At 67.6% G+C, this 113,237-nt stretch carries 99 protein-coding genes and 2 pseudogenes (1 of these 101 only partly in view); 31 read left to right on the plus strand and 70 right to left on the minus strand.

The features are described from left to right. The 7 genes in view from ACK8CO_RS07255 to bchF are tightly spaced (at most 20 nt apart) and all read right to left on the minus strand, a layout consistent with a single transcriptional unit that may run on beyond the window. Positions 1-1,227, minus strand: partial view of a PucC family protein gene (locus tag ACK8CO_RS07255; protein WP_414898679.1) — the 5' portion only. Its footprint begins 216 nt before the window's first position; only the first 1,227 of its 1,443 coding nucleotides appear in the window; the start codon lies at positions 1,225-1,227; its stop codon lies beyond the left edge, outside the window. Beyond that, positions 1,224-1,907: a magnesium protoporphyrin IX methyltransferase gene (bchM, locus tag ACK8CO_RS07260; RefSeq protein WP_414898680.1), complete on the minus strand. Its 684-nt coding sequence runs from the start codon at positions 1,905-1,907 to the stop codon at positions 1,224-1,226. Before bchM ends, ACK8CO_RS07255 begins: the two co-directional genes overlap by 4 nt. Continuing rightward, positions 1,907-2,803, minus strand: coding sequence for a ferredoxin:protochlorophyllide reductase (ATP-dependent) iron-sulfur ATP-binding protein (bchL, locus tag ACK8CO_RS07265; RefSeq protein ID WP_080615117.1), 897 nt, complete (start codon positions 2,801-2,803; stop codon positions 1,907-1,909). Before bchL ends, bchM begins: the two co-directional genes overlap by 1 nt. A gap of 20 nt (positions 2,804-2,823) precedes the next feature. Further along, a complete protein-coding gene (locus ACK8CO_RS07270) occupies positions 2,824-6,402 on the minus strand; it encodes a magnesium chelatase subunit H (protein WP_414898681.1) in 3,579 nt (1,192 codons plus the stop codon). Then, a complete protein-coding gene (gene bchB / locus ACK8CO_RS07275; protein WP_414898682.1) occupies positions 6,392-7,936 on the minus strand; it encodes a ferredoxin:protochlorophyllide reductase (ATP-dependent) subunit B in 1,545 nt (514 codons plus the stop codon). Before bchB ends, ACK8CO_RS07270 begins: the two co-directional genes overlap by 11 nt. Next, positions 7,933-9,222 carry a ferredoxin:protochlorophyllide reductase (ATP-dependent) subunit N gene (locus ACK8CO_RS07280; protein WP_414898683.1) on the minus strand — a complete coding sequence of 430 codons (1,290 nt, stop codon included), beginning with the start codon at positions 9,220-9,222 and terminating at the stop codon, positions 7,933-7,935. The genes bchB and ACK8CO_RS07280 overlap by 4 nt, the downstream gene beginning before the upstream one ends. Next, positions 9,219-9,716: a 2-vinyl bacteriochlorophyllide hydratase gene (gene bchF, locus ACK8CO_RS07285; RefSeq protein WP_080615113.1), complete on the minus strand. Its 498-nt coding sequence runs from the start codon at positions 9,714-9,716 to the stop codon at positions 9,219-9,221. The genes ACK8CO_RS07280 and bchF overlap by 4 nt, the downstream gene beginning before the upstream one ends. A gap of 299 nt (positions 9,717-10,015) precedes the next feature. On the opposite strand from bchF, the gene ACK8CO_RS07290 reads away from it, so the two are divergent. From ACK8CO_RS07290 to idi, 6 genes are all read left to right on the plus strand, one after another. Beyond that, positions 10,016-10,831, plus strand: coding sequence for a B12-binding domain-containing protein (locus ACK8CO_RS07290; protein ID WP_196774322.1), 816 nt, complete (start codon positions 10,016-10,018; stop codon positions 10,829-10,831). A gap of 34 nt (positions 10,832-10,865) precedes the next feature. Continuing rightward, positions 10,866-12,290 (plus strand): transcriptional regulator PpsR, encoded by a 1,425-nt coding sequence (ppsR, locus tag ACK8CO_RS07295; RefSeq protein WP_414898684.1) that lies wholly within the window; start codon positions 10,866-10,868, stop codon positions 12,288-12,290. Between the two features lie 63 nt (positions 12,291-12,353). Continuing rightward, positions 12,354-13,259 (plus strand): chlorophyll synthase ChlG, encoded by a 906-nt coding sequence (gene chlG / locus ACK8CO_RS07300; protein WP_080617921.1) that lies wholly within the window; start codon positions 12,354-12,356, stop codon positions 13,257-13,259. Further along, entirely contained in the window at positions 13,259-14,548 is a 1,290-nt protein-coding gene (locus ACK8CO_RS07305; RefSeq protein ID WP_414898685.1) for a BCD family MFS transporter, read from the plus strand. Before chlG ends, ACK8CO_RS07305 begins: the two co-directional genes overlap by 1 nt. Positions 14,549-14,554: 6 nt before the next feature. Continuing rightward, positions 14,555-15,736, plus strand: a complete 1,182-nt coding sequence (locus ACK8CO_RS07310) for a geranylgeranyl diphosphate reductase (RefSeq protein WP_080615110.1) — start codon at positions 14,555-14,557, stop codon at positions 15,734-15,736. Next, the gene (gene idi / locus ACK8CO_RS07315; protein WP_414898686.1) at positions 15,733-16,263 is read left to right on the plus strand and encodes an isopentenyl-diphosphate Delta-isomerase; all 531 of its coding nucleotides are present in this window, start codon (positions 15,733-15,735) and stop codon (positions 16,261-16,263) included. Before ACK8CO_RS07310 ends, idi begins: the two co-directional genes overlap by 4 nt. A gap of 49 nt (positions 16,264-16,312) precedes the next feature. Here idi and ACK8CO_RS07320 read toward each other — a convergent pair whose 3' ends face one another. Further along, a complete protein-coding gene (locus ACK8CO_RS07320; RefSeq protein ID WP_080615108.1) occupies positions 16,313-17,272 on the minus strand; it encodes a DUF808 domain-containing protein in 960 nt (319 codons plus the stop codon). 263 nt (positions 17,273-17,535) lie between these two features. Here ACK8CO_RS07320 and ACK8CO_RS07325 point away from each other — a divergent pair, with 263 nt between their 5' ends. From ACK8CO_RS07325 to ACK8CO_RS07335, 3 genes are all read left to right on the plus strand, one after another. Next, the gene (locus tag ACK8CO_RS07325; protein ID WP_414898687.1) at positions 17,536-18,342 is read left to right on the plus strand and encodes a B12-binding domain-containing protein; all 807 of its coding nucleotides are present in this window, start codon (positions 17,536-17,538) and stop codon (positions 18,340-18,342) included. A 287-nt stretch (positions 18,343-18,629) separates the two neighbouring features. Then, complete coding sequence (locus ACK8CO_RS07330; protein ID WP_414898688.1) at positions 18,630-19,064, plus strand: MarR family winged helix-turn-helix transcriptional regulator; 435 nt, start codon at positions 18,630-18,632, stop codon at positions 19,062-19,064. A 257-nt stretch (positions 19,065-19,321) separates the two neighbouring features. Next, the gene (locus ACK8CO_RS07335) at positions 19,322-20,566 is read left to right on the plus strand and encodes a glycosyltransferase (RefSeq protein WP_414898689.1); all 1,245 of its coding nucleotides are present in this window, start codon (positions 19,322-19,324) and stop codon (positions 20,564-20,566) included. Here ACK8CO_RS07335 and ACK8CO_RS07340 read toward each other — a convergent pair. From ACK8CO_RS07340 to acs, 7 genes are all read right to left on the minus strand, one after another. Further along, positions 20,560-22,629: an exonuclease domain-containing protein gene (locus ACK8CO_RS07340; protein ID WP_414898690.1), complete on the minus strand. Its 2,070-nt coding sequence runs from the start codon at positions 22,627-22,629 to the stop codon at positions 20,560-20,562. The two genes, ACK8CO_RS07335 and ACK8CO_RS07340, sit on opposite strands and share 7 nt — an antisense overlap. Next, positions 22,622-23,005 (minus strand): response regulator transcription factor, encoded by a 384-nt coding sequence (locus ACK8CO_RS07345; RefSeq protein WP_080615103.1) that lies wholly within the window; start codon positions 23,003-23,005, stop codon positions 22,622-22,624. Before ACK8CO_RS07345 ends, ACK8CO_RS07340 begins: the two co-directional genes overlap by 8 nt. A gap of 10 nt (positions 23,006-23,015) precedes the next feature. Beyond that, positions 23,016-23,528, minus strand: a complete 513-nt coding sequence (locus ACK8CO_RS07350; RefSeq protein WP_414898691.1) for a hypothetical protein — start codon at positions 23,526-23,528, stop codon at positions 23,016-23,018. 3 nt (positions 23,529-23,531) lie between these two features. Then, entirely contained in the window at positions 23,532-25,370 is a 1,839-nt protein-coding gene (locus tag ACK8CO_RS07355; protein ID WP_414898692.1) for a DUF294 nucleotidyltransferase-like domain-containing protein, read from the minus strand. Between the two features lie 121 nt (positions 25,371-25,491). Further along, positions 25,492-27,309 (minus strand): sodium:solute symporter family protein, encoded by a 1,818-nt coding sequence (locus ACK8CO_RS07360; protein WP_080615100.1) that lies wholly within the window; start codon positions 27,307-27,309, stop codon positions 25,492-25,494. A 15-nt stretch (positions 27,310-27,324) separates the two neighbouring features. Further along, a complete protein-coding gene (locus ACK8CO_RS07365) occupies positions 27,325-27,576 on the minus strand; it encodes a DUF4212 domain-containing protein (RefSeq protein WP_080615099.1) in 252 nt (83 codons plus the stop codon). Between the two features lie 116 nt (positions 27,577-27,692). After that, positions 27,693-29,630: an acetate--CoA ligase gene (gene acs, locus ACK8CO_RS07370; protein WP_414898996.1), complete on the minus strand. Its 1,938-nt coding sequence runs from the start codon at positions 29,628-29,630 to the stop codon at positions 27,693-27,695. A gap of 291 nt (positions 29,631-29,921) precedes the next feature. On the opposite strand from acs, the gene htpX reads away from it, so the two are divergent. Continuing rightward, a complete protein-coding gene (gene htpX, locus ACK8CO_RS07375) occupies positions 29,922-30,827 on the plus strand; it encodes a zinc metalloprotease HtpX (RefSeq protein WP_414898997.1) in 906 nt (301 codons plus the stop codon). Between the two features lie 13 nt (positions 30,828-30,840). On the opposite strand, the gene ACK8CO_RS07380 is transcribed toward htpX, so the two are convergent. Genes ACK8CO_RS07380 through ACK8CO_RS07415 form a run of 8 tightly spaced genes read right to left on the minus strand, consistent with a single transcriptional unit; the run spans position 30,841 to position 36,947 of the window. Then, a complete protein-coding gene (locus tag ACK8CO_RS07380; protein ID WP_414898693.1) occupies positions 30,841-31,701 on the minus strand; it encodes an energy transducer TonB in 861 nt (286 codons plus the stop codon). Position 31,702: 1 nt separating this feature from the next. Then, positions 31,703-32,083: an ExbD/TolR family protein gene (locus ACK8CO_RS07385; RefSeq protein ID WP_080615097.1), complete on the minus strand. Its 381-nt coding sequence runs from the start codon at positions 32,081-32,083 to the stop codon at positions 31,703-31,705. 4 nt (positions 32,084-32,087) lie between these two features. Further along, the gene (locus ACK8CO_RS07390) at positions 32,088-32,471 is read right to left on the minus strand and encodes an ExbD/TolR family protein (RefSeq protein ID WP_080615096.1); all 384 of its coding nucleotides are present in this window, start codon (positions 32,469-32,471) and stop codon (positions 32,088-32,090) included. Next, on the minus strand, positions 32,468-33,136 hold the full coding sequence (locus ACK8CO_RS07395) for a MotA/TolQ/ExbB proton channel family protein (RefSeq protein ID WP_080615095.1): 669 nt from the start codon (positions 33,134-33,136) through the stop codon (positions 32,468-32,470). The genes ACK8CO_RS07390 and ACK8CO_RS07395 overlap by 4 nt, the downstream gene beginning before the upstream one ends. A 58-nt stretch (positions 33,137-33,194) precedes the next feature. Then, on the minus strand, positions 33,195-33,983 hold the full coding sequence (locus tag ACK8CO_RS07400) for a heme ABC transporter ATP-binding protein (RefSeq protein ID WP_414898694.1): 789 nt from the start codon (positions 33,981-33,983) through the stop codon (positions 33,195-33,197). A 3-nt stretch (positions 33,984-33,986) separates the two neighbouring features. Beyond that, on the minus strand, positions 33,987-35,063 hold the full coding sequence (locus ACK8CO_RS07405; RefSeq protein ID WP_080615093.1) for a FecCD family ABC transporter permease: 1,077 nt from the start codon (positions 35,061-35,063) through the stop codon (positions 33,987-33,989). 4 nt (positions 35,064-35,067) lie between these two features. After that, positions 35,068-35,901 (minus strand): heme/hemin ABC transporter substrate-binding protein, encoded by an 834-nt coding sequence (locus ACK8CO_RS07410; RefSeq protein ID WP_414898695.1) that lies wholly within the window; start codon positions 35,899-35,901, stop codon positions 35,068-35,070. Continuing rightward, positions 35,898-36,947, minus strand: a complete 1,050-nt coding sequence (locus ACK8CO_RS07415) for a hemin-degrading factor (RefSeq protein ID WP_414898696.1) — start codon at positions 36,945-36,947, stop codon at positions 35,898-35,900. The genes ACK8CO_RS07410 and ACK8CO_RS07415 overlap by 4 nt, the downstream gene beginning before the upstream one ends. A 255-nt stretch (positions 36,948-37,202) precedes the next feature. On the opposite strand from ACK8CO_RS07415, the gene ACK8CO_RS07420 reads away from it, so the two are divergent. Beyond that, positions 37,203-39,191: a TonB-dependent receptor plug domain-containing protein gene (locus tag ACK8CO_RS07420; RefSeq protein WP_414898697.1), complete on the plus strand. Its 1,989-nt coding sequence runs from the start codon at positions 37,203-37,205 to the stop codon at positions 39,189-39,191. Between the two features lie 463 nt (positions 39,192-39,654). Here the strand turns inward: ACK8CO_RS07420 and ACK8CO_RS07425 are convergent, their stop codons facing one another. Both ACK8CO_RS07425 and ACK8CO_RS07430 read right to left on the minus strand, forming a co-directional pair. Continuing rightward, a complete protein-coding gene (locus ACK8CO_RS07425) occupies positions 39,655-40,059 on the minus strand; it encodes a hypothetical protein (RefSeq protein ID WP_414898698.1) in 405 nt (134 codons plus the stop codon). Then, the gene (locus tag ACK8CO_RS07430; RefSeq protein WP_414898699.1) at positions 40,060-40,572 is read right to left on the minus strand and encodes a hypothetical protein; all 513 of its coding nucleotides are present in this window, start codon (positions 40,570-40,572) and stop codon (positions 40,060-40,062) included. It abuts the gene before it with no gap. Between the two features lie 631 nt (positions 40,573-41,203). On the opposite strand from ACK8CO_RS07430, the gene ACK8CO_RS07435 reads away from it, so the two are divergent. Beyond that, positions 41,204-41,695 carry a hypothetical protein gene (locus ACK8CO_RS07435; RefSeq protein ID WP_080615089.1) on the plus strand — a complete coding sequence of 164 codons (492 nt, stop codon included), beginning with the start codon at positions 41,204-41,206 and terminating at the stop codon, positions 41,693-41,695. A gap of 117 nt (positions 41,696-41,812) precedes the next feature. On the opposite strand, the gene ACK8CO_RS07440 is transcribed toward ACK8CO_RS07435, so the two are convergent. The 9 genes from ACK8CO_RS07440 to ACK8CO_RS07480 form a co-directional block, all read right to left on the minus strand. Continuing rightward, positions 41,813-43,522 carry a hypothetical protein gene (locus tag ACK8CO_RS07440; RefSeq protein ID WP_414898700.1) on the minus strand — a complete coding sequence of 570 codons (1,710 nt, stop codon included), beginning with the start codon at positions 43,520-43,522 and terminating at the stop codon, positions 41,813-41,815. Between the two features lie 74 nt (positions 43,523-43,596). Further along, the gene (locus ACK8CO_RS07445; RefSeq protein ID WP_414898701.1) at positions 43,597-44,733 is read right to left on the minus strand and encodes a protein-glutamate methylesterase/protein-glutamine glutaminase; all 1,137 of its coding nucleotides are present in this window, start codon (positions 44,731-44,733) and stop codon (positions 43,597-43,599) included. Between the two features lie 7 nt (positions 44,734-44,740). Continuing rightward, positions 44,741-45,616: a CheR family methyltransferase gene (locus ACK8CO_RS07450; protein ID WP_080615086.1), complete on the minus strand. Its 876-nt coding sequence runs from the start codon at positions 45,614-45,616 to the stop codon at positions 44,741-44,743. Between the two features lie 47 nt (positions 45,617-45,663). Beyond that, on the minus strand, positions 45,664-46,131 hold the full coding sequence (locus ACK8CO_RS07455) for a chemotaxis protein CheW (protein ID WP_080615085.1): 468 nt from the start codon (positions 46,129-46,131) through the stop codon (positions 45,664-45,666). 69 nt (positions 46,132-46,200) lie between these two features. Continuing rightward, positions 46,201-47,919 (minus strand): methyl-accepting chemotaxis protein, encoded by a 1,719-nt coding sequence (locus ACK8CO_RS07460; protein ID WP_414898702.1) that lies wholly within the window; start codon positions 47,917-47,919, stop codon positions 46,201-46,203. Then, complete coding sequence (locus tag ACK8CO_RS07465) at positions 47,916-48,425, minus strand: chemotaxis protein CheW (protein WP_108028083.1); 510 nt, start codon at positions 48,423-48,425, stop codon at positions 47,916-47,918. Before ACK8CO_RS07465 ends, ACK8CO_RS07460 begins: the two co-directional genes overlap by 4 nt. Then, positions 48,422-50,398, minus strand: coding sequence for a chemotaxis protein CheA (locus ACK8CO_RS07470; RefSeq protein ID WP_414898703.1), 1,977 nt, complete (start codon positions 50,396-50,398; stop codon positions 48,422-48,424). The genes ACK8CO_RS07465 and ACK8CO_RS07470 overlap by 4 nt, the downstream gene beginning before the upstream one ends. Continuing rightward, positions 50,395-50,763 (minus strand): response regulator, encoded by a 369-nt coding sequence (locus ACK8CO_RS07475; protein WP_080615081.1) that lies wholly within the window; start codon positions 50,761-50,763, stop codon positions 50,395-50,397. Before ACK8CO_RS07475 ends, ACK8CO_RS07470 begins: the two co-directional genes overlap by 4 nt. A 31-nt stretch (positions 50,764-50,794) precedes the next feature. After that, positions 50,795-51,103: an STAS domain-containing protein gene (locus tag ACK8CO_RS07480; RefSeq protein WP_414898704.1), complete on the minus strand. Its 309-nt coding sequence runs from the start codon at positions 51,101-51,103 to the stop codon at positions 50,795-50,797. Between the two features lie 1,091 nt (positions 51,104-52,194). Between ACK8CO_RS07480 and ACK8CO_RS07485 the strand changes: the two genes are divergently transcribed. From ACK8CO_RS07485 to ACK8CO_RS07510, 6 genes are all read left to right on the plus strand, one after another. Beyond that, positions 52,195-53,190, plus strand: a complete 996-nt coding sequence (locus ACK8CO_RS07485; protein ID WP_414898705.1) for a TRAP transporter substrate-binding protein — start codon at positions 52,195-52,197, stop codon at positions 53,188-53,190. A gap of 1 nt (position 53,191) precedes the next feature. Next, positions 53,192-53,695 (plus strand): TRAP transporter small permease, encoded by a 504-nt coding sequence (locus tag ACK8CO_RS07490; RefSeq protein WP_414898706.1) that lies wholly within the window; start codon positions 53,192-53,194, stop codon positions 53,693-53,695. Then, positions 53,692-54,942 (plus strand): TRAP transporter large permease, encoded by a 1,251-nt coding sequence (locus tag ACK8CO_RS07495; protein WP_080615079.1) that lies wholly within the window; start codon positions 53,692-53,694, stop codon positions 54,940-54,942. The genes ACK8CO_RS07490 and ACK8CO_RS07495 overlap by 4 nt, the downstream gene beginning before the upstream one ends. 637 nt (positions 54,943-55,579) lie before the next feature. Further along, positions 55,580-56,551: an ABC transporter substrate-binding protein gene (locus ACK8CO_RS07500; RefSeq protein ID WP_080615078.1), complete on the plus strand. Its 972-nt coding sequence runs from the start codon at positions 55,580-55,582 to the stop codon at positions 56,549-56,551. Between the two features lie 102 nt (positions 56,552-56,653). After that, complete coding sequence (locus ACK8CO_RS07505) at positions 56,654-57,688, plus strand: ABC transporter permease (protein ID WP_080615077.1); 1,035 nt, start codon at positions 56,654-56,656, stop codon at positions 57,686-57,688. Between the two features lie 10 nt (positions 57,689-57,698). Next, positions 57,699-58,760, plus strand: a complete 1,062-nt coding sequence (locus ACK8CO_RS07510; protein ID WP_414898707.1) for a quaternary amine ABC transporter ATP-binding protein — start codon at positions 57,699-57,701, stop codon at positions 58,758-58,760. Positions 58,761-58,820: 60 nt separating this feature from the next. Here ACK8CO_RS07510 and ACK8CO_RS07515 read toward each other — a convergent pair whose 3' ends face one another. The 6 genes from ACK8CO_RS07515 to ACK8CO_RS07540 form a co-directional block, all read right to left on the minus strand. Then, positions 58,821-59,930, minus strand: coding sequence for a cytochrome-c peroxidase (locus ACK8CO_RS07515; protein ID WP_414898708.1), 1,110 nt, complete (start codon positions 59,928-59,930; stop codon positions 58,821-58,823). Next, positions 59,905-62,517, minus strand: coding sequence for a hypothetical protein (locus ACK8CO_RS07520; protein ID WP_414898709.1), 2,613 nt, complete (start codon positions 62,515-62,517; stop codon positions 59,905-59,907). Before ACK8CO_RS07520 ends, ACK8CO_RS07515 begins: the two co-directional genes overlap by 26 nt. 223 nt (positions 62,518-62,740) lie before the next feature. Then, positions 62,741-62,959: a FeoC-like transcriptional regulator gene (locus ACK8CO_RS07525; RefSeq protein ID WP_414898998.1), complete on the minus strand. Its 219-nt coding sequence runs from the start codon at positions 62,957-62,959 to the stop codon at positions 62,741-62,743. Next, positions 62,853-65,339: a Fe(2+) transporter permease subunit FeoB gene (gene feoB / locus ACK8CO_RS07530; RefSeq protein ID WP_414898710.1), complete on the minus strand. Its 2,487-nt coding sequence runs from the start codon at positions 65,337-65,339 to the stop codon at positions 62,853-62,855. Before feoB ends, ACK8CO_RS07525 begins: the two co-directional genes overlap by 107 nt. Further along, positions 65,336-65,569 (minus strand): FeoA family protein, encoded by a 234-nt coding sequence (locus ACK8CO_RS07535; RefSeq protein WP_080615071.1) that lies wholly within the window; start codon positions 65,567-65,569, stop codon positions 65,336-65,338. The genes feoB and ACK8CO_RS07535 overlap by 4 nt, the downstream gene beginning before the upstream one ends. A gap of 1 nt (position 65,570) precedes the next feature. Beyond that, positions 65,571-66,104, minus strand: a complete 534-nt coding sequence (locus ACK8CO_RS07540; RefSeq protein WP_414898711.1) for a FeoA family protein — start codon at positions 66,102-66,104, stop codon at positions 65,571-65,573. A gap of 424 nt (positions 66,105-66,528) precedes the next feature. Here ACK8CO_RS07540 and ACK8CO_RS07545 point away from each other — a divergent pair, with 424 nt between their 5' ends. From ACK8CO_RS07545 to ACK8CO_RS07560, 4 genes and pseudogenes are all read left to right on the plus strand, one after another. Beyond that, entirely contained in the window at positions 66,529-66,912 is a 384-nt protein-coding gene (locus ACK8CO_RS07545; RefSeq protein ID WP_414898712.1) for a hypothetical protein, read from the plus strand. A 44-nt stretch (positions 66,913-66,956) separates the two neighbouring features. Continuing rightward, entirely contained in the window at positions 66,957-67,277 is a 321-nt protein-coding gene (locus tag ACK8CO_RS07550; protein WP_414898713.1) for a hypothetical protein, read from the plus strand. Next, positions 67,274-67,699, plus strand: coding sequence for a hypothetical protein (locus ACK8CO_RS07555; RefSeq protein WP_414898714.1), 426 nt, complete (start codon positions 67,274-67,276; stop codon positions 67,697-67,699). The genes ACK8CO_RS07550 and ACK8CO_RS07555 overlap by 4 nt, the downstream gene beginning before the upstream one ends. Before the next feature lie 222 nt (positions 67,700-67,921). After that, positions 67,922-68,337: pseudogene (locus tag ACK8CO_RS07560) on the plus strand (carbamoyltransferase C-terminal domain-containing protein); the annotation flags it as partial. 53 nt (positions 68,338-68,390) lie between these two features. On the opposite strand, the gene ACK8CO_RS07565 reads toward ACK8CO_RS07560, so the two are convergent. From ACK8CO_RS07565 to ACK8CO_RS07635, 15 genes are all read right to left on the minus strand, one after another. Beyond that, complete coding sequence (locus tag ACK8CO_RS07565; protein ID WP_080615067.1) at positions 68,391-69,083, minus strand: FkbM family methyltransferase; 693 nt, start codon at positions 69,081-69,083, stop codon at positions 68,391-68,393. A gap of 36 nt (positions 69,084-69,119) precedes the next feature. Then, positions 69,120-69,740 carry a class I SAM-dependent methyltransferase gene (locus ACK8CO_RS07570; protein ID WP_414898715.1) on the minus strand — a complete coding sequence of 207 codons (621 nt, stop codon included), beginning with the start codon at positions 69,738-69,740 and terminating at the stop codon, positions 69,120-69,122. A 119-nt stretch (positions 69,741-69,859) separates the two neighbouring features. Then, on the minus strand, positions 69,860-71,092 hold the full coding sequence (locus tag ACK8CO_RS07575; protein WP_414898716.1) for an AGE family epimerase/isomerase: 1,233 nt from the start codon (positions 71,090-71,092) through the stop codon (positions 69,860-69,862). Continuing rightward, positions 71,089-72,345, minus strand: coding sequence for an HAD-IIIA family hydrolase (locus tag ACK8CO_RS07580; RefSeq protein WP_414898717.1), 1,257 nt, complete (start codon positions 72,343-72,345; stop codon positions 71,089-71,091). Before ACK8CO_RS07580 ends, ACK8CO_RS07575 begins: the two co-directional genes overlap by 4 nt. Further along, positions 72,333-73,382, minus strand: coding sequence for a dehydrogenase (locus ACK8CO_RS07585; protein WP_080615063.1), 1,050 nt, complete (start codon positions 73,380-73,382; stop codon positions 72,333-72,335). The genes ACK8CO_RS07580 and ACK8CO_RS07585 overlap by 13 nt, the downstream gene beginning before the upstream one ends. Next, positions 73,364-74,368 (minus strand): hypothetical protein, encoded by a 1,005-nt coding sequence (locus tag ACK8CO_RS07590; protein WP_414898718.1) that lies wholly within the window; start codon positions 74,366-74,368, stop codon positions 73,364-73,366. Before ACK8CO_RS07590 ends, ACK8CO_RS07585 begins: the two co-directional genes overlap by 19 nt. After that, positions 74,365-75,141, minus strand: coding sequence for a class I SAM-dependent methyltransferase (locus ACK8CO_RS07595; RefSeq protein WP_414898719.1), 777 nt, complete (start codon positions 75,139-75,141; stop codon positions 74,365-74,367). Before ACK8CO_RS07595 ends, ACK8CO_RS07590 begins: the two co-directional genes overlap by 4 nt. Positions 75,142-75,187: 46 nt before the next feature. Next, positions 75,188-76,009 carry a hypothetical protein gene (locus ACK8CO_RS07600; protein WP_080615060.1) on the minus strand — a complete coding sequence of 274 codons (822 nt, stop codon included), beginning with the start codon at positions 76,007-76,009 and terminating at the stop codon, positions 75,188-75,190. Continuing rightward, a complete protein-coding gene (locus ACK8CO_RS07605; protein WP_414898720.1) occupies positions 76,006-77,001 on the minus strand; it encodes a hypothetical protein in 996 nt (331 codons plus the stop codon). Before ACK8CO_RS07605 ends, ACK8CO_RS07600 begins: the two co-directional genes overlap by 4 nt. A 2-nt stretch (positions 77,002-77,003) precedes the next feature. Beyond that, complete coding sequence (locus ACK8CO_RS07610) at positions 77,004-78,002, minus strand: hypothetical protein (RefSeq protein ID WP_414898721.1); 999 nt, start codon at positions 78,000-78,002, stop codon at positions 77,004-77,006. Positions 78,003-78,009: 7 nt separating this feature from the next. Next, positions 78,010-79,032 (minus strand): hypothetical protein, encoded by a 1,023-nt coding sequence (locus tag ACK8CO_RS07615; protein WP_414898722.1) that lies wholly within the window; start codon positions 79,030-79,032, stop codon positions 78,010-78,012. A 22-nt stretch (positions 79,033-79,054) separates the two neighbouring features. Then, positions 79,055-80,068 carry a GDP-mannose 4,6-dehydratase gene (locus ACK8CO_RS07620; RefSeq protein ID WP_414898723.1) on the minus strand — a complete coding sequence of 338 codons (1,014 nt, stop codon included), beginning with the start codon at positions 80,066-80,068 and terminating at the stop codon, positions 79,055-79,057. Beyond that, positions 80,069-80,977, minus strand: coding sequence for an NAD-dependent epimerase/dehydratase family protein (locus ACK8CO_RS07625; protein WP_414898724.1), 909 nt, complete (start codon positions 80,975-80,977; stop codon positions 80,069-80,071). Next, a complete protein-coding gene (locus tag ACK8CO_RS07630) occupies positions 80,974-82,887 on the minus strand; it encodes a methyltransferase domain-containing protein (RefSeq protein ID WP_414898725.1) in 1,914 nt (637 codons plus the stop codon). Before ACK8CO_RS07630 ends, ACK8CO_RS07625 begins: the two co-directional genes overlap by 4 nt. After that, on the minus strand, positions 82,884-85,163 hold the full coding sequence (locus ACK8CO_RS07635) for a glycosyltransferase (protein WP_414898726.1): 2,280 nt from the start codon (positions 85,161-85,163) through the stop codon (positions 82,884-82,886). The genes ACK8CO_RS07630 and ACK8CO_RS07635 overlap by 4 nt, the downstream gene beginning before the upstream one ends. A gap of 306 nt (positions 85,164-85,469) precedes the next feature. On the opposite strand from ACK8CO_RS07635, the gene ACK8CO_RS07640 reads away from it, so the two are divergent. The 4 genes and pseudogenes from ACK8CO_RS07640 (at position 85,470) to ACK8CO_RS07655 (ending at position 91,515) form a co-directional block, all read left to right on the plus strand. Continuing rightward, entirely contained in the window at positions 85,470-87,893 is a 2,424-nt protein-coding gene (locus ACK8CO_RS07640) for a glycosyltransferase (RefSeq protein ID WP_414898727.1), read from the plus strand. Between the two features lie 45 nt (positions 87,894-87,938). Continuing rightward, on the plus strand, positions 87,939-88,667 hold the full coding sequence (locus ACK8CO_RS07645) for a CatB-related O-acetyltransferase (RefSeq protein ID WP_080615051.1): 729 nt from the start codon (positions 87,939-87,941) through the stop codon (positions 88,665-88,667). Continuing rightward, positions 88,664-89,425, plus strand: a complete 762-nt coding sequence (locus tag ACK8CO_RS07650) for a hypothetical protein (RefSeq protein ID WP_414898728.1) — start codon at positions 88,664-88,666, stop codon at positions 89,423-89,425. The genes ACK8CO_RS07645 and ACK8CO_RS07650 overlap by 4 nt, the downstream gene beginning before the upstream one ends. A 1,070-nt stretch (positions 89,426-90,495) precedes the next feature. Further along, positions 90,496-91,515, plus strand: a pseudogene (locus ACK8CO_RS07655) (IS110 family transposase). A gap of 260 nt (positions 91,516-91,775) precedes the next feature. Here the strand turns inward: ACK8CO_RS07655 and ACK8CO_RS07660 are convergent. The 4 genes from ACK8CO_RS07660 to ACK8CO_RS07675 all read right to left on the minus strand — a co-directional run bounded on the left by ACK8CO_RS07660 (position 91,776) and on the right by ACK8CO_RS07675 (position 95,255). Then, positions 91,776-92,216: a VOC family protein gene (locus ACK8CO_RS07660; RefSeq protein WP_414898729.1), complete on the minus strand. Its 441-nt coding sequence runs from the start codon at positions 92,214-92,216 to the stop codon at positions 91,776-91,778. Positions 92,217-92,397: 181 nt separating this feature from the next. Next, entirely contained in the window at positions 92,398-93,429 is a 1,032-nt protein-coding gene (locus ACK8CO_RS07665) for a hypothetical protein (protein WP_414898730.1), read from the minus strand. Continuing rightward, positions 93,426-94,085, minus strand: coding sequence for an ABC transporter ATP-binding protein (locus ACK8CO_RS07670; protein ID WP_080615047.1), 660 nt, complete (start codon positions 94,083-94,085; stop codon positions 93,426-93,428). Before ACK8CO_RS07670 ends, ACK8CO_RS07665 begins: the two co-directional genes overlap by 4 nt. Before the next feature lie 3 nt (positions 94,086-94,088). Continuing rightward, positions 94,089-95,255 (minus strand): hypothetical protein, encoded by a 1,167-nt coding sequence (locus ACK8CO_RS07675; protein ID WP_414898731.1) that lies wholly within the window; start codon positions 95,253-95,255, stop codon positions 94,089-94,091. Between the two features lie 94 nt (positions 95,256-95,349). Between ACK8CO_RS07675 and ACK8CO_RS07680 the strand changes: the two genes are divergently transcribed. Beyond that, entirely contained in the window at positions 95,350-96,147 is a 798-nt protein-coding gene (locus tag ACK8CO_RS07680; protein WP_080615045.1) for an ABC transporter permease, read from the plus strand. A gap of 108 nt (positions 96,148-96,255) precedes the next feature. On the opposite strand, the gene ACK8CO_RS07685 is transcribed toward ACK8CO_RS07680, so the two are convergent. The 8 genes from ACK8CO_RS07685 to ACK8CO_RS07720 form a co-directional block, all read right to left on the minus strand. Next, complete coding sequence (locus tag ACK8CO_RS07685; protein WP_414898732.1) at positions 96,256-97,422, minus strand: M20 aminoacylase family protein; 1,167 nt, start codon at positions 97,420-97,422, stop codon at positions 96,256-96,258. 3 nt (positions 97,423-97,425) lie between these two features. After that, positions 97,426-97,893 (minus strand): L-2-amino-thiazoline-4-carboxylic acid hydrolase, encoded by a 468-nt coding sequence (locus ACK8CO_RS07690; RefSeq protein WP_080615043.1) that lies wholly within the window; start codon positions 97,891-97,893, stop codon positions 97,426-97,428. 16 nt (positions 97,894-97,909) lie between these two features. Then, positions 97,910-99,214, minus strand: a complete 1,305-nt coding sequence (locus tag ACK8CO_RS07695; protein ID WP_414898733.1) for an NAD(P)/FAD-dependent oxidoreductase — start codon at positions 99,212-99,214, stop codon at positions 97,910-97,912. Continuing rightward, a complete protein-coding gene (locus ACK8CO_RS07700) occupies positions 99,211-100,857 on the minus strand; it encodes an aminotransferase class V-fold PLP-dependent enzyme (protein WP_414898734.1) in 1,647 nt (548 codons plus the stop codon). Before ACK8CO_RS07700 ends, ACK8CO_RS07695 begins: the two co-directional genes overlap by 4 nt. A gap of 11 nt (positions 100,858-100,868) precedes the next feature. Then, positions 100,869-102,506 carry an ABC transporter ATP-binding protein gene (locus ACK8CO_RS07705; protein WP_414898735.1) on the minus strand — a complete coding sequence of 546 codons (1,638 nt, stop codon included), beginning with the start codon at positions 102,504-102,506 and terminating at the stop codon, positions 100,869-100,871. Beyond that, on the minus strand, positions 102,503-103,381 hold the full coding sequence (locus ACK8CO_RS07710; RefSeq protein ID WP_414898736.1) for an ABC transporter permease: 879 nt from the start codon (positions 103,379-103,381) through the stop codon (positions 102,503-102,505). Before ACK8CO_RS07710 ends, ACK8CO_RS07705 begins: the two co-directional genes overlap by 4 nt. Then, positions 103,378-104,361, minus strand: a complete 984-nt coding sequence (locus ACK8CO_RS07715) for an ABC transporter permease (protein WP_080615039.1) — start codon at positions 104,359-104,361, stop codon at positions 103,378-103,380. The genes ACK8CO_RS07710 and ACK8CO_RS07715 overlap by 4 nt, the downstream gene beginning before the upstream one ends. A gap of 99 nt (positions 104,362-104,460) precedes the next feature. Further along, positions 104,461-106,065 carry an ABC transporter substrate-binding protein gene (locus tag ACK8CO_RS07720; RefSeq protein WP_414898737.1) on the minus strand — a complete coding sequence of 535 codons (1,605 nt, stop codon included), beginning with the start codon at positions 106,063-106,065 and terminating at the stop codon, positions 104,461-104,463. A 220-nt stretch (positions 106,066-106,285) separates the two neighbouring features. Between ACK8CO_RS07720 and ACK8CO_RS07725 the strand changes: the two genes are divergently transcribed. The 4 genes from ACK8CO_RS07725 (at position 106,286) to ACK8CO_RS07740 (ending at position 110,072) form a co-directional block, all read left to right on the plus strand. Continuing rightward, positions 106,286-107,008, plus strand: a complete 723-nt coding sequence (locus tag ACK8CO_RS07725) for an SDR family oxidoreductase (protein WP_196774314.1) — start codon at positions 106,286-106,288, stop codon at positions 107,006-107,008. A gap of 27 nt (positions 107,009-107,035) precedes the next feature. Beyond that, entirely contained in the window at positions 107,036-107,896 is an 861-nt protein-coding gene (locus ACK8CO_RS07730; protein WP_414898738.1) for a VOC family protein, read from the plus strand. Next, positions 107,893-108,408, plus strand: a complete 516-nt coding sequence (locus tag ACK8CO_RS07735; RefSeq protein ID WP_080615036.1) for an Lrp/AsnC family transcriptional regulator — start codon at positions 107,893-107,895, stop codon at positions 108,406-108,408. The genes ACK8CO_RS07730 and ACK8CO_RS07735 overlap by 4 nt, the downstream gene beginning before the upstream one ends. 155 nt (positions 108,409-108,563) lie before the next feature. Further along, positions 108,564-110,072, plus strand: coding sequence for an aldehyde dehydrogenase family protein (locus ACK8CO_RS07740; RefSeq protein ID WP_414898739.1), 1,509 nt, complete (start codon positions 108,564-108,566; stop codon positions 110,070-110,072). A 27-nt stretch (positions 110,073-110,099) separates the two neighbouring features. Here the strand turns inward: ACK8CO_RS07740 and ACK8CO_RS07745 are convergent, their stop codons facing one another. From ACK8CO_RS07745 to ACK8CO_RS07755, 3 genes are read right to left on the minus strand one after another with little or no spacing between them, the layout of a single operon-like run. Next, complete coding sequence (locus ACK8CO_RS07745; protein WP_414898740.1) at positions 110,100-111,140, minus strand: HlyD family secretion protein; 1,041 nt, start codon at positions 111,138-111,140, stop codon at positions 110,100-110,102. A gap of 10 nt (positions 111,141-111,150) precedes the next feature. Continuing rightward, on the minus strand, positions 111,151-112,782 hold the full coding sequence (locus ACK8CO_RS07750; protein ID WP_414898741.1) for an MFS transporter: 1,632 nt from the start codon (positions 112,780-112,782) through the stop codon (positions 111,151-111,153). After that, positions 112,782-113,216 carry a MarR family winged helix-turn-helix transcriptional regulator gene (locus tag ACK8CO_RS07755; RefSeq protein WP_414898742.1) on the minus strand — a complete coding sequence of 145 codons (435 nt, stop codon included), beginning with the start codon at positions 113,214-113,216 and terminating at the stop codon, positions 112,782-112,784. Before ACK8CO_RS07755 ends, ACK8CO_RS07750 begins: the two co-directional genes overlap by 1 nt. Positions 113,217-113,237: the final 21 nt, after the last annotated feature.

The following is a 113,237-nucleotide window of genomic DNA, read 5'->3' on the forward strand; positions in this document are numbered from 1 at the left end:
GGCCCCGCCCAGCGCCACGGCCAGCCCCGAGGCGGTCGCCTGCGCCGCGCCCCAGGCGCCAAGCGCAAGGCCGCGGCCGGCGAAATCCCGGACCGGCAGCGCCATCGCCGCGGTCAGGGTCGAGACCGAGAACAGCCCGCCGCCGAAACCGATCAGCATCGCGCCGAGGAAGAACAGGAGGCCCGAATGCAGCGGCCCGGCAAAGATCACCAGGGTGAAGGCGACGATGCCGCCGAGAATGCCGAGCGCCCCCATCCGGTGCGAGTTCATCCCCTGCCCGAGCCAGCGCGCCGCGAGCCCGAAGCCCACCAGCGCCCCGAAGGCCCAGAGCGCGGTCAGAAGCGTGGTCGAGGAGACCGACAGCCCGAGGATCTGCCCGCCATAGGGTTCGAGCAGGACGTCCTGCATCGAGAAGGCCAGCGTGCCGAGGAAGACCACCGCCAGCAGCCGTCCGGCGCTGCCGCCGCGGATGAAGTCGCGCCAGGCATCGCCGAAGCCCGGCTGCGGGGCCTCGCGCTCTTCCTTCGGCATCGGGCACATCCGCTCCTGTTTCCAGAGCGCCACGACGTTGAGCAGGATGGTGACGACGGCCGCGCCCTGCACCACCCGGATCAGCCGGATCGACGAGAAATCGCGCAGGAGCCAGCCGATGACGATGGACGAAATCCCCATCCCCAGCAGGAACATGACGTAAAGCAGCGCCACGACCCGCGGCCGGGTCTCGTCGGTGGCGCGGTCGGACGCCAGCGCCAGGCCCGCGGTCTGGGTCATATGGAGCCCCAGCCCCGTCATCAGGAAGGCGATGGCGGCAAAGACCTCGCCCGCCCAGGTCGGCCCCAGCGTCTGGTCGCCCGACAGAAGCAGCAGCGAAAACGGCATGATCGCCAGCCCGCCCATCTGCCAGAGCGTGCCGAACCACATGTAGGGGACACGCTTCCAGCCGATGGCCGATCTGTGATTGTCCGACCGGAAGCCCATCAGCGCGCGGAAGGGCGCGACCAGAACCGGCACCGCGATCATCATCGCCACGACGATCGCGGGCACCGAAAGCTCGACGATCATCACCCGGTTCAGCGTGCCCAGAAGCATCACCGTCGCCATCCCCACCGAGACCTGGAACAGCGACAGCCGCAGCAACTCGTTCATCGGCAGTCCGTCCGAGGCGGCATCGGCGAAGGGCAGGAACTTCGCCGACAGCTTCGTCAGGGGATGAGGCTTCTTGCTCATCTTTCAAGCTCCATGGCCTGGCTGATATAGAACCCCTTGGCGACCCGCGCGACGGCGCGCAGCCGCCCCTTGACGCCCGCCTTGCGCAAGGCGCCCGCGATGCGGGCCTCGGAATGCGGAATGATCCGGGGCGAACGGTCCGAGCGGGGGAAGAGCTTGCCCGTCACATGCATGACGCTCAGCAAGGGCGTCTTCGGCGCGACGGTGAAGACGATCTTGCCGCGGGTCCGGGGCGCAAGCTTGCCCAGGGCCTCGGCGATGTCGCGGGCCTGGTAGTGGATCAGGCTGTCCATCGCCATGACATAGTCGAAACGCCCCAGCCGTTCGCCCAGCATGTCGCCCGCCACGAAGGTGATCTGGCGATGATACTTGTCGGGGATCCGGCTTTTCGCCACGTCGAGGAGGCTTTGCGAGATGTCGCAGGCCACCACCTCGGCGCCGCGCTGGACCAGCTCGAGCGTCATCGGCCCGGCGCCGCAACCGGCATCGAGCACCCGGCACCCGGTCAGGTCGTCGGGCAGCCGCGCCAGCATCGCGGCGCGCATCTGGTCGCGCCCCTCGCGCACCGTCTGTCGGATGCGCGACACCGGGGCATCCGAGGTCAGATGCTCCCAGGTCTTGGCCGCCGTGCGGCCAAAGTAGGTCTCTAGTCGTTCCCGGGTACGGGCGTAGCTGTCCATCAATCGAACCCAAGCAATTCAAAGATTTCCCGGTCGGGCAGCGGATGCGGCGCCAGGGGCTCGGTCCCGGCCCAGAGCAGCTCCGCCAGCCGCACGTATTCGGCACGGCACTGCACGATATCCTCGTCATCGGGCATCTCGAACAGCGTCTTCTTCATCAGCCGCGAGCGCCGGATCGCATCGACCAGCGGCATATGCGCGATGCGGTCGAAGCCCACCCGGCTGCAATACTTGTCGACCTGGTCGGTATCTTCCGACCGGTTCGCGATGCAGCCGGCAAGCCGCACGTTGTAGTTCTTGGACTTGGCCTGCACCGCGGCGATGATCCGGTTCATGGCGTAGATCGAATCGAAATCGTTCGCGGTCACGATCACCGCCCGGTCGGCATGCTGCAGGGGCGCGGCGAAACCGCCGCAGACCACATCGCCCAACACGTCGAAGATCACCACATCGGTGTCTTCCAGCATGTGGTGCTGTTTCAGCAGCTTGACGGTCTGGCCCACGACATAGCCGCCGCAGCCGGTGCCCGCGGGCGGGCCGCCCGCCTCGACGCACATCACGCCGTTGAAGCCCTCGACCATGAAATCCTCGGGGCGCAACTCCTCGGGGTGGAAATCCACCTCCTTGAGCACGTCGATCACCGTGGATTGCAGATGCCCCGTCAGGGTGAAGGTCGAATCATGCTTGGGATCGCAGCCGATCTGCAGAACGCGCTTGCCCAGCATCGAGAAGGCCGCCGACAGGTTCGACGAGGTCGTCGACTTGCCGATCCCGCCCTTGCCATAGACCGAAAAGACCTTGGCCCCCTCGATCTTCATCGTTTCGTCCTGATGGACCTGGACGGAGCCTTCGCCGTCTTCGCCCTTCAGCACAGGAATTTCGTCTCTGGGGCTCATTGGTTCCCTCCGTTCGCGGCTTATTCCGCCGCCACTATGCCTTCGAGCCGGTCTTCCAGTTCGTCGGCCGCCGCCTGAAGCGCGGCAAGAGTTTCGGCGTCGGGTTGCCAGTAATTGCGGTCATGGGCTTCGAGAAGGCGGTTCGCCATCCGGGCCGATGCCGCAGGGTTGAGGCTGGCCAGCCGTTTTCTCATGTCTTCGTCGAGGACGAAGGTTTCCGACAGCCGTTGATACACCCAAGGCTCCACCTGGCCGGTTGTCGCCGACCATCCGAGGGTGTTGGTGACCTGCGCCTCGATCTGGCGCACGCCTTCATGCCCGTGCCTGAGCATGCCTTCGAACCATTTCGGGTTGAGGCTGCGCGAGCGGGTCTCGAGCGCGACCTGGTCCTGAAGCGTGCGCACCTTGCCCTCGCCCCGGGTCTGATCGCCGATATAGACGGCCGCGTCCTGCCCGCCGCGGGCGCGTTTCACCGCCCGCGCGATGCCGCCCAGCGTGTCGAAATAGTGGTCGACCGTGGTCACGCCGAGTTCCACGCTTTCGAGGTTCTGATAGGCGACATCGACATCCTTCAGCGTCTGCTGAAGCAGCGCCGCATTGCCCCTGGACTTGCCGTCGCGCCCGTAGGCGAAGCTTTTCCGCGCCTCATAGGCATCGGCCAGCTCGTCCTCGTCGCCCCAGGCGCCGCTGTCGACCAGCCCGTTGACGTTCGAGCCATAGGCGCCCTCGGCATTCGAGAAGACCCGCAGCGCCGCGGTTTCCATGTCGACACCCATCTTCTCGGCATGGGCCAGCGAATGGGCACGGATGAAGTTCTGCTCGACCGGCTCATCGGCGGTGGCGGCCTTCCAGGCGGCCTCGGCCAGCATCCGGGTCTGCAGCGGCAGAAGATCGCGGAAGATGCCCGAAAGCGTCATCACCACATCGACCCGCGGCCGGCCGAGTTCATCCAGCGGCACCAGATCGGCGCCCGCCAGACGGCCGTAATTGTCAAAGCGCGGCTTCGCCCCCATCAGCGCCATGGCCTGGGCGATGGGGCCGCCATCGGATTTGATGTTGTCCGACCCCCACAGCACCATCGCCACCGAGCGCGGCAGGGTCGCATGGGCATCCAGAAGCTTCTGCGCCTGTTTCGCGCCTTCCAGCATCGCGAACTGGGTCGGCATCCGGAACGGGTCGAAGGCGTGGATGTTACGCCCCGTCGGCAGCACATCGGCCGAGCGGATCAGGTCGCCCCCGGGCACCGGCTTGATGTAGCGCCCGCCCAGCGCGCGCATGATCGCGGGCAGTTCGGTATCCTGCTGCAGCCAGTAATCGACCTTCTCGCGGGTCTCGGCATCGGTATCGGTCATCACCCGCAGATGCTCGGCCCGTTCCTCGGGCGTCGCCGTGCGGCCGACCACATGCAGCCCGTCGGGGATCAGCGCATCCTCGGTTTCCAGAAGCTTCAGCCAAAGCTGCTCGGGCGGGGTGCCGGTCATGTCGACGGCATCGGCCTGGGCCGCGATCAGCTCTTCCAGATCGGCCTGCTCGGGCGAGCCGGGCTCGGTCTGGCGCCAGCGGGTCAGGCTGTCCTTCAGTTCCTGCAGGCCCTTGTAAAGCCCCGAGGCCGCGAGCGGCGGCGTCAGGTGGGTGATCGTCACCGCGTTCGAGCGGCGCTTGGCCAGCGTCGCCTCGGAGGGGTTGTTCGAGGCATAGAGATAGACGTTCGGCATGTCGCCGATCAGCCGGTCGGGCCAGTCGCGGAAGCACATGCCCGCCTGCTTGCCCGGCATGAATTCCAGCGCGCCATGCATGCCGAAATGCAACAGCACATCGGCGCGGAAGCTGTTCTTGAGCCACAGATAGAAGGCGCTGAAGGCATGGGTCGGGGCAAAACCCTTCTCGAACAGAAGCCGCATCGGGTCGCCCTCGTAGCCGAAGGTCGGCTGCACGCCCACGAAGACATTGCCGAATTCGCGGCCCAGCACGAAGACGCCGCGCCCGTCCGAGCGGATCTTGCCCGGGGCCGGGCCCCAGACGGATTCGATCTCGGACAGCCATGGCGTGCCGCGCACCAGATCGTCGGCCGGCACATGGGCGGCGACGTTGCCCTCCTGGCCATAGGTCTTGGCATTGCCCTCGAGGATCGCCGTGCGCAGCTCGTCGACCGTGGCGGGCAGCGCACCGGTCTCGTAGCCCTCGGATTTCATCCGGTGGAGCGTGTTGAAGAGGCTCTCGAAGACCGACAGATAGGCGGCGGTGCCGATCGCGCCCGCATTCGGCGGGAAGCCGAAGAGGATGATGCCGACCTTGCGGCTTTCGGTTTCCGAGCGGCGCAGCCGGGCCAGCCGCTCGACCCGCGCGGCCAGCATCGCGACCCGTTCCGAACAGGCCGACATCTGCTTCGATTCGCCCTTGTGGCTGCAATCCTTCGGGCAGCCCTTGCAGCCCTCGGCGCCATGACGGCCGCCGAAGACGGTGGGCGAGATCGCCCCGTCCAGTTCCGGCAGCGCGATCAGCATGGTGGTCTCGACCGGACCGAGCCCGCCCGAGGAATCGCTCCATTGCCCCAGCGTCTGGAATTCCAGCGGATGGGCGGCCATGTAGGGCACGTCGAGCCCGCTCAGCACCTCGACTGCCGCGTCGCTGTCGTTATAGGCCGGACCGCCGATCAGGCTGAACCCGGTCAGCGAGACCAACGTATCGATATGCACGCTGTCTTCGCCGGTGAAATAGGCGGCGATGGCCGGCCGGGCATCGAGCCCGCCCGCGAAGGCGGCGATCACACGGATGCCGCGTTCCTCGAGTGCATGGATCACCGCGTCGTAATGGGCGGTATCAGAGGCGAGGATATAGGAGCGCATCAAAAGGATGCCGACCGTCGCCACCGGTGCCCCGGGCTGCGGCAGATCCTTGATGTCGGTGGTGATGCGATGCGGGATGTCGGGATGGTAAAGCCCGGTCTCGGGATATTCGATCGGGGCCTCGGAAGAGCCGCCGCGCCAGGAGGCGTCCTTGGCATAGCGCGAGATCAGAAAGCGCACCATCTGCTCGACATTGTCGTCGGACCCGCCCAGCCAGTATTGCATGACCAGGAACCAGGCGCGCAGATCCTGTGCCTTGCCCGGCAGATACTTCAACATCTTGGGCAGACGGCGCAGCATGGCCATCTGCTTCTCGCCGCCGGTCTTGAGCTGGCCATTGTCGTCCCGGGTATTGCCGCGCAGCTTCTTCAGAAGCTTCATCGGCCCCGAGGCGGGCTTGGACATGTCCAGATCGCCCATCCGGGTCAGTTGCACGATCTGCTTGTCGGCGATGATGCCGATCATCGCGTCGCAATCGTCGCGCCGGGCCTTCAGCTCGGGCAGGATCGCGTTGATATGCTCCTCGATGAACAGAAGGTTCACCAGGATGATGTCGGCATTCAGAACGTCATCCTTGGCCCGAACCAGCTCGCCCGGGTTTTCCGACCAGGTCGCGGCGGCATGAACCGTCACCCGAAGCCCGGGGAAATCCTCGGCAAGACGCTCGGTCACCCGCTCGCAAGGACCCGCCGAATGCGAATCCAGCGTGACGATGACTACTCGATACCCTGGGTAATGACGTTCATCGCGCATAATGGGCCTTCGCCTCGTACAAGGTTTCGACACTGATCTCGTGCACGCCCTTCTCGAGCGCGAACTTCTCGGTATTGCGTTTGGCCTTGCCGCGGACAAAGAACGGGATCTTCTTCAGTTCCTTTTCGGCCGCGCTCAACCAGACGATCTCGCCCTCGGCCGGGGCCGCCGCGGCGGCCGCTTCCTGATCGGCATCCGGTTCGGCCTCGATCGCCCTGGCCTTGGCCGCACCGCCATGATGCGAGGCGCCGGCATCGTCGTGGAACTCGAAATCCTCGCGGAACATGTGCAGAAGGTGTTCCTCGAGCCCCATCACCAGCGGATGGACCAACGTGTCGAAGATCACGTTGGCGCCCTCCCAACCCATCTGCGGGCTGTAGCGGGCGGGGAAGTCCTGAACATGCACGGGCGCCGAGATCACGGCGCAGGGAATGCCCAGCCGCTTGCCGATATGACGCTCCATCTGGGTGCCGAGGATCATCTCGGGGGCCAGCGCCTCGATGGTCTGTTCGACCTCGAGATAATCGTCGCTGATCAGCGCCTCGACGCCGAACTCCTTGGCGAGCTTGCGGATATCGCGGGCAAATTCGCGGTTGTAGCACCCGAGCCCGACCACCTCGAAGCCCATCTCGTCGCGCGCGACCCGGGCCATGGCCTTCACATGGGTGGCATCGCCGAACAGGAAGACACGCTTGCCGGTCAGGTAGGTCGAGTCGACCGATTGCGAATACCAGGGCATCCTGAGGCGGGCATCGTCGGCCTTCGGCTCGACGCCCGCGATCCCGGCCACCTCGGCGATGAAATCGCGGGTCGCGCCGACGCCGATCGGCACCGTCTTGGTATAGGGCTGGCCGAGCGTCTTCTCCATCCAGCGCGCCGCGGTCTCGGCATGCTCGGGATACATCAGCACGTTGAAATGCGCGGCCCCCATCCGGGCGATATCGGCGGGCGTGGCGTCCATCGGCGCGACCACATTGACCGAGATGCCCATTTCCTCCAGCAGCGCCGTCACCTCGGTGATGTCGTCGCGATGGCGGAAGCCGAGCCCCACCGGCCCGATCAGGTTGGCCGAGACATGGGCCGTGCGCTCCATCGGGCGCGCGATGGCCTTGACGATCTGGTAGAAGGTCTCGTCCGAGCCGAAATTCTCCTTGCGCTGATAGCTCGGCAGATCCAGCGGGATCACCGGGATGCCCAGATCCAGCGTCGCGGCCATGCCCTCGGGGTCATCCTGGATCAGCTCGGCGGTGCAGGACGAGCCCACGATCATCGCCTGCGGCTGGAACCGGTCGAAGGCATCGTGCAGCGCGGTCTTGAACAGATTCGCCGTGTCCGCCCCCAGATCGCGCGCCTGGAAGGTGGTGTAGCTGACCGGCGGGCGATGGTTGCGCCGCTCGATCATGGTGAACAGCAGGTCGGCATAGGTGTCGCCCTGCGGCGCGTGCAGCACGTAATGCAGCCCCTTCATCGCGGTCGCGACGCGCATCGCGCCGACATGGGGCGGGCCTTCATAGGTCCAGACGGTCAGCTTCATGCCGCGCCCTCCAGCCCGGCCAGAATGGCGCGACGACGCACCGGACGGGCAAAGAGACCGGCCAGATCGCCGGCCTGTTCGTAGAAATGAACCGGGGTGAAGACGAGCTCGATGGCCCATTTCGTCGTCAGGCCCTGGGCCTCGAGCGGGTTTGCCAGCCCCAGCCCGCAGACCGTCAGGTCGGGCCGGGCGGCGCGGCAGCGGTCGAGCTGCAGATCGACATCCTGGCCTTCCGCGATCACCGGGCCTTCGGCCAGCAGATCGAGATCGGGACCGACGATCTGCTTGTTGATGAAGGGGGCGCCCACCTCGACGGCCCGCATCCCGCATTCGCGGGTCAGGAAGCGCGCCAGCGGAATTTCCAGCTGGCTGTCGGGGAAGAAGAAGATCGACTTGCCGTCCAGGGTCTCGGCGGCGGCGGCGACGGCCTTGCGCGCCCGGGCGCGGGGCGCCTCGGTGACCCTCTCGAAGGTGTCGGGCGAGACGCCGAATTCCTGCGCCACGGCCCAGAGCCAGGCGGTGGTGCCCTCTTCGCCGAAGGGGAAGGGCGCGGAGAGGATACGCGCGCCACGCCGCTCCAGATGGGCGGCGGTCTCGTTCAGGAAGGGCTGGGTCAGGGCCACGACCGTGTTCGGCCCGACGCCGGGGGTCTCGGCGGCACGATGGGCAGGCAGGCAGCGGACGGGCTTGACGCCCATCGCCCCGAGCAGGCTCAGCGCCTGATCCTCGACCACATCGGGCAGGGCGCCGACCATCAGCAGCTGGCGCTCGTCGGTTGCGGGCAGGGTCGGCACCATGGTCGCGAGGCAGGCATCCTCACCCTCGGTGAAGGTCGTCTCGATGCCCGAGCCGGAATAGTTCATCACCCGCACATGCGGCGCATGACGCTCGGTCAGCCGTTCGGCCGCGCGGTGCAGGTCGAGCTTGATCACCTCGGACGGGCAGGAGCCCACGAGAAACAGCTGCTTGATATCGGGACGGCGCGCCAGCAGCCGGTCGACCTCGCGGTCGAGCTCGGTATTGGCGTCGGCCAGCCCCGCCAGATCCTTTTCCTCGAGGATCGCGGTGCCGAAACGCGGCTCGGCGAAGATCATCACGCCGGCAGCCGATTGCAGCAGATGCGCACAGGTGCGCGAGCCGACGACGAGGAAGAAGGCGTCCTGCATCTTGCGATGCAGCCAGATGATGCCGGTCAGACCGCAGAACACCTCACGCTGGCCGCGTTCCTTCAGGACGGGCGCGTTGCGGCATCCGGCGGCCGGAGGGACTGGGGCGAATCCGGTCATGCAGAGACCTCCGAGGCCTCGCCCTGCAGGCGGGCCATGCGCAGCTTCCAAAGGAACTGCCCGGCATTGACGACATAGGCGGCATAGGCAGCCAGCGCGATCAGCATCTGCCCGGTCGGCCCGACCGACCCGCTCAGCACCGTCCAGAGATAGAGCGTGTGCAGCGAGATCACCGCCATCGAGAACACGTCTTCCCAGAAGAAAGCGGGCGCGAACAGGTACTTGCCGAAGACGACCTTTTCCCAGATCGCCCCGGTGACCATGATGGTGTAAAGCACGAAAGTCTTGATCACGATCGAGATCGTGGCGGCCTCGTAGCCCGCTCCGGTCGCAAGGTACCGCAGCACGAGCACCAGCGAGACCAGGAAGACCAGGAACTGCAACGGCGCAAGCACGCCCTGCACGAGGGTCCATTTCGTTTCGTCGCGACGGCGACGTTCTTCCGGCGTATAGAGTTGGACCGGCCTGACGGCGGTTCCCACGTGTTCCGGCATCCTCCGACTCCCTGACAGACGGTGGCTTGGGCCTCAAGTTAGACCTGCGACGCAGAAAGTGTCAATTGTAATTTACACTCTCTCCGTTTACACTGATCTCGATCCAAGGGATGTAAAGGGCTTGGTGCAGGCCTGAAAAGTCAATATATTTCATAGGACTTACCTGCGCCTCCTTGATTCCTCCGGCCATGAGGGCAAACAAGTGTCAATTGACTTTGACAACGCTGGACAGTCCCGGAGCCCCGCCGCGGCGCGGTCTTCTCGAATCCGCCGGGCCCGCGCTGGCCGGGGGCCCTGTCATGGCTGAACCTCAGAAGTCGATAGCACCGCGCGCCCAGGCAGGTCCGCAGACAGCGCGCCACGGCGATGTCGAGACCCTGGCGGCCCAGGTGCTCTCGGCGCTGGCGCATCGCTCCGGCAGCGGGGACGCGGCGCTCGACCCCGCGCTGCTGGCCGAGTTCTGCGCCGACCTGCTGGGCGGCGACCGCTCGATCGGAACCCGGTCTCTGGCCACGCTCCGGCGCCGCGGCACTCCCCCCACTGCCATCATCGACGGCTATATCCCCGCCGCGGCCCGCGAACTGGGCGAGCGCTGGCTCAGCGACGACCTCAGCTTTGCCGATGTCACCATCGGCGCAGCCCGGTTGCAGGCGATGCTGCGCGAGCTGGGCGCGGCCAATGCCGCCGACATGCTGGCCGCCTCCGACGCGCCCAATGTGCTGATGATCGTGCCGCATGAGGAATATCACACGCTCGGCGGCATGACCGCCGCGAACCAGATGCGGCGGATGGGCGCCTCGGTCTGCCTCGCGCTCGGCCAGACCGAGGAGGAAATCCTGCAAAAAGCCATGGCACGGAAGTTCGATCTGGTTGCGATTTCGGTATCCTGTCGTCAAAAGCTCGATTCGGCGCGTCGGCTTGTCTCTGCCCTGCACCGGGTTCTGGGCAACGAGGTCCCTGTCGTGATCGGCGGCCGGGTCGCCGACGGGGCCGATGATATCTGTGCCCTGACCGGGGCGGATGCCGTGACGTCGGATGCGCATGAAGCGCTTCGCCTCTGCCGGACAGGGGCTCTGCGGGCGCCGGGCGCCGCGCGGACAGGACAGGACCAGTGACGGGGAGGCGGCCGGACCGGCCGTATATGGACGCGTGACGTCAAGGGGCAGCAAATACTGGAACAGCGGCGCGATTCCCCTGATCGCGCCCGAGATGCTGGGCGAGATCATCGCCACGGCCAGCGATATCGCGCTCGTGATCTCGCCCGAGGGCCGGATCCTGTCGGTGATGGTCAACAAGGACCATCACGCTCATGGCCGGATCGATCACTGGGACGGCCGCGACATCCGCGACGTTCTGACCCCGGACAGCCGTCCCAAGCTCGAGGCGCGGCTCGAGCTGTTCGCACAGGGGGGCGACATCGCCAGGCCGGTCGAACTGAACCATGCCGATGGCGAGGGCTGGTCCTTTCCGGTGCGCTATTCCTTCCATGCCATCGGGCCCGACGGCAGCACGCTTCTGATGCTGGGCCGCGACCTGCGCCCCATCGCCGAGATGCAGATGCAGCTCATCGAGGCGCAGATGGCGCTCGAACGCGATTACGAGACCCAGCGCGAATATGACACCCGCTACCGCGTTCTCACCGAAGCCACCCGCGACGCCTTCGTCTTCATCGGCACCAGGTCGGGCCGGGTGGTCGATGCCAATCCCGTGGCCTGCGATCTTCTGGATGTCGAGCGGACCGAGCTGATCGGCAATGCCTTCGCCCAGGAATTCGAGGGCCGGCGCCGCGCCGAATTCCTCGAGGCGCTGACCCGCGCGACGATGTCGCCCGAAGCGCATCCGATCGCGCTAGAGACCCGCCGCAGCCGGATCCGGATCCAGCTGCATCCGATCGCCTTCCGCGCCGCGGGCGAACCGCTGATCCTGTGCCGGCTCGATCCCGCCGAAGAATCCGAGCCGAATGGCGGCGAGATGGGCGAGACGCTCCTGGCCTTCTACCGTCAGGGCGTCGACGCGCTGGTCTTCACCGACCCGCAGGGCGTGATTCTCGCGGCCAATGACAGCTTCCTCGGGCTGGCCGACGCGCCCCATGCGGGCGCGGTCAAGGGCCGCTCGCTTGGCGACTACCTGGTGCGCGGCAGCGTCGATCTGAGGGTGCTGGTGGAAAACGCCACCCGCAGCGGTCAGATGCGGATGTTCGCCACCAAGCTGTCGGGCGAATACGGCACCCAGGTCTCGGTCGAGATCTCGGCCACCTATCTCAAGGAGCAGGCCAGCCCCTGCATCGTCTTCGTGATCCGCGATGCCAGCCGCATGGAGAGCGTGCGCAAGCCCGGCGTCGCCGTCTCGGATGACGCGATGCGCTCGGTGATGGAACTGGTGGGCTCGGCCAACCTCAAGGACATCGTCGCCGAGACCACCGATGTGGTCGAGAAGATGTGCATCGAGACCGCCGTCGAGCTGACGCGCAACAACCGCGTCGCCGCCGCCGAAATGCTGGGGCTCTCGCGGCAGAGCCTTTACGTGAAGCTCCGGAAATACGGGCTGTTGAACAGAGACGGGGGCGATCACTGACGCCGCCCCCGGGGGAAGGAAGACGTGCCCGCTGCGCCGGGCCAGGAGAGCCTGCAAGACGACATGACCGACATTTCCAACATGCCGAACCGGCGCCTGCCGGAACCCGCCGCCATGGTGACGCTGATCAAGCCGATCACGTGGTTTCCCCCGATGTGGGCCTATCTCTGCGGAACCGTGTCCTCGGGGGTGTCGCCGCTGTCGAAGCCGGGCCTCGTGCTGCTGGGCATCGTGCTGGCGGGCCCCGTCGTCTGCGGCATGAGCCAGGCGGCGAATGACTGGTGCGACCGGCATGTCGACGCGATCAACGAGCCCTATCGCCCGATCCCCTCGGGCCGCATTCCGGGCCGCTGGGGCTTCTACATCGCCTGCATCATGTCGCTTCTGGCGCTGGTGATCGGCTGGCAGCTTGGCCCCTGGGGCTTTGTCGCCACCATACTCGGCGTTGCCGCGGCCTGGGCCTATTCAGCCGAACCGGTCCGGCTGAAGAAATCGGGCTGGTGGGGGCCCGGGCTCGTGGGCATCTCCTATGAAACGCTGCCCTGGTTCACCGGCGCGGCGGTGCTGTCGGCGGGCGCGCCCTCGATCTATGTGGTCGTGATCGCGCTGCTTTACGGCATCGGCGCCCATGGCATCATGACGCTGAACGATTTCAAGGCGCTGGAAGGCGACCGCCAGATGGGCGTGAACTCGCTGCCCGTCACCATGGGCCCGGAAAAGGCCGCCTGGGTCGCCTCGGTAGTGATGGCGGTGCCGCAGGCGGTGGTGATCGCGCTACTGGTCCTGTGGGACCGGCCGTTCCACGCGGCGGGCGTGACCGCCGTGTTGCTGGTGCAGTTCTGGGCGATGTCGGTGATGATGAAGGACCCCAAGGGCAAGGCGCCCTGGTATAACGGCGTCGGCGTCGTGCTGTATGTGTCCGGCATGATGATCTCGGCCTTCGCGATCCGCTCGCTCGGAGGCGCGTGATGACGCTGAGCTGGCTGCAGATCGTCCGGCTGGGCTTGGTGCAGATGTGCCTGGGCTCGGTGGTGGTGCTGACCTCCTCCACCCTGAACCGGCTGATGGTGGTCGAGCTGGCGCTTCCGGCGGTGCTGCCGGGGCTTCTGGTGGCGCTCCATTACGCGATCCAGATCACCCGGCCGAGCTGGGGCTTCCTGTCGGACACGCGCGGCCAGCGCACCCGCTTCATCATTCTGGGCATGATCATCCTGGCGCTGGGTGGCTATCTCGCCGCGACCGGCGTCGTGGTGATGGAAAACCACTATGGGCCGGGGCTTGCGCTTTCGATCCTCGCCTATGCGCTGATCGGCATCGGCGTCGCAGCCTGCGGCACCTCGCTGCTGGCGCTCCTGGCCACCGCCACCGCGCCCGAGCGGCGCGCCGCCGCCGCCACCATCACCTGGCTGATGATGATCGCGGGCATCGGCATCACCGCCAGTCTGATCGGCGCTTTCCTCGACCCCTATACGCCTGCGCTCCTGCTGGAAATCGTGACCGTGGTCACCCTGGGCGCGGTCGTTCTCACGACGCTGGCGGTCTGGGGCATCGAGAAGCGCGTCGTCACCCATCGTGAGCCCGACGAGATGCCGTTCTGGAAGGGCATCGGCGAGGTCTGGGCCGAGCCCCGCGCCCGCATCTTCACGCTGTTCGTGTTCCTGTCGATGGTCGCCTATTTCATGCAGGAACTCATTCTCGAGCCCTTCTCGGGCCTCGTCTTCGAATTCACGCCGGGCCAGTCGACCTCGCTGTCGGGCGCCCAGCATGGCGGCATCTTCCTCGGCATGGTCGTGGTCGGCATCGGCAGCTCGGTCCTGCGGATCTGGGCCCTGCGAAGCTGGGTGATCCTCGGCTGTCTCGGCTCGGCCGTGGCGCTGGCCAGCATCGCGGCACTCGGACATTTCGGCCCGCATCTGCCGCTGACGCCGGCCGTGGTGCTGATGGGCTTCTTCAACGGCATCTTCACCGTCGCCGCCATCGGCGCGATGATGGCGCTTGCGGGAGAGGGCCGCGACGGGCGCGAGGGCACGCGGATGGGGCTCTGGGGCGCAGCGCAGGCCATCGCCGCGGGCTTCGGCGGCCTCATCGGCGCCGCTGCCGCCGACGGTTTGCGCCAGATCATGGACGACGCACCCGCTTTTGGCGTGGTGTTCCTGACCGAAGCGATCCTCTTCCTGGCCGCTGCTGCAATGGCCCTGAGGATCATGGATGGACATCGACCCACAACGGAAAATTCAGGTCTTGTGCCAGGGGAGTAAGACAAGATGATCTATGACGTTGTTGTCGTCGGAGGCGGCCCCGCCGGGGCTACGGCCGCCGAGGACCTCGCCCGTTCGGGCAAGAAAGTCGCGCTGCTGGACCGCGAGGGCCGCATCAAGCCCTGCGGCGGCGCGATCCCGCCGCGGCTGATGCGCGATTTCAACATCGCCGACGAACAGCTCGTGGCCAAGATAGACACCGCGCGGATGATCTCGCCCTCGGGCCGTTTCGTCGACATCCCGATCGAGAACGGTTTCGTCGGCATGGTCGACCGCAAGGATTTCGACCCGTTCCTGCGCGCCCGCGCCGAACGCGCCGGCGCCACCCGCTTTACCGGCACCTTCCTCCGGATCGAGCGCGAAGAGGAAAAGACCTTCCTCGTCTTCCGCGACAAGCAATCGAAGGAAGAGGTCAGGCTCCAGACGAAATTCGTCATCGGCGCCGACGGAGCGCGCTCGGACGTCGCCCGCGCCGAGGTGCCCGGCGGCGACAAGATCCCCTATGTGATCGCCTATCACGAGATCATCGACGCGCCGATGGCGGTGGGCAACTACGCCCCCAACCGCTGCGACGTGATCTATGACGGCCGGATCAGCCCCGATTTCTACGGCTGGGTCTTCCCGCACGGGCATACCTGCTCGGTCGGCATGGGCACCGGGGTCGACGGCTTCGATCTGAAACAGGCCACCGCCGATCTGCGCAGGATGGCGGGGCTCGATCAGGCCGAGACGATCCGCAAGGAAGGCGCGCCGATCCCGCTTCGTCCGATGGACAAGTGGGACAATGGCCGCGATGTCGTGGTGGTGGGCGATGCCGCGGGCACCGTGGCGCCCAGCTCGGGCGAGGGCATCTATTACGCGATGTATGGCGGGCGCGTCGGCGCCGCGGCGGTCTCGGCGGCGCTGGCCTCGGGCCGGGCCTCGGATCTGAAGCTTGCCCGGCAGATGTTCATGAAGGACCACAAGAACACCTACAAGGCGCTGCAGGCGATGCAGGACGCCTATTACCACAGCGACGAACGGCGCGAACGCTTCGTGTCGCTCTGCCACGACGTGGACGTGCAGACGCTGACCTTCGAATCCTACATGAACAAGAAGCTGACCAGGAAACGCCCGCTTGCCCATATCAAGATCGGCATCAAGAACGTCGCCCACCTGACGGGCCTCGTCTCGCCGCAATACACATGAGCGAAATGATCCCGGCCTGGGTGAACGGCGAGCTGACCCCCGTCGAGAAGCTGGAGGCCCACCAGAAGGGCCTCCGCCACAAGGCGATCTCGGTCTTCGTGATGGATGGCGACCGCGTGCTGATCCAGCGCCGGGCGCTGGGCAAGTATCACACGCCCGGCTTCTGGGCGAATACCTGCTGCACACATCCGCGCTGGGACGAGGACTCCAAGACCTGCGCCAACCGGCGGCTGGCCGAAGAGCTGGGCATCACCGGCCTGACGCTCGAGTTCCGCGAGCAGGTCGAATACCGCGCCGAGGTCGGAAACGGGCTGATCGAGCATGAGCTGGTCGACATCTTCATCGCCGAAGCGGGGCCGGAGCTGACATGGGATCTGAACCCTGACGAGGTAATGGATGCCCGCTGGATCGCGCTGGACGATCTGGCGCGCGAGGCCCGCGAGACCGAGGGCGTCTACACGCCCTGGCTGCGGATCTACCTGGACAAGCACAGCGACGCTATCTTTGGCGCGCTGGCTTCGGCCTGAGCGACCGGACCGGACCGGGGCGTGCAGGCGCGCATCCCGGTCCCCGCGCCTATCCCTTCCGGAAGAAAAGCCCTGCCGCCGGCAGGATCGCATGCTGGATGACAGGGACCAGCACCAGCCCGACGACAATCCCGACCACACCGTCCAGCGCCGCCGTCACCGTCCATTCGACGGCGCCGCCAAGCGACAGCACCGAGGCCGCCGCGACGGCGACGTGGTGGATCAGCTCCTGCGGCATGTGCCAGCCCAGCTGATGCGCGCCATGGACCAGGATCGAGCCCCCGACCCAGATCATCGCCGCCGTGCCCACCACCAGCAGCAGCGTCATCACCTTCGGCATCGCCCGCACGATGCCCACGCCCAGGCTGCGGGTCGCGGCCAGCCGGCCCTTCTCGGCCATCGCCAGCCCGATATCGTCGGCCTTCACGATCAGCCCGACCGCGCCATAGACCACGACGGTGATCAGCGCCCCCGCCAGCGCCATCGCCCCGGCCTCCATCCACAGGGTCATGTGCTCGGGCATCGCCGCCAGTATGATCGTCATGATCTCGGCCGAGAGGATGAAATCGGTCTTGATCGCCCCCCTGACCTTGGCCTCTTCCAGGCGCGCCGCCGAGAGCGGCAGGTCGGACCCGGCCTCTGCATGTGCCTCATGCGGGCCCAGCGCATGCAGCACCTTCTCGACTCCCTCGAAGCACAGATAACAGCCGCCCAGCATCAATAGCGGCGCGATCGCCCAGGGCGCGAATTGCGACAGCAGCAGCGCGAGCGGAAGCAGAATCACCAGCTTGTTGAACAGCGACCCGCGGGCGATGCTCCAGACGATGGGCAATTCCCGCGCCGGACTGAACCCGCGAAGGTATTTCGGCGTCACCGCCGCATCGTCGATCACCGCCCCTGCCGCCTTGGACGACGCCTTCACCGCCTGTCCCACCACGTCGTCGACCGATGCCGAGGCCACCTTGGCGATCGCCGCCACATCGTCGAGCAGTGCCAGTAATCCACTCATTCTCTTCGCCTGCCCCGCCTCTTGTCCCTGCACCCTGCGAGGCGACAATAGCGCGCCGCCGCGTCGCGGCAAAGGCCGGGCCGCATCTTGCGCCGCGCTGTCAGTAAGGCCGGAGATGCACGGTCCGAAACCGCCAACTGCCCCTCATGGCTAAGTTTCTCATTGACGCAACTGCCTCCATTGTCGTTGACTTTAACAAAGACTAATAACAACCGAGACGCGATCTTCCGAGATCACATACCGGGACGATCAGGGAGAATTCCATGGACTCCGACCAGCGCCAGCCGGCCGAATCCTTTCCCGTGCCGATCGGCAACGTGATCTGCGGCCCCCTGCCCGAAGCCAGTCTGCGCTCCATCGCCCAGGAGGCGCTGATGCGCGTCGCGCGCCTGCCCGCCCGACAGGCGCCCCTGCCCGAGCCGCCCACGCCCGCCGAGATCGAGGCGCTGTGCGCCGCACTCGCGACCGGCAGCCTCGAACAGGCGCGCGGGATAATCGACGACCATATCGCCCGGAGGCGCGACAAGGCCTGGATAGCCGAGGGCCTGCTGCCCGAGGCCGCGCGGCTGATGGGGCGGCGCTGGGAAAGTGACGAGGTCAGCTTCATCGAGGTCGGTCAGGCGGTCGGCCGCCTGCAGCGTCTGTTGCGAGAGCTCCGCGCCGAAGCCGGCCCCCGCCCGCGCGGCCTGATACGGCGCGCGATCTTCGCCACGCCCGAGACCGAGACGCACACCTTTGGCGTGATCGTCGCCGCCGACGCCTTCCGTGAACGGGGCTGGGAAATCGATCTGTCGCTGTCCGAGACGCCGGACCGGCTGGTCGCCGATCTCACCCGGTCGCAGGTGCCGCTGCTGGGCCTGTCCGCCTCCAGCCGCCGCTCGGCGACGCCGCTGATCCAGTTGCTGGCCGAGCTCCGGACCGCGCTCCCGAAACTCCGGGTGATGCTCTGCGGAACGATCCTCTCGACCAATCCCGAACTGGCCCGCCAGATCCCCGCCGACGAACGCGCCGCCGATCTGGGCAGCGCGCTCCTGGCCGCCGACCGGCTGCTGCTCGACAGCGACGCCTGAGCAGTCGTGAGCGCCCCGTCCTGCGCAGTGCGGCGCCCTCGACAACAGGCGGAACCGGCGGCGGCAATGCAGCAGGGGCGGGTCGCGATCCGGTCTCGGGCGGTCGGACAGCGCCTCCGCGCCGCGCCCGCGGTCAAAACGGCGCAGCGTCACGGGGCAGGGTTCGGGCTGGCATATTGACGAAGCCCTCCCTGCCGGGCAGCGTCGGATCTCAGCAAGGGGGCTATTCTCAGTTTGAAAGCGGGATGGGAACGTCGCGGGATTCGTCGCCATCAGCCGGACCCGAGATGACCGGGGGACAGCTGGACGCCTTCGCCATAAGCGACTTCGCTGCGGCCGTTCTGATGGAACGGATCGTGCGCGGGGCCTATGAGACGAAAAACTCGAGCGAGATCCAGCCGCTGCAATGGTCGATCCTGCGCTATCTCGACCGCTGCGCCGAGGACCGCTGCACGCTGACCCTGATCACGGGCTTTCTCGGCCTGACCCATGCGCCGGTCAGCCGGGCGGTCAGGACCATGCGCGACCGCGGCCTGGTGCGCCAGCGCAGCCATCCGCGAGACGCCCGCAGCACGATCATCTCGCTGACCGATGCGGGCCGGGACGCGCTGGAACTCGACCCGATCCGAAAGATCGCGCTTCTGGTCTGCACGCTTCCCGATGCGGACCGCAGCGCGATCAAGCGCGCCCTGCGCTCGATCTCGGTCGACCTCTCCTCCTGAGAACCGCCAATACCGTCGGGCACGACGGGACCGCCGGGCGACGGAAGCTCTTCCCACATCTGCCGGGCAGCACCTTCGCGCCCGGCCGAGCGGCGGGCATAGACAGCGTCCCGGCCCGCATCCGCACCGGCTGCCCGGTGGCCTCGTGGCCGTCCCGCACGGAGCGCACCGACCCTACGGTCCGCAACGCCGGGCCCGAAGATCGGGGCTTCCCTCCGCGCTGGACTTTGCCGCATCGCTGACCGAAGCTCGGGCCGATGCCATCGGTCCTTTTCGCGCATGAGAATTTCCCGGCCCAGTTCGGCGGCATCGCCGGCTATCTGGCCACGCGGGGCTGGAACGTGGTCTTCGCCACCGCCGCCGAGGCCTTTCCCCGCGACCGGCTGGTGCGGCTTGCCGAAACCGGGCTCCGGGTGATGGGCTATGCCCGGCACCGCGACGTCGCCCCGGACACGCATCGCTACCTGCACGGGACCGAACGCGCGGTTCTGAACGGGCAGGGCCTGGCCCGGGCCGCGATCCGCCTGCGCCGGCAGGGCTTTCAGCCCGATCTGGTGGTCGCGCATTCGGGCTGGGGCTCGGGCAGCTTCGCGCGGGTGGTCTGGCCAGAGGCCCGCTTCGTGCCCTATCTCGAATGGTGGTACAATTACCCGCCCGTCGACATGGAGGCCGAAACCGGCGAGGCGGTCGAGGATCGCCATGCCGCCACGCTCTGCCGCAACCTGCCCTTCCTGCTGGACCTGCAGGCGGCCGACGCGATCCTGGTCCCGACCGAATTCCAGCGCGACCAGTTGCCCGACTGGCTCGCGGCACGCGCGACCGTGCTCCATGACGGGGTCGATGTCGAGGCGCTGATCCATCCGCCCGCCGACGAACCGCCCTTCACGCTCGATGGCCTGCCCGAGGCCGCGACTCTGGTCACCTATGCCACGCGGGGCATGGAGCCGATGCGCGGCTTTCCCGGGTTCATGGCCGATCTGGCCCGGCTGCAGGCCGGGGATGAAAAGGTGCATGCGGTCATCGCGGGCGAGGACAAGGTGCATTACGGCAGGCGCCTGCCCGAGGGCGACAGCTGGAAGACCCGCGCCCTGGCCGCGCATGACTTCGACAGGGGGCGGCTTCATTTCACCGGGCTTCTGCCGCCCGGCCGCTACCGGGCGCTCCTGCGCCGCTCGGACGCGCATGTCTACCTGACCCGGCCCTTCGTGCCCTCCTGGTCGCTGCTCGACGCGATGGCCGCCGGCTGCCCGCTGGTGGTGTCGGATACCGCGCCGGTGCGCGAACTGGTGCCGCCCGATGCCGCCCGCTTCGTCGATTTCGAGACTCCGGGCGAGATCGCACGCGGCATCGCCGCCATCCTGGCCGGGCCTGCCGCCGCGCGCGCCATGGGCGGGCGGGCCCGCGACCATGCCGCCAAGCATTACGCCCAGAGCGTGCTGTATCCCAGGCGCGAGGCCTTCTTCCGGGCGGTGATCGAGGGGCGGGGCCTGCCCGGTCAGTAGCTCTGGGCCCGGCGGAGGCGGTGCATCTCGTTGGACCGCGCCATCGCCTCGCCCAGCGTCCGCACCCCCGCAACCTCCAGCATTCCCAGCATCTGGCGGAACACCTCGGCCGTCGCCATCGCATCGCCCAGCGCGGTATGGCGGTTCCGGGCCTCGAGCCGCACCCCGAAACGGGCCGCCAGCGCATCGAGGGTATGATCCTCGGCATGCGGATAGAGCGCCGCCGACAGAAGCACGGTGCACAACACCGGATGGTCGAAGCGAAGCCCCAGCCGGTCCTCCTTCATCTTCAGGAAGGTCATGTCGAAGGCGGCGTTATGGGCGACCAGAACAGCCCCCTCGCAAAAGGCGTGAAACCGCCGCCCCGCCGCGACCACGTCGGGCCCGCCCCGCACCATCGCGTCGTCGATGCCATGAACCGCCGTCGAGGCCGCCGGAATATGCCGCCCCGGATTGACCAGGCTGTCGAAGACCTCGCCGCGCAGGATGCGGCCATTGACGATCCGGACCCCGGCGATCTGCACGATCTCGTCGCCCTGCCGCGGCGCAAGGCCGGTGGTCTCGGTGTCGAAGACGACGAAGCGCAGCTCGGCGAGCGGCCGGTCGGCCAGCGCGCCTGCGGCGGGCGGCGGCAGCGAGAAGTCGTAGAATTCCGGACGCGGATCGGCCGGCGTCAGCAGCGGTGCCGTGGCAGCGGTCAGCGGCAGCAGCAGACGGTGGCCGGTCTCGGTCGGCTCGGCCCAAAGCTCGGTGCCATGGCTCTCGAGCGCGTCGCGGCCGAGATATTCGCCATAGCCCGCCGAGAGCGGCGCCAAGAGCCAGCGGTCAATCTGCCCGTCGCCGACCGGCGGACCGCGCCAGTGCAACTCAAGGCAGACCTCGCGAGCCTCGGGCACAGCGCGCAGGACGAAACCGTCGCGCCGGCCATCGGTGCGCAGCCCCTCGATCACTCGGGCCAGAAGCTCGGAAATCGCGAAGCCGTCGCAGCGGATGAACTGGCGCGCCCCCTCGAAACGCAGATCGCCGGGCAGCCGCGCGGTCAGCGCATCAAAGATGTCGTCCGAGGCGACGGCGGGCATCGGCCAGCGCCGGGTGGTGGCGGTGCCGTAGCGGTCGGCGAGCTGGTTCATCCGGTCGACCAGCATCGCCTGTTCGCCGCGGAGCCGGGCAAAGAAGGCCGCGCGCATCTCGTCAGCCATCTCGGGATCGGCTTCGATGGCATCGGACAGCGCACCGATGGCGGCGGTCGGCCGCCTTATCCCCTCGAGCATGGTGTTGAACAGATGGTCGAGCTCGGCATGCGCCTCGAGGTCCTCGGTCGCATCGTGGAAGATCAGCACATAGCCCGCGCGCTGGCCCGCGACCGCGACCGGGCTGACCCGCGCCATCAGGAAGCGCTCGCCGCTGGCGGTGGCGGCCAGGAACCGTTCCGCCTCGACCTCGCCGCGGGCGGCCCGCGCCCCCATCCGGTCGAGCGCATGGGTCAGCGGCTCGGGCCTTAGAAGGGCGGTCAGCGGCCGGTCGAGCCCCAGATCGCCCAGAAGCCCGAGCGCGGCGCGGTTATACAGCATGACCCGGTGATCGGGCGTGGCCACGACCACCCCTTCGGCCAGATCGCGCAACAGCGCCTCGAACATCGCCTTTTCGCGGTTCAGCGCGGCGGTCCGCTCGGCCACGGCCCGGTCCTGGGCCTCGCGGGTGGCGGCCAGCGCGTCATGGATCGCATTGGCGGCGGGGGCGAGCGCGCCCAGATAGCGCGCGGGCGCCTCGTCGATATCGGCCGCGACATCGACCCGGGCCCGGGTCTGCAGATCGGCGGCCAGCGCCTGGATCGGCCGCACCACATTCGCGTCGAACAAAAGCCCGATCCAGGCCGCAAGCCCCAGCAGCCCGCAGCCCGCCACCATCCCCGCGATCACATAGCCGTCGGCCGGACCGCCCGCGCGGGCATGGCCGAACCAGAGCCCCAGCACCAGCACCGCCATGCCGCCCAGTGCCAGCGCCGCGAAGAACAGCGCGAAACGAAGTCTCAGCCCCAGTCGCTCATTCAGTCGCTCATGCATCCATGTCTTCCCCCAGCAACGCGCGGATCTGGGCCGTCAGATCCGCAGTCGCGAAGGGTTTCCTCAGGAACGCATCCGCACCCAGCGCCAGCCCCTTGCGCCGCTCGACCTCTCCACCGCGCGCCGTCATCATCAGGACCTTAACATGTTTCAGGCCCTCGTTCTGCCGCATGATCTGGCAGACCTCGTAGCCCGAGCGTTCGGGCAGCATCACGTCGAGCACCACCAGATCGGGGCGGTCCTCCTCCATCGCCCTCAGCGCGGCATCGCCATCGGTCACGCGGCGGGTGTCGTAGCCCTGCCGCGAGATCAGGAATTCCAGCGCCAGCGCGATGCCATCCTCGTCCTCGACCAGCAGAACCGACTTCTCGCCCATGCCCCCGCTCCTAATCCTGCGGCACGCAGATCGCCCGCAGCAGCGGATCGTGGGGGCCGAGCGGCTGCCAGTCGGCCACCGAGGGATCGGTCAGCGTGGCATCGCTGACCTCGGCCCGGGCGGGCGCGGCACAGTCGATCAGCACCATGACCGTGCGCGCGGCATGCCAGCGCGCCAGCAGGTAAAGCTCGACCAGCCGGACCTCGGGCGCGTCGGGCCGGGACTGCGCCCCGACCAGATTGGCGGCCATCACCCGCGTGGTGACCGGGGCAAGCAGCGTCCAGGGCTTCCAGGCAATGGACTGATCGATATGGGTGACCTCGACCACGCCCTCGGGCAGGCTGGCCACGGTCCGCGTGCCCCAGGTGTATTCCGACCAGAGCGCATAGGCGAACATCGCCAGCGCCGCCGCCAGCGGCACCGCAAAGCGCGGCAGGCGGCGGCCGGTCAGCCGGTTCACCACCAGCACAAGCCCGCCCGTGCCGATCCCGGCAACGATGATCGCGATCAGTTCGATATACATGGCCTACCCCATCACGCCCCGGCCCTGCCCGGCCGAGGACTGCATTGTCTTGATCACCATGAACGCGTCGCGCAGGTGGTTGCGTTCCAGCTCGGACAGTTGCGCTGGCGGCATGAAATTGTCGGGCCTCTCGCCTGCCCGGATCTGCGCCGCCTGATGCCTCAGCCGGGTCTCGGCGATGAAGTCATAGGCGTCGATCAGATCATGCGCGCCCGCCTTCGAGATCACGCCCGCCTCGCGCGCCGCCTCGAGCCGCTCGCGGGTATTGACCGCCATCAGCTCGCCCCTCAACGCATAGACCCGGCCCAGATCGACCACCGGCACGACGCCCGAGAGTTTCAGATCGACCATGTCCTTGTGCTCGCCCGAGCGGATCAGGGCAAAGCCGCGCAAAAGCCCCAAAGGCGGCGTGTGTTTCAGCGAGTTCGACACCATATGCGCGACGAAGATGGAATTCCTGCGGGCCATGGCCAGGGTCTCGGCCTGCAGATCGCGAAACAGCGCGGTCTCGCCATGGATCGGACGCAGGTCGAACATCACCGAGGCCAGCATCTGCGCCTGATTGTCTGGCTGGGCGATCCAGCCCGCGAAATAGTCGCGCCAGACCCGGCGCGGCTGACGCCAACGCGGGTTGGTCGCCATCATGTCGCCCGGGCAATAGACGAAGCCGCAGGCGTGCAACCCGTCCGAGACGAAGGCCGCCAGCGCCTGGAAATAGGTATCCTGCCCGGGTGCGAGCCCATCGTCGAGGATCAGGCAATTGTCCTGATCGCTCTGCCCGGTCTGCTCGCGCCGGCCCTGGCTGCCGCAGGCCAGCCACAGATAGGGCACCGGCGGCGGGCCCAGTTCGGCCTCGGCCAGGACCAGAAGGCGCCTTGTGATGGCATCGGTGATGTCGGTGATCCGGCGGGTGATGGCGCTGGCCCCTGCCCCGGCGCTGACGAGCTGCGCGAGAAGGCTCGGCACCTGCGCCACGACGCGGGCCATCTCGGCCGCGCTGTCCGCATCGACAATCTCGGCGATCATGTGGCTGGCCGTCGCCGCCTGCTGGCGGAACAGATCGGTGCGCCCGATCAGCCCGACGATGCGCCCGCCCTCGGCCACCGGCAGATGGCTGATATTGTGATCGGCCAGCCGCATCAGCGCATCGAGCCCCAGCGCCTCGGGCGCGATGGTGATGAGATCCGAGGTCATCACCCGGACCACGGGCGTGGCGCCGTCCAGCCCTTCGGCCAGCACCTTGTGGGCCAGGTCGCGCACGGTGACGATGCCCGCGGGCGTCTCGTCCTCCATCAGGATCACCGACGAGATCCCCTTGTCGCGCATCAGCCGCGCCACGTCGCGGACCGTGCCCCCGACCGGGCAGGTCACCGGCCCCTTCGTCATCAGATCCGACACTTTCAGCGCGGTCAGCCCGGCCGCATCGGCACCGCTGCCGGCGGGCCGCGCCGGAGAGGCACGCTGAAACCATGCGGCAAAGGCCGGGACCTCGTCGATGAGATCGTAGAACCGCTCTTTCGGCAGCCGGATCAGCACCGCATCCCCGGCCACCCGCGCGGTCAGCGTCGCCCGCCCCAGCCGCAACAGCCCGCGCTCGCCGATCACATCGCCCGGGCCACGCAGCGCAAGCGGGCCCGAGCCATCGGTCTCGATCTCGACACTGCCGCTTTCGATCACCAGCAGCGCCTCGAGCCGCTCGCCCTCGTAGGACAGGGTCTGCCCGGCCTCGGCCGCGATCCGGGTCAGGCTGGGACCCAGCGCCTCCAGCGTCGCCGCGGGCACCATGTCGAAGGGCGCATAGCGGGTCAGGCTGGCCAGGATATCGGCCTCGGGGTCGGGCATGGCTCTGCTCCTGCACGGGCAGCGGGGTCGTTCAAACTACCTAAAAGGAATCCCTCGCCGTCAATACACGGCTCGGCGGGAAAGGCGGACGGGGGCGGAAACCCGCCCCTGTCCTTTGCCGTCAGTGATCGGTCGCAGCACCGGCCCCGCGCGGCACGCGGATGCTTTCGACCAGCTCCACCACCTCGCGCGGCGGCGTCCGGGTCACGGCCGAGACCCCGAAGGCGACCGCGAAGTTCAGCGCCGCGCCAACCGCGCCAATCGAGAGCGGCGAGATGCCGAACAGGTAGTTCTCGGGGACATCCGCGAAGGTGGCGGTCCCGGGGATGAAGAACCAGCCCTTGTAGAGGAAGATGTAGATGGCGGTGAAGACCAGCCCGACAAGCATCCCCGCGATGGCGCCTTCCTTGTTCACGCGCTTGGAGAAGATCCCCATCATCAGCACCGGGAAGATCGTCGCCGCGGCCAGACCGAAGGCCAGCGCCACCACCTGCGCGGCAAAGCCGGGCGGGTTGAGGCCAAGCCAGGTGGCGATCAGGATCGCGCCGGTCATCGAGATCCGGGCGGCCAGCAATTCGCCCTTCTCCGAGATCTTCGGATTGATCGCCCCCTTGATAAGGTCATGCGAGATCGCCGAGGAAATCGCGAGGAGCAGCCCTGCCGCGGTCGACAGCGCCGCCGCCACCGCGCCCGCGGCCACCAGCGCGATCACCCAAGAGGGCAGCGCAGCGATCTCGGGATTGGCCAGCACCATGATGTCGTTGTCGATCCTGATGACCTCGTTGCCCTGCCAGCCGCGCTCGGCCGCCAGTGCCTGCATCTCGGGGTTCTTGTCGTTGTAATACTGGATCCGACCGTCGCCGTTCAGGTCTTCCATATGCAGCAGACCGGTCTGTTCCCAGGTCTTCACCCAGTTCAGCCTGGGATCGGTCTGGATCGCCTCGAGGCTGACCGCATCACCGTCCAGCGCATTGCCGGTGACCGCATTGGGCCACATCGTGGTGGTCAGGTTCAGCCGCGCCATCGAGCCCACGGCCGGGGCCACGGTGTAAAGCAGCGCGATGAAGACCAGCGCCCAGCCCGCCGAGGTGCGCGCATCGGCCACTTTCGGCACGGTGAAGAAGCGGATGATGACATGCGGCAGGCCCGCGGTGCCGATCATCAGCGACATGGTGAAGAGGAACATGTTCAGCATGTTCGGGGTGTCGGCGGTATAGGCGGTGAAGCCGAGCTCGGTGACCACCTCGTCGAGCTTGGCAAGCAGGGCCTGCTCGCCCCCGCCCGGCGCGTAAGAGCCGATCAGCCCGAGCTGGGGCAGGAAGGACCCGGTCAGCGCCAGCGAGATGAAGATCGCCGGAATGGTATAGGCAATGATCAGCACCACATATTGCGCCACCTGGGTATAGGTGATGCCCTTCATGCCGCCGAACACCGCATAGGCGAAGACGATGGCCGCGCCGATGTAAAGCCCGGTATCGGTGGAGACCTCGAGGAAGCGCCCGAAGGTCACGCCGACGCCGCGCATCTGTCCGATGACATAGGTGATCGAGATCACGATCAGGCAGACCACGGCCAGCAGCCGCGCGCCGCCGGAATAGAAGCGGTCGCCGATGAATTCCGGCACGGTGAACTTGCCGAACTTGCGCAGATAGGGCGCCAGCAGCAGCGCCAGCAGCACATAGCCGCCGGTCCAGCCCATCAGGAAGGCCGACTGGGTATAGCCGCCACCGGGCGCCAGCGCGATGATCCCGGCCATCGAGATGAACGAGGCCGCCGACATCCAGTCGGCCCCGGTCGCCATCCCGTTCAGGACCGGGTGAACGCCCCGTCCCGCAGCATAGAATTCCGCGGTCGAGCCCGCCCGCGCCCAGATCGCGATGCCGATATAGATGGCGAAGGTGAGGCCGACGAAAATGAGGTTGAGGGTAAACTGATCCATCTGGTCCGGGCTCCCTTACTCATCCACGCCGTATTTGCGATCCAGCCCGTTCATCAGCCAGGCATAGACGAAGATCAGCACCAGAAAGACGTAGATCGAGCCTTGCTGGGCGAACCAGAAGCCCAGATCGGCGCCGCCGATCATGATACCTTCCAGCGCCGGCCGGAGCACGATGCCCAGACCGAAGGATGAGACCGCCCAGATCACCAGGCAGACGAGAATGATGCGCACATTGGCGCGCCAATAGGCAGAGTCCTGTCCGGACATTGGGTTCCTCCCTTAATGTCGGTTTGAAAGGTCCGGCAGCCCACCTCCCGATGCGGGCGGCCGGAAACGTGATGCTTGGTGGGGCGCGGCGTGACGCGCGCGCCCCTGACCGCGGGTCAGCCCCGGTTCATCCTGTTATCGATGAGCTCCTCGACGACGGAAGGGTCGGCGAGGGTCGAGATGTCGCCGAGGGAGCCGAAATCGTTCTCGGCGATCTTCCTGAGGATGCGGCGCATGATCTTGCCCGAGCGGGTCTTGGGAAGGCCCGGGGCCCATTGGATGATGTCGGGCTTGGCGATCGGGCCGATCTCGGTGCGGACCCATTTCTCGAGCTCCTTGCGGAGCGCGTCGGTCGCCTCGATCCCGTTCATCAGCGTCACATAGGCGTAGATGCCCTGGCCCTTCAGCTCATGCGGATAGCCCACCACCGCGGCCTCGGCCACCGCCTGATGCGCCACCAGCGCCGATTCCACCTCGGCCGTGCCCATCCGGTGGCCCGAGACGTTGATCACGTCATCGACCCGGCCGGTGACCCAGTAATAGCCGTCGGCATCGCGCCTGCAGCCGTCGCCCGAGAAGTAATAGCCCTTGTAATGGCTGAAATAGGTCTCCTGAAAGCGGTCGTGATCGCCCCAGATCGTGCGCATCTGCCCGGGCCAGCTGTCCTTGAGGCAGAGCACGCCCTCGGCCTCGGTGCTGTCGATCTCGCGGCCCGATTCCGGTTCCAGCACCACCGGCTGCACCCCGAAGAAGGGCCGGGTCGCCGAGCCAGGCTTGGTCGGGGTGGCGCCGGGCAGCGGCGTCAGCAGATGGCCGCCGGTCTCGGTCTGCCACCAGGTGTCGACGATCGGGCAGCGGCCCTGGCCGATATGGGTGTTGTACCATTCCCAGGCCTCGGGGTTGATCGGCTCGCCGACCGAGCCCAGCACCTTGAGGCTCGAGAGATCGTATTTCTCGACCCACTCGGTGCCCTGGCCCATCAGCGCCCGGATCACGGTGGGGGCGGTGTAGAACTGGTTGACCTTCAGGTCCTGGCAGATCTGCCAGAACCGGCCCGCATCGGGATAGGTCGGCACGCCCTCGAACATGACGGTGGTCGCGCCATTGGCGAGCGGGCCATAGACGATGTAGCTGTGGCCGGTGACCCAGCCGACATCGGCGGTGCACCAGAACACGTCGCCCTCGTGATAGTCGAAGGTGTATTCATGGGTCATCGCGGCATAGGCGAGATAGCCGCCCGAGGAATGCACCACGCCCTTGGGCTTGCCGGTCGAGCCCGAGGTGTAGAGGATGAAGAGCGGATGCTCCGCGGCCAGCTCGCGCGGCGGGCAGTCGGGGCTGGCATGCTCCATCAACTCGAGAACGTCCACATCCCGCCCCGGAATCCAGGTGGTCTGGTCGCCGGTATGCTTGACGACCATGCAGCGCACCTTGTCCGAGCAGTGCAGAAGGGCCGCATCGGTATTCGACTTCAGCGCGGTCTTGCGCCCGCCCCGGGGGGCGGTATCTGCGGTGATGACGACCTTGGCGCCGCAATCGTTGATCCGGTTCGCGAGACCATCGGCCGAGAAGCCCGCGAAAACCACCGAATGGATCGCCCCGATCCGGGCGCAGGCCAGCATCGCATAGGCCGCTTCGGGGATCATCGGCATATAGATGACCACGCGGTCGCCCCGCATCACGCCCTGGCTCAGCAGGACATTGGCCATCCGGTTCACCTTCTCGTGCAGCTCGCGATAGGTGATGTGCCGGACCGGCGCGTCGGGCTCGTCGGGCACGAAGATGATCGCATCCTGATCGCCCCGGGTCTTCAGATGGCGGTCGATGCAGTTCGAGGCCACGTTCAGCGTCCCGTCCCGGAACCAGTGGATCTCGACCTCGCCCATCCGGAAGTTCGTGTTCTTCACCTCCGTATAGGGCTTGATCCAGTCCAGACGCTTCCCGTGCCCGCCCCAGAACCCCTCGGGATTCTCGACGGAGTCACGGTACATCGCCTCGTATTTCGCCGAATCGATATGCGCCCCGGAGACAAAATCCGGATCCGGCGCATGCATCGCCGCCGCAGCCTCGCCGGGTTTCGTCATCTCGGTCATACTCTGTCCTCCTCACGGTCAAGCCCCTGGCGGGGAATGGCCACCCGCCTCCTCATCCTGTGCTTGTTTACCAAATCCTGTAAAAAATGAACGCCCCATCGCTGAAACCCGGAAAGAATTGTGAAATGAGTGACGCGGGAAAAGAAAATCTTGTCAACTTTTTGACAAGCCCCGCACCGGCCCCGGCGCTTGCAGCGGCGCAGGCGCTTCCTATATCGGCGACAGATCACCACGACATATGGCATGACCAAGATGGGATATTTCCGGACGGCACTTCTGATGGCGGCTCTGACCGCCGTCTTCATGGGCCTCGGCGCGATGCTCGCGGGCAGCACGGGTGCGATGATCGCCCTTGCTGTCGCGGCCGCGATGAACCTTCTGACCTGGTGGAACTCGGACGCCATGGTCTTGAGGATGAACAACGCCCGGCCCGCGACCGGAGCGGACGGGGCCGAGCTTCAGCAGATCGTGACCGGGCTTGCGCGCGGGGCGGGCATGCCGGTGCCCAAGGTCTATCTGATCGACAGCGACCAGCCGAACGCCTTCGCCACCGGGCGCAGCCCCGAGAATGCGGCGGTGGCCGCCACCACGGGCCTGCTGGCCCGGCTGTCGCGCGAGGAGGTCGCGGGCGTGATGGCCCATGAGCTGGCCCATATCCGGAACCGTGACACGCTGATCATGACCGTCACCGCCACCTTCGCGGGGGCGATCTCGATGCTGGCGAATTTCGCCTTCTTCTTCGGCGGACGGCGCGAGGGCGGCGGCGGCATCATCGCCACCATCGCCATGGCCCTGCTGGCGCCGATGGCCGCAGCGCTGATCCAGATGGCGATCAGCCGCAGCCGCGAATACGAGGCCGACCGGATCGGGGCCGAGATCTGCTGCCGGCCGCTCTGGCTGGCCTCGGCGCTGACCAAGATCGAGGCCCTGGCCGCGCGGATCGACAATGTCGCGGCCGAGCGCAACCCGGCTACGGCGCATATGTTCATCATCAACCCGCTGCATGGCGGAGGCCGCGACAAGCTGTTCTCGACCCATCCGAATACCGCGAACCGGGTCGCGGCGCTGCAACGGATGGCCGGGCACGCCGCACCCGCCATGAGCCCCCCGACCGCGCCCCGCCCGATCCGTCGCGCGCCGCGCGGGCCCTGGGGCTGAGCATAGCCCCCGCTCAGCGCGAGCGGACCTCGAGGCTGAAGCTGCGGGCGGCGTCGCCAAGCCCGGCCGGCGCGGCCGGGAAACGGCCGGCCTGACGCACCGCCGCCAGCGCCAGCCCGTCAAGCCGGGCATTGCCGGAAGAACGCACCACCCGCACCGAAACCAGCGCGCCCCGGGCCGAGACCGTCAGTTCGACCAGCGCCTTGCCCCGTCCCGCGCCCTCGGGCACCCGGCGCTGGATGCGAGCCCGGATCGCGGCCCCCCATTCTGCCATCAGCGTGGCGACGCGGCCCGGATCGCGGGTGGCGACGGTGGCCTCGCCGGCCCTCCCCCGCGCCGCGCCCCCGGCCCCGGCCGCCTTTTGCGCCTGCTGCGCCTCGGAGCTTTGCGACGCCGCGGCGCGGACCGCCTGCTGCGTCGCGGGCTGGGGCTTCGGCGCGGGTTTCGCATCGGGACGCTCGGCCGGGCGGGGCGTATCGGCCCGGGCCTGATGCACCTCGGGTTTCGGATCGGGGTCGGGTTGGTGTTCGGGCGGCGGCGGCTCGGGCGCGGTCAGGGCGGCGAGGCGCGGCAGATCGGGACGGCGCGGCGCCGGGGCCGTCAACTCTGGCACAAGCTCTGGGGGCAGAAGCTCGGGCGGGGCTTCGGGCGGCGGCGGCGCCTCGGGCGCGGGCAGGGCTTGGGGCGGCGCGGGCGGGCTGTCCCATTCCGAAACCTGGCGGGCAATGGCGGCCGTCGCCGCGGCCAGCGTGGCGAGATCCTCGCCGCCGCTGCCCGCGGCGCTGATCCCGGGCGCCTCATCCCCGGGCCAGAGCGCCAGATGCAGCACGAGCGCCAGACCGCCGAAGGCCAGAACTTCGAGCCCACCCCGCATGTCAGCGTGCGGCCGCGACCAGCTCGACAGGGGACACCCCTTCGGCGGCAAGCCGGGCCAGCACCCGCGCGACGACCGCGCCCTCGGCGGCACGATCCGCCCGGACGGCCAACGGCCCCTCGCGCGGCACCTCGGCCAGGGCGGCATAGACGGCCTCGTCCCGCGCATCGCCATAGGCAAGCATGCCGTCAGCGGCGACCAGAAGCGCCGCGTCCGCCTCGGGCGGGCGGTCGGAGACGGCCTCGGGCGGCTCTATCTCGATCGGCTCTGGCGGCGCGAGCCGCGCGCCGATCAGAAAGAAGATCAGCAGCAGAAACACCACGTTGATCATCGGAACGACGCTTTCCCGGGCCGGGCGCGGGGCGGGCATGGCCAGACGCATGAGCTTACTCCACCAGGATCGGCTGGCTGTAGCCGGCGGCCGACAGGGTCTCGATCACCTCGATCACCCGCTGCAGCTCGGCGCCGTCGCGCGGACGCAACACAACCGGATCGGAAGGCCCGGAGACCAGCGGTGCCAGCGCCCCGGCCAGGGCATCAAGCGGCGTCTCGACCCCGTTCAGCGCCAGCGTCTCGGGGCCGATGTCGATCAGCCGGGGCGGGCCGGACCACTCGGCACTGCCGCCCGCGCCGCCCGCGACCGGCAGTGCCACCTCGGCGCCCATCCGCGCGGCCAGCATGAAGAAGACCAGAAGCAGGAACACGACATCGACCATCGGCGTCAGGCTGGGTCGCCGCCGGGCCGCGGCGGGTTGCAGCCCGAGGCTCATTCCGCAGCCGCCCGGAGCGCTGTCCGGCCCGGCCCGCCCCGGGTCAGGACGCGGGTCGCGGCATCCTCGATATCGACCCGCGCAGATTCTGCGACACTTTCGAACCAGGACAGCGCAACCGAAGCCGGGATCGCCACAGCCATGCCCGCCGCGGTGGTCAGAAGCGCCTCCCAGATGCCGCCTGCCAGCGCCGAAGGATCGGCCCGCGCCCCGGTTTCCTGCAGGGTCTTGAAGGCCGCGATCATGCCCAGCACGGTGCCGAGAAGACCGATCAGCGGGGCGATGGTCGCGATCAGATCCAGCGCGCGCAGCCCGGAGCGCGCCCGGGTCAGCGCGCCCGTGGCGACGCGGGCGACCTCTTCGCGGGCGGTGGTTGCATCAAGCTCGGGGTCGAGCCGGGCCTCGATCGCGGCCCTTACAGCGACGCCGCGCAGGCCCGAACGTCCGTCCAGCGCGGTGCGCGCGCGCCAGATATCGCCTTCGAGCCAGCCCGCGACAGCGCGTTCCGCCGCCGCCCGCGACCAGGCACCGGCCCAGGCAAGGCGCCAGAGCTTCCACAGGATCAGCGCCACCGTCAGCACCGAAAGCGCGGCGATGGCCCAGATCGCCGGGCCGCCCCTGTCAAGAAACTCGGCGATGGCGGCGGTCTTGTGGGTCAGGTCCATGGCAGGGTCTCCGTCATTTCAGGCCTCCATTTCAGGCCTCGTTCGGGCCGTTCGGGCATCATTCGGCAGCAATGGGACCGCTGGCCTGAGGCAGAAGGTAAGGTCCGGCGGCAGGCAGCGCGTTCACGCGCAGCGGGCACAGATAGGCCCGGCTGAGAAGATCGTCGCACAGCACCTCGGCAGGCGCGCCCTGCGCCATCAGCCCGCCGCCCGCCATCAGCGCCACGCTGTCGGCGAACATCGCGGTGAGGTTCAGATCATGCATGACGGTGACGATGCCGCCGCCCCGGTCGGCGAAGTCGCGGACGATCCTCATCACCTGAAGCTGGTGACCGATATCGAGGGCCGAGACCGGCTCGTCGAGAAACAGCCAGCGCGGCTGGCCATGGGCGGTCGGATGCCAGACCTGCGCCAGCACCCGGGCCAGCTGCACCCGCTGCTGCTCGCCGCCCGACAGTTCCTGATAGGAGCGCGGCTCGAAGCCCGCCAGACCGACCCGCGCCAGCGCCTTGGACACCAGATCGGGCTCGGCCGCCTCGATGCCGCCCATCAGGCCCAGCCGGACCACCTCGGCGGCGGTGAAGGGAAAGGCCATCGGCGTGGCCTGTGGCAACACCCCCCGAAGGGCTGCGAGCACCCAGGGCCTTAGGGAGGCGGGATCGTGGTGGTTCAGCCGGATCCGCCCGTCATGGGAGAGTTCACCGGTGAGTGCTCGCAGAAGGGTCGTCTTGCCCGAACCGTTCGGGCCGACGATGGCGGTGATCTGTCCGGGCCGCGCGCGGAAATCGACCCTGCTCAGGATCTCGCGGCGGCCCAGACGGACGGTGATATCGGTGGCCTCGAGCATCGCTCAGATCTCCAGCAGGCCGCGGCGACGCAGCAGGATCCACAGGAAGACCGGCCCGCCGAGAATGGCGGTGACGATGCCGATGGGCAGTTCGGCCGGCGCGATCAGGCTGCGGGCGATCATGTCCGCACCGATCAGCAAGGCCGCGCCCAGAAGGGCGGCATTGACCAGCAGCGGGCGGTGATCGGGCCCGGTCGCGAGGCGCAGCAGATGCGGCACGACGATGCCGACGAAGCCGATGCCACCGCTGACCGCGACCGCGGCCCCGGTGGCGCCCGCCACGGTCAGAACCGCCACTGTCTTGAGCCGCTGCACCGGGATGCCGACATGCGCGGCGGCGGCCTCGCCCAGCGCCAGCCCGTTCAGCCCCCGCCCCAGCATCGGCGCGGCGACAAGCGCCAGGATCATCAGCGGCGCGGCTGCGGCAAGCTTGGTCCAGGTGGCCCCGGCAAGCGAGCCGAGCTGCCAGAAGGTCAGGTCGCGCAGCTGCGCGTCATCGGCCATGTAGACCAGAATGCCCGAAAGCGCCCCGGCCAGCGCCCCGAGCGCGATGCCGCCCAGAAGCATGGTCGCGATCGACGTCCGACCGCGCCGTGTGGCGATCCCGTAAAGCAGAAGCGTCATCGCCCAGGCCCCTGCGAAAGCAGCCAGCGGCACCAGGTAATAGCCCAAAGCGCCCGCGATGGCCGCCGGCAGCAGCCCGCCCAGAACGATAGCCGAGATCGCGCCCAGTCCGGCGCCTGCGCTGATGCCGACCAGTGCCGGATCGGCCAGCGGGTTGCGGAACAGGCCCTGCATCACCGCGCCCGAAACCGCCAGCGCCGCGCCGACCAGGGCGCCCATGGCAAGCCGCGGCAGGCGGATCTCGAACAGAACGACCCGGTCGGCCAGCGCGATCTCGCGCCCCGCCGCCATGTCGGCCAGAACCGTCCAGGGCATGGTGCCCGCGGCGCCGACGGCAAGGCTTGCCGCAGAGATCGCCACCAGCGCCAGTGCCAGCAACACCGTCAGCCGCCAGGCACGGGGGGCGCGGTCCCAGTGCGGGGCGGGGCCGGAGTGTTCGGGCGAAACTGCGACCACCGGCTCAGCTCCCCGCGCGGTCGAGCGCGGCCGCCAGATCGCGCACCGCCTGGGCCGTGCGCGGACCGAAGCCCAGAAGGTAAAGCCCGTCCATCGAGACCAGCGCGCCACGGGCGGCGGCGGGCGTGGTGCGGACCGCCGGCAAGGCCAGCACCTCGGCCGCCAGATCCTCGGCCCCCGCGCGCGACATCATCAGGATCACGTCGGGGGCGGCCCGGGTGACGGCCTCGTCGGTAAGCGGCTTGTAACCCTCGAAGCCGGTCACGGCATTCACCCCGCCCGCAAGCCGGATGATGCCGTCGGCGGCGGTGTCGCGCCCGCCCGCCAGCAGCCGCCCGCCCTGTACGGAAAGGACGAACAGCACCCGCCGCGCGGGGCCCTCGGCAGCCTGCGCGACAGCGGCATCGAGCGCGCGCCCCACATCGGCTGCGAGGAGCGCGCCCTTTTCAGGCACACCCAGCGCATCGGCAACGGTCTCGATCTTGGCAACCACCGCCTCGCGGTCATAGCCGTCGGGCACCTCGACGAAGGGGAGCGCGGCGGATTTCAGCAGATCGACCGCCTCGGGCGGACCCGCGCCCTCTTCGGCCAGGATCAGGTCGGGGGCGACCGACAGCACGCCCTCGGCCGAGAGCCCCCGGACATAGCCCAGATCGGGCAGGGCGGTCACGGCCTCGGGCCAGCTCGAGGTGGTGTCGCGCCCGACCAGCCGGTCGGCCTCGCCCAGCGCCGCGACGATCTCGGTCACGGCGCCCCCAAGCGAGACCACGCGCTCGGCCGCCCCTGCGGGCAGCGCGGCCAGGACCGCGACCGTCAGGGCGACAAGCGGGCGGATCATACCGCCACCTCGAGCCCCGGCAGCGCCGCGACGATCTCGCCCCAGGGCCCCGTGTGATCGACCTCGCCCACGCGCATGCCGAAGGCCTGCAGGATCAGCATGCCATCGGCATCGAAGGCCTCGACCGAGATCGCCGGGCCGCGACGGGTGGGCTTGGTGACGGCCCAGACCTCGGCCACGCGATCGGCGCGCAGATGCAGGTTGAAGCCCGGATCCAGGATGTTCAGCCAGGGGCCGGTCGGCTTGACCGTGGCGATCGGGCCAGAATGGATCTCGATGCAGCCCCGGTTGCCGACGAACATCATGAAGGGCAACGCCTCGTCGGCCAGCGCGTTCAGAAGCCCATGCAGACAGCCGGGCGACAGCGGCCGGACATAGGGCGCGCCCGCGATCCGGTAGGCGCCCAGCCGGTTCATCTTCAGCTTGCGCACCATCTGCAGGAACTGATGGGTGTCGGTCAGCCCGTCCCATTGCGCGCGCAGGATCGCCTCGGCTTCGGGCCGGACCCGGGCGGGCTCGACCGGGCTGCGGGGCTCGAGCGGCAGGCTGTCGGACTGGTCCCCGAGTCGGAGCGCCGCCACCAGATCCTGCCAGGCCCCGGCATCCGAGCCGTCGCGCAGGTGGATCTTGTGCACCGCATCCCCGGCCGCATCGAAGATCTGGAGCGAGCGGCGCGCCTTGCCGCCCTTCTCTTCCTCGACGGCGAAGCCATGGACCCAGTGGCGGGGAAAGATCCTGAGATCGATGGCCGGGCTCAGCACCATCGCGGCATGATCGCCGGGCGTGTAATCGCCATAGGTGCCGACCTTCTCGATCACCGCGCTGTCATTGCGGGTCAGCGCCATCACCTCGCCGAGGCCGGGCATCGCCTGCATCAGCGCATCGGGATGAGCGGCGATCCGGGTCACGCCTCGGCCGGCCTCGGCAGCCAGGAGCTCGGCCTCGGCCAGCCCCAGCCGGTCGGCCAGATCGCGCGACCGCGCGGTCGATTTCTCCTGCCGGATCGACCGGATCTGCTCTGCCGACATCGGCTTGCCGTCTCCCATGGGAGCCCCTTTCGGACTGTTCGTGATGCTGCGCGGTCTGGCCTGGGCCATGCCCTTTGGGCATCCCAGCTTGCTGGATCGCATGGGCCGTTCCCGCGGCCCTCATTGTTGACAGAAACTATCAGATTTCATAACCGATGCAAGACCGTCCTGCGAGGGATCGCCGACGGATCTGCCACCGAACATGCGCCAGCCTTTTGCAAGCCATGAAAACTTTCGTGACCTGACAAAGGGATGAACATGACGGTACGACATATGACCGTAGGCCTGCTGGCCTGCGGCACCGCGATTGGTCTGGCCTGGCCCGCGACCGCACAGGAAAGCTTCAGCCTCGACCCGGTGATGCTCGGCCAGAGCAAGCGCGAGGTGCGCACCGATACCGCGATCTCGGAAACCGTGGTCGACGAAGAGGAAATCGAGGACCGGCAGGCCACCACCATCGCCGAACTGGTCGATTCCGTGCCGGGCGTGTCGCTGATCAACGGCACCACGCCGCAAGGTTCGGGCATCAACATCCGCGGCTTCGGCGCCACCTCAAGCTATGGATCTGACCAGAAGGTCGCGATCCAGGTCGACGGGGCCTCGGTCGGGTCGGAAGAACTCTACCGGATCGGCACCCAGCTTTTCACGGACCCAGCGCTTTACAAGGAAGTTACCGTGATCCGGGGCACCGCCGGGACCTTCGAATACGGGTCCGGCATCATCGGCGGGCTGATCCGGCTGGACACCAAGGACGCCTCGGATTTCACCGGCGGCGAGCCGGGCTTCAAGCTGCGCCAGACCCTGCAATATGGCACAAATGGCGATGCCTGGGCGTCCTCGACGATCTTCGCCTGGCAGCCCGACGAGAACCTCGAATTCCTGGGCAACTACACCTATCGCAGCCAGGGCGTGCAGAAGGACGGCGACGGCAATGGCATCGGCGATGACGGCTTCGACCTGCCCTCATGGATGCTGAAGGGCAAATACACCTTCGGCGAGGCGCGCGAGCATTATGTCAAGCTCAGCTATTCCGACACCAGTTCCGACCAGAAGGACGTGCCCTACGACACTTTCGGAACGACGACCGACATGTTCGGCAATGTCGACCGCAAGATCCGCTCGAAGACCGCCGTTCTGGAATACGGGTTCAATCCGGCGGGCAACGATCTTATCAACCTGACCGCCACCCTCAGCTATGCCGAGCAGAAGATCGATCAGGACTACGTGCCGGGCAGTTCGAGCTGCGAAACCACATTCTGCGGCATCCCCTTCCCGCCCGGCGGCTTCGCTGCCACCAATGCCGATCACCGCTACGAGACCACCAAGCTGACCGTCAGGAACCAGGCCATGTTCCAGACCGGCCTGCTGGACCATGACCTGCGCATGGGGGTCGAATATATCCGCAAGGAACGGCTCGATGCCGCTTCCGCCCCGGGCGGCACCGACCGGCGCCGGGCGCTGTTCGTCGTCGACGACATCTCCTTCGGCGGGCTGACGCTGACCCCGGCGCTGCGCTACGAGACCCAGGACATCGGCGGCGACAGCTATGCCGATTACGACAATGACGCGCTGATGGGCGGCCTCTCGGCGCGCTATGCCTTCGGCAACGGATGGGCGGTCTTCGGCAGCGCCGCCTATACCGAGAACCTGCCCATCATCGACGATCTGGGCACGCCCGCCTACATGACCCGCAGCGAGAAGGCCCGGACCTACGAGCTGGGCTTCTCCTACGACCGCGGCACGGTCTTTGCCGATGGCGACGATCTGGCACTGAAGCTGACCGCCTATCACACCACGGTCTGGGACATCACCTCCTATACCACCGACATGATGGTGCCGATCACCGATGCGCGGATGAAGGGGCTGGAGCTGGAGGCGGCCTACAGCCTGCCTTCGGGCCATTATGTCGACCTCAATGCCGATATCGCGCGCGGCGAGATCACCACGCCGGGGGTCCCGGACGACTGGGAAGGCACGCCCGCAGACCAGGTCCGGGTGACGCTGGGCCGGAAATGGGGCGACACCCTGGACCTGAGCTGGGAAGTGGCGCATGCGGCCGAGATGAACCGGTCTGCCGAGCCGTCGGGGTCGAGCACGGTCCACAACCTGCGCGCCACCTGGCGACCGCAGGACGGGGTGTTCAAGGGCACCGAGATCCGCGCCGGCATCGAGAACGCCTTCGATCTAGACTACACGCCGCATCTGGCGACCCGGCCCGCGCCGGGGCGGACCTTCAAGCTGACCCTGGCCAGGACCTTCTGAGCCCCGGCCGTGCCGCCCCCGCGGCCGGCCCCCTGCCCCCGGCCCGCTGCCGGGGGTGCCTCGCGGATCGCGGCGCCCGACCGGAGCCCCGCGCGCCGCACCGCGAGGCCCGGCGGGGGCCGGTCAGGGACCCGCCCGCACCCTCAGGGCGGGTCCGCATCCGGCGAAGCCGGATCAGCCGCAGCTCTGCCAGCAGAGCTGCGGCAAGAAGTGTGACGGCGTCGCCATCCGCCTGTCGAACCTCCTCCCGGGCAGGCCGTATCCGACTATCGGCGTGGCATCGGGCCCGGTCGGGCGGGACGGCTCGGCGAACGGGCCATCGGGCGGCAGCAGGGTATTTCTGGCGGTCTACTTCGGGCGGCGGCGGGCCGGACCGGGAATGCGGCCGGCCCCGGACCCTGGACCGCGAGATGCCGGACCGCGACATTCGAGGACGAATCGAGCAGCCCCGGCGCGTCATGGGTCAGGGTCCGGTGCCGTCCTGCTGCCTGATCCCGGCAAGGAAGACCTTCGGCCAAGCCTCGTCGCCCCGGGCATACCGGATCGCGGGATCATCCTCCGGGCACCGGGCCATTCCCATCGCCACGCGGCGGAAGACCCGGCAGATGCAAAGCGGGCTCTGCGCGTCGGGGCCGTCGGCGGGCAGCCCGCTCTGGCCGGGTTCATCGCTGCCGAGTCCGGGACAGGCCCCCGGCCGCAGGATCGGGACGGCCTGAAAATCGAAAACTCTCTCGCTCGGGTCGGGATCGGGAGAAACGCCATTGGGGTTTCCGGCGACGGCCTGATACTGCATCGACCGGACCCCGCCTTCGGCGCGCGCGCCGAGGACCGTGGCAAAGGCCAGCGCCGGGACCGTGCTGCGGATCAATTACACCCTCTGGGCGCGAAAACCGTCCGGATCGGTGCCGATAATTCGGGGCGGGCCGCCCTCGGGGAATTCGTCGACCCTGACCACCTCGGCGGGCATGCCATCGCTGTCGAAATGAACGGTCATGGGCGAGATATCCTGCGGCCCTTCCTCGAAATGACCGCCCGCCACGTCGCGCCACTGCCTGCCCGGATACGCGAACATAACCGGCCCCGGATCGGTCTGCCCGGCATGGGCAGCGAGAATGATCGAGACCCGGGGCGGATCATTGCCGAGCACCGAGCGGATGCCCTCCCCGGCCGCCGGGCGCATCGTCGGCATCCGCAGGTCCCGGCGCAGCGAACCCGAGAGCTCGTTTTCGGGCCACCCTTCGCCCGCCATGCCGGACGCGCCGCCGGTCAGCGTTTCGATATCGAAACTCGCCTTCCCCGCCGACAACGCAGCCGCCAGGATCCGCCTGCTCCACGGCATTGCGGATCGTGGCCTGGAACCCCTCGCGGCGGAAACGGTCATGGAGCAGTCCCTCCGGGTCCTGGCGGCTGGCGCGACTGGTCGCGGGCCAGCATGGCGCGGTCGAGCCTGGTCTGCAGCCGCGTGCGTCCCCCATTGGCGCCGAGGAAACCGACCGCCATGCCTCCGGCGATCTGAATGCCCAGGACGGCGGACGGGAAAAAGACGACAAGCGCGCCCCGCACTCATCGCCGCCGAAGCTGCGAAGCCGCCCCTGAGGGAGCGCAAGATATCTTCGCCATGCTGAGGCATCCGTTTTCGGCCCTGCCCGGCGCCTCGCCCCGGCTTACGGCGCCCCCCCCTGCCTTGCGCGGCCCTCCCGCTTGCGGTGGCACCCCGCTCATGGGCTGCCGCTATGGGCGCGACAGGCTGCGATTCGCCCCGCGCGGGACAGAACTTCGCCTTGATGCGGCACCAATGGGCCCAAGTCGGGCTAGGCCGGTGGCATTCCGGAACAGGTCTGCCGGTCTGTCCCGGCCTGGCCGCACCGGCGCCCCGATGAGCGGAAATCCGACCATCTGCCCACCCCTCCGTCCCCCGGCGGGAACCCGAAGCGGGACCGGGCGTTCTTTCAGCGATGGACATGGCGGCCCGAGACCGCTGCCGGTCCACCCCAAAAGAACGGAGAAAAACGATGATTCGCACTTCGCTTCTGGCCGCGCTGCTTGGCGCGACGATCGCCGCCCCGGCGCTGGCCGAGGACATGCCGACGATCAAGTCGATCGATGTCGAAACCTCGCTGACCGATCTCAACAACCCGCAGGCCGCGGCCTACTGGAAGACGCTTGACGAGGATCTGGAGGCCGCCATCGCCTCGCAACTGGTCGGCCGTCTGGGCGACACGGGCATGGACATCAAGATCGACATGAACGAGGTCGAACTGGCCAATTTCTTCCAGGAGCAGATCGGCGCCGCCGACAACCAGCTTTCGGGCACGGTCAACGTGATCGACATGGAAGACAATTCCAACTTCGAGACCTTCGATCTGACCGTCAAGATGAACCAGATCATGCCGATGCTGCCCGAAGGAACCGACGTCACCGTGATAACGCCCACCAGCGAAGAGGTCTATGTGGCGCTGGTGGCCACCTTCGCCCGCGCGGTCGTCGACCATATCGACGGCTGACCCACCAGGACCTGATCGGGGCGCACCGCCGCCTCCGCCACGACCGGCCCCCCCGAGGCCGGTCGTTTCGCGTGAACGCGGATGCTCCGCCCCTGCCGGCCTGCCGGCCCTGAGGGGTCAGAACAGGAACCCGTCGATCTCGCCGTCATCCGCCGCCCCGGCAGGCGCCTCCTCGGCTTCGTCCCCGGGCGAGGGCAGCCCCAGCACGGCATCATGCAGGCGCCGCTCTCGCTGCATCGTGTAAAGGCGCCGCAGACCGGCCAGCAGATCGCCGAAGGCCGCCACCTCTTCGGGGGCCGGCACGCCCTGTGCCCCGCCCAGCCGCGCGACGCGTTCGGGCCAGCCATCGCCGCTGGCACCTACGCTCTGCGCCTGCCCGGCGGTCTGGTCCAAAAGGGCGATGGTGCGCGGGCAGGCCTCGGCCAGGGTCGCCCCATGTGCCCTGAGCCGGTCGAGCACGGTTTCGAGCTGAGCGGCCGCGACCGCCGGATCGCCCTCGACCCCGCGCCCTTCGGCGGCACGGCGCCGCGCATCGACCACGGTCTTCTGCGCCCCGTCGAGGATCTCGCGGATGCGCAGCGCCGCCGCGCTGGTCTCGGCCGCGATGCCGCTGAGTTCCCTTGCAATGACCCGCAAGCCGCTGGCCCGGTCGCCAAGCCCGCTGCACCGGATCGCCATGTTCAGCCCCAGAAGCCGCACATCGTGCTCGGTGCGTTCCAGCACCTCGATCCGCGCCATCATCTGCTGCATCGCATCGGCCGCGCCCTCGCCCAGACGGCGGGCGGTTTCCCGGTTGCGGGCATCGTCCTCCAGCAGCGGACCGATCGAGCGCAGATCGCGCACCAACGCGGCCAGCGCCTCGCCGCTCGCGGCCAGCGTCCGCCCGGCCCGTTCGGTGCCGGCACGCAGCACCGCGTCGGCATCGACCCGCATCGCCTCGAGCGCGGCGACGAACTGCGCCAGCTCGGCGGTGAAATCCTCATGCGTCGCGCGCAGCTGCGCGGCCGCGAGCGGCCCCAGCAGCGCCGCCAGCCGCGGCGCCTCTGCTCCGGCCGCGCCAAGCCGGGCGAGGATCGCCTCGACATGTTCGAGCCGCTGCCGTGTCATGTCGCCCGCCTGCACCGCCGCGACCGCCCGGCCGACCTCGGCACCGATGCCCGCCGCCAGCGCCGCCGACTTGCCCGCATGTTCGGCCGCCTGCGCCCGCTGCGCCTCGAGGCTCTGCAGATCCGCATCCAGCCGGTCGCGGATCGCGGCCATGGTCCTGCAATGATCGCGGCTGAACTCGGCCTGGCTGCGGCGGATCCCGGCCACGCTGCGACAGACCCGCTCATGCACCTCGGCAATCGAGCGCACCGCCCCCAGCGCCTCGGCCGCGATCCCCGCCATCTCGCCGGTAAAGGCGTTCAGATCGTTCTGGTCCGCGCCGATCCCGGCCGCCACGATCCGGGCATTTACGGCGACAAGGCTCAGAAGACGGATCGACGCCTCCATCTGTTCAAGCGGCCGCCGTACCTCCCTGGTGGTCTCATCCAGCCGGGCGATATCGGCATCGCCGCTGGCAATGCCCTCCAGCACCCGGCCGACCTCCTCGCGCAACAGACCGATCTGCCCGGTCCCGCCAAGGAAGGCCTTGCCCTCGAATTCCAGAGCCATGTCGCGATGCGCATCCGCAATATCGGAAAGCAGCCGCGCGCCCGACATCAGCCCGTTTCCCATCGCCAGGAAGGCCTGCTCGATCGTCTCGCGCGGCCCGGCGATGGCCGCCGCGAACCGCCCCGAGGCGATCTCGATCAGGGTTTCGGGGGCCAGGGTTTGGGGGGCCATGATTTCGGGGACCATGGCTTCGGCGACAGGGAGAGCCGCCGGCTCCGGCCGCCACAGCCGCGCCGTTGCCGCGCTCATTTGCCTGCCCCGCAGAGGGCGGGCGTCGCGCCAAATTGCAGGATCGCGGGCGCGATGCGCGAAAGCGGCAGGACCCGGCCCGCCGCGCCGCGTTCGACGGCCTCGCGCGGCATGCCGTAGACCACCGAGCTTTCCTCGTCCTGGGCGAAGGTCGCAGCACCTGTCTCGCGCATTTCCAGAAGTCCCTGCGCGCCATCCTCGCCCATGCCGGTCAGCAGGATCCCCGCCGCACCGCTGCCGAGCTGCTGTGCCGCCGAGCGGAACATCACGTCGACCGAAGGCCGGTGCCGACAGACCGGCGGTCCGTCGAGAATGGTCACCCGCGCATGCGCGCCGGCCCGCGCGATGGTCATGTGACGGTTGCCCGGCGCGATCAGCACCTGACCGGGCAGGATCGGATCGCCGTCGCGGGCCTCGCGCACGCTCATCGCACAAAGCCCGTCGAGCCGCCGGGCAAAGGCCGCGGTAAAGCCCTCGGGCATGTGCTGGACGATCACGACCGGCGGGCAATCGGCCGGCAGGGCCTCGAGCACCTCGCGGATCGCCTCGGTCCCGCCGGTCGAGGCCCCGATGCAGACGATCCGTTCGGCACTGGCCCGGGCCGGGCCGCGCCCGGGCCGGGGCGGCAGCACCGCATCGGCGCTGAGCTTCTTCTCGACCTGCATCCGCCGGGCCCGCACCGGCCGGAGCCGGGCCTGGGCCGCGGCACGCGCGGTGTCGCAGATCATCATCCGCGAATGCTGCAGGAACTCGACCGAGCCCATCCGGGGCTTGGTCACGACATCGACCGCGCCCGCCTCCATCGCCGCCATCAGTGCGGCCGAGCCCTCTTCGGTCAGGCTCGAACAGATCACCACCGGCAGCGGGCGCTGGGCCATGATCTTGCGCAGGAAGGTCAGCCCGTCCATGCGCGGCATCTCGATATCGAGAAAGATCACGTCGGGCAGCTCGCGGCCGATCCGCTCGGCCGCGGCATAGGGATCGGCGGCGGTGCCCATGACCTCGAGACAGGGGTCGCTGGCAATGATGTCGCTGAGAACGCGCCGCACCGAGGCGGAATCGTCGACGATCAGGACACGCCATTTCCTGCCGGGAAGGCTGGATTGGCCGGTAAAGCCGGATTGGAAGGTCATCGCATCCTCACAGAACCTGGAACGTCGCCGGGGCGAGCTGGCGCAAGGGCAGCTCGTTTCCGACCGAACTTTCGGAATGGCCGAGAAACAGGAACCCGCCCGGCCGGATATGGCGGATCAGCCGTCCGACCACGGCGATCTGCACCTCGCGCTCGAAATAGATCAGGACATTGCGCAGGAAGATCGCGTCGAAATCGGCATCGACGGCATATTGCGCCTCCATCAGGTTGAGCCGCGCGAAGGAGACCCGGGCGCGCAGCTCGGGCACCACCCGCAGCTCCTGGCGGGCCGGGTCGCGCGCCTGCATGAAATAGCGTCGGCGCATCGGCTCGGGCACCGGCGCGGCGAACGCGCTGGGATAGATCGCCATCCGGGCCTGGGCCAGCACCGCGGTCGAGATGTCGGTGCCCAGAACGGTGAAATCGAAGCCCGGGCCCCGCGCCGCCGCATCGGCCAGCACCATGGCGATGGTATAGGCCTCGGCCCCGATCGAGCTGGCCGCGCTCCAGAGCTTCAACCGCGAGGGCCGGCCGCGCCGCGCCAGCATCGCCTCGAGCCCGGGACCGGCCAGAAACCGGAAATGGTCGGGCTCGCGGAAGAAATCGGTCTTGTTGGTGGTGACCACGTCGATCAGGTGCAGGGTCTCGCGGTCGAGCCCGCCCTCGTCGAACAGGAAGCGGCAATAGGCGGCGAGGTCCGGCTTGCCGCAGGCGCGCATGCGCCGTCTCAGCCGCGCCTCGACCATGGTCCGTTTCGAGGGCGGCAGCCGAATTCCGGTCTGGCGGTTCACCAGCGCGGCGATGCGCGCGAAGCTCTGGTCGTCGATGCGGTCGCCGGTTTCGGCGCAGCCGGTCTGCAAAAGGGCAAGCGAAGAGGCGGACATGTCGGTCTCCGTGAAACCAGGGGGCGCGGTCGGGCCGGATCCCGGCCTCAGGGGCAGGCGGCAGCGGCGGGCAGGTCGTCCGCGGCGAACAGGCGGTCGAGGTCGAGAACGGTCACGAAGGCGCCGTTCCGGCGGCCGACGCCTGCCACGAACTCGGTGCGCCAGGAGGCGCCCAGATCGGGCGGCGCCTCCATCGAGCCGGTATCGAGCTCGGTGACCTCGAACACCCGGTCCGTCTTCAGCCCGATCCGACGCGGCACCTCGCCGATACGGGCATCGAGCACCATGATCCGGGTGCTGTGGCTGTCCTCGGCCGCCGTCAGCGCCAGCCGGGTGCGCAGATCCATCACCGGCACGCTCTGGCCGCGCATGTCGATCATGCCCAGAAAATCGGCCGGCGCATGCGGCATCGCCGCGATCGGCTGGGTTTCGAGGATCTGCTGCACCCGTTCGACGGGCACGGCGAAGAGACAGTCGGCGGCGCCGAGCGTCACATATTGGGTCTGATCGGCCATTCTGATCTCCGGGGATGTTCGGGTCCCGGCCGCGCGCTCCGGCGGCCGGGACGAGGAAGGCGGGGCGGCTCAGGCCACGCCGGGGCGCAGGAACTGTCCGTCGATCTCGTCATCGCCGCCCATGTCGAGCATGAAGCCTCCGGCCGCGGCCTTGTGCGAGGGGGCGGGATGGCAGCGGCCCGGGGCGGTGAGGGTCCGGCGGATCGCCTCCTCGACCGGCGAGCTGTCGGCCCGGCCAGCCCGGGACGCCCCCGCAGCATGGGCTCCGCCGCGCCCGGCCAGTTCATCGAGCGCCAGCCGGAAATAGCCGATCACCTGCTGCAGCTGGCCGGACTGGTTTTCCAGCTCTTCGGCGGTCGAGGCCATCTGTTCGGAGGCCGAGGTATTCTGCTGGGTCACCTTGTCGAGCTGCTGGATCGCGACGTTGATCTGGGCGGCCCCGGCATTCTGCTCCTGGCTGGCATTCGAGATCTCGGCCACCAGTTCGGAGGTGCGCTGGATGTCGGGCACCAGCCGGGTCAGCATCTCGCCGGCCTGCTGCGCGGCCTTGACCGTGTCGCCCGAGAGGCCCGAGATCTCCTGCGCGGCGGCCTGGCTGCGCTCGGCCAGCTTGCGCACCTCGGAGGCCACCACCGCAAAGCCGCGCCCGTGTTCGCCGGCCCGCGCCGCCTCGACCGCCGCATTCAGTGCCAGAAGATCGGTCTGACGGGCGATTTCCTGCACGATCAGGATCTTCTCGGCGATGGTCTCCATCGCCCTGACGGCCTTGCCCACGGCCTCGCCGCTGCTTTTGGCATCGCCCGCCGACTGGCGCGCGATCTTCTCGGTCTGCGCGGCATTGTCGGCATTCTGCTTGATATTGGCGGCCATCTCTTCCATCGACGAGGACACTTCCTCGGTCGACGCCGCCTGCTCGGTGGCGCCCTGGCCCAGCTCTTCGGCCGCGGCCGACATCTCCTGGCTGCCGGAGCCCACGTTGCGGGACGAGACCGCGACCTCGGTGATGACCTCTTTCAGCTTGGCCACCATGTCGCGCGCGGCCGCCAGAAGGCTGTCGCGGTCGCCCTCGCGGGTCGCCACCTTGACCTCGAGATTGCCGCTGGCGATCTCGCGGATCACGTCGCGGGCATAGTCGGGCTCGCCGCCCAGGGCGCGGGTGATGTTGCGGATCAGGAAGATCGCGGTACCGATGCCGACCAGCAGCGCCAGCCCGATCACCCCGAAGACCACCTTCTGCGAGGTCGCATAGGCTTCGTCGCCTTCCGCGCTGGCCGCACGCGCTCCGTTCGAGTTGAAGGCCACCAGTTCCGTCAGATCGGCCGTGACCGCATCGAACAGTTCCAGGGAGTCGCTCATATCGCGGCCAGCCAGGTCCTTCTGGTTGTTGCGCGAATAGCGCAGAATCCGCTTGGAGTTCTCGAGATAGTTCGTCAGCCTTTCGTTGAACTGGGCGTAAAGCTGCCGTTCCTCGGGCGCGATGATCAGCGCCTCATAGGCGGCGCGGCTGGCGTCAAGCTTGGCCCGGACGCCGTCGATATAGGTTTCGATCCGTTCGAATTCGGACTCGGTGGTGGCCAGAACATGGGCATACTCGCCGATGCGATACTTGGCCATGATCGTGTCGAGCTTGCGCACTTCGTCGACGCTGGGCAGCCAGTTGTCGGCGATGATCGTCGACTGCGCGTTGATCCGGTTCATCTGCAGGATCGCAACGCCCCCCAATAGGCTGATCAACAGCAGCAGGGCGCCAAAGGCGAGGGCGAGCTTGGCCCTGAGAGAGAGTGTCATTTCGCTTTCCTTTCGTCCGTGGCGAAGGACGGATCGCGATCCCCCTTCGATCCGAAGATCCGGCCCATGTCCGGGATGATGATGAAGTCGTCGCCATGCTTGCCGATGCCGCGCACGAATTCGGCGGGCCAGCGCATGCCGACCTTCGGCGCTTCCTCGACGGAGGCGTCCGAGATTTCGGTGACGTCGTGCACCTTGTCGGCGATGATCCCGACCAGCGCCGGTTCCCCGTCGAGGTCGATCTCGGTCACGACGATCCGGGTATCGGCATCGGGCGGGGTGCGCTCCATGCCGAACATGACCCGAAGATCCGCAAGCGGCACCACCTTGCCGCGCACGTTGATGACGCCGTTCACGAAGGCCCGCGCATTGGGCACCTCGGTCACGGGAACCATGTCGAGGATCTCGCTGACGGTTTCGGCCGGCAGCGCGAAGACCTCGCCCTGGAGCCCGACAGTCAGGGCGCGCATCGCGGCGGGCCCGGTGGGCTTGTCAACGGCGCTCATGCCACCCTCCCCAGCTGTTCGCCGCGCAGGCGGCTTTCATAGGCCTGGCCGAAGCCGACCAGCGCGCTCACATCGAGGATCATCGCCACCGTGCCGTCGCCGAGGATGGTCGCCCCCGAGAAGGTCTCGACATCGGCATGCAGCTTCGACAGCGACTTGATGACGGTCTGGCTGTTGCCGATGATCTGATCGACCACCAGCCCGACCCGGGCCTCGCCCGCCGAGACGATCACCACCTTCTGGTGCTCGGCCCGCTCGGCCTGGGTCTTGAACAGCTCGCGCAACCGCAGGAACGGCACCAGCCGCCCGCGGATGTTCAGGAAATTGCGCCCGGTGGCCCTGCCCTCCTGCGCGGCGGGCAGCTCGACGCATTCCTCCACCGCCGAAAGCGGGATCGCGTAGCGGCCGGCCCCGACCTGCACCAGCATGCTTTCGATGATCGCCAGCGTCAGCGGCAGGCGCAGCGTCGCGACCGTGCCCTGACCGGGCGTGCTGGTCAGATCGATGGTGCCGCGCAGCCCCTCGATGGTGCGCTTGACCACGTCCATGCCGACCCCGCGCCCCGAGATCGAGGTGACCTGGCTTGCGGTCGAAAACCCGGGATGGAACACGAACTGGTAAAGCTCCTGATCGGTCACCTTCTGGTCGGGCGTCAGAAGCCCGTTCTGTTCGGCCTTGGCGCGGATGCGCGCCGGGTCGAGCCCGGCCCCGTCATCGGCAATCGAGATCGCCACCTCGGCCCCGGTATGGGCGGCCGACAGGCGCACCCGGCCACGCGCGGGCTTGCCCGCATGTCCGCGCGCCTCGGGCCCCTCGACGCCATGGTCGATGGCGTTGCGGATCAGGTGGACCAGCGGATCGGCCAGCCGCTCGATCATGGTCTTGTCCAGCTCGGTCTCTTCGCCGCTGGTGACGAAGTCGATCTCCTTGCCCAGCTCGCCCGAGAGGTCGTGCACCAGCCGCCGGAAGCGCGAGAACAGCGTGCCGATCGGGACCATGCGGATGCCCATCGTGGTGTCGCGCAAGCCCGAGGACAGCCGTTCCAGCTCTTCGACCACGGCCTTGAGGTTCAGGTCGTCCCCGGCCGAGGCGATCTGCGCCAGCCGCGACTGGGCGATCACCAGCTCGCCGACCCGGTCCATCAGCTCGTCCAGCCGCTCGGCCGGCACCCTGAGCGACGAGGCGGCGGCGGCGCGGCCCTCGGCGTCGCGACCGCGCCGGGCCGTGTCGGCGGATGCCGCCGCCTCGGACGCGTCCTTCGGCGCCTGCGGCGGTTGCAGCGGTTCCAGCGTCAGCTCCATGCCGTCGCGCACGAAGAGGAAGACATCGTCGATCTGTTCGGCCGAGAACCCGGCCTCGAAGGTGACTTCCCAGCCCAGATAGGTGCCGCTTGGGTCCATCTCGTCGAGCGGCGGCAGCCGGTCGGTCAGCCCGACCACGCGGTCAGCGCCCAGCTCGCGCATCTCGTCCAGCAGCAAGAGCGGATCGGTCCCGAAGGCGATGGCATCGGACGGCAACCGGAAGCGGACCCGCACCCCGCCAGCGGGCGCCCCGGCGGCCGGGGCCGTTCCGGCGGGCGCGGCAGAGCCGGCATTCCGGCCGGTATCGACCGTGTTGCGCAGCGCCTCGAGGATCGGCGCGCCCTTCGCGGCGTGCTGGCCGGGCTCGCCGACCAGATCGGCGATATGGTCCTTGGCCGCCAGCGCGATCACCACCAGGCCCGGGCTGATCGCCGCCCTGCCCTTGCGGACACGGTCGAAGGCGGTCTCGAATTCATGCACGAAGCCGGCCACCTCGTCATAGCCGAACATCGCACCCGACCCCTTCAGCGTATGCAGGGCGCGGAAGCTGGCATCGACCAGCGCACCGTCGCCCGGGTCCTGCTCGAGATCCAGAAGCGTCTGTTCCAGCGTGTCGAGAAGGTCGCGCGCCTCCTGGCGGAAGGTCTCGGCGGGATCGGAGGACAGGGTCATGCTCCGGCCACCTTCCTGACGACCGCCAGCAGCTGATCCTGCCTGAAGGGCTTGGCGATCCAGCCGGTGGCGCCCGCCTCCCTGGCCTCGCGCTTCAGCCCGTCATCGGTCTCGGTGGTCAGAAACACGATGGGCACACCCGCGCTCGTGCCATGGCTGCGATACTTGCGGATGAAATCGAGCCCGTTCAGCCGGGGCATGTTCAGATCGGTGATGACCGCGTCGATCCGGTTGGCGACGGCCTTGTCATAGCCGTCCGCCCCGTCGACCGCCTCGATCACGCGGTAGCCGGCCGTGGTGAGGGTATGCGCCACCATTTGCAGGATCGACGGCGAATCGTCGATGGCGAGGATCGTCTTTGACATGGCAATTCTCCAGAAGCGAAGGGGGCCCGGATCAGGCGGCCGCGGCCTGTCCGGGCAGGTCGAGACCCGCCCTCTCGAAGGCGGTCGCGCAGGCACCGCCTGGCGGAGCGATCAGGGTGAAGGACCGGCCCTGCCGCGCCGCATCGCGCGCGGCCGCGGCCAGGATCTGAAGGATCGCCGCATGCATCCCGGTCGCGGCGGATGTATCGACGCGAATGGCGCCGTCCCCGCTCAGGGCGGCCAGCAACCGGTCGCGAATGCCGGCGGCGTCACGCGGGCCGAGCTCCTGCGCGAGGCATACCTCTCCCGGTCCGATCTCGTCGGTTTTTTCGGGGTCCATTTCCGTATCTCCGTCCAGGCTTCAGGAATAAACGAGGCGTGGGCCCCATTCTGTTTCCGAACACTGGCGTTCTGGCCGAGAAGCACGGCGGCGCCAAACAGCGATTTGGAGGAATTTTAAAGGCTTTCCCCAAAAATGCCTGAATCACTCCTCGTCCGGTAAGACCTGGCACATGACGCAGGGGAAGCCGAATCCGGAGACCGGAGGCAGGTTGAGAGAATTTCAATTCGAATCCGCCGCACTTTTCCCGCAGGGCGGTCGGTGACGTCACGGCGCATGCCCGAAGCTGTCATGAAGCCCCAGGATCCTGTCCGGGGAGGCCACGGATTCGCCGCAATTGGAAAATCCCGTGCAAAGCCTTAATTGCAAAATGCATCCTGTGACGTTGCGTTCTGCAACCCCTCGCGATCTGGACGCCGCACGGGTTACGATTTGTTTCCACCTGTGGCGAAGTCGGGGCATTCTGCATGGAGTGGCCACAATCTTCGGAAGAAACCTGCCATGCAATTTGCGAAGATCTGCTTCCGGCGCCGTTTATCCCCGAATGACCACCGGCATCGGCCTTCTTTGGCAGGACCAGCCGAATCGCTTGCCGGCAACCGGGGCCCTTGCGGGGCGAATTCGGCGCCGGGCCGACCCCGGGAGGGCGCGCGCTCCGGGAGCTTCGTGACAGGCGCGGCGGGCGGCCCCTGTCGGACCGATGCGGGAAGGGCATCGGACCCCTGCATGGCCGATGCCGCACGGGCGCAACAGGATCCGCGCGCTCCGGCCCGCGTCACGCGGTTGTCTTCTCGGACCCGGCGCCCCGCCAGACCCGGCCCCGGTCAGGGACATTGCCCCCGGCCAGGGCACGGGTCGACCTGGATCGGCCGACAGGGACCGGTCGGCGGCTTGTCCGGCTGTTGTCCCGAAAATCGGAACAGGACCCGCCCGGAACGGCGTTCCGTGGCCGAACGGGCGGGATCCGGTCGCCCTGACGACCGGGTTTCTGTCTCATCGGACCCGTTCGCCGCAATTTACACCATGTTATATTGACGCATCTCGCAACATCAACGAAGGTCCGGCCGCTGATCCAGAAGGAGACACCCCCGATGCTGAGACGTTCGTTCCTGTCCGCCGCGGCTGCCGCGCTGACGCTTGGCGGCCCCGCCGCCCTGGCCGCCGATCTCGACGGCATGAAGCCCGTCACCCTGCGGCTGGCCCATGTGGTGAACGAGCAGGACGCCTATCAGGTGGCTGCCGTGGCCTTCCGCGATCTCGTCGCCGAACGCAGCAACGGCAAGATCTCGGTCGAGATCGTACCCAATGCCACGCTGGGCGACGAGCGCACCCTGCTCGAAGGCATGCAGATCGGCAGCGTCGAAATGGGGCTGATCACCAACGGGCCGGTTGCCAATTTCGTCGAGGAGATGGCGGTGTTCGAACTGCCCTTCCTGTTCCCCTCGGACGAGGCCGCCTACAGGGTGCTCGACGGCGAGATCGGGCAGGAGCTTCTGGACCGGCTGGCCGATGTCAATCTCAAGGGCCTCGCCTATGCCGAGCGCGGCTTCCGCAACCTCACGAACTCAAAGCGCCCGGTGGCGACGCCGGCCGATCTCGACGGGCTGCGCATCCGGGTGATGGAGAACCCGGTCTATACCGACAGCTTCCGGGCGCTCGGCGCCAATGCCATTCCGATGGCCTGGACCGAGGCGCTGACGGCGATGCAGCAGGGCACCATCGACGGCCAGGAAAACCCGATCAACGTGGTCTATTCCTTCAAGCTGAACGAGACCCAGACATACATGACCCTGACCCGGCACACCTATGCGCCCGCGATCTTCGTGATGGGCATGCCGGCCTGGTCGAAACTGCCCGGGGCGGCGCAGGAGATCGTGCTGCAATCGGCGCGCGACGCGGCCGCGGCCGAACGCGCCTTCAACGCCGAAACCGAGGCCGAACAGCTTGCCGAGCTGAAGGCCGCCGGGATGGAAGTGAATGAAAGCCCCGACCTCGCCGCCTTCCAGCAGGCCGTGGCGCCGGTCTACGAGAAATACGGCAAGAAATTCGGCGACATCCTGACCCGGATCCAGGCGGAACTGAACTGACGTGCTGAGCTTCCTCGGCCGGATCGACCGCGCGATCGGCGCCATCCTCGCCCCCGTGATCGCGGCGGGCATGGCGGCGCTGATCGGCGTCATCACCTTGCAGATCGTCTCGCGGGTGGCCTTCACCGCGGTCGGCTGGACCGAGGAGGTCGCACGCTTCCTCTTGATCGGGCTGACCTTTCTGGGCGCTGCACTCGCCTGGCAGCGGCATCGCCACATTGCCGTCGGCGTGCTGATCGAACGCCTGCCCGACCGGGCACAGAAGCTGGCCACCGCGCTGGCTCTGGTCATCGCGGTGGCCTTCCTGATCAGCCTGGCCTGGGTCGGCCAGACCTACATGACGATGCAGAGCTTCCAGAAATCGGCCGCGCTGCGGCTGCCCATGAGCTATGTCTACGCCATCGTGCCGGTCAGCGCGGGGCTGATGGCCTGGCTGGCGGCAACCGATCTGATGCGTCTTTTGCTGACAGGCGCGCGCCCCGATGCCGGGGAGCCGGTGGAATGAGCCTGCTTCTCTTCGGCCTGTTTTTCCTTCTCCTGATCCTCGGCCTGCCGGTCGCGCTGGCCATCGGCGGCGCGACCATGGTCGCGATGCAGGCCGGCGGCGTGCCGCTGCTGGTGCTGCCGCAGCAGATGTTCTCGGGCATCAATTCCTTCGCGCTGGTCGCGGTGCCGATGTTCATCCTCGCGGGCGACATCATGGCCGAGGGCAAGGTCAGCGCCCGGCTGGTGGCGCTGGCCGATGCGCTGATCGGCTTCCTGAAGGGCGGCCTTTCCATCGTCTCGGTGCTGGCGGCGATGTTCTTCGCCGCGATCTCGGGCTCGGGGGCGGCGACGACGGCGGCGGTCAGCTCGACGCTCGTGCCCGAACTCACCCGCAAGGGCTATGACCCGGCCTCAGCCGCCAGCCTGATCGCGGCGGGCGGCACCATCGGCGTGGTGATCCCGCCCTCGGTGCCGATGATCATCTATGCGGTGATCGCGCAGGAATCGGTCTCGGAGCTGTTTCTGAGCGGCGTCCTGCCCGGCATCGCCATGGGGGCCGGGCTCATGATCGTCGCGCTGGTGCAGGGCCACCGGCGGGCCTATCCGAAGGGCGCACCGTTTTCGCTGAACACCATCCGGCGCAGCTTCGTCTCGGCCTTCTGGGGGCTTATGACGCCGGTCATCATCCTTGGCGGCATCTTCTCGGGCATCTTCACCCCCTCCGAGGCGGCGGTCATCGCGGTCAATTACGCGATCCTCGTCTCGCTCTTCGTCTATCGCGACATGGGGCTGAAGGACATCTACCGGCTGATGGTCCGCTCGGGCGTGACGACCGCCGTCATCATGTTCGTGATCTCGGCCTCGGCCGCGCTCAGCTGGGCCCTGTCGAACTGGCAGGTGCCCGCGCAGATCGGGGCGCTGGTGCTGTCTGTCTCGGACAGTCCGATGGTGGTTCTGGCGATGATGCTGGTCCTGATCCTCGTCACCGGCGTCTTCATCGAGACCGCCTCGGCGCTGATCATCCTGACGCCCCTGCTGTTGCCGCTGGCGCTTCAGATGGGCGTGGACGCGGTCCATTTCGGGGTGATCCTCGTCGTCGGCCTCGCCATCGGGATGATCACGCCCCCGGTCGCGATCAACCTCTATGTCGCCTCATCGGTCACCGGGCAGGGGCTCGAGCGTATCGCGAAGGCCGTGCTGCCCTATCTGGCCGTGCTGGTCGCAGTCCTGCTGCTTGTGACCTATCTGCCGGTGCTCGTGGGCTGAGACCGGCCGGCGGCGGGCTCAGGCCCGCCGCAACCGTCTCAGGCCCGGCGCGGGCCAAGGCACCTGGCGCCCCTTCTCTGCAAGACGGGACTACCCCGTAGCGCGCAGGGCGGATAGAGCCCCGGCGCACCCCATTGTGAAATATCGTAAAACAAGCGCCCGCGTCCGGAGCGCGACAGGACAGGCGCCGATCTGTGAAGGTCGCCCCCGGCGAAACCGGAAGGCCGCGCGACCGCTTCGGAGCATCCGCACGATCAGGCCGGATCAGGCCCGGAAGACCGGAAAAACGGAGGGCGGACGGGTCGGGCAAAATCGCCGCAATCCGCCCGGCCGCGCATGGAGGACCGAGGCGGACGGGCGCGGAAGAATTGCCCGAAAGCGACAGCATTTGTCGCAAATGGCATTCTTCTGTTGGCAAAATGCCGGTTTTCCCATACACCCGGGGTCCGTTGCGATATTTGATTTACAGAAGAATGCCGTCCCTCCCGGGATCGGCCTTGCCTGCCGGTGGCGGTCTGTCGCCGTGCGGCGCCCTCTGCGGCCGGTCCGGCCCCCATCGCACCCCTGCAACCGCCCTGCCCGATCGCTCGGGCCTGCCGGCGGCAGATTATTTTCACCTACCAAGACGGAGCACCCGATGACACGAGCAACCGCAATTGCCGCCATCCTTGCCGCCCTTGCCGTTCCCGCCATGGCCAAGGCCGACTGCGGCGAGGTCTCGATCGCAGAGATGAACTGGGCCTCGTCCGCCGTCGTGACCAATGTCGAGAAATTCCTGATGGAACAGGGCTATGGATGCAGCGTGACGGTCGTCCCCTCCGACACCATCCCGGCCCTGACGTCGATTGCCGAGAATGGCGAACCCGACACCGTATCCGAACTGTGGCTGAACTCGGCCGGCGAGGCCTATACGAAGCTCGAGGCCCAGGGCAATGTCAAACGGCTGGGCAAGGCGCTCAATCCCGGTGGGGTCGAGGGCTGGTGGATCCCCGACTACCTCGCCGAGGAACATCCCGAGCTGAAGACCATCGAGGGCGTTCTGGCGCATCCCGAATGGGTCGGCGGCACCTTCAACAACTGTCCCGACGGCTGGGGCTGCCGGGTCGTGAACGACAACCTGATCCCGGCCTTCGACCTGGAAGGCCATGGCTTCAAGGTCTTCAACCATGGCTCGGGCGAGACGCTGGCGACCTCGATGGCCTCGGCCTATGAGAAGAAGGAACCCTGGTTCGGCTATTACTGGGCGCCGACCGCCGTGCTGGGCAAGTACAACATGGTGAAGGTCGATCTCGGCGGCATCGACGAGGCCGCGCATGAGGCGAACCAGAACCCGAACAACCCCGATCCCAAGGTCTCGGACTTCCCGGCCGCACCGGTGCTGACCGTCGTCACCGCCGATTTCGCCGACCGCGAACCCGAGATCGCGGAGATGCTGAGCAAGGTCAGCTTCGATGTCGACGACATGAGCGCCGTCATCGCCTGGATGGACGAGAACAACGCCTCGGCCGAGGAAGGGGCTGTGCATTACCTGACCCAGCACACCGATGTCTGGTCGACCTGGATCAACGACGCCGCGCGCGAGAAGCTGTCGGCGCTGCTGAACCGCTGACCCTGACGGGCAGCTTTCTGTCGGACGGGCCTGTGCCTTGCGGGCCCGTCCTGCCGTTTCGCGACGGGCCGCCCTGCGGTCCGGCCAAGGAGACCTTACCATATGGCAAGCTATGATTTCATATTCGACGGGCTCGGCCTGCGCGACTGGTGCGACGGCGGCGCATCCTCGGCGCCGATGTCGATGGCAGACCTGCTGGGCCAGGCCCGCGGATCGGCCCAGCCAGCCACCTCGCTCTGGGACCTGCCCTTTCCCTCGATGGACGCGCTGAACGACGCCTGTCCGGCCTTTCCGCAGGCCCGCGAGCTGACCAAGGGGCTCGAGACCGGCTTCCTGTCGATCAAGGACGGGCTCAGCGTCGTGCTCGACCCGCTGACCCAGCCGCTGAGCTGGGCGCTCGAAGGCGCGCTGTGGCTGTTCCAGACCTCGCCCTGGTGGATCATGATCCCGCTGATCCTCTTGGTCGTGCGCCTGGTCGCGCGGTCCTGGGGGCTGGTGGCCTTCGTGGCCGCCTGCATCGGCTTCCTGGCCTTCATCAACCATTACGACTACGCGATGCAGACGCTGGCGATCATCTTCGTCTGTGCCTTCATCTGCGTTCTGGTGGGGGTGCCCATCGGCATCGCCATGTCCCGAAGCGACAATTTCCAGCGGATCGCGATCCCGATCCTCGACATGCTGCAGACGCTGCCGCCCTTCGTCTACCTGATCCCGCTGATCTTCCTGTTCTCGGTGACCGAGCCCAAGCTTTATGGCATCGCGGTGATCGTCTACGCCATCGTGCCGGTGGTCCGGCTGACCAATCTCGGCATCCGGCTGGTGGACAAGGAAGTGATCGAGGCCGCCGACGCCTTCGGCATGACCAAACGCCAGAAGCTCTGGGGGGTGCAGATCCCGCTGGCGCTGCCCAATATCATGGCCGGCGTCAACCAGACCATCATGATGAGCCTCGCCATGGTCGTGATCGCCTCGATGGTCTCGGCACCGGGTCTGGGCGTGCTGGTGCTGCGCGGCATCCGCAATCTCGAACTGGGCGTGGGTCTGGTCTCTGGGCTCGGGATCGTGCTGCTCGCGGTGATGCTCGACCGCGTCACCAAGGCCGCGCTCGCCCGCGTCAACGCGGCACAGAAACAGTGAGGGCCGTTCGATGAGTGACGAAATCAAGATCGCGATCCGCCGCCTCTACAAGATCTTCGGCGCCGACCCGCAATCGGTTCTGCCGATGGCCCGGTCCGGGATGGACAAGGCCGAGTTGCTGGAGACCCATCACCATGTGCTGGGCCTGAGGGACATCAATGTCGACATGCGGGCCGGCGAGGTGACGGTGATCATGGGGCTGTCGGGCTCTGGCAAGTCGACCCTGATCCGCCACCTGAACCGGCTGATCGAGCCCACGGCGGGCGAGGTCATCGTCGATGGCGAGGACGTGCTGGCCTATGACGAACCCAGCCTGCGCGAGCTGCGCCGCGTGCGGATGTCGATGGTGTTTCAGAAATTCGCGCTTCTGCCGCACCATACCGTTCTCGAGAATGCCGGCACGCCGCTGGCGGTGCGGGGCCAGCCCCGCTCGGCCTGGGAGGACGAGGCGCGGCAATGGCTGAACCGGGTCGGGCTCGAAGGGCAGGACAACCAGTTCCCGCACCAGCTCTCGGGCGGCATGCAGCAGCGGGTGGGCATCGCCCGCGCGCTGACCTCGAATGCCGATATCATGCTGATGGACGAGGCCTTCTCGGCGCTCGATCCGCTGATCCGGACCGACATGCAGGATCTGTTGCTGGAGCTGCAGGCCGAGCTGCACAAGACCGTGGTCTTCATCACCCACGATCTCGACGAGGCGCTGAAGCTGGCCGATCATCTGGTGATCCTGAAGGATGGCGAGATCGTGCAACAGGGCGAGCCGCAGGAGATCCTGATGCATCCGAACGATCCCTACATCATCGACTTCATCTCCGACATCAACCGCGCCCGGGTGCTGCGGGTGCGCTCGGTGATGCGACGCAGCGAGGCGCCGCAACCGGGGCTCGCGGGCGAGGTCGATGCCGATGACAATCTGGAATCGGTGATCGCGCTGTCGGGCGGCGACACGGCGCTGTCCTACCGGGTGATGCGCCGCGGGCAGCAGGTGGGCATCCTGTCGGTCAAGGATCTGGTCCGGGCGCTGGTACCGACCGCAGCCACAGATGCGGGCGTCCGCGCCCGCGCCAGCTGAGAACCGCCGCGTCCGCCCGATGACAGGCGGGCGCGGCGCGGTACGACCCGGCCGCGGCGCTCAGACCGCGCCGAGGAAGGCTGCCAGCGCCTCGACATCCCTTTCGGTCAGATCGAGCCGCCTGAGCAGCGGCGAGGCGGTCGCGGCGCCGGTCTCCACCGCATCCGGATCGGCGGGCAGCCGCGCCGAGCGGCCGCCGCCGATGGCATAAAGCCGGATCAGCCCGGGCAGATGCGGGAACAGCCCGTTATGCATGTAGGGCCCGGTATCCGAGACATGGCGCAGGCTCGGGGTCCGGAACCGGCCCGCATCGTCGGGCTGACCGGTGACGGCATAGCGGCCCAGATCCTCGAACTTGCGGCCGAGATAGGACAGCCCCAGATCGTGGAATTCGCCGTCGCTGAGCAGCGGCCCGAAATGGCAGTTGGCACAGCGCGCCCGGGTGCGGAACAGATGCAGCCCGCGCAGCTCGAGATCGCTGAGCGCGCGGCGGTCGCCCGACAGGAACCGGTCAAGCCGGGTCGGCCGGTCGAGATATTTCTGGAACTCGGCCAGTGCGGCCACGATCCGCTCCAGCGTCACCTCTTCCGAGCCGAAGGCGGCGCGAAACATCGGGGCATAACCGACCCTGCCCGCCAGCCGCGGCGCGATGGCGCCGAGATCGTCATTGGCCATCTCGAGCGGGTTGGACAGCGGGCCCAGCGCCTGCGCCTCGAGGGTGCCTGCGCGGCCGTCCCAGAACAGCGGCAACCCCGCGCCCGCAACATGCAGCGCGGGCGCGTTGCGCGGCCCCTCCTGCCGGTCATGACCTTTCGAGCGGGGCAGCCCGTCGCCCCAGCCGAGGCGACGATTATGGCAGCTTTCGCAGGCGATCTGGCCCGAGGCCGAGAGCGCCGGATCGACAAAGAGCGCCGCGCCCAGCGCCCGCCGCGCCGCAGCCGGGCTGCCCGGCTGGGGCAGGGACGGCAGGGCGCGGGGGGCCAGCTCGACATAATCGACGCCCGGGTCGATCTCGGGCAGGGGCCAAGTCTCGGGCGGACCGGCATAGGCGGCGCGCAGATCCTCGGGGCCAAGCCGCAGCGGCGCCGTCATGACCGCCAGCGCCAGCCCCGCCGCCGCGAGGCAAAGCCCCAGCCGCAGGACCTTACCAGCTATAGGTCGTGCCGACATAGAGGCTCCTTCCCGCCATCCAGGGGTTCTTGTCGGTGGCCCGCCGGTTGCCGATATCGTCGAAGAGGTTTGCCACCTTGATGTTCAGATCGAGATTGCCCGAACGCAGCCGCGCCATCCGGACCCGGGCGGTGAGGAAGGTCGAGACGGCGGCGTCGAATTCGTAATCCTCGTAGATGTCATGCCGCTGCGACCCGTATTCGGGGTTCTCGAAGGTGCCATCCTTGTCGGTATCGAGCGCAGCGGTATAGCCGAAGGCCACATCCGCCCCGATCCCCAGCGCATAGCGCCCGTTTTTCCAGCTGGAATTCAGCTCGACCGTGGTCCGGATCGGAATGTCGAGATTGCCGGTCACCGCGCCGAATTCGGCACCGGTATAGGATTTGCCATCATACCAGATGAAATCATCGACCTCGCCGAGATCGCCGAAATAGGTGTTGTTCGAGCTCTCGCGCCGGGCCCAGACCCCCGAGGCATAGAAGGACACCCCGTCAAGCGCGCCCCGCCGCGTCTTCCAATCGCGCTGATATTCCAGCGAAACCGACTGGTATTCATTGGTGCCGTCATTGGTCAGGCTGTTCTTGAATTTCGTGCTGTCCGAGGACCGGGCGAACTGGTCCTTGCCCTGTCGGTCGATCAGCTTCAGCCGCCAGGCACCGCCGGTCCAGGCATCGCGGTAAAGGAAGCTCAGCGAGGCCTCGTCGACATAGGGTGTCTTCAGCCCGCTCTGGTTGTAGGAATAGCTGCCGAAATCCGTGATGAACTCCCAGTCGCCGACCTCGCCCGTGGTGTCGTCATGGTCGCGCCGATAGCGCACGCCCCGGGGCAGCGCGTCATGGATGGCATAGGCCATGTAATCGTCGCTGTAATAGCGGTTCGCGCCGAGGACGACCGAGAAATCGGGCGACGGCTGCCAGCCAAGCGACAGCCGCGGTGCCAGAACGGCATTTTCCAGCACGTCGTCATAGCTGAAACGGGCCCCGGCACGCAGGTCGAAATCGCCGAAGCGCTGATCGAGTTCGAAGAAGGCCTCGGCGACATTCGCGTCGACCTTGATGTCATAGGGTTTCTGGGTATGGAGATTCTTCAGATACTGGTCCGGCAGACAGGCCGGGTCGCCCGCGGGGCAGATGTAGTCGGGGCCGCCGAGGTGCATAACCGGCCCGGTATAGGACACGAAACCGTCGCCGCTCCGATCCGCCTCGATGCGTTCGACATGGGCGCCAAGCTTGAAGCTGCCGCGCCAGACATCGCCGGTGACAAGCATGCCCAGACGGTTGCGCAGATCCGAGTAATAGCGGCTGCCATAGCCGCCCTTTCTGCAGCCATAGTAATCCTCGGCCGATCGCGCCGCTTTCGGGGTGTCGCACCAGTCGTCGAAGGCATCCGTATAAAAGGATTTTCCTCTCCTTTCGCTGAAATAGGACCCGTACCAGCTGTAGAACTCGTTCTGCTCGGTGACGTTGCTGGCCTCGTTGTCCTGATGCAGCGCGGTCAGCTTCAGCGTCACGTTGGACAGTGCCGCAGGGCCCAGATCGAAGGCGCCCAGATGACGGGTATAGGCCAGGTCGGTCGACAGGCTGCGGGTCTTGACGTCGATATGCAGATCGTCGGAATAGGGCGAATCCCAGTCCTGGTTGTAATCGGTCAGGTAGCCGTTCAGCTCGAGCCGGTCGCCATTGTCGAAGTCATGCGCAAGGCCCAGACGCCAGAAATCGCTGCGGCTGTCATTATCGGCCCGCCCCGACAGATATTGCGGGTGCTTGTCCTTGCTGGTCTGGGCATCGCGGCGCCCGAAGCCGAAGATCAGCGCGGTATTCTCGCCAAGCGGCTGGTTCAGAAGCAGCGAGATCTCGCGCTTGGTGAAATCGGGCTTGGCGGTTCCGTTCGGATTGTCGCCGCTGTCGGTACCCAGATGATAACGGACCAGATCGTCGCTCTGGAACCGGAAGCTCAGCTTGCCCGAGGCGCGGCGGGTCGAGGCTTCGGCCAGCTTGTAATCGACGACGCCGCCCTGAAAGCCGCCATATTCGGCCGAAACGTTCGAATCGTAGACCTCGACGCTTTCGACCATCGCGGAGGGCACGAACTGGGTCTGCGAATGCAGCCCGTAGAAGGCATACATATTTGGCGCGGAATCCTCTCGGCTCAGCTCGGTAGAGGTATAGGGGCTTTCGTTGCCGGTGACCGAATTGATGCCGATGCCGTTCAGCATGATGTTGTTCTCGGTCACGCGCCCGCCCGAGATCGAGAACTCCAGCGGCTTGAGATCGAGGATGTCGTCGCCGTTCTCGCCTGCATCGGTGTCGGTATCGTTGCGGTACTGCACGTTGGGCAGGCTGGTCAGCGCGGTATTGGCATCGCCCGATCCGTCGCCGCGCACCTCGACCGAGCCCTTGCCCAGCGCGGTGCGGCCGCTGTCATTCGGGTCGCCGGTCGCGATCTCGGTCCCGGTCTCCTCGGTTTCGGCCAGCGTGACCGGGTCGAGCGTGAAAGCATCTTCGGCCGAGGCCACCGCAGGCAGCCCGGCCAGCGATAGCAATGCAGCGCCGGCCCGCAATACGGGCCGGGTGGTTTTTGCAGTCATCCGTTTCTTTCCCCCAAACGGGACCGCTCCGGGCGGTCCCTCCTTCTGGTCTCAGGGCTGGCGAAACGCTGGCTGCTGCGATACCGCGCACCAGGGTGTGGGCGACTCGCGCCCTCCGCTTATATTTCCTTATTAAAATTATCAACTAAACGTGCGGCCCTTTTGAAAAGGACCCCACGTCACTTTTGCCTGTACTTTCGTCTGGGCTATGGAAAGCGGACCGTCAGTGCAGCGGACGACGCAACCGACCGACCCACTGATAGACCGCGTCGCTCATCCCCGCGAGCGGCGCGCAGCTCTTGGAACAGCCGCAGCACCCCTTGCCGCAACCGCCTTCAGGCGCCTCGGTCAGGCAGCGCAGCATGCCCTTCTGAACCAGCACCTCGACCATGCCCCGGATCGCCTCGGGATCGGTGTCGAAGCGGTTCGCCAGTTCCTGCAGCGAGACCTTGCCGGTCTCGGCGCAATAGCTGCGAATGTCGGAAAGTACCATTTTCAGCCTCCTCAGGCGGTCCGTGCCGCGGCATCGCCCGGGCCCCGGGGGTCGAGGCGATCCGCATCGCCACCAGCACCACCACGAAAATCGCGAGGATGCCGACGATCCAGGCCGAGGCCTCGGCCGGATGGCTGGCCAGCCGGCTCGACTGGTAGGTGATGACGCCGGTGCCATAGGCAAGGCCCGTGGTCCAGGACAGCGCGAACAGCGTCCACCTGGTGCCGGTCTCGCGCCAGATCGCGCTCGTTGCCGCGACGCAGGGCGCATAGAGCAGGATCACCAGCAGATAGGCCAGCGCCCCGGCAGTGCCGTCGAAGCGCGCCGCCATTTCGCCGAAGATGCCCGTCGCCACGCCCTGTTCCTCGGCCGCGAGCGCCTGATCTTCGACATCGCCGATATTCAGGCCCAGCGGGTCGGCAAGGCTTCCGGCGGCATCAGCGATATTGGCGGGGATCGAGGCCAGCGCCTCGCCGATCCCGGCCATCACGCTGAACGGTTCGTCGGCGCCGTCCCCGTCATCGGCCATCTGACCGTAAAGCGCGTTCAGCGTACCGACGACGGCCTCCTTGGCGAAGATCCCGGTGAAGAGCCCCACCGTGGCGGGCCAGTTCTCTTCATGCAGGCCCATGGGCTCGACCACGGGCGTGATGCCACGGCCGATCGAGGACAGGACCGAGGCGTCGGTATCCTCGTTGCCGAAGGAGCCGTCGGTCCCCAGCGAGTTCAGGAAGCCCAGCACAACGACCACCGCGACGATCATCTTGCCGGCCTTGAACAGGAACGCCTTCAGCCGGTCCCAGCTGGTGCGCAGCACCGATTTCAGGGTCGGGATGTGATAGGGCGGCAGCTCCATGATCAGCGGCGAGGTCGCCCCGCGCAGAAGCGTGTTCTTCAGCACCAGCCCGGTCAGGATCGCGGCGAGGATGCCGATGACGTAAAGCAGGAAGACGATGTTCTGCCCGCCCACGGGGAAGAAGGCCGCTGCGAAAAGGGCATAGACCGGCAGCCGGGCGCCGCAGGACATGAAGGGCGCCATCATCACCGTCATGATCCGGTCGCGCCGGTTGTCGAGCGTGCGCGTGGCCATCACCGCAGGAACGGTGCAGCCGAAGCCCAGGATCATCGGGATGAAGGATTTGCCCGGAAGGCCGATGGCGCGCATCGAGCGGTCCATCACGAAGGCGGCCCGCGCCATGTAGCCCGAATCCTCGAGGAAGGTCAGGAACAGGAACAAAAAGCCGATCACCGGAATGAAGGTCGCGACGGTCTGGATACCGGCCCCGACCCCGCCCGGCAGCACCGCGATGGCCCAGGCCGGCGCGCCGATATCCGCCATCACCTCGGACGGCCAGTCGACCAGCAGCGTGCCCGCCAGAATGTCGAAGAAGTCGATGAACGCGCTCGCGAAATTGATCGCGAAGAGGAACATCACATACATGATCAAGAGGAAGATCGGAATGCCCAGCACCCGGTTCAGCACCACGCTGTCGATCCGGTCCGAGAGGCTGCGCGAGATCCGGCTGGTGCGGCGCACCGCGCTGCGCGCCAGCCCGTTGGCGAAACCGTAGCGGGAATCGGCCAGCAGGATGTCCATGTCCTCGTCGAGCAGGTCCTCGACCTTCAGCCGCGCCGCCTCGGCCTCGGCCGCCAGCGCGGGCGGCACCATGGCCAGCGCCGCGGCATCGCCGTCCAGCAGCTTGACCGCCAGCCAGCGCGGATCGACGCCCTTGTCGGTCGCGACCGGCGCGGTCGCGGGGACAAGTCCGGTCAGCGCCTCCTCGACCGCGGGGGGATGGGTGACGGTGGCCGTCGGCGGCTCGGGGGCGGCGGCGGCGGCGACGATGGCGTCCTTCAGCGCCTCGACGCCCTTCTTGCGGGCGGCGACCAGCGGCACCACCGGGCAGCCCAGCCGCTTGGCCAGCGCCGCCGGGTCGATCCTCAGGCCGTTCTCCTCGGCCATGTCCATCATGTTCAGCGCGATGATCGTCGGCACCCGCATCTCGACCAGCTGCGCGGTCAGGTAGAGGTTGCGCTCGAGATTCGAGGCATCGATGATGTTGATCACCAGATCGGGCTCGCCCGACAGGATGTAATCGCGGGCAATCGACTCATCGAGCCCGGTCTCGGAGATGCTGCCCAGCGAATAGGTGCCGGGCAGGTCGACCACGGTGACCTCGGCGCCCTTGTGGGTGAAGACGCCCTCCTTGCGGTCGACGGTGACGCCCGCCCAGTTGCCGACGCGCTGGCGCGACCCGGTCAGGGCGTTGAAAAGGGTGGTCTTGCCGCAGTTCGGGTTGCCTGCGGTGGCAATGGTGAACGAACTCATTGGTCGACAGCCTCCAGCGTGAGCAGCGCGAATTCATCCTTGCGCAGCGACAGCGCGAAGCCGCGGACGCGGATCTCGATCGGATCGCCCATCGGGGCGATCCGCGTCACGGTCAGTTCGGTGCCCGGGGTCAGCCCCATGGTCAGAAGGCGTTCGCGCCCGGCCCGGTCGCCGCGCACATATCCCTTGACCCGGGCCGTCTTCCCGGTCGTCGGCAGAATGCTGTCCATCTCAAAAGTCTCTTTCGTCTTGCGGATCTTCATTGGCTGGCGTGACCATGATCTTGCCCGCCAGCCCCTGTCCCAATGCCAGCCTCGCATCGCCCAGACCGATCAGCATGGGGCAGCCGCCGCCGCGCTGCAGGATACGCACCCTGGCGCCCACGGTCAGACCGAGATCGATCAGCCGGTGATGCACGCCCCGCCCCGGGCGCAGCGCCACCACCCGCAGCCAGACCCCCTCATCGGCCAGCGCCAGCGGACAGGCGTCGGGCCCGGCCACGCAATCCTCCGGGCGGCCATTGGGATTGGAACAGGGCTGGCCGGTGGCATGGCGGCATTCGCCATGCGGATGGTCGTGTCCATGCCCCCGGGCCCGGCCATGCCCCTGCCGCGCCCCATGGCCGTGGCAATCGCCGTGGTCATGCATCTGCGGCGCCTCGCCCCCCTCGCCGGAAGCGGTTCCGAAGCAGGGCTCGTCCGGGGATTGCAGACCACCCGATTTCAGGTCGTCATGGGCTTCCCGGTCGTATCTGGCTGGCTTCATGTCTTGCGACCTTTCTGCGGCGAGCGGCATAGCCGAGTGTTATCGTCGGGAATTCCGCGCTTCCAGTTTCGTTTCGTTGATCTGCATCAAGACAACCCCGTTCTTGAGGGATTTTCTCAAGAAAACAGGGCAAATCGACGAAACACCGTGGCGGAATGCCGCAAAAACCGGCAGCCGAAAAGCCTGAAAAGACAGCATTCCGACATAGCCGGTCTGCGGCTGCCGAAGGGTCAACCGACAGCCCGAACCGCCGTCGTCCCCGGACCGGCGGAGCGGGAATCACCCCCGCGGACCGCGACGACGCCCCGCCAGAACCAGCATGGCGGGTATCGCCCCCCCTTCACGCTGTCAGCCGCCGCCGGGATCGGCTCGGTCGCGGCCTGACTGCCCGCGAAGACCCGATATCCGGCTTCGTGACGAGGTGGTGCAGGAGGTCGAGCCCGGGGCCGGGGCCGACCCGGTCGGGCTTTCGGTCAAGGTCTCGCAGGTCGCGTACGGACTGGACCCGGCCCGCGCCTTCCGCCGTAGGGGCCTGCCGGTGGTGTCGGGCGCCACCCATGTCCCGCGCGCGCCCGAGATCTTTCTCGGCCGGGCCGATTGCCTGGGGATCGGCGCGTTCGGAACCCCGGCGCCGGACTGCGCCGCCGGCCTGGTGACGGACGAACTGAACCCCGAATACCGCTGCGACAAGGCCGATATGGCCGCCATGCCCCTGCCCCGTTGCGATCTTCACTCCAAGGACCGGGCGATAGCGGGCGTGGTCCAGACCGGCCGGGCCGGCCTTTCGAGCGCAGCTTCTGCAACCTGATCCACCTGTATCGGCCGCAGGCAGCGCCACAAGCCCCCGAAAAGATGTCAGCCGAGCCTGGCCAGCTTTACGATCCGGCCTATCGCGAGGTCTCGCCCAGCGATGGCACCTTCACCGGACACCGGCACTTGCCGGAGGCGCTGATCGGCTGGAACGGCGGCGCGGGGCGCGACCCGGTACGGTTCTCGACCCAGATCTCGATCGACGCCCCGCGCGATGTCGGCCAGCCGGTGCTGTGCAACCGGGCCGGGCTTCGGCAGGTCTTCGTCGGGCTCGAAACCTCCGTTCCCGCGGCACTGGCCAAGGCCAACAAGCGCCAGAACACCGGATCGGGGAATGCGGCAAGCAGGTGGCGGCGGAGATGACCTTCCGGCGCGGGCTGATCGTCGAGGCCGACACCCACCGGGTCAGCGCCGCGGGCACCCGGCTGACCGACATGCTACCCGGGCAGATCACCCGCGAAGAGCTGGCCAAGGACCGCGCCAGGTTGAAGGCTGCCCCCCCTGCTCTCGATGCAGCGCTGCTCCGGTTCGATGGCCATGCAAGAATATTGGGCCCCCTTCCAGGCCATGGGCCGCACCGCCTGGACCTCACCGCCCGGGTCACGCCGCTGGCCCATAGTCCGGGCGGGCCAGGGGCAGATGCGGCCGATCTGGCGATGCCCGAGAGGATGCCTGAGGTCATCGGCGAAGACGGGCCGGCCTTGATCCTGTCGGGCGGCTGCGCGCTGCACTCCTCCTATAACCGGGGTCGAGAGCGTCTTCGTGCCGCCCTGCCCGGCCGATGACGGCAATGTCCTCGACGCCGCCCTCCTGGCCTGGATGGATGACACTGCGGGCCCCCTCGCATTCCCTTCGGCGGCGGTTCGGCCGTCCTCGCCGCGCCGCCGCAGCGTGCCATGTACTGAGCGATGTCGCCGGGGGCTCGGCCGAGGCGGCGGCGGGACTTTTGGCGCAAGGCCGCATCCCCGGCGTGATGCGCGGCCGGGCCGACTTCGGGTCGCGCGCTTGGCAACCGCTCGATCCTGGCCGATCCGAGGCCTGCAGGCATGAAGGAGGCGATCAGTGCACAGAGGAAGCGACGCGGGCCCGACCGGCCCTTTGCCCCGGTCGCAGCCGTGGCCGATCCCGCGGACTGGTTCGAATGCCCGCAGCCCTCGCCCTGGATGTCGATGACGCAGCCCTGGCGTCCCGGGATGCGCGACCGGCCGTCGTCGTGCATGATGATGGCACCGGGCGGGGACAGGCGGTCGGCCCCGACAGCGCGCGCTGGATGGCCGATCCGGTTGCGGCCTTCGGGCGCGAGGCCGGCATGCCGGTGGCGCTGAAGACCCGCTTCGACATCATGGGCAAGCCGATCCTGCAGTCGGTCGAAGACGCGCTGGGGATGTCGGCGACCACCGGACCCGAGGCGGTCCCGACAGGGGATGTCCTGCTCGAGATGCCCCTGCCCTCGCAAGCAAGGCCGCGCGCCCCGCCTCAGTCCCGCACCGCCACGATCAGCCCGTCGGGCTGGTGTGGCGGGGCCGGGTCGCTGTGCACAAGGCGCCAGTGCCGGGCCAGAAGTGCGCGGCACTCGTCGAAGAGATCGTCGCCATGGGTGCCGACGATCCAGCGTCGCACACGCGCGGCCTGCCCGGCCTCGACGATCCGCCGCAACAGCGCCAGTTCGGCCCCCTGCACGTCGAGCTTGGCCAGATCGACCGGTCGCGCCTCGGCCGCGAGCAGTGCCGCGATGTCATGGGCCGCGACCCGCAGCCCGCCCCCGGCCGCCACACGGGACGAGAAATCGGCCGCCTCGAAGCAGACCTCGCCCTCGGCCATATCGGCGGCGGCCTCTATCAGCCGCACCCGGCCGGGCGCGATCCCGTTCAGCGCCAGGTTCTCGCGGATCGCGGCGGCATGCTCGGGCAGCGGCTCGAGGGCCACGGCCTCGGCGCCGGGCCGCTCGCGCAGCAGCAGCAGCGTGTAATAGCCGATGCCACAGCCGATATCGTAAACCAGCGGGTCGGGAGAAGCGATCTCGCCCAGGAGCGTCAGGAACCAGTGTTCCTCAACCGGCTCGTGCAGATTGCCCGCCTGCGCCTTCACATAGCGGTTGACCTGGTGGTCGAGCACATGGCGCCGGAAAACCCGGACCCCGTTTCCGAAACTGTAGATGTCGTCCTTCATGGGGCTGTCCTTTCCGGAGCCCGCGACGGCTCTTGCTCAGAGCGGCGGCACCGAGAATGTCGCGATCTGCGAATGCGGCCAGTGAAAGCCGTCATAGATCGTCACGTTCTCGGCCCCGATCGCCTCGAGGAACGTCTCGTCGAAACTGTGCAGATGCGGCTTTATCCGGGTCTCGGGGTCCTCGCGGAACGGAATCGAGATCACCACATGCTCGCGCGCAAGGCGGCGCAGCTGCATCAGGAACGGCTCGGGCTCGGGCACATGTTCGAGGCAATGCGAGCAGAGCACGATATCCCATTGCCGGTCGTGGATCTCGAAGATGTCGGCCACCAGATATTCGAGCTGGGGACGCAGCGCGCGGCACAGCCGCGCCATCCGGGGGTCGATATCGAGCGCGGTCACGGTGCATTTGAGGCGCGAATAGCTGTCCGGGCTCAGCACCGTCGCCAGGAACTCGGTTCCCGAGCCGGTACGCGCCCCGACATCGAGCAGGGTCTTGATATGATAGCGTGTCGGATAGAGCCGCTCGAACAGCGGCATCAACTCGGCCATGAAGGCCATGCTTTGCGGGTTCTGCTTCTTGGTGAAGAAGTCGTAATCGACCTCCGCCTCTTCAAACAGCCCGGACAGGTCGCGGCTGGCAAGTGTCGTGTCCAAGTCGCCGTCCTCCTTGCGGATGAAATCCTGAGCGGTGCGAGGCCTGCTTTCGCCAGAGCGGCGATCCGGCCGACAGGCCGCGTGCCTCGCGTAATGGAACATACTGGCACAAAACCATGCTATTTTAGGTTGTCCGCCTGCCATGAGGCAAGCGCCGTCTCTGCCTGAAGGGCGGAGAGTTCCAGAAAGGCGCCGACGATGTGGTAAAGGCTGCTGGTGCGGGCCGGTTCCGCAAGCGGGCGGCCGCCTTCGGCGAGGTTTTCCCACCAGCTTCCGGGCAGCGGATGGTCGAGAAAGCGCAGCAGGCCCCGGCAGGCCTCGGCGGCCCGCGCCCGCGCCGTCCGGGCCGCGTCCGGCGTCCCGGCCAGACGCGCCCGCAAGGCCCAGGCCTTGATCCGCTCGGTCTGGGGCCAGAGCCGGGCGGTCGGCTCCGCCATTGCCAGCGCAGGGTCGAGCAGGCTCGCGGCGAGCCCGTCGGCATTCAGCCCCCGCGTCTCGGCCAGATCGATCAGCCCAAGGCCCGCCGCCCGGGCCTCGGCCCGGCCCCGCAGCGTGCCCCAGCGCAGCAGGAGCCAGCCCCATTCATATTGATGCCCGGGCTCGACCGCATTCTCCGCGCCGGGCGCGATCTGCCAGTCGCCGTCGAAAAGCTCGCGCAGCGCGCCGGTCGCGGGATCGAGGAAGCGCGCCAGACAAAGCCCGGCAATCTCGTCGGCCAGCGCCTCGAAACGCGGATCGCAGGGCCCGGTCGCCAGCCATTCGAGACTGGCCTCGAAAAGATGCATATGCGGATTGGACCGAAGCGGCAGCCTGCGCGGCATGGCCTCTTCGAAACCGGCCGCGGGATGCCGCCAGCCGGCTTCGAGCCGGGTCAGGATCTGCGTCGCGAATGCACGGGCCCGGATGCGCGGCAGCACCGCCCCGGGCGCGGCCGCCAGCGCGAAAAGACAGAAAGCGATATCGTAGAGATCATAACCTTCTGGCCCGCCCGCCAGCGGCGCGATCCGCCCGTCGGGCCGGATATGGGCGCCAAGCAGCATGTCGCGGGCATGTCCGGCCAGCCGGATGCTGTCGCTGCCGAAACCGGCCCCGGCAAGCCGCGAGAAGGCGTAAAGCTGGCGCGCCGCGACCCGGGCCCGGCGCGGCATCGCGACCGGATGCCCGTCCACCGCGATGCGTTCGTGAAAGCCCCCGGCTGCATCGCGCACCCGTCGCGCCTGAAACGGCAGCGCCTGGGTTCCGATCCAGTGCCGGAAGGCAGCCAGCGGCGCGGCCACGGGGTCGGATCCGGTCTCGTGCGGCCCGGGGGGGCGGATCAGCTCGAAGGCAGGGGGCTCGACGGGCGGGGTCATACGGGGCCTCCCCGGCTGCGCAGCAAGCGCTCGACCAGCAGGTCGAGATTGCCGCCGGTGAACAGGACGCCCTCGAGCCCGGCCGCCCGGGCCGCCTGCATGTCGCTGTCCTTGTCACCGATCATCGCGCTGCGCGCCCAGTCGATGGGCCAGCGCTCCTTCAGTTCCAGCAGCATGCCGGGGCCGGGCTTGCGCCGGTCCGAGACCATGGCCAGCGCCGGCACGCGGCCATCGGGATGGGTCGAGCAATGGCGCTCGTCATCGATATGGGCGCCCGCCGCCGCCAGCTCGCGATGCATATGCGCGCGAAGCGCCAGGTAATCGGCCTCGGTATAATAGCCCTTGGCGATGCCTGCCTGGTTGGTGGCGACGAAGGCGTACCAGCCCGCCTCGTTGACCCGGCGCACCGCGGCAATGGCGCCTTCGGTCCAGTCGAGCCGGTCTGGATGGCCGACATGGCCGTGGTCGAGATTGAGCACCCCGTCGCGGTCGAAGACGATGGCCGGACGCCGCCTTTGCGCCGGAACGAGTCGCTGCGCCGCCTCGAAATCCTCCGGCACGCCGATGTCGAGGAAGAACCCGGCCTGCTCGAGCCCGGCCAGCAGCCCCTCGGCCGCAAGGCGCGGCAGCACCTCGGCCTCGAGCGAGCCCTCCTCGACCAGATGCGCGACGATCCCGCGGGAGAAGCAATAGACGCCGCCATTGATCAGCGCGGGGCGAGTCTCGGGAACGGTGGTCTCGGCGCCGCGCGGCGCAAAGGCGCTCAGTCGCCCGTCCTCGAGCCTGACGGTGCCGTAGCGGCCCGCCTCGGCCACACGGCGCAGCGCAAGCGCCCCCAGAAGGCCCGGCCGCGCGGCCTGGGCCGCCGCCAGATCGGCCAGAAGGATGTCGAACCAGCTGTCGCCGTTCAGCATCAGGAACCGCTCGTCCAGACGGTCGCGCGCCTGCCAGAGCGCGCCCGAGGTGCCCGCAGGCCGGGCCTCGCGGGCGACCTCGATCCCGACCGGGCGGGGCAGGCTGACGGGCAGGTCCCGGGCGAAGGCCTCGATCCGGTCGGCCGCGAAGGCCGCCAGCAGCAGCACCCGCTCGACCCCCTGCCGCGCCAGCTCGGCGATCAGGACCGCCAGGAAAGGCATCCCGCCGACCGGCAGGAGGGGCTTGGGGCATTGCGCGGTCAGCGGCCCGAGCCGGGTGCCCAGCCCGCCGCAGAGGATCACCGCCTGGCGCGGCAGGGGCGAGCTCAGCGTCGGCATGGCATCTGCCAGCTCTGACAGCCGGCCTCGGTGAAAACGACCGGGGCGGCATCGCCGTCTATCTCGCGCAGGGCCGCGATCAGGCCATGACGGCGCGGCGGATCGACGAGGAAGAACATGAAGCCGCCGCCGCCCGCGCCCGAGACCTTGCCCGCCTCGGCGCCATGGGCCAGCGCATGGGCAAACATCTCCTCGATATGAGGCGAGGAGACGGACTTGGCGGTGGCCTTCTTGGCCAACCAGGAATTGTGCAGGATTGCCGCCAGCCCGTCGAAATCGCCGGTCATCAGCGATCGCTTCATCTGGATGCTGTCGGATTTCAGGCTGTGCATCGCCTCGACGGCGGCACGGTCCGCTTTCTGCACGCTGGCGGTCTGGCGTTCTATGATATCGGCGGAATGGCGCGACACGCCGGAAAAGCAGGTCACCAGACGGCTTTCCAGCTCGTTGAGAATGTCGCGAGGAATGCGCAGCGGGTTGACGATCACCCGGTCGCCCGCCAGGAACTCGATGAAGTTCACGCCCCCGAAGGCCGCGGCGTACTGGTCCTGCTTGCCGCCCGCGAGACCCAGATCGAGGCGCTCGATCTCATAGGCCAGATGGGCCACGTCATACTGGCCGAGCGGCGCCCCGAGATGGGCGCGGAAGGCATCGACCAGAACCACCACCAGCGCCGAGGAGGATCCGAGCCCCGACCCCGCCGGCGCCTCGACATTGGTCTGGATCGTGGCGCCGAAGCGGCGGCCACCATTGAACTCGGCCACCATCCGTTCATAGACACCGCGATGAAGCGCAAGCCGCGCCCCGGACAGGTCGTCATCGGGCCCGTAGCTCTCGGAAAGCCCGAGATCATTGGCGATGAAGGCGATACGGCCATCGGTGCGGGCCTCGATCGAAGCGAAGGCGAAGCGGTTGATCGTGACATTCAGAACCGCCCCGCCATAGAGATCGCAATAAGGCGACAGGTCAGTGCCCCCGCCGGCAAGACCAAGGCGCAGCGGCGCGCGGGCGCGGGTGGTCAGGGGACGGTCGGACACAGCCCGGACTCCTGATAAAGGGCAAAGAGGGGGTGGGCGCGCAGGGCCGGGAAATCCTCGAGCGCGGCAAGGATCGCGCCCAGATCGGCAGCGAAACCGGGGCTTTCGAAGGGCAGCGTCCCGGTCGCGGCATCGGTCAGCCGGATCTCGCCCACCAGCCCTTCGAGCGTCGCGTTATAGTCGCGCCCGGCCCGCAGCTGCGCCTGCCGCCCGGCCCCGACCCGCCAGGGCGCGCGGAAATCGGACCGGGCGGCGGCCAGCAGTTCGAGCGCGCGGGCAAGCCGCAGGGAGTGCAGCCCGGCACCATTGGCCAGCAACTTGAAGCCCAGAAGGCTTCCGCCCAGCCTGGGGTTTTCGCTCTGGTACCGGTCGCCGCCGAAATCGGGCAGACCGGCCGTGGCAAGGAAATCCTGCACCACGTCGCCCTCGGCCAGCCGGCTGCAGTCGTAAAGCCGCCAGTGGCAGCGATTGGCGAATGTCTCCCAGCGCGCGACGAAGCGCCCGAGCTGCGGATTGAAGCCCCGCTCGAACTCGAAGAAGCCGGAATACAGGCCGGCCTTCTTGACCTCCTGGGCATAGGCGCTGAGCGCATAGTCGAGATATTCGCGCAGATAGCAGACCATCTCGACGTAATGGTCGCGGCAGAGCACGCGCAGTGCCGCGAAATCAAAGCAGTTCTGGAACGCCTCGCTGGTCAGCACCAGCGTATGCCCGCCTTCGGCCGCCCCGGCCAGCCGCGCCCGCCAGCCATCGGCGGCATCGGCGCGGCGCCGGGCCTCCTCCACGGGGCCGGAGCAGCAGTCCAGCGCGATCCTGTGATGGGCGGCACGGTCGGCCGGTTCGGCCTCGGGCCCCTCGTCGCCGCCGAAATCGGGCACGACGATGCCCTCTCTGGCATAGGCCGCGCGATGCCCGGCCAGATAGCGCTGCACCGCCGAGGTCCCGGTCTTGTGGCGACCGATATGAAGCACGAGCCGCCGGATCATGGCGCTTTGCGAAACCACATCAGGGTGCGCTTCATGCCGGTTCCGGCGATCACCCCGATCTCGAAGGAATCCACCATCTCGACCAGATCGCAGCCGAATTCAGCGAACAGGTACTCGACGGTGGTGATGCTCAGCGCCCAGAAATTGCCGTTTCCCTTGCGGTGCCAGTTGATGAACTTGCAGTCGTACTTGTCGGCCCCCTCATAGGTCATGGTCTCGAGCAGGACCTCGCCGCCGGGCTTCAGCGACAGGCAGGTGTTTTTGACCCCGCTCCAGACATCGTGAAGGTGATAGAGCAGGCCGCAATGCAGGATGAGGTCATAGGTTCCGTGGGCCACGAAGCTGTTGGCATCGGCCGTCTGGAAATTGCAGGGCGCCCCGCAGAAGGCGGCAATGGCCGAGCCGCGTTCGACCGCCTGCTGGTGAAACTCGACGCCATCGACCCGGCAGCCGAGATATTTCGCCATGAAGACAGAGTTGTAGGCCTCGTTGAAACCCAGATCCAGAACGCGCTTGCCGGCGAAGCGCGCCAGATCGGCCCGGGCATTAAAGCGCCGCAGCTTGGCCATGCAACGCGGGTTCGGCACCTGCTCGTTCTGTGGAAAGGTCTCGGTGGTGACGCCGTTCGAAAACCGGAACACCGACCGCCAGGGCGACTGCGCGGCGCAGAAGGCCTCGGTCGCTTCGATGCTGCGATCGGTCGCGATGTAGAGAACGTCATCCTTCAGCCGGTCGGCGATCTCGGCTGAAAGGGTATGAGACAGGTTCGTCATGTGATCTCACCTTCCCGGTTGGCGCCCGAAGGCGTTGCGGAGGGTCTCAGCGGTAGCGGTCGTAAAGGGCGTAATCCGAGGCGTTGGCCATCACCGTGCGGGCCAGCAGATCGGCCGGAAGCGAACGTTCGAGCGCGGCCAGTTCCTCTCGCCAGTCCTCGACCGGCCGGGTCTGGTTGGCCAAGGCACCGGACAGCCGGAAACCGGGGACATGGCGCGCGACATTCGCCTCGATCCGGGCGGCCGAGGCCTCGAAATCCTCGACGATGCCGACCCCGGTCAGGGAGTCGATCTCGTCGAGCCGCTCGGTCGCGACACGGATATCGCCGATATGGCGGGGATGATCGTTGGTGAAGGGGCTGTGGCTGCCGTCTTCCGCCATCGACAGGACGCAGGTCTGGTAGTTCTTGCCGTTATACATGCCGATGAAGCCCGCAAGCCATTCGGGGAAGCCCACGCTTCGTGCCATTTTCCCGACCGGCGTGTCCCTGTGCGCCTTCGAGATCGCCTCGAAGCGGTAGACCGAGGCCAGCCGCAACAGCGGATGGCGCAGGAACACGATGGGCAGGGCCGTGATCCCGGCACATCTGTGCACGGTCGGCACGAAGGTATGGCAGGAAAAGCCGCGCATGCCGGGATGGGCGCGCAGCACCTGCCGGACCAGCGCCGCGTTGAAGGCGGGCGCCCTGCAAAACCGCCGATCCTTGTCCAGCTCGATGAAATTCCCGTCACCGACGGCATTGCGGATCGCAAGATCGACGCTGGTGCCCGCATTCTTGTAGACGTGGTAATGCACCAGGACGACCGGCGCGGCCTGGACAACGGCATCGGCGGCAAAGGCGGCTTTTCGGCGTCTGTTCAGGATCATGCCTCGCATCCTTCCGAAAGCGCCGCCCCGCGGGCCGAGGCCGGGACAGGCGGATGGCCCACACTCCCGGTGAAGCCGGAGAACTCCGCCGGGATCGTGGTCAGGCCCCGTTCGAAACCGGCCGGATCGAGGATGCGGCTATCTGTTTCCGGCCCGATTTCGCGACCCGCGCCGAACATGTCGCGCAGGACCCGGTTCCGGGAGGTTTTGCGCCGCGGCCGCTCTGTCCTGTCCCGATCCGGATCGATCCGGCCGCGACGACGCGCAGGGGCCTGCGGCAGGGCCAGCATCGGCACATCTTGGTCCGGCGCAGGCATGTTCGCGATCAGCCTGAATGCCGGAAGGGTTTCCGAAACCGACAGGCTCGGGTCCATGGCCGGCAGGCCGGGCGCCAGCGGCAAGTCCGCAATGGCGATGAAATCCGCGATCACGTCACCGTCGATCGGGCGGCCGCGGTCGCAAGGGCCCCGGGCCGAGCGACGGGAATTGGCCTTCCCCCGCGCGACGAAGACGGCAATGTCGAAGGCGGAATGGCTTTCGGGATCGGAGAAATCGCTGGAAAGCGCGCTGGCCTTGACGGTCCGGGCATCGGACCGGGCCAGATGGGCCAGATTGGTCAGGTCCTCGCGCCGGGAACAGATCGTCTCGATCCCGACCCCGTCAGCCCCGCCGGCACGCAGGTCCGGATGCGGGACAGTCCGAAACCCCTCGCTGCTGAGGATCAGGGCATGCGCCTCCGCGACCCCGTCCCGAAAGGCGGGACGCAGCGCCGCGAGCTTCTGGCGAAGCTGCCCGCGCGGGCCGTTCAGGCGGCGCGCCGGATCGCGCTGTCCTGCCTGCGCACGCCTGTTTCCCGCCGATCGACTGCACCCCGCCACCGGATTGCAGCCCCCTACGCCGGACAACCCTGCCCTGCGGTTTTCAGGGCAAAGCCGAAGCCCGGTGGTCCCGGTCTCGTATCGGCCGATATGCAGGATCATGCGTCGGGTCATTCTCATCTCACATGGTCGAAAACACTGATTTGCCCCCTGGCCAGAGCCGCGATCAGCGGATGGCTGGCGACCCGATCGAACTCTGCGAATTTCGGCAGGATCGTTTGCATGTCCTGTTCCAGGCTGGTGAGATCGAAGATCCGGTTCCCTGCCTCGAAATCGACTTCCGGAACCTCGCCGAAAAGATCTCTCAAGGTCCGGTTGCAGGAATTGCTCCCCCGCATCCGTTGTTGCGTGGGAAGATCCACGTGGATCGGCCCGCGGAAACGTGCATGCGCCATTGCCAGATCATTCATCGGCGCTCCGAATTCGCGCATATGCAGCCCCAGCATGTTCAGCAGCAGCTTGAAACCGAGCAGATTGCCCGAGATCGTCAGGTTCGACTCGGACGCGTTCTGCGGCGGTTGCAAAGGCAAACCCGCCGTGGCAACGAAATCCGCGATCACATTGCCCTCGATCAGCCTCGCGCGATCATAAAGCCGCCATTTGCAACGCCGGGCGACCTGCCCCCAGATCATCATGAAACCGGGCAGGCCGAGACCGAAACGTTCCTCGAAGAAGGTGAAATCGGTGGCCAGCCCAGAGCCCTTGATTTCCTGGGCATAGGAACTGGTCACATAGGCGAGATATTCGCGCAGATAGCAGATCGTCTCGATCTCGAACCCGTCCAGAAACTCGGCAAGAAGGTCCAGATGCGCGACATTCTGGAACCCCTCGCTGCTGAGGATCACGGTATGGGCGTTCCTGACCTCGTCGAGAAAGGCCGGACGCAGGGCCATCAGCCGCTGTCGCACGATGTCGCGCGGTCCCATCAGACTGCGGGCCAGGCCATGATGCGCGCACTGGTCCTCGCGGGACTGGCCGGGCGACAGATCGCGCCCCGACCGGGGATAGCAGAACCCGGCCTTTTCCAGCTCTGCCCCGCGGCTTTCAAGGAAAAGCTGGAGCCCGGTGGTCCCGGTCTTGTGCCGGCCGATATGCAGGATCGCGCGTCGGGTCATTTTTCTCTCATATGGTCGAAAGCGAAGCATTTTTCAGCAGGTCGAAATCCGGCTCGGCCAGGGGAACGACCCTGTCCCTGTAGGTCCAGTTGAAATAATCGGGGATCGTTCCGGCATAGCTGCCCGGCACCCAGTACTCCGACAGCTTCTGGAAATCCGCGCGGAACAGGTCGTCGAAAAGATCGGACTGGTAACCGGCACTGAATTCGCGGGTCCAGAGCTTCTGCGCCTCCATGCAGGCGGCGGCGGTTGCAGGATCCATGTCCTTTATGATCTCATGCCCGCGATCATTGCAGATATAGAACTGTCCGGCCGGCAGATACGCCTCGTCCCCCGCGCTGTTGCGAATGCAGACATTCTCATCCCGCGCATAATAATATCGCGGATGCCCCCTGCCGTTGGAAACCCTGGGAATTTCCGCACCGCGGCGCGTGTTCGGTGCATCAAAGCCGGTCCGGTCGAAAACGAAATCGTAAAAGCGATCGAAGGCTGCCGCGTCCTCCTCGAGAAAGAAGAACATGACATTATCCCGGCCGAAGCTGTCGACATAAAAGCCCACGATGTCCGACAAGAGGCAGCCGATCAGCTGATCGGATCGGACAGCCTCATCGAAAGTCTTGCGATAGGGATCCGACAGGCAACGCGCTTCCGCCGAATGCCGCTCCTGCCCGAATCTTGAATAGGGCTGAAGAAAATGATGGTAAGCCGACATGCTGCGCGACACGGGTTCGCGGATGGTGAAAACCACGAACGGGTTTTCGACGCTCTTCCGGATTCTCTCCACAATGTTCTTGTGCCAGGAAGGGTCGAGGACTGTCGTGTAGCCCGGACTGAATTCGAACCTCAGGGCACCGGCATCATTCCCGTCGACGTCGAAGACATTCTCATAGGGGAAATCGCGATCCTTCGCGAAGAAGGAATACTCCTTTCCTTCGCGCGGCCCGTAGCAGTGCTTTATGTTATGAAACAGGAAGTCCAGTAATGTCGTTCCCGACTTTCCCGGCCCGGGGCATATCAATGCTGACTTCATTTCCTCAGCCTCCCGTTTCTTGCTACCGCACCAGCCGGACCGCGCCCTCGGCCACGCGGCCGCGCCAGTAGTCCAGGAGGTCGCGCATCGTCGTCTCGAAGGGAATTTCGGGCGCCCAGCCGGTATGGGCGCGGAACTTGGCGGTGTCGGGCACCTGCAGGTCGGCATCGATCGGGCGCAGGCGCTCGGGATCGGTCTCGACCCGGATGCTGTCGCGCGCCGACGAGAGGCCGATCAGATGCTCCAGCATCTCGCGGATGGTGCAGGTATGCTCGCCGCCGATATTGTAATAGGCAGCGGGCAGGGGCTTCACCGTCACCAGCATGTAATAGGCCCGCACCGCGTCGCGCACATCGGCGAAGGTGCGCAGGCTGTCGAGATTGCCGACCCGGATCACCGGCGGAATGGCATTGGCCTCGATCAGCGCGATCTGCTTGGCGAAGGACGATTCCGCGAAGACATCGCCCCGGCGCGGCCCGGTATGGGTGAACATCCGCGTCGTCATCACCTTCATGCCATAGGCCTCGCCGTAGAACCGGCCGATGAGATCGGTGCCCACCTTCGAGATCGCGTAGGGCGAGGCCGGGTGGAAGGTGCATTCCTCGTCGATGGGCAGCTTGTCGCGCGGGACCCGGCCGAAGACCTCGGAAGAGGCGCAGACATGCACGACCGCCCCGGGCACCGTCCGCTTGATCGCTTCCAGAAGGCGCGAGGTGCCCTCGACATTGGTGTCATAGGTCTCGAGCGGCGCATCGAACGAGGTCTTTGGATAGGACTGCGCGGCCAGGTGGAAGACATAGTCAGGCCGGGCCTCCTCGACCGCGTGCAGCAGCGAAAGCGAGTCGCGCAGATCGCCATGCACGAGGCGCAGCCGGTCGCGCTGGTTGATGCGGTCGGTCAGATGGGCGATGTTGTCCATCGGACTGCGCCAGCGGGCCATGCCGGTGATGTCCCAGTCGGTCTCGGCCAGCAGGAAATCGGTCAGGTGAGAGCCGACCATTCCGGTGATCCCGGTTATCAGCGCGCGCTTGGGCATTCAGGGCAACCTCGTCTCGACTGGTTCCGGAACGGAAGGGGCGGCGGCGAGCATCCAGCTCAGGGTGTCGGCCAGCCGATAGCGCGGCACATGGCCGAGGCGCCGGGCCCGGGCGGTGTCGCAAGCCTGAAACCGCATGTCGCCCGTGCGGATGAAGCGTTCGTCGCGGCGGATCTCGGGGGCGTGGCCGCTGATCCGGGTCAGGGTTTCCAGGATCTCGGCAATGGCCGTGGCCCGCCCGCTTGAGACATTGACCGCGTCGAGGCTGCGCGCGGGGGCATCGAGCGCGCGGGCCAGAATATCGGCGGCATCGCGGATATCGACGAAATCGCGGGCGATGGCGGTGTCGCCCATGGCGATCTCGGGGGCGCGCTCGGCAAAGGCCCGGACCAGCTTCGGCACCAGATAGCGCGGGTTCTGCCCCGCCCCCATGCAGTTCGAGGGCCGCGCGATCGTGATGTCGAGCCGGTCGCGATACCAGCCCGCGAAGACCTCGGCCAAAAGCTTAGAGGCCCCGTAATGGTTGGGCGGCTGTTTCGGGTCGGTCTCGCGCTGGGGCGCGGGCCCGCTGTCGCCATAGACGCTGGTGGCGCTGACCAGCAGGAACCGGCCCGGCAGCCCGGCCGTCGCGGCGGCCTGCAACAGCCGCTCGGTCAGGAAGGCGTTGGTCTCGTAGAAGGCGCGGGGATCGCCGCCTGCGGGGTTCGATTCCGCGGCCAGATGCACCAGATCGGTGACGCCATGACCGGCAAGCCAGGCGGCCAGCGCCCCGGGATCCGAGAAATCGGCGGCGGCGCGCCCCATCGGCACGGTCTGCCAGCCCCGCACGGCCAGGACCGGAACGAGATGGCCGCCGACGAAACCGCCGGGGCCGGTCACGGCGCAGACCCGCGTGCCAGCACCGCTCATCTGGGCTTCTCGGCCACGAACAGGGCCTGACCGGGGCCGAGATAGCCGAATTCGCGCGACCAGTAATGAAAGATGAAGGGCCGCCGGAACCCGGCCTCGCGCAGCATGTCCATCACGTCCCAGCCGAAATGGCGGAAGCACAGCGCGCCGCCCTCTTCGTCGACCGGGTTGCCGTGGATCTCGGCGGGCAGGTGATGGACGATGCGGCCGTCGGACGCGAGCTCGGCACGGATCGTGCTGGGATAGCGGTCGAGATGTGCGGGCACGCTGAAGATCAGGGTGCCGCCCGGTTCGAGCACCCGGAATGCCTCGGCGAAGGCGCGCTCGGGATGCGGCACATGTTCGAGCACGTCGAAGCTGAGCAGGAAATCGAAGCTTTCGGACTGGAAGCTCAGCGCCTCGAAATTCTCGTTCCGGACCCCCTCGAACATGCCGCCCTTCGGCACCCGGTTGCCGAAATACTCGCTGCCGGTCAGCCGGGAGAACCGGCGGGCCAGCACATCGTAAAGCACGGTTTTCTGTTCGGTGATGTAGATCCGGCTGTCCGGCGCCGGATCGAATTCCTGCAGGAACAGGTGAACCGAGGCGCGCACGCGGTTGGGCAGGCCGCAGGAGCGGCAGGCGACATGCTCGCGCCAGTTCGGAACGGGGATGCCCTCGGCATCGGTCGCGCCGCTGTAGAGAAAGCTGGTCACCATCGGATGGTGGCCGCCGCAAACCGCGCAATAGCCCGGAAACTCGAACGCCTCGCGGCCGTCCCTGGGTGTCAGAGCGGCCTCGGTCGTGCGGCGGCTCTCGATCTCGCGGGTCTCGGCCGTCAGAAAGCCGAGATACTGCTCCATGGTGAAGGCCTGCCGCGCGAGCAGGAAGGACTCGGGCCTGCTCCATGAGGTCGCCCCGCCATCGCCGGGCGTGTGCTCATTGCTGCCCGCCGCGCCGTTCCAGAAGAAGGCATAGGGCATCTGCCTGAGCCGCCGGTTCTCGGGCGCCGTCAGCCTTGCGCGGTAGCGCCGGACCAGCGGCCCGTAACCGAACGAGTTCGAGATGTAGAACATGCCGCTATGGCGCGACAGCTGCTCGACATCCTCGAGGATGATACCGCTGTAATGCACGAAGCGGAGCGGCTGGCCGTTGCATTGCAGCGCGCTGTCGGGGCCGTGGATCCGGCGTTCGTGCAGGTTCCAGTAGGCGACATTGTAGCCCGGATGGCGCAGCACATGGACATTGTCGAGAAAGCCCGGCAGCAGATCCATCCATTTCTGGTCGACGAAGATACCGCGCGGCAGGTCGATGATGCACTGGTCGACCATCCGCCGCGCCCACCAGCGGACCACATCGGCCACTGCCTCGGTCGCGCGAAGCGCAATGAAGCCGAGATTGTAGATCCCGTAGCGCAGGAAATGGTCGTCCTCGAACTCGGCGCGTTCGGCCGGTTTCAGGACATGCGGCGTCAGCACCGCCGAAGCGCCCGCATCGAGAGCCCCGGCGACCTCGATGAGCGGGCTGAAAAGCTCGATATCGGGATCGAGATAGACCACATGGGGCGCCTGCTCTGCCGCATCTGCCCGGCTCTGGGAGAATTCCCTCAGGAAGCAGTAGGGTTTGATCGCGGTGCAGAGCTCGGTGATGTTGTAGGTCCGGATCATCCGCTCGAGCGCGGGAATGCCCAGCACCTCCAGCGGCGCGACAGTCATCCCCAGCGCCTCGGGGTCGTAGCCCATGTCGCGATCGCAGAGATAGACGGTGAAAACCGCGTCGGGATGGGCGCGACGCACGCTGTCGCAGAGGATCCGCGCCCCCGGCAGGAAATTCCGGGCACAGATGGTGAAGAAGCGCAGCGCAGTCCCGGTCCCGGCCCCGGTCTCGGGGACGACACGAAGATACGGAGCGGCCATGGTCCCGTCCTTCATGCCGAGACCTCGTCGAGCAGCGCATTCAGTTTCGCCGCGACCGCGCGACGCGAATAGCGGGCCTCGCAGAAATCGTATCCGGCGCGGCTCATTCGGGTCCAGAGCATCTCGTCTCCATGAAGGCTGAGAACGGCCTCGGCAAAGGCCTCGGGGGTATCGGCGACGAGGATGTCGCGACCGGACTGCAATCCCATGCCCTCGGCCGCCAGCGAGGTCGCGACGCAGGGCACGCCATGAGAGAGGCTGGTGCCGATCTTGCCCTTGATGCCCGCCCCGTAGCGCAGCGGCGCCAGGCTCAGCCGCACCTGTTCGAGGGCCGCGCCCAGATCGGGCACGAAGCCCAGCGCCTCGACCCCTTCGGGCAGGCGGTCCCGCAGCCGCGCGGGGAAATGCGGTCCGACGATCTTCAGCACCATCTCTGGATCGCGGGCCCGGATCGGCGTCCAGAGCTCATCGAGAATGTATTCGACCGCGTCGATATTGGGATGATGCGCAAAACCGCCGATGAACATCAGCCCCCGGCGCTGGCTGTATCCCGCCCTGGGCGGGCTGAACTCGTTGACCATCGGGATCAGGTGCAGATTGGCATGGCCGAGCGTCGGCGAAAGCTCGTTCATCTCGGCCTCGGACAGAAGGATCGTCGCATCGCAACGCTGAATGATGTCGCGTTCGCGGGCGAAGGTGGTCTGGGCCGCGAAGGCACGCGCGGTGCTTCCGGCGATCCGCGCCTCGCGCAACTCGCGCAGGCCGTGCAGATCGACGGTGTTGAAGACCAGCCGCGCCTGCGGAAACCGGGCGCGGGTCCGCTCGACGAATTCGCCGCCGGCATAGATCCGGGTCAGCAGGAAGGAGAGCCGGTCATATCCCGCGGCGGCGATATGCTCGCAGGCCTGGGCATAGTTGCGCACCACCGGATCGGTCAGGCAGACCACGCCGCGCGCCGCCAGCGCCAGCGCATAGGGGTTGTCCCACATCCGCCGGGCGGTGCTGTAGAACACCACCTCGGCGCCGCGCTCGAGAAAGATGTCGATAAAGTTCGACGCGGTGACCGAACCGGCATCCTGATCGGGCATCGGCGGCACGCTGTCGACGAAGATCACGGCGTCGGCCGGCCCGGGATTGTTCGGCAACCTGCCGTCATCGGCTTTCGCCGGTTCCGGCGGCTCGGAGGGCTCGTCATCCGACAGGACCAGGGCGCAGCCCTGCACCGCGAAGACCGGTCGGCCGGACCCTGCCAGCGGGGCCGCGAGCCGGGCGATGGCCTCGGTCATGCGAGGCCCGTCCTTGCCCCGGACCCGGGCCGCGGCATCGCGCAACGCCTCGACCCGGGCGAGGCCGAAGCCCGGATCGAGCATCGCCGAGGGTTTCAGCCGGAACTGGAACGGATCGAGGAAATGGGCATCGCGCCCCAGCGCCACAAGGCCCTCCTGGCCTGCCCGCACCCGGAAGCCGGAGCGCCAGAGCCGACCGTCGCCCCGGACCAACGAGGCCCCGGCATGGGCAAGCACGGGATCGTGCCGCAAGGCCGCCCCGAGGAAATGCCAGGCCGAGATCGCGGGCGAGAAGGCGACCTCCCACAGCCCCACGAATTCACCATCGAGCCCCTTCAGCACGGCCTTCAGATCGGCAAGTGCGGCATCGGCGGTGCGGTTCCAGTATCGCAGCCGGTCGCGCCCCTTGCCCCGGCGCCGCCCGGCACTCGGGCTCAGCACATGGACCGTGCCGGTGGTCAGCGCCAGCGCCTGCTGGATGCGATCGGCCGGTACATCGCCCGTGCCATCGCAGAACAGCACAAGCGGATAGCTCACCGGGCCGGGCGCGATCCCGTAGGGAAAGCCGCGCCCCATCAGCGTATCGGGCAGCCTGGTCAGGTCGAGCCGCCGCAGCTGCGAGGCCGCGATACAATCGAGCGGCGTGAACAGGCCGGAGAATTTCAGCACCGGCATCTCGCCGGACGAACTGCCCTCATTGCCAGGGTCATGCGAGATGACGCGGCCCTCGGCGCGGCCGAACCTGACCCAGTGATAGAACGGGTTCAGGCCTGCATCGCGGACATCGGGATTGATCTCAAGATAGCTCATCCCGTCGAAATCGGGACGGGGATTGCGGCCTTCCCGGGCACCGTAGCGCACGTAATGCACCAACGGCTTCATTCCTGTTTCGGCGACATCGGGGTATTGGGTCAGATACCAGCGGGCATCGAAATCGCGGGCGATCGCACGAATGACTTTCGAATTGCGCAGCGCCGCGCCGACTCGTCCGATCGGTGAAACCATGGTCGATCCCTTGCGGGCTATCGCCGGATCATTCGCCTCTCGGTCAAAGGCTCACTCGATAACAGGGAATTCAACATCGCACGAGAAGGCGACACATACAGGAAACCCGGAACACGTGCCCGTAAACAAACTTTCCTATTTCGATTAATTCATACACGTTCGCCCAGGAGGTTTCAATTCAATTGCCAAAGCAACGCTTGCTTGTGCGGATCGTCGCCAGCGACGCGACGGCTCCCCCTCCCGTGAGTTGCCTTGGCCATGGCCATCAGCTACCACGGGGAGACTGCTGAACGAAGACGGGCTGACATGACGACCTCACGGCTCGCGGCCACGCGGCGGGTACTCAAGACATTTTTCTGGATGCGGATGCGCGGGCGCCGGAAGGGCATCGCGCTGCCATTCGACCATGATCGCCCGGGTCAGCTGGATCTGCAGACTGCAGACGGCGTCATCCGGATCTCGGCAGGTGCCGCGCGCATCGCGCGGGTCGGCTCCGAGGCCGCGACGATGCTGCTGGCCCCCGATGCGGAAGGCAGGATCAGGCACGATCTTCCGGGCATGCGCTTCCTGACCTGGCACGATGTCCGAAGTGGCCAGGAAATCCGGGTGCCGCTGTTTCGGGCCCGCGATTACGCCTTCGGCGGCCTGCGCGCCGCGCTCAGCCTCATCCTGTTCCCGTTTCGTCACAATGCCGATCTCATCGGCTATTTCTTCCGGGGCGACAGCGCCGCCGGCGACCGGCTGGAACGCGCGCTGCTGCCGCAGCTTGTCGATGCGGACCATATGCCCGAGGCAGGCACGGAGCTTGTCGGCGACTGCCCGATGCCCCCCCTGACCGAGCCCGTCGACATCGTGCTGCCGGTCTATAACGCGGTCGAGGTGCTGACGCTCTGCCTCGAGCGGATCGCCGCCAACACACCCGAGCCGCACCGGCTGATCCTGATCGACGACGCCTCGCCCGACCCGAGGGTGCGGCCGCTGCTGGAAGATTTCGTCCGCCGCCATCCGCAGGCGCGGCTTCTGGTCAATCAGCAGAATCTGGGTTTCATCGGCACCGTCAATCGCGGCCTTGCCGAGGCGCGGGGCCATGTCGTGCTGCTCAACAGCGATGCGCTGGTGCCGCCGGGCTGGCTGACCCGGCTGATGGCCCCGATCCTCGACGATGCCTCGATCGCCTCGGTGACGCCCTTGTCGAACGATGCCGAGATCTTCGATGTGCCGGTCGAATGCCGGCCCCGGCCGCTGGGCCCGGGCGAAGCCGAGGCCGCCGATCGCGCGGCCGCCCGGCTGAACTGGCGCCGGGTACTCTGCGAGGCGCCGGTCGGCGTGGGCTTCTGCATGGGGATGGCCCGGCACTGGCTCGACCTGCTGCCCGAGCTGGATACCGCCTTCGGCCGCGGCTATGGAGAAGAGGTCGACTGGTGCCGCAAGGCCGCAGCGCTGGGCGCGCGCCATGTCTGCGCCGCGCATCTCTTCGTCGAACACCGTTCGGGCAGCTCGTTCGGCGCCGAGAAGGCCGAGCGTGTGCGTGCCAACAACCGGCTGATCTCGAACCGCTATCCGGGTTACGACCTGATGGTGCAGCAATTCCGCGACAGCGACCCGCTGGTCGGCCCGCGCCTCGCGGTCGGGATCGGCATGCTCGGGCGCGGCGCGCCGCTCCGGATCTATCTGGCGCACCGACTGGGCGGCGGCTCCGAGCTTTGGCTGCAGGCCCGGCTCGAGGAGGTACTGGTCGAAGACGCCGCGGCGCTGGTCCTGCGCGACGCGCCCGGCACCGACCGGCTTCAGGTCGAGCTTTACTGCCGCGAAGGGGTCACCCGGGGCCTGCTGGACGCCTCCGATCTGGCCGCGATGCTGGCCGGTCTCGACGCCCGGCATCTCATCTATTCCAACCTCGTCGCGTCCGAGGACCCGCTGGGGCTCATGCAGCAGGCGCTGTCCTGGCTTGCGCCCGGCGACCGGCTGTCGGTGCTGTTCCACGACTTCCTGCCGCTTTGTCCGTCCTACACGCTGATCAGCAGCAAGGGCCGGTTCTGTGGCCTGCCCGGGCCCGAGACCTGTCAGTCCTGCTATGCCCGGCTCGCCGTCACCTCGGGCAGGCGCCCCCCCGAAATCGCGACATGGCGCGCGGGCTGGCGCAGGGTGATGGAGCGTGCCGACGAGATGATCGTCTTCTCCGAGGACAGCCGCAACCACCTGGCCCGGGTCTGGCCCGGGCTGGCCGGACGGATCGTGCTGCGGCCGCACCGGCCCGACCACCTGCCGCGCCGGGTCGTCCCGCCACGGGACGCTTCGCTGACAGTGGGTGTGCTGGGTGCCATCGGCCATAACAAGGGCGCAGGCATCCTCCGCGATCTGGCCGAAAAAGCCGCACCCGATCTCGGAATCGTGGTGATCGGCAAGATCGACCCCGCCTTCGCCCATCGCCGCATCCGCGTTCACGGCGCCTACGGGCGCGACGAGATCGCCGATCTGGCCGAGAAATACCGCATTGGCTGCTGGCTGATCCCGTCGATCTGGCCCGAGACCTTCTGCTTTGCCGCGCATGAAACGCTCGCGACCGGCCTGCCGGTCTTCGTCTACGACATCGGGGCGCAGGCCGGCGCGGCGGCGGCGGCGATCAACGGCCATCTGTTGCCGCTGGGCTGCGAGGGCGAGGCGCTCGACCGCCACCTGCGGCGGCATCTGGGCGCAGGCATCGCGATGCCGCCCGCACTGTCGGCCTGAGCCCGGCAGAACAACCGACAAAGACAAGAACAGCCAGGAGAGCAGATGAGTACTGTTACCGTTTCCATTGGAGACCTGACCGGCAAGGGTGTCGAGGTTCTGCCGCGCGGCTCGTCGAAGCTCAGGATGCCACGCCGCACCCGGCTCGAGGCGCCCTGCAGCCTGAAATGGACGCAATACGAGTTCTCGATCGAGCTTGGCGCCTTCTCCTATCAGGTCTCGGGCTATTGCTTCGCCGCGCGGATCGGGCGCTATTGCTCATTCGGCGAAGAGGTGCAGATCGGCCGTCAGGACCATCCGCTGACCTGGGCCTCGACCAGCCCGATGTTCTACCTGCATGACCGGGTGTTCGAACTTGGCAACGGTTTCGCGGGCTCGGCCGAGTATCACGATTACCGCTTCGTCAATGGCAAACCGCCGACCAGGGCCAAGATCACCACCATCGGCAACGATGTCTGGATCGGCCATGGCGCCATGATCCGGGCCGGGGTGACCATCGGCGACGGCGCCATCGTGGCCGCGCGTTCGGTCGTGGCGCGCGACGTGCCGCCCTATGCGGTGGTCGCGGGGAACCCTGCCGTGATCAAGAAATACCGCCTGCCGCCCGAGCAGATCGAGTTGATGCAGCGCGCGCAGTGGTGGCGTTTCGCCCCCTGGCAGATGACCCATCTCGACGCGACCGATCCCGCGGCCTTTGCCGAAGGCGTGCTGCAGATGACCGACACGCCCGAATTCCGGCCCGATGTGATCGATCTCGGGAGCGGCGCAGCATGAGCCCGATCATCTTCCTGCATATTCCGAAGACAGCGGGTCAGGGCATCCATGCCACGCTCGAGGCACTGGTGGGCGGCCCCGAGCATGTCTCGCCGGTCAGGGTGCATACCCAATGCCCGGACGGATCGCAGTTGCCGCCCGGTTACGATCTCTATTCCGGCCATATCGACTGGACCGAGCTCGAGACCCTGCCGCCTGATCGCTTTGCCTTCACCGTGCTGCGCGACCCGCGCGAACGGATCGCCTCTTTCTACTTCTTCCTGCAGAAAGAGGCCCGGGCACTGTCGCCCGAGGCTCTGGCGCATCCCGCGAATACCGGCAAGCGCGCGGCGCTCGAGCTTTCGGCCGACGACTATTTCTTCGGCGGCACGCCCGCCTGGCAGAACTTCGTGCGCGATCACTACGACAATTTCTATACTTCCTATCTGGCGACGCGGCGGATGCGGGGACGCCAGCGGCTGCGCAAGCTGACTGCGGCCGAGCGGCTGGACCTGGCGGCGCAGGGCGCGGCGGCGCTTCAGGGGATCTACGAGGTCAACCGGCTGCAGCGGCTGGAAGCCGATCTTTCGGTGCGGTTCGGCAAGCCGGTGGAACTGGCCGGGCGGATCGTCAATGCCGGCGAACATGCCCCGGACGAACGGCGCTGGCCCAAGCTCCTTGACCGGTTCGAACACGACGCCTCGGCCGCGCGGCTTGCCGAATTCGTCTCTCTCGACGAAAGGCTGATGGCCGAGCTGCTCTCGTCCCGCGTGTCTTGATCGGCTGACGCCGGCAGGTGGCACGGTCTTTCCTCCGGGCCCGGAACGGCGGCGGCCCCGGGCCTCCGGAAGGAGGAAAGCCAGGCTGGTGCGAGACGCGCTGGCCGAAGACCCCGAAGCCGCGCTGCCACCTGTACAAAGCGGTGATCGCACGCGCGTCCGACCGCGCCTATACCCGGCCATTGCGGGGTGCGGCGGCCCGCAGGCTCTGGCACGTCGACACCGTCGAGACCTGGGGAGGCAGAGACCGCCGACCGCGTTCCCGGCCGGATCTGGATCCTTCAGGCCCGGTTTTCCACCTGGCAGGCACTGGACGATCCCGAAGCCGCGCTCGCGCTCCTGCCCGACGTCCCGCTGGCGCCGACGCTTCTGGATCGCATGGGGCCACCGGCTGCTGCTACGGCTGCAGCGGCCACCGGCCGGATCGCCGCAGAGCGGGAACCCGGCCTGGTCTAAAAGGTCCGCCGCGGCGACCTTTCCGGACACGTCTTCCGGCATTGCGCGGCGTGGCATCCCAACCGGGAGCGCATCCGCTCCGAAATCGTGGCCGTACTCGGCGAATGGACGCGCACCGAACAGATCTGCACGCGCCTGCTCAAGTGCCAGGGACCGGATAAATCGCGGCTTTATCTGCGGGCACGCGCCAGTCTCGCGATGGGCCGCACCGGGGCGCCCGACAGCGTGCTGACGCGGCTGCCGGTACTCGATCCGGCGCATTTCCGGGGCGGCGAACAGACGGCCACGCTCTGTCTGGCCTCTGGCCGGACAGAGGACGATCTCGCAGGGCTCCAAACGTCCCGACAGCACCCGCGTGCGATATCGATGTCACCTAATATGCGCGACCTCGAGCTGACCTTACATCACGATGCCGCCCCCCTGCGACGGCCGTGGAAACGCAGGCCGCGGAGAGGGGCAGGCGTTTCCCTGCTGGGGACCGCCCCGCCCACGCTTTCCCGGCGGGGATGTCGGCGGGCCCGGCCCTTAGCAGATGGGGTGGATGGCTCCCGCCCCCGGCGTCGCAATGCGCCTTAGTGCAGGTGTCAGAAACTGCAATTGAGAGGAGCCACCCCATGCAAGTTAGCACTGTCGGCCTCGACCTGGCAAAGAACATCTTTCATGTCCACGGAGTTACCGCGATCGGAGAGGTTGCCTTCAACCGACCTTTGCGCCGGGCGCAGGTGCTGGCGTTCTTCGGATGACTGTCGCCCTGCCTCATCGGCATCGAAGCCTGCCCATCGAGCCACCACTGGGGCCGCGAGCTTGCGAAGCTCGGCCATACTGTCCGGCTGATGCCGCCGATGTATGTCAAACCCTACGTGAAACGGGGCAAGTACGACGCCGTTGATGCAGAAGCCATTTGCGAAGCCGTGACACGGCCGACGATGCGTTTCGTCGAGGTCAAGTCCGAGGACCAGCAGGCGCTCTTGTCTCTGCACCGCGCACGCGACTTCGTGGATCGACAGCGCACCCAGTTGATCAACATGCTCCGGAGCCTGGCCGCGGAGTTCGGCATCGCCATCGCCCGGGGCGTCGCGCGGGCCATCGATTTTGCGAAAGGGATCATCGAGGGCAAGCAGCCGGGGTTGCCCGAGCTCGCCCGGGACGTCCTGCGGGTCCTCAGCCGACAGCTGGTCGATCTGCACAATCGCCTCGGCTGGTACGAGATCACGATGCGCATTCAGGCCCGTCTCAGCCGCCAGGCTCAACTCCTGCAGACCATTCCCGGCGTCGGGCCCGTCACGGCCTCGGCCGTGGCCGCTACGATCGGGTCGGGCCGCCAATTCCGGAGCGGTCGAGAGTTTGCGGCGTAGCTTGGCCTGACACCGCGCAATCATTCCAGCGGCGGTAAGGAGCGGTTGGGAAAGATCACCAAGATGGGTGACCGATACCTGCGCCAGCTCATCGTCGTCGGAATGACATCGCGCGTGCGACAGGTCGCCAATCATCCGGAACGCGCCGATCCATGGCTGACGAAGCTGTTGCAAAGAAAGCCAGTCCGGCTCGCGACCGTGGCCATGGCAAACAAGACGGCACGAATCATGTGGGCCGTTCTGACCAGGGACGCGCCCTGCAAACCACACGCGGCGTAGCCCGCCGAGTGCTCGAGAGATAGCAAGACCGACGATGTGATGGTGTACCCTTCAGCCGCAACGATCAGGACGCTCCGCCGAATGTCCCGGGCGAAATTGCCCGCAAAGCAGATAGGAACCTGATCTGCGGATCCCATCAGGGCCAGCGGTGCCAACCGCACAAACAGGCCGGACACAAGACCGCTTCTGAAAAGGTACACGCAGTCTCATTTACATCTTGCTATGCGGGAGCCAGCCACACAGGACATTCGGTCGCCGCCTCAGGGATCGCGCAACCATGGCGTTTCGGTGACGGCCAGCAGCAGGCCCTCGGGGCTGAGAAAGCGCGTCACCTTCTGGCCCCACGGCTCCTGCCTGTTGGCGACCAGAAGCTGACAGCCCCGAGCCAGCAACGCTTCGGTGGCCTTGGCGATATTCTCGACATCGAATTCCAGCCATGCCTGCGGCGTCGGCAGATCGGCGGGCCACTCGTCGAGGCCGAAGCAGGATTGCGCGGCCTGCACAAGCGGCCAGAGCGCGAAATGTCGGCATCCGCTCAATGCGCCATCCTCGGTCAGAAGATAATCCTCGTTCTCGCCATGGGACTTAAGCGGCAGGCCCAGTGTCTCGACATAAAGCGCGCGGCTGCGCGCGGGATCCGTGGTGATCGGCCCGAAACCGGCAACGAAAAGCACCCCAAGCCCTGAAAACGTACGGTGCATCTCTGTCTCCCCCATCTGCGCCCTGTCGCATCATCTGCGGATATGCCGCGTTCCGCAAAGGATAACCGCCCGGTCCCGAAGCCCCGGTCTCGGCCCCGAGGCCGGACCTGCGCCCCGGAAGGGTCGCCCCTCACACACAGCGGCGCCCCCCTGTGGGCAATGGGCGGACTGTCGCCGGGGTTCAGCCCGGTGCCGCGGCGACAGCCCGGGGATCGACGAGATCCATGCCCAGAAGATCGGACCAGAGCCGCTGCTGGCGACCGCAGGCATCCTCGGCGATCAGCGCAGAGCGGTTGCGGGCCGCGAGGGCGCGGGCCTCCTCCGGCGCCTCTGTCAGCCGCTCGATCGCGGCGATCCAGACCTTCGGATCCGGCGGCAAGGCCAGACAGCGGCCCGCCGCCGCAGCAGCACGTCCCTCGGCCCAGGCCTCGGCCCCCAGCACCGCCGCACCGGTCATCGCGTATTCGCCGAACTTGCTGCCCGAGCGCGCGGCGTTGAAGCCCCGCGCCGCGAAATGCGGCACCAGCCCGATATCGGCCCGGGCGCTCCGCAGCCAGGCCAGATAGTCGGCCCAGCCGCGGGCGGGCAGGATGTCGACGCGGGGATGGCTCCGGACCGGGGCGGGCAGGTCGAGATTGCCCGAAACCGTCAGGCCCAGCGCCGGCCGGCGGTCGAGCAGCGCCAGCAGCGGCACCCAGAGCGGAGCCGCGTCGCGGGCATGGCTGCGCCCCATGATCAGCGCGATCCGCCGCAGCGGGGCTGCCTGCAGGGGCGCGGGCATCTCTGCCACGGGCCAGGCCGGGGCGATCGCGATTACGGCCTTTCCGGGCTGCCGGGCGCGCCATTGCGCGACCAGCGCCGGACTGGTCGCGACCACCGCCTCGGCAGCAGCGCCGCAACGCAGGGCGGCGGGCAGTTCGAGCGCCGCGAGCTTGGCACGATAGGCGCGCGGCAGGGCCCGGTCCCGAATCCCGGCCAGGATGTCGTCATCGATCAGATAGATCAGGCGGCGATAGCGCGGCAGCAGGCCGAGCCCCGCGAGGTGGCGCATGACGACCAGCGTGTCGCCCGCAAGAAACACCGTCGGCGCCAGCTGCCGGACCCGGCCCGCCGCGATGGCCCCGGCAAGGGAAAAACCGAAATAGAGATCGGCCGTCGGCGATTGCGGACCGGCCAGGAAACGGGGCTGGCCGAAGACCGGCCCAGGCCTCACGACGCGATGGACTTGCGATAGGCGGCAAGCCCCTCCTCGAGATCCTCGAAGAACCAGCCATCGCCGTCCTGCAACAGCAGCGCCGAGTTGCAGTAGTCGCGCAGCGTCCCCTCGGAATGCGAGACCATGATCACCTGCACCCGGTCCAGCCGCTCGGCGAAGGTGCGCTGCGCTTTCTTGCGAAAGGCCGCGTCGCCGACTGCGGTGATCTCGTCGACCAGATAGCAGTCGAAATTGGTGGCGAGGCTGACCCCAAGCGCCAGACGCGCCTTCATGCCCGAGGAATAGGTCTGCAGCCGGGCATCGAAATAGGGTCCGAGATCGCAGAAGGCCTCCACTTCCTCGACCAGATCGTCACTGTCGGCGCCATAGATCCGCGCCACGAAGCGCGCATTCTGCCGTCCGGTCAGCGCCGGGTGGAAGCCGCCTGAAAAGCCCATCGGCCAGCTGATCCGACCCCGCCGCCGGATCTCGCCCTGATCGGGCTGGAGCGTGCCCGCCACCATCCGCAGGAAGGTCGACTTGCCCGCGCCGTTGCGCCCGATGACCGCCACCCGGTATTTTTGCGGCAGATCGAGCGTCAGCCCGCTGAGGATCCGGCGGCGCCCGCCGCCCGGCAGCCGGAAGGCCTTTTCCACGGCACGGAATTCGAGCATGGCTCAGCCCCGGTCGCGGATGTTGTAATAGACCAGCAGCACCGTGGCATAGGCCGCCAGGGAACAGATCAGGACCAGCAGGATCAGCAGCCAGCGCTGCGGATAGATGCTGTCCTCGGCCAGGGTCGGCGGGATATGTACCGCCAGATAGCGGCTGGTGCGGCGGGCCTCGGCGCGGGCCTGTTCCGCCGAGGCGAGCGCGGCGGTATAGGCCTGCTGCGCGAATTCGAGATCGACCAGCAGTTCCTCATAGGAGCCGATCACGTCGACCAGCGAGGTCGGCCCCGAGGTCGACTTGCCGATCCGGCGGCGTTCCTGGTCGATCTGGCTGCGCACCGCCTCGATCCGGCGGTCGATCCGCTTGACGCGCTGATCCTCCTGACCGGCGAATCCGGCGATGGTCTCGCGTTCGACCAGCGCGCTTGCAAGCTGCGATTCCAGCGCCGCGATCACCCCCATCTGCGACTCGGCCACCTCGGTCGGGTCGATGATGTCGTTCTCCAGCCGAAACACCCGCACATTGCGGCGGATCTCGCGCAGCATCGCCTCGGCTTCCTCGACATCCTCGAGCGCGAAGCGGATCGCATCCTGCCGCGCGATGCGGCTGAGATCGTCGACCATGAAACCGCTTTCGGTCAGGATCTCCTTGGCGACGCTCTGGGCATCCTCGGGCGAGAAGGCGCGCACCTGCAGCGACAGCACGCCGGTCGAGGGATCGACCGCGACCTTCACCATGCGCCGCCAGTAATCGAGCTTGTCCTCGCGCGAGGCATCGTCTTCCAGCGAGAAGACCGGATCGAGCGAGGGCTTGCCGTAAAGCGCCCGCAGATCGAGCGTGGCATCGACCTTCTGGATCAGCGGCTGCGAGCGGATGAAATCGTAAAGGATCTGCGAATCCGACGAGGAGGAGGACCCGACCTGGGTGAAGGCGCTGAGCGCCTCGAGCGGGTTCGAGAAATCCTCGGAGCGGACCGAGAAGGCCGCCTCGGAATGATACTGGTCGGCAGCGAAAAGCCACAGGTAAAGCGCGGTCAGCAGGGTCGGCAGGACGACCGTTGCCAGAAATCCGAACCGCATCACCCGATGGCGGGTCTGCGCCCGGGTCTCCGCCTTGTCGGAAACCGCTCCGGTGACGCGCTGGCCACCCTCGATATTGGAAGATATTTGCACGGTACAGCCCAGCTACCGGAATTGAGCGGGTAATGGTAGATGAAAGCTCCGGCGACGCAACGCCAGAGTGAACAACCCTCGTCGAGGAGGTCGCATGTCCCTGTTCCACCCACGGCCCGGTCCCGGCTGGCGCCTGCCCTCGCTGCGCGTCTTCGGCGCATTGGTGATCCGCGAGATGATCACCCGCTACGGCAGGTCTCCGGGGGGCTATGTCTGGGCGGTGCTGGAGCCCGCCGGCATGATCGCGATCCTGGCCCTGGCCTTCTCGCAATTCATCCACACGCCGCCTCTGGGCGAAAGCTTCATCCTGTTCTACGCGACCGGCTATCTCCCGTTCCACGCCTATTCCGAGATCGCGGGCGGGGTCAGCAATTCGGTCGTGGTGAACCGGCCGCTGATGCATTTCCCGATCGTGACGCCGCTCGACGCGGTGTTGGCACGGTTCTTCCTCTCGTTCCTGACCATCGTCATCGTCTGCGTGCTGGTCTTCTCGACCCTGCTTGTCATCACCGACGACCCGGTGCGGCTGCAACTGGGCCCGCTCTTCGCCGCCATCGGCTCGGCAGCGCTGCTGGGGCTGGGGGTCGGCACGCTGAACGCGGTGATCTTCGCCTTCGTGCCGCTCTGGCAACGGGTCTGGAACATCATCAACCGGCCGCTCTTCATCCTGTCGGCGGTGTTCTTCACCTATGAGAGCTTGCCCAGGGACGCACGCGAGATCCTGTTCTGGAACCCGATCGTGCATTGCGTCGGCGAAGCCCGCAAGGCGTTCTATCCGGTCTACGAGGGCAATTACGTCGTGCTCGGCTTCCCGCTCGGGGTGGCGGCCTTCTGCTTCCTCGTCGGCGGCTTCCTGCTGCTGCGCAACCGCAGCGCCGTGATCGACGTCTGAACGGGGTCCCCGGACCCCGGGATTCGGCTTCGGCTTCGGGATTCGGCCTCGGGGGGGAGGAACCGCAGACGGGGCGGAGGAGGCCTCCGCCCCGCAACGATGCCGGGCTCAGAGCGGCAGGCGTTGACGCACCAGCGTCGTCCAGTAGGAACAGCCCCAGCCGATGGCCTCGTCGTCGAAATCGTAGCGCGGGTGGTGCAGGCCCTGGCTCGGCCCGTTGCCGATATTGATCAGCGCGCCCGGCACCTCGTTCAGCATGAAAGAGAAATCCTCACCGCCGAGCGTGGGCGGCATGTCGGTGGTGACGGCCGCCTCTCCGGCCACCAAACGCGCGGCCTCTGCCGCAAGCGCGGTCTCGGTCTCATGGTTCACCGTCACCGGGTAATGGCGGATGTAGTCGAGCGTTCCGGTCGCACCGAACCCCGCCGCGACACCGGCCACGGTCTCGGCCAGGCGGGCCTCGATATGGTCGCGAACCTCCTCGCGCAGCGCCCGCACCGTCCCGGTCAGCGTCACCTCGGCCGGGATCACGTTGAAGGCATTGCCGCCCTGGATGGTGCAAAGCGAGATCGTGGCGCTGTCGATCGGATCGACGGTCCGCGCGATGATCGCCTGCACCGCCTGGATGACCGCCGCCGCCGCCGGCATCGGATCGACCGACAGATTCGGCCGCCCGGCATGGCCGCCGCGCCCGGCGACGGTGATCCGGATCTCGTCGACCGAGGCCATGATCGGGCCCGGCGCGATGGTGAACTGTCCGACCGGCAGGCCGGGGCGGTTGTGCATCCCGTAGACCTCGTCGCAGGGCCAGCGCGCGAACAGCCCGTCCTCGATCATCGCCTTCGCGCCCGCGCCGCCCTCTTCGGCGGGCTGGAAGATCACGATCACGGTGCCGTCGAAGGCCCGGCTGTCGGCCAGATGCCGCGCCGCGCCCAGAAGCATGGTCATGTGACCGTCATGGCCGCAGGCATGCATCCTGCCCGGCACGCTCGAGGCCCAGTCGGCGCCGGTCTCCTCGTGGATCGGCAGCGCGTCCATGTCCGAGCGCAGTCCGATGGTCCGCCCCGAGACGTTGCTCTGGCCGCGGATCACGCCGACGACGCCGGTCCGGCCGATGCCCTCATGCACCTCGTCCACCCCCGCCGCGCGCAGCGCCTCGGCGACCCGGGCCGAGGTCCGGGGCAGGTCGTAAAGCAGCTCGGGATTGCGGTGCATGTCATGGCGAAACGCCACCAGTTCGGGGATGTGTTTCGCGACCCAGTTCTCGACGGCCATGCCTCAGTCCTTCTTCATCCGGTAACGGAAATCGCAATGGCTCGCCCCTTTCATGATGGTCTGGGTGCGGGTCATCTCGATCTCGGGGTTGTAGCCGATGCAGAAATCGCCATCGCGGTTGCACGAGAGCAGATGCCCGATCTCGCCCAGCCCCATCTCGCGATACATCTCGGCATAGCGGCAGCGGGTAACGTTGAAATCCATCTTCTCGGCCGAGGTCTCGATCGGCTCGATGGACAGCGCATCTTCCTTCGTCCAGTTCGGCATGATCGCCGCGAAATCCTCGAGCGTCGGCGGATGGTCGAGATCGGCAGCCAGCGCCTTGCCCTGTTCGATGGCCGAACGCGAGCAGGTCTCGCCGATCACCGCCTCGGCCTCGGCCCGGCCCGCGCGTTCCGAGATCACGTCGAAGACATGTTTCAGGATCATCGCCTCGATACGGCGACGTTCGAGGATGGGTAGGTCTTTCATTTTCCTGGCTCCTCGCTCAGAGTTCGGGTTCCTTGAGGTCCTTGCGCCGCAACAGCGCCAGATAGGCGGGCGCGATCCGGGTCAGCAGGGCGTGATAGGGGAAGGCCTGGGGCTCGGTCACCGGCAGCGCCAGCCCGCGCGGGTCCTCGCCCGCGACAGCGCGCGCCATCTCGCGCCCGAGCGCGGTGCCCAGCGCCACGCCGCGCCCGTTGCAGCCGACCCAGGCCCAGCCGTCGGGGCCGAGATTATGGACCTTGGGGAAACGGTCCCAGTTCATCGAGAGATACCCTGACCAGACATGGGTCATCTTCGGCAGGCCGAGATCCGGGAAGGCCTCGGACAGGTTCCGCGCGGCCTTGGCCTCGGCCCGGGCGGCATCGTTCAGCCCGGCGATGATGGCAGCCCCCGTGATCAGCCGGTTGCGCGCATCATAGCGGAAGAAGCGCAGATCGCCCCGCGTATCCGACACGGCCTGCCGCCCCGGCAGGATCTTCCGGCGAAGATCCTCGCCCAGCGGCTCGGTCGCCATCTGCCAGGAATGGACCGGGATGAAACTCCGCGCGATCTTCGGCGCAAGCCCCGCCGCCAGCTTGCCGGTATAGGCGTTGCTGGCGAGGATCAGGGCACGCGCCCGGACCTTGCCGGTCGCGGTCGCCGCAACCCATTCGGCGCCCTGCCGCTCGACCCATTTCACCGGGCTTTGTTCATGGATCACCGCACCATGGCCTTCGGCGGCGCGGGCCAGTTCGCGGGCCAGCGCCAGCGGGTTGATATGCCCGCCCGTGGGCGCATACATCCCGCCATGCCAGAAGTCGGTGCCCAGCAGCTCGGCGGTCTGCTTCGCGTCCTTCAGAGACACGTCGAAACCGAACCGCTTCCACGCCTCGACCCGCTTCTCGCTGAGCCGGACCCGGCCCGGCGAATGGGCGGGCTGGAACCAGCCGCTCTGCTCGGCCTCGGCCTTCAGCCCCTCGCGGCGGACGATGTCGAAGAGAAGCCCGGCCGAGCCGCCGATCAGCTCGGCAAAGCGCCGCCCGGTCTCGCCGAAACGCGCGACCCAGGCATCGGGCTCGGCCGCGGTCAGGGTCGGGATCACCTGGCCATTGTTGCGCCCCGAGGCGCCCCAGCCGACCGCCCGGCCCTCCAGCAGCACCACCTTGCGGCCCTCGCGCGCCAGATGCAGCGCCGCCGACAGCCCGGTGAAGCCGCCGCCGATGATGACCGTATCGGCCTCGATCGTACCTTGCAGCGGCGGCGCCGGGACGCGCCCGGGCGCGGTATCGGCCCAGAGCGAGGGCGGGAAGGTCACGGGATCGGTCATGCAGGGGTCTCCTCGTCGGTCAGGGCGGCGGCGGCCTCCTCGGGCAGCCAGAACCAGCGCAGGGCCTCGTCATCGGCATCCAGATCGGTTCCGGCAGCCGCTTCGGCCTGCGCCCGCCCGGTTTGGGCCAGACGCGCGGCCTCGGCAAGGCAGGTCTCGAAATCGGGGGGCTCGGGGGTGTCGGGCCTCCGCGTCCAGAGGGCGGCGAGGCTTTCGGGCGCGGGGCTGCGCGCGCCGTCGCGGGCACGCCAGACGCCATGATCGACATCGAGCCGGTAAAGCGGCAAGAGCGCCAGCCCGTTTTCCGCGATGAAGACCAGCGCCTGGGCCAGCCGGTCGATATCCGCGTCCGAGAAGAAGTAGTTCACGCCAAGCCGCACCCAGCCCGGACGGAATGCGGTATGGCCGCGCGCCACCGCCTCGGAGAAAAGCTGGCTCTGGTCGTCGTCGATCTTCAGCAGATGGTGGCCATAGGGACCGGCGCAGGAACAGCCGCCGCGGGCCTGGATACCGAAGAGATCGTTCAGCAGCGCCACGACGAAGCCGTGATGCAGATGCCGCGCGCCGATCCGGATGTTGAACGAGAAGATCCCCAGCCGGGGCGCGTTGCGCGGCCCCAGAAGCTCGATCCGCGGCGCGGCGGCCAGTGCGTCCTCGAGCCGCGCGCGCAGCTCGCCCTCGCGGGTCTCGATGGCCTCGGCGCCCAGCTCGGTCTTCAGCGCCATCACCATGCCCGCGCGGATATTGCCGACGATCGAGGGCGTGCCCGCCTCTTCGCGCGGCTCGACGCCGTCGATATAGCATTGCCCGCCGGCACTGACGAAGCTGACGGTGCCGCCGCCGACCACGGTCGGCCGCGCCGCGGCCAGAAGCGCGCAATCGGCAATCAGAACGCCCGAGGCGCCGGGGCCGCCCGGAAACTTGTGCGGCGAGACCAGCGCCGCGTCGATCCGGTCGCCCGCGCCGGGCGCGCTTTCGGCCATCCGGATCGCGATATAGGGCGCGGCGGCAGCGAAATCGATGACGCACCAGCCGCCCGCCGCATGCAAGAGCCGCGCGACGGCACCGATATCGGTGCGGATGCCGGTCACGTTCGAGGCCGCCGAAAACGCGCCCAGAAGCAGCCCGGCCCCGGCATGGGCCGCGATCTCGCGCTCCAGTGTCCTGAGGCAGAGCGCGCCCGCCGCGTCGAGCGGGATGCGCACCAGTTTCGCACCGCTCTCGCGCCAGGGCAGATCGTTGGAGTGATGTTCATAGGGGCCGACGAAGACCACCGCATCGGGACCGAGCCGGCCGGCCGGCACGCCCATCTGCAGCGCCCGGACCAGCTTGTCGGCGGCCGCGGTGCTGCCCGCGCCGCAGAAGATCACGGCATGGCCGTCATCGGTGCCCATGCTCTCGCGCACCGAGGCTCGCGCCAGTTCGCGCAGCTCGGTGGTGCGCCGCCCGGTGAAGGAGGTCTCGGTATGGGTATTGCCGTAATAAGGCAGCACATGATGCCGGATCGCGTCCTCGACAAAGCCGAGCGCGCGGCCCGAGGCCACGTAATCGGCATAGATTAGGGCCCGGGGGCCGAAGGGACCGGGAATGGCTGTACCCTCCCCGATCAGGGCGCGGCGGATGTCGTCGAATTGCAGAGACATGGGAAGGTCCTTCAGGCGGCGTCCGTTTCCAGGCTGGGCGGGGTCCATCCGCGGCCCGGAATCGAGGCCAGAAGCTGTTGCGTATAGGGGTGTCGGGGATCGGCGAAAAGCTCTGCGGTGAGGCCGGTCTCGACGATCCGGCCCTTCTGCATCACGATCACCCGGTCGCAGAGCTGGGCCGCGACGCGCAGGTCATGGGTGACGAAGAGAAGCGACAGATGCAGCCGGTCGCGCAGATCGGCCAGAAGCTTCAGCACCTGCGCCTGCACCGACACGTCAAGCGCCGAGACCGGCTCGTCGGCGACGATCACCCTGGGCTCCATCGCCAGCGCCCTTGCGATGCCGATCCGCTGGCGCTGCCCGCCCGAGAATTCATGCGGATAACGGGTGGCGGCGGCGGGCGAGAGCTCGACCAGCTCCAGGAGTTCGCGGGCCCGGGCGCGGGCGGCCTTCGGGTCGGCGCCATGGACGATGGGCCCCTGCGCGATCAGGTCCTCGACGCGCTTGCGCGGATTCAGCGAGGCCATCGGATCCTGGAACACCATCTGGATATGGCGCCGCATCTCGCGCAGCTCGCGGGGCGAGCAGGCCAGAAGGTCGGTGCCGTCGACCTCGACCGCGCCGCAATCGGATTCCAGCAGCCGGGTCACGATCCGCGACACGGTGGTTTTGCCCGAGCCGCTTTCGCCGACGACGCCCAGCGTCTCGCCCCGGCGCAGCGTGAAGGAGAGGTTGTCGACCGCCTTCACCGGCGCGCGCTTGCCCGAGATCAGGCTGCCGCCCGCCGCGAAGGTCTTGACCAGCCCCTCGGCCTTCAGCACCACCGGCGCCGCCTCGAAATCGCGCGGCGCGGGCGGCACCAGCGCCGGGATCGCCCCGATCAGCGCACGGGTATAGGGGTGCTGCGGCCGGTTCAGGATCTCGGCGGCGGGGCCCTGCTCGACCATCTCGCCCTTGCTCAGAACCACCACCCGGTCGGCAATCTCGGCCACCACGCCGAAATCATGGGTGATGAAGAGGATGCCTGCGCCTTCCTTCTCCTGCAGCTCGCGGATCAGCCTGAGGATCTGCAGCTGGGTGGTGACGTCGAGCGCGGTGGTGGGTTCGTCGGCGATGATCAGTTTCGGCTCGCAGGCCAGCGCCATGGCGATCATCACCCGCTGCCGCTGTCCGCCCGAGACCTGATGCGGATAGGCGTTATAGACCGAGGGCGGATCGGGGATATGCACCAGATCCAGCATTTCCAGCACCCGCGCGCGCCGCGCCTTGCGGCCCAGATCCGTGTGCAGCCTGAGCACCTCGTCGATCTGCCAGCCGACGGTCTTTTGCGGGTTGAGTGCGGTCATCGGCTCCTGGAAGATCTGGGCGATGCGGTCGCCGCGGATCTGCTTCATCTCGCGCTCGGACAGCGCCAGCAGATCCTGCCCCTCGAAGCGGATCGCGCCTTCGGCGACGCGGACATGGGGTTCGGGCAGAAGCCGCATGATCGCGCCCGCGGTCAGCGACTTGCCGGACCCGCTTTCGCCGACGAGACAGACGATCTCGCCTGGGTTCACGCTCAGGTCCAGCCCGTCGAGCGCGAAGGGCCGGTCGGCCCCCTTGGGAAGGGCGATCCTGAGGCCGCGTATGTCGAGAACCGGATCGGTCATTGTTTCTTCTGCCTCGGATTGAGCGCGTCGTTCAGCCCCTCGCCCAGAAGCGAGAAGGACAGAACCGTCAGCACGATGGCGATGCCGGGGATGACGGCGCAGTACCAGTCGGTGCGCAACACCGCGCGGCCCTGCCCGATCATGTTGCCCCAGCTGGCATGGTTGGGATCGCCGAGCCCCAGAAAGGCCAGCGCGCTTTCCAGAAGGATCGACAGCGCCATGATGACCGAGGCGTAGACGATCACCGGCGGCAGCGCGTTGGGCAGGATCTCGCGGAAGATCAGCGCCCCGTTCGAGACCCCGAGATTGCGCGCCGCATCGACGAATTCGCGACTGCGCAGCGACAGGAACTCGGCCCGGACCATCCGCGCGGGCGCGGTCCAGGAGACGATGGCGATGGCCAGCGTGATATATTCGATGGACGAGCCCAGGATCGCCACAAGCGCCAAGAGCAGCACGAAGTTCGGGATGGTCTGGAAGGCTTCGGTCACCCGCATCAGCACATCGTCGATCCAGCCGCCGAAAAAGCCCGAAACGGCGCCCACGACGACGCCGATCCCGATCGACAAGAGCGTCGCCAGCACGCCCACCAGCAGCGAGATCCGGGCGCCGTGGAACAGCTGGGCCAGGATATCGCGCCCCAGCTGATCGGTGCCCAGAGGCACGGCCCAGTCGGTGAAGGGTTTCGTCAGCGGATCCCCCGCCCGGCGCAGCGGGTCGGTGGGCTCGATCAACCCGGCCGTGGCCGCCATCACCAGCACGGCCCCGAACAGCACCAGCCCCAGCAGGGCGGCGCGGTTGCGGGCGAAGCGGCGCCAGAGCGCAACGGCAGGGGCGGGTTCGGCGCGCGGCAGGTCGGTGGTCGCGGCGGTCATTTCAGGGCGATCCTTGAATCGAGGCGGGCATACAGCAGGTCGGTGAGGAAGTTCACGATGACGACGATGATGGCGCAGAGGAAGATGATCCCCATCAGCATGTTCATGTCGCGCTGGATCACCGACTGATAGGCCAGCTGGCCGAGGCCCGGCAGCGCGAAGATGGTCTCGACCACCACCGAGCCGCCCAGCACGGTCGAGAATTGCAGTCCCAGCAGCGTGACCACCGGCAACAGCGCGTTGCGCATGATGTGATGCACCATCAGCCGGGTCTCGCCCGCGCCCTTGGCCCGCGCGGTCCGCACGAAGTCGAGATCGGCGACCTCGAGCACGCTGGCCCGCATCAGCCGCAGATAGAAGCTGAGGTAGATCAGCGACAGCGCGGCCGTGGGCATGATCAGGTGCAGCGCGACATCGAAGACGTAATCCCAGCCGGTATAGAAGGCCGCGACATCGGTCAGCCCGCCGACTGGCAGCCATCCCAGCTTGACCGAGAACAGCAGGATCATCATCAGGGACAGGAAGAAACTGGGCGTGGCGTAGAAGACCAGCCCCAGCGTCGAGATCGCGTTGTCGGTCAGCGAATAGGCGCGCCGGGCGGCGATGGCGCCGAGGCCCACGCCGATCGAGAACGCCAGCGAAAGCGAGGTGCCCATCAGCATCAGCGTGGTGCCGAGCCGTTCCCACAGGATCGCCGAAACCGGCTGTTCATAGACGAAGGACCAGCCGAAATCGAACTGGATCAGCTTGGCCATGTAGCGCCCGAGCTGGACCCAGACCGGCTGGTCGAGCCCGTATTCGGCGCGGAGCCGGGCGATATAGGCGGCATCGGCACCGCCCATGTCGCCGACCAGCGCATCGACGGTATCGCCGGGCGCCAGTTTCAGCAGCAGGAAGGTGCCCACCATGATCAGGATCACCACCGGCACGGCCTGCAGAAGCCGCCGCAGCGCGTAGGTGAGGACTTGGGTCAGTTGCATGTCGGGGGGTCCGGGGGAGCTTTGGGATGGGGGCTGGCGGTCGCGGCCGTCTGGACGGGCAAGGCCGGGCTCGAACGCCCGGCCTCCTGTTTCAGCAGATCAGTGCTCGATCCAGAGATCGTACCAGCTCGACGAGATCCAGCGCGGATTGTTGTGATGGTTATGAAGCTTCTTCGAGGTGACCGAGATGAAGGGATGCTCGATGGCGAAGATCACCGGCAGCTCTTCCATCGCCTTCGCCTGGATCGCGTGATAGTCGGCCGCCCGTTCCGCGGGGTCGAGCTCGGCCTGGGCCTCGTCGATCATCCGGTCCATCTCGTCGGATTTCCAGCCGAACTGGTTCGACCAGGGCGTACCTGCGGGCGAGCCCGAGCGCAGCCAGACCATGGTCGAGACCGCCGGGTCAGAGCGGAACTGGTGCCAGCCATTGGCCGTGTCGAAATCGTGGTCGCGATAGACCCCGTTCAGGAAGCCCGGCGCATCATTGGTCAGGATCTCGACATCGATGCCGATCTCTCCCATCGCCTGGGCGAAATATTCGGCCCAGAGCTGGGTATATTCGCCCCAGGGCGCGGGCCGGTGGCGTAGCCTGAAGCGGATGCCGTCGGGGCCCGCCGGATAGCCCGCCTCGTCGAGCATCTGCTTCGCCAGCTCGGGGTCATAGGCATAGGTGGTCACGTCATCGGTGTAATTGGCCCCGCCCGTCGAGGGGATCGGCCCGCGCCCCGGCTTGGCGTAACCGCGCATGATGGTCTTGATCGCATAGTCGATGTCGAGCCCGTGATAGATCGCCTGCCGCACCTTCAGATCGGCAAGGATCGGGTTGCGGTGATTGAACTCGACGGTCGAGTGGGCGACGTTGTTCTCGTAGCCCCTGGTGCCGACATCGAAACCGTCCATCTGCGAGAACCGCTCGATATCGGCCATCGATAGGCTGTTGGTGCCGGATTCGTGGATCTCCCCGGCCTCCATCGCCGCCGCGGCCGCCGACTTGTCGGGGATGAAGCGCCAGACGATGCGGTCGAGATAGGGGTATTCCGCGCCGCGCCAGTAGTCGTCATTGCGCTCGGCGATGACATATTGCCCGCGCTTGTATTCGACGAACCTGAACGGCCCCGTCCCCACCGGCGCGGTATTATGCGGGTTCCGCATGATGTCGGTGCCCTCGTAGAGATGCCTTGGCACCGGATGGCCGAGATCGGGCATCGCAGCGACGAAGAGGTCCAGCGGCATCGGCTGCGAATAGTTGAACACGGCGGTATGGGGATCGGTGCAGTCGACCGACTCGAGGTATTGCTGCAGCGTCGAGGAATAGTTGAGCAGCGGCTTCCACAGCTCCATCGCCGAGAAGGCGACGTCGTCGCAGGTGAAGGGCTCGCCGTCATGCCAGTTGACGCCCTCGCGCAGGTTGACGGTGATATGCAGCCCGTCCTCGGTCGAGGACCAGTCGGTCGCCAGCACGCCCACCGGGCCGTCATAGGACTTGTCGATCAGCGGCTCCATGATCTTGCCGGTGATGTTGTAGACCCCGGTCGAGGCGCGGAGCGCAGGGTTCAGCACACGCTGTTCCGACACCATGTGAACGATGGCGGTCCCGCCGCGCTGAGGCTCTTCGGCCGCCGCCGGACCTGCAAGCGGACCTGCAAGGCCCGCAAGCGCGGCCCCGGCCAGAAGCCAGATTTGCGCCGATCTGCTGGTCGTCATCATGTCGATTTCCCCGTTATTCCCGTTTTCATGCCCGTTCCATAGTCGGGGCGCCCGCGTCCCCACCGCCGAAAGCGTCCGCCTGCCCAAAAAGCGGCAACCCGACAGCGACGTCAATGCACTTTTTGCGCTACAATCCGCTTTCACGAAAGAATATCCTACTTTTTACACTATAATGTGCGAAACTATTCCTGCCTGCTCGCAGAAAGGGCGAACGAATATGCAGAATTCCGTATGGATCACGGGCGCCGGTTCCGGAATCGGCGCGGCCATGGCGCGGGCCTTTGCCGGGGCGGGCTACCGGGTCGCGCTGACCGCGCGTTCGGAAGACCGCCTGACCGCGCTTGCAGAGGATCTCGGCAATGCCGGCGCGTCTGTGAGGGTCTTTGTCGGCGATGTCACCGACCGGGCGCGCATTCTCGCAATTGCCGACGAGATCGTCCAGTGGGCAGGACGGATCGACGTGCTGTGCAACAATGCGGGGCTGAACCTGCCGCTCCGGCGCTGGGACGAGCTTGACTGGGACAGTTGGGACCGGGTGATCGCCACCAATCTCACCGGCGCGCTGAACGTCATCGCCGCGGCGCTGGGGCCGATGCGGCGGCAGCGATCGGGGGTGATGATCCATACCTCGTCCTGGGCCGGGCGGTTCCACGCGCCGGTGGCGGGCGTGCCCTATGGCGCCTCGAAACATGCGCTGACCGATCTCAGCGCCAGCCTCAATGCGCAGGAGGGCGCAAACGGCATCCGCTCGACCGCGCTTTGCCCCGGCGAGGTGGCGACGCCGCTGCTGAACGCCCGGCCCGGCTTCGACCCGGCCCGCGCGGCCGAAATGATCCAGCCCGAGGACATGGCGGCACTCGCGCTTCATGTCGCGGGCATGAACCCGAATGTCGCGATACATGAAATCACCCTTGCGCCGGTACAGCGCACCGCGTGCTGAATGACCCGCCGAACCGAAGGAGCTCGCATGACCCATCCCGTCAAAGGCGTCGATCACGTCTTCCTCATGGTCGAGGATCTCGACCGCTCGGCCGAGCTTTATCGCAGGCTCGGCTTCACGCTGTCGCCGAAGGGGCTGCACAGCGCAGCCAAGGGCACCGCGAATTACACCCTCATGTTCCCCGAGGACTATATGGAGCTTCTGGGCATCGTGACGCCGACCGAGGGCAACGCGCCCCGGCGCGCGGCCCTGGCGCGCGAGGGCGAGGGGCTGCGCGCCGTGGCCTGCCGGATCGACGATGCCGAGGCCGCGAAGACGGCGCTGGCCGGGCTGGGCATCGCGACCGGCGAGGTCGGGCATTTCGAGCGGCCGGTGCCGCTTCCGGGCGGCGAGACCGGGCGCGCGGCCTTCTCGACCGTCGCCTTCGCCGAGGAGGAGCTGCCCTTCGGCATCGTCTTCATGTGCCAGCACCGCACCCGCGAGACGGTCTGGCTGCCCGAGCTTCTGACCCATCCGAACCGCGCCTGCGGTCTGGCCGAGATCGTCGCGCAAAGCGCCGATCCCGAGGCCGCCACGCAGCGTCTGGCCCGGCTTTATGCCCATGGCCGGGTCACGCCCGCCGAAGGCGGCTTCCGGGTCGAGACCGGCCCGGCCTCGGCCCCCATCCTCTGCCTGACCGGCAGCGCGCTGGCCGGGTACTTCCCCGGCATCGAGCTGTCCGCCGTCCCCGCCGAGGGGTTTGCCGGGCTTGCGCTTCATTCCGAAGACATCGCGGCCACCGCGGCCTGCCTTGCCGCGGCCGGGCTTTCGCCGGTCCGGACCGCGCGCGGGATCGCGCTGGCGCCCTCCGACTGCGCCGGGGCGGTACTGGAGTTCCGGCAGAGATGAGCACCGGCCGCAGGACCCGCGGCGCCGACCGGAAATCGGCCGAGCTGCCGGAATTCGACGAGATCGACCGCAAGATCCTCGAGATCCTGCAGCGCGATGCCGATCTCGCGGTGAACGCGCTGGCCGATATCGTGGGGCTGAGCCCCACGCCCTGCTGGCGGCGGGTCAAGCGGCTGGAAGAGGCGGGCGTGATCAAGGGGCGGGTGGCGCTCGTGGATCATGCCCGCGCCAATGTGGGCATGACGGTCTTCATCGGCATCACCGCGCCCAGGCACGAAGCGGCCTGGCTGAACCGGTTCCGGGCGCTGATCGACGACCTGCCCGAGATCGTCGAGGCCTACCGGCTGACCGGAGCGACGGATTACATCCTGAAAGTGGTGGTGCCCGACATCTCGACCTATGACCGGGTCTACAAGACGATGATCGAGCGGCTCGATTTCTCGCAGATCAATTCCTCGATCTCGATGGAAGAGCTGAAATTCACCACAGCGGTGCCGAGCACCTATCTCTGAGGGCCCGCGCCCGGTCCGGGCACGGCGCCGCCCCCCCCACAGCGCCCCGTGCCGGTTGAAACGCCCGCGCCTTCATGAAAGCCTCGGGCGGGGCACAGGGCGTCCAGAAGCCAGAAGACAGCCCTGCCCCGACAGGATGACAGGAAGGACCGCACATGACCCTCCGTTCCGAGACCGAACGCCTGATGGCGCGCCTTGGCGTCGCTGCCGCCACGCTGAGCGGCGGCGACATGGCCTGCCTCTCGCCGCTCACCGGCGCGCGGATCGCCGAGATCTCTGCGGCGAGCCCCGCCGATGCGGCCGCCGCCATCGCCGCCGCGAAGGCGGCATTCCGCGACTGGCGGATGGTTCCGGCCCCGAGGCGGGGCGAGCTGGTGCGGCTCCTCGGCGAGGAATTGCGCGCGGCCAAGGCCGATCTCGGCCGGCTGGTCTCGGTCGAAGCGGGCAAGAGCCCGTCCGAGGGCGCGGGCGAGGTGCAGGAGATGATCGACATCTGCGATTTCGCGGTCGGCCTCTCGCGCCAGCTTTACGGGCTGACCATCGCGACCGAGCGCCCCGGTCACCGGATGATGGAGACCTGGCACCCGCTGGGCCCGGTGGGCGTGATCACCGCCTTCAACTTCCCCGTCGCGGTCTGGGCCTGGAATGCGGCGCTGGCGCTGGTCTGCGGCGACCCGGTGATCTGGAAACCCTCGGAAAAGACCCCGCTGACGGCGCTGGCCTGCCGCGCGGTCCTTGGCCGGGCGCTGGAGCGCTTCGGCACCGCCCCCGAGGCGCTGGTACAGGTGCTGCCGGGCGGCCCCGACATCGGTGCGGCGCTGGTCGACAGCCCCGATGTGCCGCTGATCTCGGCCACCGGATCGACCCGGATGGGGCGGATCGTCGGGCCCGGGGTCGCGGCGCGCTTCGGCCGCTCTATCCTGGAACTGGGCGGCAACAATGCCGGCATCGTCTGCCCTTCGGCCGATCCCGCGATGACGCTGCGCGCGGTCGCCTTCGGCGCCATGGGCACCGCAGGGCAGCGCTGCACCACGATGCGCAGGCTGTTCGTGCATGACGACATCTACGACGCGCTGGTGCCGGGGCTGATCCGGGCCTATGCCTCGGTCAGCGTGGGCAACCCGCTGGATACCGACGCGCTGGTCGGACCGCTGATCGACGGCGCCGCCTATCGGGCGATGCAGGCGGCGCTGGAGGCCGCGCGCGCGGCGGGCGGCACCGTGCATGGCGGCACGCGCGAGGCCATCGGCCCCGACACCGCCTATTACGCGCGCCCGGCCCTGGTCGAAATGCCCGCCCAGACCGGCCCGGTTCTGGAAGAGACCTTCGCCCCCATCCTCTACGTGATGAGATACAGCGATTTCGATGCCGTGCTCGAGGCCCATAACGCGGTCGGCGCGGGGCTGTCCTCGTCGATCTTCACCACGGATCTGCGCGAGACGGAGCTGTTCTTGTCGGCGCGCGGCTCGGATTGCGGCATCGCCAATGTCAATATCGGCACCTCGGGCGCCGAGATCGGCGGGGCCTTCGGCGGCGAGAAGGAGACCGGCGGCGGCCGCGAAAGCGGCTCGGATGCCTGGAAGAGCTACATGCGGCGCGCCACCAACACCATCAACTATTCGCGCGAGCTGCCGCTGGCACAGGGCGTCGTCTTCGACATCTGACCCGGTGCCACGGCGCGTCCCCCGGGCTCAGCCCCAATCGCGCGGGATATGGACCACGACCGACATGCCCGGCGCCAGGCGGTCCCGGCCGTCCTGCCCCGGATCGACCTCGATCCGCACGGGCAGTCGCTGGGCGATCTTGGTGAAATTGCCTGTCGCGGTCGAATTGCCGAGAATGCTGAATTCCGAGGCGGTGGCCGGAGACAGCAGCGCAACCTTGCCCGTGAACGGCTGCCCGCCCAGCGCATCGACCGCAAAGCGCACCGTCTGGCCGGAATGAAGCCCGGCAAGATCGGTTTCCTTGATGTTGGCGATCACCCAGACCCGCGACGAGACCAGCGACACCAGCGCGGTGCCTGCCGTCACATACTGGCCGACCCGGACATTGACCTGGCCCAGCCGTCCGTTCTGCGGCGCGCGGATGACGGTATGTTCAAGCTCGATCCGGGCCAGCTCGACCGCCGCCAGCGCTGCGGTCACGCTTGCGCTCAGCGTATCGGTGCGAACCTTCGCGGTGGCCAGATCCTCGCGCGCGACGGCAACGTCGCTCAGCGCCTCGGTCAGCGCGGCCTCGGCCTGACGCAGGCGCAGCTCGGCATCCTCGGCATCGGCGGCCGAAATCACCCCCTTCCGGCGCAGCCGGTCATGCCGGTCCCATTCCGCCCGGGCGGTATCGACCGCCGAGCGCGCAGCCGCGGCCGCAGCCCGGCGCGATTCGAGCGTGGCGCCGGCGGAATTGATGTCCTGATCGTTGGCCTTCAACGCGGCGCGGGCACTGTCGAGCTCAGCCTCGGCCCGCGCCACGGTCTGGCGCGCGATCCTGTCATCGAGCCGGACCAGAATGTCGCCCGTGGAGACGGTCTGGAAATCCGTGACCCGGACCTCGGTGACATAGCCCGCGATCTGCGGCGACAGCGTCGCCACATTGCCCCTGACATAAGCGTTCTCGGTCCGGATCTCGGCGCCGCCGAAGGGAGGCAGATGCCAGGCAAAAAGCACGACGAGGACACCGAGCACCCCAATCAGGACGATCAGAACAGTGGGGACATGGTGTTTCAGAAGATGCATTTCGGGATCCTTATCCGGCGTCCGGGACATGGCGGGCCATCCGCGCCCGCAGCCAGTCCCGCGCAATATGCCCCAGAAGCGCGGCCAGGGCACACAGAGCCAGTGCCGAGATCAGGGCGAAAACATCATTATAGGCCGAAACGGTGGCCTGGCGCGCAGTGTCGGCCGCCAGCTGCGCGACCGCCTGCGCCCTGAGCCGGACCGGATCGGTCACCGTCGAGGAAAGCTGCGCCGCAATCCCGGCCAGCCGCGCCGAGACCAGCGGGTCGCCGGTCTGCAGCCCCTCGGCCAGCGCCTGACCATGCGCCGTGGTCCTGACCGCGACGAAGGTCCTGAACAGCCCCGCGCCGACGGTGCCGCCGAGGATCTGGCTCGACAGGAACACGATGACGAAGCTCAGAAGGTATTGCGGCCCCTTGCTCAGCGCCTTGACCAGCCCCGCCGCCATCGCCGAGGGCAGGAACATCGCCGCGGCAAAGCCCACCATGGCCTGGCTCGTGATCATAAGGGTTGGGCTCACATCGGTATTGGCATGGGCATCCATCGCCGAGCCCAGCGCGATCAGGAGCAGCGCGACGACATGGATCGCGGGCACCCTCTCGAGCCTCATCACCAGCGCGCAGGCGGCGCCGCCGGCAAGCGTGGCCAGCGAGATCGCCCAGAACAGGGGCGCGATCTGCTCGGGCGCGAAGCCCAGGGTCTGGAACAGGCCGGGCGCCCCGGCGGTCTGCTCCGACAGGATCACGCGAAAGATCAAAAGCGCCGCGGTCAGGTGCAGCATCTCGGGCGTCGCCAGCCAGCGCACGTCGAGCAGCGGCGCCGTCCGGTGCAGCTCGATCACCAGCGCCAGGACCAGACCGGCGATCGACAGCGCCAGCACCGGCCCGATCCAGGCCGCCGCGGTCCACCAGTAGATGTAGCCGGTCGTGAAGCAGGCCACGAGCCCGCCGAAGGAGGCAGCAATCAGCGAAAAGGAGATCAGGTCGAGCCCGCGGATCGTCCGGGTCCGCTCGCCATGCGGCAGCGGCAGCCGGAACACCAGGAACAGGCAGACCATCGCCATGCCGAGCTTGAGCAGGAGGATATCGGTCCAGCCGCCATCGGTCAGGACGGTGGGGCTGATGGCGCGGGCCAGCGGCATGCCCAGCGCGATGAAGCTGAGCGCGAAGGGCAGGCCCACGGTAAGCTTCAGCCGCTGCGGCAGCGGTTCGAGCGCATAGAGGAAGGCCAGCGTCGCGAGCGGCGCGGCCGAGATCCCGGACAGAAGCTCGACCAGAAGCGCCGAGCGCAGGTCGCGGGTCAGCAGGCTGAGCAGCGCCACGGCGGCGTAAAGCGCGATCGAGACTTCGGCGAAGCGGCGCAGCCCGTACTGGCTGCGGATCTTGATCAGCATCAGCGGCAGCGAGGCGCGCGGCGCCATGAACGCGACCATCAGCCAGGCGGTCTGGCTCTGGGTCGCGCCGAGTTCGCCCGCCAGCGTCGGAATATTGGCCGCGAGAAATCCCTGCCCAAGCGATTGCGACAGGGCAATGAACATCGAGGCCAGCATATAGGCGGCGGCCAGCGGCAGAGGACGGGTCAGGCCCGGCGATTCGGGTTGGGGCGCCGGGGTCGGCGCATCGGACGGCGCGGCGGGGGGCATCACTGCCCCATCGCGGCAAGATTGGCCTGAATCCTGCGGATCGTTGCCAGCGCCCGCTCAAGCTCGTCCGGGTCGATGCCGCGATAGACCTCGGCCCGAAGCTCATCGGTGAAATCGACGACGGCCTCGGCCCGCGCCCGCGCTTCCGGGGTCAGATAGAGACGACGGACCCGTTTGTCCTCGGCCGAGGCGCGGCGCTCGATCAGGCCGGCCGCCTCGAGATGATCGAGGGTGCGGTTCATCGAGGGGGTCCGGATATCGAGCCGCTCGGCCAGATCGACCTGGGTCAGCCCTTCGCAATTGGCGATGTTCACCAGCGCCTGGGCACGGGCATAGGTCATGTCGATCGAGATGGCACGGGCATCGAAGCGCTTGCGGATCGTCCGCACGAGCCCGAACACCTCGGGCAGGAACGTCTTGTGCACGTCATGCATTGCCGGACCGCGATTCCATTA

It is taken from the genome of Rhodovulum sp. HP10 (assembly GCF_047553435.1).
In the GTDB taxonomy this organism is placed as follows: Bacteria; Pseudomonadota; Alphaproteobacteria; order Rhodobacterales; family Rhodobacteraceae; genus Rhodovulum.

Excerpts from the sequence above, each read along its gene's own strand:
- ACK8CO_RS07465 (WP_108028083.1), bottom strand. The coding sequence starts at position 48,425 with ATGAGCGCCGTTGACAAGCCCACCGGGCCCGCCGCGATGCGCGCCCTG.
- ACK8CO_RS07390 (WP_080615096.1), bottom strand. The coding sequence starts at position 32,471 with ATGAGCCTCGGGCTGCAACCCGCCGCGGCCCGGCGGCGACCCAGCCTG.
- ACK8CO_RS07335 (WP_414898689.1), top strand. The coding sequence starts at position 19,322 with ATGCCATCGGTCCTTTTCGCGCATGAGAATTTCCCGGCCCAGTTCGGC.
- ACK8CO_RS07435 (WP_080615089.1), top strand. The coding sequence starts at position 41,204 with ATGATTCGCACTTCGCTTCTGGCCGCGCTGCTTGGCGCGACGATCGCC.
- ACK8CO_RS07685 (WP_414898732.1), bottom strand. The coding sequence starts at position 97,422 with ATGGCCGTCGAGAACTGGGTCGCGAAACACATCCCCGAACTGGTGGCG.
- feoB (WP_414898710.1), bottom strand. The coding sequence starts at position 65,339 with ATGAGTTCGTTCACCATTGCCACCGCAGGCAACCCGAACTGCGGCAAG.
- ACK8CO_RS07365 (WP_080615099.1), bottom strand. The coding sequence starts at position 27,576 with ATGTCCGGACAGGACTCTGCCTATTGGCGCGCCAATGTGCGCATCATT.
- ACK8CO_RS07330 (WP_414898688.1), top strand. The coding sequence starts at position 18,630 with ATGACCGGGGGACAGCTGGACGCCTTCGCCATAAGCGACTTCGCTGCG.
- ACK8CO_RS07710 (WP_414898736.1), bottom strand. The coding sequence starts at position 103,381 with ATGACCGCCGCGACCACCGACCTGCCGCGCGCCGAACCCGCCCCTGCC.
- ACK8CO_RS07515 (WP_414898708.1), bottom strand. The coding sequence starts at position 59,930 with ATGTCGGCACGACCTATAGCTGGTAAGGTCCTGCGGCTGGGGCTTTGC.
- ACK8CO_RS07360 (WP_080615100.1), bottom strand. The coding sequence starts at position 27,309 with ATGGATCAGTTTACCCTCAACCTCATTTTCGTCGGCCTCACCTTCGCC.
- htpX (WP_414898997.1), top strand. The coding sequence starts at position 29,922 with ATGGGATATTTCCGGACGGCACTTCTGATGGCGGCTCTGACCGCCGTC.
- ACK8CO_RS07280 (WP_414898683.1), bottom strand. The coding sequence starts at position 9,222 with ATGACCGGATTCGCCCCAGTCCCTCCGGCCGCCGGATGCCGCAACGCG.
- ACK8CO_RS07475 (WP_080615081.1), bottom strand. The coding sequence starts at position 50,763 with ATGTCAAAGACGATCCTCGCCATCGACGATTCGCCGTCGATCCTGCAA.
- ACK8CO_RS07595 (WP_414898719.1), bottom strand. The coding sequence starts at position 75,141 with ATGACGAACCTGTCTCATACCCTTTCAGCCGAGATCGCCGACCGGCTG.
- ACK8CO_RS07555 (WP_414898714.1), top strand. The coding sequence starts at position 67,274 with ATGACCTTCCGGCGCGGGCTGATCGTCGAGGCCGACACCCACCGGGTC.
- ACK8CO_RS07270 (WP_414898681.1), bottom strand. The coding sequence starts at position 6,402 with ATGCGCGATGAACGTCATTACCCAGGGTATCGAGTAGTCATCGTCACG.
- ACK8CO_RS07410 (WP_414898695.1), bottom strand. The coding sequence starts at position 35,901 with ATGATCCGCCCGCTTGTCGCCCTGACGGTCGCGGTCCTGGCCGCGCTG.
- ACK8CO_RS07305 (WP_414898685.1), top strand. The coding sequence starts at position 13,259 with ATGACGCTGAGCTGGCTGCAGATCGTCCGGCTGGGCTTGGTGCAGATG.
- ACK8CO_RS07445 (WP_414898701.1), bottom strand. The coding sequence starts at position 44,733 with ATGACCTTCCAATCCGGCTTTACCGGCCAATCCAGCCTTCCCGGCAGG.
- ACK8CO_RS07725 (WP_196774314.1), top strand. The coding sequence starts at position 106,286 with ATGCAGAATTCCGTATGGATCACGGGCGCCGGTTCCGGAATCGGCGCG.
- ACK8CO_RS07715 (WP_080615039.1), bottom strand. The coding sequence starts at position 104,361 with ATGCAACTGACCCAAGTCCTCACCTACGCGCTGCGGCGGCTTCTGCAG.
- bchB (WP_414898682.1), bottom strand. The coding sequence starts at position 7,936 with ATGAAGCTGACCGTCTGGACCTATGAAGGCCCGCCCCATGTCGGCGCG.
- ACK8CO_RS07605 (WP_414898720.1), bottom strand. The coding sequence starts at position 77,001 with ATGACCCGACGCATGATCCTGCATATCGGCCGATACGAGACCGGGACC.
- ACK8CO_RS07700 (WP_414898734.1), bottom strand. The coding sequence starts at position 100,857 with ATGTCTCTGCAATTCGACGACATCCGCCGCGCCCTGATCGGGGAGGGT.
- ACK8CO_RS07630 (WP_414898725.1), bottom strand. The coding sequence starts at position 82,887 with ATGAAGGACGGGACCATGGCCGCTCCGTATCTTCGTGTCGTCCCCGAG.
- ACK8CO_RS07460 (WP_414898702.1), bottom strand. The coding sequence starts at position 47,919 with ATGACACTCTCTCTCAGGGCCAAGCTCGCCCTCGCCTTTGGCGCCCTG.
- ACK8CO_RS07485 (WP_414898705.1), top strand. The coding sequence starts at position 52,195 with ATGCTGAGACGTTCGTTCCTGTCCGCCGCGGCTGCCGCGCTGACGCTT.
- ACK8CO_RS07695 (WP_414898733.1), bottom strand. The coding sequence starts at position 99,214 with ATGACCGATCCCGTGACCTTCCCGCCCTCGCTCTGGGCCGATACCGCG.
- ACK8CO_RS07345 (WP_080615103.1), bottom strand. The coding sequence starts at position 23,005 with ATGGGCGAGAAGTCGGTTCTGCTGGTCGAGGACGAGGATGGCATCGCG.
- ACK8CO_RS07495 (WP_080615079.1), top strand. The coding sequence starts at position 53,692 with ATGAGCCTGCTTCTCTTCGGCCTGTTTTTCCTTCTCCTGATCCTCGGC.
- ACK8CO_RS07470 (WP_414898703.1), bottom strand. The coding sequence starts at position 50,398 with ATGACCCTGTCCTCCGATCCCGCCGAGACCTTCCGCCAGGAGGCGCGC.
- ACK8CO_RS07385 (WP_080615097.1), bottom strand. The coding sequence starts at position 32,083 with ATGCGTCTGGCCATGCCCGCCCCGCGCCCGGCCCGGGAAAGCGTCGTT.
- ACK8CO_RS07690 (WP_080615043.1), bottom strand. The coding sequence starts at position 97,893 with ATGAAAGACCTACCCATCCTCGAACGTCGCCGTATCGAGGCGATGATC.
- ACK8CO_RS07640 (WP_414898727.1), top strand. The coding sequence starts at position 85,470 with ATGACGACCTCACGGCTCGCGGCCACGCGGCGGGTACTCAAGACATTT.
- ACK8CO_RS07735 (WP_080615036.1), top strand. The coding sequence starts at position 107,893 with ATGAGCACCGGCCGCAGGACCCGCGGCGCCGACCGGAAATCGGCCGAG.
- ACK8CO_RS07400 (WP_414898694.1), bottom strand. The coding sequence starts at position 33,983 with ATGCTCGAGGCCACCGATATCACCGTCCGTCTGGGCCGCCGCGAGATC.
- ACK8CO_RS07750 (WP_414898741.1), bottom strand. The coding sequence starts at position 112,782 with ATGCCCCCCGCCGCGCCGTCCGATGCGCCGACCCCGGCGCCCCAACCC.
- ACK8CO_RS07455 (WP_080615085.1), bottom strand. The coding sequence starts at position 46,131 with ATGGCCGATCAGACCCAATATGTGACGCTCGGCGCCGCCGACTGTCTC.
- ACK8CO_RS07320 (WP_080615108.1), bottom strand. The coding sequence starts at position 17,272 with ATGAGTGGATTACTGGCACTGCTCGACGATGTGGCGGCGATCGCCAAG.
- bchF (WP_080615113.1), bottom strand. The coding sequence starts at position 9,716 with ATGCCGGAACACGTGGGAACCGCCGTCAGGCCGGTCCAACTCTATACG.
- ACK8CO_RS07380 (WP_414898693.1), bottom strand. The coding sequence starts at position 31,701 with ATGCGGGGTGGGCTCGAAGTTCTGGCCTTCGGCGGTCTGGCGCTCGTG.
- idi (WP_414898686.1), top strand. The coding sequence starts at position 15,733 with ATGAGCGAAATGATCCCGGCCTGGGTGAACGGCGAGCTGACCCCCGTC.
- ACK8CO_RS07415 (WP_414898696.1), bottom strand. The coding sequence starts at position 36,947 with ATGGGAGACGGCAAGCCGATGTCGGCAGAGCAGATCCGGTCGATCCGG.
- ACK8CO_RS07745 (WP_414898740.1), bottom strand. The coding sequence starts at position 111,140 with ATGCATCTTCTGAAACACCATGTCCCCACTGTTCTGATCGTCCTGATT.
- ACK8CO_RS07430 (WP_414898699.1), bottom strand. The coding sequence starts at position 40,572 with ATGACCGTTTCCGCCGCGAGGGGTTCCAGGCCACGATCCGCAATGCCG.
- ACK8CO_RS07310 (WP_080615110.1), top strand. The coding sequence starts at position 14,555 with ATGATCTATGACGTTGTTGTCGTCGGAGGCGGCCCCGCCGGGGCTACG.
- bchL (WP_080615117.1), bottom strand. The coding sequence starts at position 2,803 with ATGAGCCCCAGAGACGAAATTCCTGTGCTGAAGGGCGAAGACGGCGAA.
- ACK8CO_RS07540 (WP_414898711.1), bottom strand. The coding sequence starts at position 66,104 with ATGAAGCCAGCCAGATACGACCGGGAAGCCCATGACGACCTGAAATCG.
- ACK8CO_RS07550 (WP_414898713.1), top strand. The coding sequence starts at position 66,957 with ATGTCAGCCGAGCCTGGCCAGCTTTACGATCCGGCCTATCGCGAGGTC.
- acs (WP_414898996.1), bottom strand. The coding sequence starts at position 29,630 with ATGCATGCGCCGGATCCGGATTTTGTCTCCGGGGCGCATATCGATTCG.
- ACK8CO_RS07705 (WP_414898735.1), bottom strand. The coding sequence starts at position 102,506 with ATGACCGATCCGGTTCTCGACATACGCGGCCTCAGGATCGCCCTTCCC.
- ACK8CO_RS07520 (WP_414898709.1), bottom strand. The coding sequence starts at position 62,517 with ATGACTGCAAAAACCACCCGGCCCGTATTGCGGGCCGGCGCTGCATTG.
- ACK8CO_RS07500 (WP_080615078.1), top strand. The coding sequence starts at position 55,580 with ATGACACGAGCAACCGCAATTGCCGCCATCCTTGCCGCCCTTGCCGTT.
- ACK8CO_RS07575 (WP_414898716.1), bottom strand. The coding sequence starts at position 71,092 with ATGACCCCGCCCGTCGAGCCCCCTGCCTTCGAGCTGATCCGCCCCCCC.
- ACK8CO_RS07395 (WP_080615095.1), bottom strand. The coding sequence starts at position 33,136 with ATGGACCTGACCCACAAGACCGCCGCCATCGCCGAGTTTCTTGACAGG.
- ACK8CO_RS07350 (WP_414898691.1), bottom strand. The coding sequence starts at position 23,528 with ATGTATATCGAACTGATCGCGATCATCGTTGCCGGGATCGGCACGGGC.
- ACK8CO_RS07535 (WP_080615071.1), bottom strand. The coding sequence starts at position 65,569 with ATGGACAGCATTCTGCCGACGACCGGGAAGACGGCCCGGGTCAAGGGA.
- ACK8CO_RS07505 (WP_080615077.1), top strand. The coding sequence starts at position 56,654 with ATGGCAAGCTATGATTTCATATTCGACGGGCTCGGCCTGCGCGACTGG.
- ACK8CO_RS07615 (WP_414898722.1), bottom strand. The coding sequence starts at position 79,032 with ATGAAGTCAGCATTGATATGCCCCGGGCCGGGAAAGTCGGGAACGACA.
- ACK8CO_RS07650 (WP_414898728.1), top strand. The coding sequence starts at position 88,664 with ATGAGCCCGATCATCTTCCTGCATATTCCGAAGACAGCGGGTCAGGGC.
- ACK8CO_RS07600 (WP_080615060.1), bottom strand. The coding sequence starts at position 76,009 with ATGATCCTGAACAGACGCCGAAAAGCCGCCTTTGCCGCCGATGCCGTT.
- ACK8CO_RS07645 (WP_080615051.1), top strand. The coding sequence starts at position 87,939 with ATGAGTACTGTTACCGTTTCCATTGGAGACCTGACCGGCAAGGGTGTC.
- chlG (WP_080617921.1), top strand. The coding sequence starts at position 12,354 with ATGACCGACATTTCCAACATGCCGAACCGGCGCCTGCCGGAACCCGCC.
- ACK8CO_RS07730 (WP_414898738.1), top strand. The coding sequence starts at position 107,036 with ATGACCCATCCCGTCAAAGGCGTCGATCACGTCTTCCTCATGGTCGAG.
- ACK8CO_RS07440 (WP_414898700.1), bottom strand. The coding sequence starts at position 43,522 with ATGGCCCCCCAAACCCTGGCCCCCGAAACCCTGATCGAGATCGCCTCG.
- ACK8CO_RS07610 (WP_414898721.1), bottom strand. The coding sequence starts at position 78,002 with ATGACCCGACGCGCGATCCTGCATATCGGCCGGCACAAGACCGGGACC.
- bchM (WP_414898680.1), bottom strand. The coding sequence starts at position 1,907 with ATGGACAGCTACGCCCGTACCCGGGAACGACTAGAGACCTACTTTGGC.
- ACK8CO_RS07480 (WP_414898704.1), bottom strand. The coding sequence starts at position 51,103 with ATGGACCCCGAAAAAACCGACGAGATCGGACCGGGAGAGGTATGCCTC.
- ACK8CO_RS07620 (WP_414898723.1), bottom strand. The coding sequence starts at position 80,068 with ATGCCCAAGCGCGCGCTGATAACCGGGATCACCGGAATGGTCGGCTCT.
- ACK8CO_RS07580 (WP_414898717.1), bottom strand. The coding sequence starts at position 72,345 with ATGCCGACGCTGAGCTCGCCCCTGCCGCGCCAGGCGGTGATCCTCTGC.
- ACK8CO_RS07340 (WP_414898690.1), bottom strand. The coding sequence starts at position 22,629 with ATGCATGAGCGACTGAATGAGCGACTGGGGCTGAGACTTCGTTTCGCG.
- ACK8CO_RS07740 (WP_414898739.1), top strand. The coding sequence starts at position 108,564 with ATGACCCTCCGTTCCGAGACCGAACGCCTGATGGCGCGCCTTGGCGTC.
- ACK8CO_RS07325 (WP_414898687.1), top strand. The coding sequence starts at position 17,536 with ATGGACTCCGACCAGCGCCAGCCGGCCGAATCCTTTCCCGTGCCGATC.
- ACK8CO_RS07755 (WP_414898742.1), bottom strand. The coding sequence starts at position 113,216 with ATGCATGACGTGCACAAGACGTTCCTGCCCGAGGTGTTCGGGCTCGTG.
- ACK8CO_RS07450 (WP_080615086.1), bottom strand. The coding sequence starts at position 45,616 with ATGTCCGCCTCTTCGCTTGCCCTTTTGCAGACCGGCTGCGCCGAAACC.
- ACK8CO_RS07680 (WP_080615045.1), top strand. The coding sequence starts at position 95,350 with ATGTCCCTGTTCCACCCACGGCCCGGTCCCGGCTGGCGCCTGCCCTCG.
- ACK8CO_RS07670 (WP_080615047.1), bottom strand. The coding sequence starts at position 94,085 with ATGCTCGAATTCCGTGCCGTGGAAAAGGCCTTCCGGCTGCCGGGCGGC.
- ACK8CO_RS07290 (WP_196774322.1), top strand. The coding sequence starts at position 10,016 with ATGGCTGAACCTCAGAAGTCGATAGCACCGCGCGCCCAGGCAGGTCCG.
- ACK8CO_RS07510 (WP_414898707.1), top strand. The coding sequence starts at position 57,699 with ATGAGTGACGAAATCAAGATCGCGATCCGCCGCCTCTACAAGATCTTC.
- ACK8CO_RS07660 (WP_414898729.1), bottom strand. The coding sequence starts at position 92,216 with ATGCACCGTACGTTTTCAGGGCTTGGGGTGCTTTTCGTTGCCGGTTTC.
- ACK8CO_RS07565 (WP_080615067.1), bottom strand. The coding sequence starts at position 69,083 with ATGAAGGACGACATCTACAGTTTCGGAAACGGGGTCCGGGTTTTCCGG.
- ACK8CO_RS07625 (WP_414898724.1), bottom strand. The coding sequence starts at position 80,977 with ATGAGCGGTGCTGGCACGCGGGTCTGCGCCGTGACCGGCCCCGGCGGT.
- ACK8CO_RS07635 (WP_414898726.1), bottom strand. The coding sequence starts at position 85,163 with ATGGTTTCACCGATCGGACGAGTCGGCGCGGCGCTGCGCAATTCGAAA.
- ACK8CO_RS07355 (WP_414898692.1), bottom strand. The coding sequence starts at position 25,370 with ATGCCCGACCCCGAGGCCGATATCCTGGCCAGCCTGACCCGCTATGCG.
- ACK8CO_RS07720 (WP_414898737.1), bottom strand. The coding sequence starts at position 106,065 with ATGACGACCAGCAGATCGGCGCAAATCTGGCTTCTGGCCGGGGCCGCG.
- ACK8CO_RS07590 (WP_414898718.1), bottom strand. The coding sequence starts at position 74,368 with ATGATCCGGCGGCTCGTGCTTCATATCGGTCGCCACAAGACCGGGACC.
- ACK8CO_RS07420 (WP_414898697.1), top strand. The coding sequence starts at position 37,203 with ATGACCGTAGGCCTGCTGGCCTGCGGCACCGCGATTGGTCTGGCCTGG.